Here is a 113914-nt window from a genome sequence, read left to right on the forward strand (position 1 = left end):
CCAACGCCGCGAAGGCCGCCATGAACATGGTCACGCGGACCAGTGCCCAGGAGATGTTCGACACCGACCGCATCCTCATGACCTCCGTCGACACCGGCTGGATCACCGACGAGCGCCCGCACTACGACAAGCTGCGCCTCGCCGAGGCCGGCTTCCACGCGCCTCTCGACCTGGTCGACGGCGCCGCCCGCGTCTACGACCCGATCGTCCGGGGCGAGGCGGGCGAGGACCTGTACGGCGTCTTCATGAAGGACTACGCGCCCGGCAAGTGGTGACCCCGCCGCCGGCGCGTTCCTGCGGGGTGTGATCCATCAGCCGGCCCCTGCAGGAACCGCGGGCCCTTCGGGGCCCACGCGTCGCCGTGCCGATCTCGGGCACCGCGCCGGCTCTCGGGCGCTTCCCGCGGGTGATCCCGTGAGGGACCGTCAGCCGTCCAGGGGCACACGCCCCGGGTGCCACCGGACGTCAGTCGACGGCACCGAGCCGTGAATGGCGGGCCGCGACCAGTTCCAGTACCGTGCGCCAGTCCTCCAGGACGCCCGCGTCGAAGCCCGCCGTACGGCTCTCCTCGTCGGCCTGACGCAGCCGCACCACATCGTCGTCGGCGGGTCCCGCGTCACCGCGCACCAGGCGGAACACCCGCTCCCCGAGCAGCGCGCGCACCGCCTCGGCCGCGCCGAGCGCCCGACCCCTCTCGTCACTCGGGCTCAGCACCGGCCCGATGCCGTGCACCAGCCCCGCGACCTGCAGCTCCTTGTCGGCGGGGCGGGTACGGCGCAGCAGCGCGGCGGTACGCAGCGCGTGCTGGTGCCGCCCGGCGTACAGCAGATCCATCAGCTCCTCGACGCTGCGCAGCTCCATGCGTCAGTCCTTCCGCGAGACAGCCGTTGCCGCCCAGCAGCAGATCATGGCCACCTTGCGGTCCGGCCAACGGCACTTGAACTGAGCCACCTGTAGGCCGAGTGGGTGAATCGCCCAGCCGGTCGAGTGAGCGGCGCATGGCAAATAGCCGCATATTGAGAGGTATTGAGGGGTCAAACGACTTCTGATGGTTACACCTTGTTTGCACTCCCGATCGAGCGCACCTCCGCTCATTTGGGTAACCTGGAGGGGCGGGCAGCAGTACCGGGTCCCACCCAGATCCCATGCCCGCACCGGCGCCACCGCGTCCGAACTGGCCTTTCAACCAGACCCGAGCGGGCGTTTAGTGCCGTAGCGCAGGCTGTCCGGCAGGCCCTCGAGGGTGACCGACACATAAGGAGTGCGCGGTGACACCGGAAAAGACGAATCGCGAAGAGCGTCCCAAGGAACGTAAGGAGCGCCTCGGCCGCAGGCCCGGGGAACTCGGCAGCCTCGACGTGTGGGCCCGGTCCGCTCCGATCCGCCTCGCGGGCTACGAGGACGACCTCGCCGAACCCCACATCCTGCCCAGCGTGGACTGACCTGAAGGTCCGGCCGCAGCCGAGGACCGGCTGCGGTTGCGGCCTGCCCGCCCGGCGGGGCTCAGGAGTCGACCATCGATGCCGTACGCGGCCACGGCCGCCGCTTGTGCAGTTCCTCCGCCAGCTCCAGCAGGACTGACTCCGTGCCCGCGCGGCCGACGAGCTGTACGGCGCACGGGGCGCCCGAGGGGAGCGTGCCGAAGGGGACCGACATCGCGGGCCAGCCGGTCAGGTTCCAGGGTGGGGTGAACGGGGAGTACGCGGTGTTGGCGAGGACGTTGCGCAGCCAGCCGCGCTCGTGCCACGGCCCGGCCTCCGGGGAGCGTCGGGCCAGGGCCGGGGTGAGCAGGACGTCGTGCTCGGTGAAGAAGGGGGTCAGCCGGGCCCGCAGCCGCTCGCGGTCGTCCCCGGTGCGCACCGAGCCGACGAACCGCCGGCCCAGACCGGCGTGCACCCGGGTCCGCCGGGCCAGCCGCGCCCGGTCCAGGCCCTCGGCGTCCACCGCCGTCCCGGCCGTCCAGTGCCGCAGCGCGGTCACGCCCAGCGAGAGCGGATACGGCGGCTCGGCCCGCCGCACCTGATGCCCGGCCCGCGCCAGCACCCCGGCCGCCTCCCGCGCCGCGGTCGTATACGGCCTGCTCACGCCGACCCCGACGAGCGGGCTGCGCAGGGCCACGGCGATCCGCCGGGACGCGGCCTCCTGCGGGGCCGGCCCCCCGGCGCTGCCCGCGAGGACGCCGAACACCAGTCGCAGATCCTCGACCGTCGTGGCCAGCGGACCGTTCTCCGCCATGCCGAACCAGTCGCCGTTGCCGATCCCCGCCGGTACCACACCGAGCCCCGGCTTCAGCGTGACCAGACCGCAGTTCGCGGCCGGGATGCGCAGCGAGCCCATCCCGTCGTTGCCGAGCGCGACCGGTACCAGGCCCGCGGCCACCGCGGCCGCGCTGCCACCGGAGGAACCGCCCGCCGTGCGGGAGAGGTCCCACGGATTGCGGGTGGTGCCGAACACGCCCTCCGTGGTGCCGAAGACACACAGCTCCGGCACGTTCGTCAGGCCGACGACCACCGCGCCGGCCGCCCGCAGCCGGGCCACCGTCACATGATCCTCGGTGGCCGGGGCGTCGGAGGTGGCGGCGGAGCCGTCGCGGTGGGACTCGCCGCGCACCGCCAGATTGTCCTTGACGGCCACGGGAACGCCCGCGAGCGGCAGTTCGGCCAGATCGGCGCGGGAGGCCACCTCGTCGGCCTCGGCGAGCGCCGCCTCGGCCCGCACCGTGCGGAACGCCCCGATCCGTCCGTCGAGCCGCTCGATCCGCGCGAAGCACTCGGCCACCACCTCTCGCGGGGTGACCTCCTTCGCGCGTACGGCGGCGGCTGTCTCGGCGGCGGTCCGTCCGGCCCAGTCACCCACGGGCACTCCTCGCTCGGTCGTCGGTTACTCGCCGGTATGCGGCACGGCGCACGGAGAACTGTGCCCGGTCGGGCGCGGTACGTCGAGAGGTCCTGCCGGACACCCCGTCGATCGTCCGATCAATAGGTCAAGTGAAGCCCCTTGCAGCCCCGTTGACAGCCTCCCGGCCGCCCCACAATCATCAGACGTCCGATGAATCGGAGTTCTGTGGGAGCCGCTCATGAGCACGTATCCCAGACGTCTGATCCTGGGCGCGGCGGCGGGCGTCACCGCCGCGACCGCCCTGCCGCTCGCCGCCCCGACCCCCGCGCTCGCCGCCGGCCCGCGGGGGGCGCGGGCCGCCGACCGGACGGGACCGTGGGCCGCCGTCCCCGATCCGGTGCCCGTTCCGCTCGACGCCCTCTACGACAACGACGGCATCGACACCGCCTCCGCCCGCGGCGGCGACTTCGACGGATCCGGCTACACCTTCCCCGGTGAGGAACTCCCCGCCGGGGAGATCGAGGTGGCCGGTGTGCCCTTCCGGTTCCCCGCCTCGACCGCGGGGACCCGGAACAACGTCGTCGCCCTCGGCCAGCGCCTCGACCTGCCGCGGGGCCGCTACCTGTCGGCGTCCTTCCTCACCGCGGCCAGCTACGGCAACGCCTCCGGCACGGCCACCGTGCACTACGCCGACGGCACGACCACGACCGCCGGCCTCGGCGGCGCGGACTGGTACGCGGCGGGCGGCCCGCTCTCGGCGCCCTACCGCTACCGCCCCGACGGCGGCAGGGACGAGCACGGGGTCGGCATCGGCGTCTCGGAGATCTGGATCGACTCACGCCGGGAGGCGATCGCCCTCACCCTCCCGGTCACCAACCCGGCCCAGGCGAACAAGTCGTCCCTGCACATCTTCGCCCTCAGTCTGCAACCCGTCGCCGAGGGGCGGGCGTTGGCCCTGCGCGCCGCGCACTCCACCCCCTCCCTGCTCGAACCGTCCGGCGCACAGAGTGTGGAGGCCACGGTCGTCAACGCGGGCACCGTCGCCGTACTGGCCGCGGACGGCGTCTCGGTGGCCGTCGACGCCCCCGGCGCCCGCACGGTCCAGCCGGCCCGGATCCGCCGCCTGGACCCCGGCGAACAGGCCCGCGTCCGCATCGGCATCCGCAACGACCCGGGCACCGCGCCGGGCACCCGCCGGGACGGCACGGTCACGGTCACCGGCCGCGGGGCCCGAGCGGCCACGGGCGGGGCGGCCCTGACCCTCGGCACCGCCGACTACCAGCCCACCGAGGCCTCGCTCTCCGCCCACCAGGCGCCGTACTGGTTCCAGGGAGCCAAGTTCGGCATCTTCATCCACTGGGGTGTCTACTCGGTGCCCGCCTGGTCACCGGTGGGCAAGGAGTACGCCGAGTGGTACTGGAACCACATGCAGGACCCGTCCAACGCCGTGTACGCCTACCACCGGGACACCTACGGCGAGGACTTCGCCTACGACGACTTCATCCCCCGCTTCACCGCCGAGCGGTTCGACCCGCGGGCCTGGGTGGAGCTGTTCCGCGACGCGGGCGCCGAGTACCACGTGCTGACGTCCAAGCACCACGAGGGCTTCGCCCTGTGGGACACCCAGGTCTGCGACCGCAACGCGGTCAAGATGGGCCCGAAGCGGGACCTGGTGAGGGAACTCTTCGAGGCGAGCCGCCGCTACGCCCCCGAACTCCACCGCGGCCTGTACTTCTCCATGCCCGAGTGGTTCAACCCGGACAACCCGTGGACGGGGCACGCCCCGCGCAATCCGTACACCCTCCAGCCGGTGCCGTACACCGGCTACACGGCCGGCAAGGACTACGTCCACGACTACCAGGCCGCGCAGATGCTCGAACTGGTCGACGGCTACGACCCCGAGATCATCTGGTGCGACATCGGCGGCGCCAACGACAGCCTCCGTGTCCTCGCCGAGTACTTCAACCACGCCAAGAACCGGGCCCGTCCGATCGACGTCACGGTCGACGACCGCTCGGGCATCGCCTTCCACGACTTCACGACGCCCGAGTACACGACGTACGCCAACACGGTCGTCGCCAAGTGGGAGGCCAGCAGAGGCCTGGACCCGTTCTCCTACGGCTACAACCAGGCCACGCCCGACTCCGCCTACATGACCGCGCAGGAGGTCGTCCACAGTCTCGTCGACATCGTCTCCAAGAACGGCAACTTCCTCCTCGACATCGGACCGCGCGCCGACGGCACGATCCCCGAGATCATGCAGACCCGGCTGCGGGAGACGGGTGAGTGGCTGAAGACCAACGGGGAGGCGATCTACGACACCACCTACTGGTCGCGGACCGCCCAGCTGGGCGAGGACCTGCGGTTCACCGTCCGCCCGGACGAGGCCTTCTACATCCACTCCCTCGCCGAGCCCGGTCCGAAGCTCACCGTCGAGGCCCCGGTGCCCGTGCGCCCCGGGGACAAGGTGACGATGCTCGGCCACGACCGCCCCCTGAGCTGGACGGTCACCGGCGGCGCACTCGTGATCGACGTGCCCGGGGCGGCCCGCAGGGCGGGCAGACACGCATGGGTGTTCAAGGTCGACTGGCACGGGTGAGCGCGGTGGCCCAGGCCCCGGCCGCACCGTCCGCGCGCCGGTGCACGACGCACCCGACGAGGGCAGTCGGGACGGGCCGCTCGCGGCCCGTGGCGTCGTCGACATCTGCGGCGAAGGCGGTGGGCCGGGTCACCGCGGCTCGTCGTCGCGCGCGGCCGCCGTGCTGCCCCGCACCGTCAGACGCGGGACCGGTACGCGCACGGCCCGCGCCGTCCCCCCGTCCAGCAGGGCCGTCAGCTCCCGCGCCGCGGTGCGTCCGAACTCCGCGCTGTCGCGGGAGAGCGCAGACAGCCAGGGCTTGACCATGCGGCACAGGGCCGAGTCCTCCCAGGAGACGACGGAGACGTCCGCCGGTACCGCGTGGCCGAGTTCGGCCGCTGCCGAGACCCCGGCGACCGCCATGACGTCGTTGTCGTAGATCAGCGCCGTCGGGGCAGGGGCCGCGCGCAGCACGCGGCGGGTCACGGCGGCGCCCTCCGCGTCGGAGTAGTCGGTGGTGACCGAGCGGACCTCGGTCAGACCGCGCCGGTCGGCTTCGGCGCGCAGGGTGCGGATCCGGCGCTGGGTGTGGGCGAGCCCCGGCAGTCCGGCGATGTGCACGATCCGCCGGTGGCCCAGCGCCGTCAACTCGTCGACCACCGAGGCCATCGCGCCCGCGTCGTCCGCCCAGACCGTCGACAGTTCGGGGTGGCGCTCGTCGGGGGCGCCACCGATCACCACGGCGGGCAGCCCGAGTTCGTCGAGCAGGTCGGGGCGCGGGTCGTCGGCGCGCGGGTCGACGACCAGCACACCGTCCACCCGGTGCTCCGCCCACCAGCGGCGATAGACCGCGCACTCGTCGGCCACGTCCTCCACGACCTGGAACAGCAGACCGAGATGCCGCTTGGCGAGCACTTCCTGGATTCCGGAGACGAGTTGGAGGAAGAAGGAGTCGACGCCCAGGGTGTGCGCGGGACGGGCGAGGACGAAGCCGACCGTGGCCGCGCCCTCGCCGGACAGGGCACGGGCGGCCGTGCTGGGCCGCCAGCCGAGCTGCTCGGCGACCCGGCGGACCCGCGCCCGGGTGGCCTCGGAGACGCCGGGGCGGCCGTTGAGCGCGAAGGAGACGGCGCTCTCGGAGACCCCGGCCCGCCGGGCGATGTCCTTCATCGTGGGCCGGCGTGCGGGGGACCGTCTGGTCGGCGGCACGCTTCACCCCCTTCCGGGCACGGTTCGCTAATGCGCTTGAGTGTCAAGACCCTAAAGCGCATTAGCGAACCGTGGCAAGTTCTCGATGCTCTCTCTCTGACCTGCACTAATGAATGCCGATTTTCTTTAGTTCGCGTATCCGTTGACTTTCTCGGAACGGCCCGTGCATCGTCTCTGGCACCGCCAGCAGCCCGACACAGCAAGGGAGCCGTGTCACCGTGCCCATGTCCCGCAGAGCCCTCGCCGCCGCAGTCGTGGCCCTCGTCCTGCCGCTCAGCGCCTGCGGCTCGGGCGGGGACGACGGTGGCTCGACCGACGCCTCCGGCAAGGTCGAGGGCGACATCACCTTTCAGACCTGGAACCTGCGCGCGAACTTCAAGTCGTACTTCGACGGCCTCGTCGCCGATTTCGAGAAGAAGTACCCCGGAACCCATGTGAAGTGGATCGACCAGCCCGCAGAGGGCTACGCCGACAAGCTCAGCGCCGACGCCGCCGCCGGCACCCTGCCCGACGTCGTCAACGTCTCGCCGGACCTGGTCGCGCCCCTCGCCAAGGCCGGCCTCGCCCTGGACCTCGACAAGAGCGCCGGAAAGTACAGGTCCGAGTACCTGGACGGCGCCTGGGCCGGCCACCAGGTGCCGGGCATGAGCGGCACCTACGCCTTCCCCTGGTATCTGAACACCGGCCCCCTCTTCTACGACAAGGCCCTCTTCGACAAGGCCGGCCTGGATGCCGCCAAGCCGCCGAAGACGTACGACGAACTCTTCGCGGACGCCCTGCAGATGGCGAGGAAGAGCGACGGCAAGGTCGCCACCCTCGCCAACGTGCCCACCATCGAGGACTTCGGACGCTACGGCGTCACCCTGATGAACAAGCAGGGCACCGCCTTCGCCTTCAACGACGCCAAGGGCGTGGAACTCCTCACCCGCTACAAGGAGTTGTACGACGCCAAGGCCCTCGACCCGCAGGCCCTGACCGCGACCCCGGAGTCCTCCGGCCGGAAGTTCCTCACCGGCGCCGTCGCCATGAACCCCGGCAGCGCCCTCGACCTCGACAACTTCAAGAAGAACGCGCCGAGCCTGTACAAGAACATCGGAATCACCGACCAGATCACCAGCACCGGGCACGTCAACATGTACGTGATGGGCGTGATGGTGAACTCCCGCACCAAGCACACCCCGGCCGCGGTCGCCTTCGCGCACTTCGTCACCGACGCACAGAACCAGATGTCCTTCGCGAAGAAGGTCGCCATCTTCCCGAGCACCGCCGGCTCCCTGGACGACCCGTACTTCACCGAGCAGGACGGAACCGACGAGACCCGGGTGCGCGTCGCCGCCGCCAAGTCCCTGAAGAGCGCGGTCAACTACACGCCCGTGCTGTTCAGCGAACAGATGAAGACCGCGCTGCGCAACGAGGTGGCCAAGGCGCTCCAGGGCAAGGAGAGCCCCAAGAAGGCCCTCGACAACGCTGTCGGCGCCGCCGACCGCCTGCTCCAGCAGGACTGACCCCGGATGGCCACCCCCGTCCGCCCCGGGCGCCCGCCGCAGATCAGGATCAGGCGCCAACTGCCTCTCAGTCCCTGGCTGTTCGCCGCTCCCGGACTGCTCGTCGTCGGCGCCTTCGTGCTCTACCCGTTCGTCTCCACCCTGGTGAACTCCTTCACCGACCGCCGCACCCTGCTGCCCGGACACTTCGTGGGCCTCGCCAACTTCCGCGAGCTGCTCCACGACGACATGTTCTGGACCGGGCTGCGCAACAGCACCCTGTACATCCTCGGCGTCGTCCCCGCCCTCGTCGTCCTGCCGCTGCTGCTCGCCCTGCTGGTGCGGAAGGACATCCCCGGCATCACCTTCTTCCGCTCCGCCTTCTACACCCCGGTCGTCGCCTCGATCGTGGTGGTCGGACTGATCTGGGTGTGGCTGCTGGACGAGCGCGGTCTGGTCAACTCGTTGCTGGAGAGCATCGGGATCGGCCGGATCGGGTTCCTCAGCGACCAGTGGCTGCTCCTGCTCAGCGCGATGGCCGTCACGGTGTGGAAGGGCCTCGGCTACTACATGATCATTTACCTGGCGGCGCTGGCGAACGTGCCCCGTGAACTGCACGAGGCCGCCGCCGTGGACGGCGCGGGACCCGTGCGCCGCTTCCTGTCGGTCACCGTGCCCGCCGTGCGCTCCACGATGGTGCTGGTCGCCGCGCTCTCCTCGGTCAACGCGTTCAAGGTGTTCTCCGAGGTGTACCTGATGGCCGGCCCCACCGGTGGCCCGGCCGGAGAGGACACGACGCTCGTCATGCTCGTCCAGCGCACCGGCACCGGCCTGACCGGCCGCGTCGGCTACGCCTCCGCGCTCTCCGTGGTCGTGTTCGTTGTCACCGTCGCGCTGATGCTGCTCGTGCTGCGCGCCGACCGCAGGGAGGATGCGTGAGCGTCCTGGAGAAGGTACGGCCCGAGCCGCCCGTCACCGGGCAGCGGGAGCCGCGCGTCACCGACGAAAACGGCCGCCGTGTCCGCGTCGGCGAGCTGGTCTGGCGCTATCTGCTGCTCCTCGCCGTCCTCGCGCTGACCGTCGGCCCGTTCCTCTGGCAGCTGTCGACCTCCCTCAAGGGCCCCACCGAGGACATCTACAGCTCACCGCCGAGCTTCCTGCCCGCCCGCCCCACGCTGCACAACTACACACGGGTCGCCGACACCATCCCCGTCTGGGACTACGGCCTGAACTCCCTGAAGGTCGCCACCGCCAGTGTCGTCACCAACTGCGTCGGCTCGGCGCTCGCCGGGTACGCCCTGGCCCGGCTGCGCTTTCGCGGCCGGCGCGCGACCACGCTGGTGTTCGTGCTCGCGATGCTCGTGCCCGTCGAGGGCATCGTCATCGCCCAGTTCACCACCATGCGCGAACTCGGCCTGAACAACACCCTCGTCGGCGTCGTCCTGCCCGGCGCGGTCGGCGCGATGAACGTGCTGCTGATGCGGGGCGCCTTCCGTTCGTTGCCGTACGAGATCGAGGAGGCGGCCTACGTCGACGGCGCCACCGTCTGGCAGCGGTTCCTGCGCATCGCGCTGCCCTCGGTGAAGGGCACGCTGGCCGTCGTCGCGATCTTCGCCTTCATGGGCGCCTGGGACGACTTCCTCTGGCCGCTGATCGTGCTCAGCGACCCCTCCAAGTTCACCCTCACCATCGGCCTGAACTATCTGCACGGCACCTTCGCCAACGACGAACGCCTCGTCGCCGCCGGCACCGTGATCGCCGTCGCCCCGCTCATCGCCCTCTTCGCCTGCCTGCAGCGGTACTTCTTCCGCGGGGTCGGCGAGGGCGCCGTCAAGGGCTGAACCGCCTCCACCGCAACGCCCGAGGACCTTCATGCCTGCAGCCGTACGCTTCGGCGTCAACTACACCCCGAGCGAAGGGTGGTTCCACCACTGGCTCGACTTCGACCTCGACTCCGTGCGTGCCGACCTCGACGCGATCGCCGGGCTCGGTCTCGACCACATCCGCGTCTTCCCGCTGTGGCCCTACTTCCAGCCCAACCGCACCCTGATCCGCCCGCGCGCCGTCGACCAGCTCGTCGCCCTCGCCGACGCGGCCGCCGAACGCGCACTGGACGTCGACGTGGACGGTCTGCAGGGCCACTTGAGCAGCTTCGACTTCCTGCCCGCCTGGACCCGCACCTGGCACCGGCGCAACCTCTTCACCGACCCGGAGGTCGTCGAGGGCCAGGCCGCCTATCTGCGCACCCTCGCCGCCGCCCTCGCCGACCGGCCGAACTTCATCGGCATGACCGTCGGCAACGAGGTCAACCAGTTCGCGGCCGGACCCCACCCCGACCCCGACCGGATCACGGCCGAGGAGGCCGAGCGGTGGCTCGTGCGGATGCTGGCCGCCTGCGCCGAGGGCGCCCCGGACCGGCTCCATCTGCATGCCTCCTACGACGCCGCCTGGTACCAGGACGACCAGCCCTTCACCCCCGCCCACTCCGCCCGGCTCGGCGACCTCACCGCCGTGCACTCCTGGGTGTTCAACGGCACCGCCCAGCGCCACGGCCGTACCTCCGTGCCGGCCGAGCACCACGCCGCCTACCTCGTCGAGCTGAGCAAGGCCTGGGCGGACGCACCCCACCGGCCGGTGTGGCTGCAGGAGGTCGGCGCGCCCGCACCGCTCGTGCCCGCCGAGCACGCCGCCTCCTTCGCCGAGGCGACCGTCACCCACGCCCTCGACTGCCCCGACCTGTGGGGCGTCACCTGGTGGTGCTCGTACGACGTCTCGCGCGACCTCGCCGACTTTCCCGAACTCGAATACGGGCTCGGCCTGTTCACCAGCGACCGCGCACCCAAGGACATCGCACGCGTGCTGGCCGAGGCGGCACACCGGACCCCTGCGGCCCCGGCCGTGCGCACGACCGCCCTCGTCGTGCCCGACGATCCGGCCAGCCGGTCCCGCTGCGCCCCCGGCGGAGACGTCTTCGACGCCTTCTTCCGGCTGGTCGCCGACGGCGCCCGCCCCGCCGCCGTCCTCGACACCCGCGGGGACGACAAGGACCATCTCGCCGCGCGCGGCATCACCGAAGTCGTCACTCCCGACCAGGTACTCCCCACCCCACACGGAAGCACCCCCTCGTGCGCCCCACCAGACGCACGGCCCTGAACGCCGCCACCGCGGCCCCCGCGGACGCCCGTACCACCGCCGCGAGCCGCACGGTTCGAACCGCGTGCCGTGGGGGAGCTGTACAACGCCTCGACCGCCGTGACCGTCACCCACCCCTGGTGAGCGGCCGCAGACGCCGCGATCCCCGGAACCCGCAGGGAGCACCCCGCATGCATGACGACCGCACTCTGGTGGAAGCCCGCCTCAGGCGCGTCCTCGACGAACGCATCCGCCCCGCCGTGTACCCCGAGTCCGTGCCGCTGCGGGTCGCCGTCTGGCACGCGCCCGGCGAGCCCGTACCGGTCGCGGAGGGGCTCGCCGCCGAGCCGGAGCCCATCGAGGTCGGCGCCCGGTGGGGTGCTCCCTGGGGCACGAGCTGGTTCCGGGTGACCGGGAGCGTGCCGAAGGAGTGGGCGGGGAAGACCGTCGAGGCCCTGCTCGACCTGGGCTTCGACGAGAACATGCCCGGCTTCCAGTGCGAGGGCCTGGTCCACCGGCCCGACGGCAGCCCGGTGAAGGGCCTGAACCCGCGCAACCAGTGGGTGCGCATCGCCGCGCCCGCCGAGGGCGGCGAGGAGGTCCGCCTGCACATCGAGGCCGCCTCCAACCCCGTCATCCTCGACTACCACCCCTTCCTGCCCACCCGGCTCGGCGACAAGGACACCGCCGGGCACGAGCCGCAGTACACGCTCACCCGCATGGACCTCGCCGTTTTCGACGCATCCGTGTGGCAGCTGGTCATGGACCTGGAGGTGCTCGGCGAGCTGATGGCCGAGCTGCCCGTGGACTCCGCGCGCCGGCACGACGTCCTGCGCGCCGTCGACCGGGCCCTGGACGCCGTCGACCTGCAGGACGTGAACGGCACGGCGGACCGGGCGCGGCAGCGGCTCACCGGAGTCCTGTCGGCACCCGCCGTGCCGTCCGCCCACCGCATCAGCGCCGTCGGGCACGCACACATCGACTCGGCCTGGCTGTGGCCGCTGCGGGAGACGGTCCGCAAGGTGGCCCGCACGACCTCCAACATGACCGCCCTGATCGAGGACGAGCCCGAGTTCGTCTTCGCCATGTCCCAGGCCCAGCAGTGGGCGTGGGTGAAGGAGCACCGCCCCGAGGTGTGGGCGCGGGTGAAGAAGGCCGTCGCTCAGGGGCGGTTCGTGCCGGCCGGCGGGATGTGGGTGGAGTCGGACACCAACATGCCGGGCTCGGAGGCGATGGCCCGACAGTTCGTGCACGGAAAGCGGTTCTTCCTCGACGAGTTCGGCATCGAGAACGAGGAGGCCTGGCTGCCGGACACCTTCGGATTCGCCGCCGGGCTGCCGCAGATCATCAAGGCGGCGGGCAGCAAATGGCTGCTGACCCAGAAGATCTCGTGGTCGCGGACGAACTCGTTCCCGCATCACACCTTCCAGTGGGAGGGCATCGACGGCACCCGGATCTTCACGCACTTCCCGCCCGTCGACACCTACAACTGCTCCATGAAAGGCAGCGAACTCGCCCACGCCGAGCGCAACTTCAAGGACAAGGGCCGGGCCCGCCACTCCCTCGCACCGACCGGCTGGGGCGACGGAGGCGGCGGCACGACCCGCGAGATGGTCGCCAAGGCGGCCCGGCTGCGCGACCTCGAAGGCTCGCCGGCCGTCGTCTGGGAGACACCCCGCGCCTTCTTCGAGAAGGCCGAGGCCGAGTACCGGCAACCGCCCGTCTGGGTCGGCGAGCTGTACCTCGAACTGCACCGCGCCACGTTCACCAGCCAGGCGAAGACCAAGCAGGGCAACCGGCGCAGCGAACACCTGCTCCGCGAGGCCGAACTGTGGGCGGCCACCGCCGCCGTACGCTGCGGTTCCCCCTACCCGTACGAGGATCTGGACCGCATCTGGAAGACGGTCCTGCTGCACCAGTTCCACGACATCCTGCCCGGCTCGTCCATCGCCTGGGTGCACCGCGAGGCACGGGCGACGTACGAGCGGATCGCCGCGGAACTGGACGAGATCATCGGCGCCGCTCAGCGCGCCCTGGCCGGAGCGGGGGAGCGGGAGCTGGTCTTCAACGCGGCCCCGCACAGCCGTGCCGGGGTGCCCGCCGGTGGTGCCGGAGCGCCGCTGCTGCCCCAGGGCACGAACCTTGCCCCCCGGGCGGACGGCGGGTACGTGCTGGCCAACGGCCTGCTCCGGGTCGAGATCGACGCCCGGGGCCTGGTCGTGCGCGCCCACGACATCGAGGCCGACCGCGAGACGATCGCCCCCGGCGAGGCCGCCAACCTCCTCCAGCTGCACCAGGACTTCCCGAACATGTGGGACGCCTGGGACGTGGACGAGTTCTACCGGAACACGGTCACCGATCTCACCGACGCCGAGTCGGTCCGGGCCGGCGAGGACGGCCGCTCCGTCCTGGTCACCCGGGCCTTCGGCGACTCCCGGGTCGTCCAGGTGCTGTCGCTGCCGCCCGGCGAGCGGCGGCTGCTGATCGACACCGAGGTCGACTGGCACGAGACGGAGAAGTTCCTGAAGCTGGCCTTCCCGCTCGATCTGCACGCCGAACGGTACGCGTCCGAGACCCAGTTCGGACATGTGTTCCGGCCCACCCACACCAACACCTCCTGGGAGGCGGCCAAGTTCGAGGCCTGCAACCACCGGTTCGTCCATGTGCGGGAGCCCGGCTGGGGCGTGGCGGTCGTCAACGACTCGACGTACGGCCATGACGTGACCCGCACGGTGCGCTCCGCCGGCGACCGGGGCACGACGACCACCGTCCGCGCCTCTCTGCTGCGCGCCCCGCGCTTCCCCGACCCCGAGACCGACCAGGGCGTCCACCGCTTCCGGCATGCCCTGGTCCCGGGGGCCTCGATCGCCGACGCGGTCCGCGAGGGCTGGCGGATCAATCTGCCCGAACGGCGCGTGACCGGCGGCCACGAGGTCGCCCCGCTGGTCAGCGTGGACCACGACGCCGTCGTGCTCTCGGCCGTGAAGCTCGCCGACGACGGCAGCGGCGATGTGGTGGTCCGCTTCCACGAGGCCCACGGCGGACGGGCCCGCGCCACGCTCACCACCGGCTTCGAGGTCGCGGACGTCACGGTCACCGACCTGCTGGAGAGGCCGTCGACCGGCACCGAGCCCCCGGTGCGCGACGGCGCGCGGATCACCGTACGGCTACGGCCGTTCGAGCTGGTGACGCTACGACTGAGGAGGGCATGACCCCGGCCGCGTGAGCGGAGGACCGGGCCGCCGCCTCGCCCCTCGTCCTCGTCATGTCTCGTCATGCCTCGCGGGCACGCCCTAGGCGCGCAGCTGCGCCCGGAGCCACTCCTCCACCTCGCCCACATGGGCCGCTGCCGCCGTCCGCGCCGCCTCCGGGTCGCGGGCGGCGAGGGCGCGGTGGATGGCGGCGTGTTCGCGGCGGGTGCGGGCGAAGGCGCCCTCCTCCTGGTAGCCGCGCCAGACGCGGGCCCGGAAGGTGCGCGAGGACAGGCCCTCCAGCATGGCGGCCATGGTCTCGTTGCCCGCGGCGGCGGCGATCTCGCGGTGGAAGGCGAGGTCGTGGGCGAGGATCTCCTCGGGGTCGTCGGTGGCGTTCATCGCCGCCAAGTGCTTCTCCACGGCGGCCAGTTGGTCCTCGGTGATGCGCGCGGCGGCCAGCGCGGTCGCCGTCGACTCCAGGATCCGGCGCACCTCCAGCAGCTCGACCAGACGCGGGCCCCGGGACAGGTCCGCGACCACCCCGAAGGTCTCCAGCAGGTCACCGGCCTCCAGCGCGGTGACGTAGATCCCGGAGCCGTGCCGGGCCTCCAGGACGCCCAGCACCGTGAGCGCGCGGATCGCCTCCCGCATCGAGCTGCGCGAGATGCCCAGCCGGGCGGCGAGGTCCCGCTCGGTCGGCAGCCGCTGGCCCGGCTCCAGCCGGCCCTCGGCGATCATCGCCTTGATCTCCTCGATGGCGCGCTGGGTCACCGTGCCCTTCTGCGGGGCTTCCTCGTCCACGCCACTCCTCCAGTCACCCGGTGCCGACGTCCGGTCGCCCGGTGCGGCGCAGTCTAGCCACCGGAGTGGTCCGACCACTATGGGTCGTCGAACCGAATTATCGCCGCACGAGGGTGTTGCGTCGGCTCATTGGTCTGATAAGTATGCGGCGTCTGCTCGAACCCCCTCGACGAGGAGCCGCGAGATGCCCGCCAGCACGGTCAGGAAGCGCAGCAGGTCCCGGATCATCGGCGCGGTGGCTCTGGCCGCCGGCGCCTCGCTCATGCTCGCCGCCTGCGGCAGCACCAAGGACACCGCGAGCACGGGCAGCGGCGGCACCGGCAAGGTCGGTGTGATCCTGCCGCTGCTGACCTCGCCGTTCTGGCAGTCGTACAACGACTACGTGCCCAAGATGGCCACGTCCGAGGGCGTCGAGGTGCTGAAGACGGTCAACTCCAACAGCGACCCCTCGCAGCAGATCACCGACATCGACAACGAACTCACCCAGGGCGTCAAGGGGTTGGTCGTCGCACCCCTGGACAGCGCCGCCATCCAGGCCGGACTCGACCAGGCCCGGCGCAAGGGCGTCCCCGTGGTCGCCGTGGACGTCGCGCCCGACAAGGGCAAGGTCGCGATGGTGGTGCGCGCCGACAACGTGGCCTACGGCGAGAAGGCCTGCGACTACCTCGGACAGCACATCGGCAGCGGCAAGGTCGTGCAGGTCATGGGCGACCTCGCCTCGGTCAACGGACGCGACCGCTCCGAGGCCTTCCGCTCCTGTGTGAAGAAGAAGTACCCGAAGCTCAAGGTGCTGGAGATCCCCGCGAAGTGGGAGTCCGACACCGCCGCCGCCAAACTGGACACGCTCCTGAACGCCAACCCGGACATCAAGGGCATCTATCTCCAGGCCGGCGGTGTCTACCTCGCGCCGACCCTGCAGACCCTGAAGTCCAAGAACATGCTGAAGACGGCGGGCCGGAGCGGCCACATCGCCATCGTCTCCAACGACGGCATCCCGCAGGAGTTCGACGCCATCCGCAAGGGCCAGATCGACGCCACGGTCTCCCAGCCCGCCGACGCCTACGCCCGGTACGGCCTGTACTACATCAAGGCGGCGATGGCGGGGAAGACGTTCAAGCCCGGACCCACCGACCACGGCTCCACGATCGTGAAGCTGCCGAACGGCATCCTGGAGGACCAGCTGCCCGCGCCGCTGGTCACCAAGGCCAACGTCGACGACCCCAAGCTGTGGGGCAACACGGTCAAATGAGCACCCCGAGCATCCCCTTGGTGCAAGCCCAGGGCGTCGTCAAACGGTACGGCCCCACGGTCGCCCTCGCCGACGGCCGCCTCACCGTCCACGCGGGCGAGTCCCATGCCCTGGTCGGCCGCAACGGCGCCGGCAAGTCCACCCTGGTCAACGTTCTCACCGGCTTGCAGGCCCCGGACGCCGGCAGCGTCCGCTTCGACGGCGAGCCCGCGCCCTCGCTCGCCGACCGGGACGCCTGGCGCCGCAAGGTCGCCTGCGTCTACCAGAAACCGACGGTCGTCCCGGAGCTGACGGTCGCCGAGAACCTGTTCCTGAACCGGCAGCCGACCGGCCGCGGCGTCATCAGCTGGCGCCGGCTGCGGCGCGAGGCCACCGAACTCCTCGACACCTGGCACGTGCGCGTCGATCCCGAGGCCCGCACCGCCGACCTGAGGGTCGAGGACCGCCAGATGGTCGAGATCGCACGGGCGTTGAGTTTCGGTGCCCGGTTCATCGTGCTGGACGAACCCACCGCCCAGCTCGACAACCGGGAGATCGAGCGGCTCTTCACCCGGATGCGTGCCCTTCAGGAGTCCGGCGTCACCTTCCTGTTCATCTCTCACCACCTCCAGGAGGTGTACGAGGTCTGCCAGACGGTCACCGTGCTGCGCGACGCCCGCTGGATCACCACCGCACCCGTGGCCGACCTGCCGCGGACGGCGCTGGTGGAGGCCATGGCGGGGGAGTCAGTCGGCGAACAAGCCCTCGCGGACCGGGCGGTCGACGCCCGCGCCCCCGTCCTGCTGGAGGCACACGGCCTCAGCTCACCGGCGTACGAGAGCGTCGACCTCACCGTGCGCCGCGGCGAGGTCGTCGGACTCGCCGGCTCCAGCGGCAGCGGAAAGACCGAGCTGGCCGAGTCCTTCGCCGGACTGCACACCCCGACCGGTGGCAGTGCCGAACTGGACGGGCAGCGGCTGCGGTTCGGGGACGTACGGGCCGCGCTGCGGGCCGGCATCGGCTGTGTCCCGCGCGACCGCCACGAGCAGGGGCTGGTCGCCGGGATGAGCATCGGCGACAACGCGACGCTGAGCGTGCTGGACCGGCTCGGCCGGGCCGGTTTCGTCGCCACCGACGCACGCCGACGCTTCGCCGCCGACCTGATCGAACGGCTCGACATCCACGCCGAAGGCCCCGACCAGCCCGTCTCCGACCTGTCCGGCGGCAACGCGCAGAAGGTCGTCATGGCCCGCGCCCTCGCCGGTGAGCCCCGCCTGCTGGTCCTGATCAACCCCACCGCCGGCGTCGACGTGAAGTCCAAGGAATCGCTGCTCGCCCGCATGGACAGCGCCCGCGACGACGGCACCGCCGTCCTCGTCGTCTCCGACGAACTCGACGACCTGCGCCGCTGCGACCGCGTCCTCGTCCTCTTCCACGGCCGTGTCGTCGCCGAGCACCCGGCCGGCTGGCGCGACCACGAGCTGATCGCCTCCATCGAAGGAGTTGACCATGGCTGACACCCGGGCCGCCCCGCCGCTCGCACCCACGAAGACCCCGGACGCCCGCTCGGCCAGGACCGTCCTGCTCCGCCGCGCCCGCGAACTCGCCCTCGTCCCGGCCCTGTTGCTGCTCATGGTGCTCGGCACGGTGGTCAACGACTCCTTCCTCACCGAGCGGAACCTGATCTCCATCCTCGGTGCCTCCGCCGCGCTCGCGATGGTCGTGCTCGCCGAGTCCCTCGTGCTGATCACCGGCAAGTTCGACCTGTCCCTGGAGTCCGTGGTCGGCATCGCGCCGGCCGTCGGCGCCCTGCTGGTGCTGCCCGCCGCCCAGTCCGGCTGGGGCACCACATGGCCGGCCGCGCTGGCCCTGCTGGCGATCCCCCTGGTCGGCGCGGCCATCGGCGCCTTCAACGGGGTCCTCGTCGTGAAGTTCCGGCTCAACGCCTTCATCGTCACGCTCGCCATGCTCATCGTGCTGCGCGGTCTGCTCGTCGGCGCCACCCAGGGCAAGACCCTCTTCGGCATGCCCGACAGCTTCTACTCCCTGGCCACCACCACCTTCCTCGACGTCCCGCTGTCCGTGTGGCTCGCCGCGGTCGCCTTCGCCGTCACGGGGTTCCTGCTGAAGTACCACCGGGCCGGCCGCGCCCTGTACGCGATCGGCGGCAACGCGGACGCCGCCCGCGCCGCAGGTGTCCGCGTCGACCGGGTCATGCTCGGCGTCTACGTCGTCGCGGGCGTGCTCGCCTCCGTCGGCGGCCTGCTGCAGACCGGCTACGTCGGCGCGATCAGCGCCAACCAGGGCCAGAACATGATCTTCACGGTGTTCGCGGCCGCGGTGATCGGCGGCATCAGCCTGGACGGCGGCAAGGGCACCATGTTCGGCGCCCTGACCGGCGTCCTCCTCCTGGGCGTCGTGCAGAACCTGCTCACCCTCGCCCAGGTCCCGTCGTTCTGGATCCAGGCCATCTACGGCGGGATCATCCTCGTCGCCCTCATGATCGCCCGCGTGACCACGGGCCGCGCCCAGGACTGACGAGCCGTCAAACTTCCGCCGATCGAAAGGACTTCAGTGTCCCAGGCCCCCGCCCGCATCACCGCGGTCGACACCCACGACATCCGTTTCCCCACCTCGCGCGAGCTGGACGGCTCCGACGCGATGAACCCGGATCCCGACTACTCGGCGGCCTACGTCGTGCTGCGCACCGACGCCGGCGACGGGCACGAGGGACACGGGTTCGTGTTCACCATCGGGCGGGGCAACGACGTCCAGGTCGCCGCGGTGGAGGCGCTGCGGGACCATGTGCTCGGCCGGGACGTGGCGCGGCTGTGCGCCGACCCCGGCTCGCTCTTCCGGGACCTGATCGGGGACAGCCAACTGCGCTGGCTCGGCCCCGAGAAGGGCGTGATGCACATGGCGATCGGGGCCGTCGTCAACGCCGTCTGGGACCTCGCCGCCCGGCGGGCCGGCAAGCCGCTGTGGCAGCTGCTCGCCGATGCCGAACCCGAGTGGCTGGTCGAGCAGATCGACTTCCGCTACATCGCGGACGCCCTCACCCCCGCCGAGGCCCTCGGCCTGCTGCGCCGGGGCCGGGAGGGCGTGGCCGGGCGCCGGGCGCGGCTGCTCCAGCGCGGCTACCCCGCCTACACCACCTCCCCGGGCTGGCTCGGCTACGACGACGACAAGCTCGGCCGGCTCGCCGCGCAGGCCGTCGCCGACGGCTTCACGCAGATCAAGCTGAAGGTCGGCGCCGACCTCGACGACGACATCCGGCGCTGCCGGGTCGCCCGCGCCGTGATCGGCCCCGACATCCGCCTCGCCGTCGACGCCAACCAGCGCTGGAACGTGGACGAGGCGATCCGCTGGACCCGGGCGCTCGCCGAGTTCGGCCCGTACTGGATCGAGGAGCCCACCAGCCCCGACGACGTCCTCGGCCACGCCGCGATCCGCCGCGCGGTGGCCCCGGTGAAGGTCGCCACCGGGGAACACGTGCACAACCGGATCGTGTTCAAGCAGCTGCTCCAGGCCGATGCCCTCGACATCGTCCAGATCGACGCCGCCCGCGTCGCCGGCGTCAACGAGAACCTCGCCATCCTGCTGCTCGCCGCCAAGTTCGGCGTCCCGGTCTGCCCGCACGCGGGCGGCGTCGGCCTGTGCGAACTCGTCCAGCATCTGTCGATGTTCGACTACCTGGCCGTCTCGGGCACCACCGAGGACCGGGTCGTCGAGTACGTCGACCACCTCCACGAGCACTTCGTCACCCCGGTCGTCATCCGCGACGGCCACTACACGGCACCCACCGCGCCCGGCTTCTCCGCCGCCCTGCGCCCGGAGGCCCTCGCGCGCTACACCTTCCCCGGCGGCACCTTCTGGGCCGCCGACCCCGACACCCAGAAGGGACAGGCCGCATGAGCGACTTCGAGGGCCTGAGGGCCCTGGTCACCGGCGGCGCGTCCGGCATCGGCCGGGCCACCGCCGACCTCCTCGCCGCCCGTGGAGCCCGGGTCGCCGTCCTCGACCTGGACCCGGCCGACGTCGACGAGCCGCTCCTCGCCCACCGCGCCGACGTCACCGACGACACCTCGGTGCGCGCCGCCGTCGAGCGGGCCGCCGAGGACCTCGGCGGGCTGGACGTCCTGGTCAACAACGCCGGGATCGGCGCCCAGGGCACTGTCGAGGACAACGACGACGCCGAGTGGCAACGCGTCTTCGACGTCAACGTCCTCGGCATGGTCCGCACCGCCCGCGCCGCCCTCCCGCACCTGCGCCGCTCCTCCCACGCGGCGATCGTCAACACCTGCTCCATCGCCGCCACCGCCGGACTGCCCCGACGCGCCCTGTACAGCGCGACCAAGGGCGCCGTGTACTCCCTGACCCTCGCCATGGCCGCCGACCACGTCCGCGAGGGCATCCGCGTCAACTGCGTCAACCCCGGTACGGTCGACACCCCGTGGATCGGCCGGCTGCTGGACGCGGCCCCCGACCCGGCCGCCGAACGCGCCGCCCTGGAGGCCCGCCAGCCCACCGGCCGACTGGTCTCCGCCGCCGAAGTGGCAGGCGCCATCGCCTACTTGGCCGGTCCCCTGTCCGGCGCCACCACCGGCACCGCCCTCGCCGTCGACGGCGGCATGCAGGGACTCAGGCTCCGGCCGGTGGACCGGTGAGGACGCTGGGGCGCAGCGGCGTCGAGGTCACCCCGCTCGGCTTCGGCGCCGCGCCGCTCGGCAACCTCTACACCCCGCTGGACGACGAGCAGGCGGCGCAGGCGGTACGGGCCGCCTGGCAGCGGGGCATCCGGTACTTCGACACGGCCCCGCACTACGGACTCGGCCTGTCCGAACGGCGGCTCGGCGCGGCCCTGCGGCCGTACGACCGCGCCCGGTACACGCTCTCCACCAAGGTCGGTCGGCGCCTCGAACCCGCCGACGGCACGGGCGACGACCTGGCCCACGCCTTCGCCGTACCCGCCACCCACCGCCGCGTGTGGGACTTCAGCGCCCACGGCGTCCGCCGCAGCCTGGAGGCGAGCCTCACCCGCCTCGGCACGGACCGCGTCGACGTCGTCTATCTGCACGACCCCGACGACCACGCCGAGCAGGCCTTCCGCGAGGGCTACCCGGCCCTGGAGAAGCTGCGCGCCGAAGGCGTCGTCGGCGCGATCGGCGCCGGCATGAACCAGACCGCGATGCTCACCCGGTTCGTCCGCGACACCGACGTGGACGTGGTGCTCTGCGCGGGCCGCTACACCCTGCTCGACCAGAGCGCAGGCACCGAACTGCTGCCCGCGGCCGCCGAGCGCGGGGTGTCGGTGGTCCTCGGCGGCGTCTTCAACTCCGGTCTGCTGGCGGATCCGCGGCCCGGGGCGACGTACGACTACAGCCGTGCGCCCGAGGAACTGCTGGACCGCGCCCTGCGCATGCAGGCGCTCGCCGAGCGGCACGGCACCACCCTGCGGGCCGCCGCCCTCGCCTTCGCCGCCGCCCACCCGGCCGTCGCCGGACTCCTCGTCGGACCCCGTTCCGCGGCCGAGGTCCACGACTGCGCCGACCAGTTCGCGACCCCGGTCCCGGCGGAGTTCTGGCGGGAGTCGCGGGAATCCGGCCTGCTGCCCCGAGAGGAGGGCCCGTCATGAGAGTCGCCCTGCACACCAAGGTCCGCCCCGACCGCATCGGAGCCTACGAGGCCGCCCACCGCGACGTCCCCGAGGAGCTCACCGCCGCCATCCGCGGCGCCGGAGCCACGTCCTGGACCATCTGGCGCAGCGGCACCGACCTGTTCCACCTGCTGGAGTGCGAGGACTACGCCCGCCTGCTCGCCGAACTGGAGCAGCTGCCGGTCAACGTGGCCTGGCAGGCCCGCATGGCCGAGCTGCTCGACGTCGTGCACGACTACTCGCGCGACGGCGCGCAGGCCGGGCTGCCCGTCGTCTGGGAGCTGCCGTGACCGTCGACGCCCACCACCACGTCTGGGACCTGTCGGTGCGGGAGCAGGACTGGATCCCCGAACACAGCCCGCTCAGACGCGACTTCACCCTCGCCGACCTCGAACCCGAGGCTCGGGCCGCCGGGGTCACCCGCACCGTCCTCGTGCAGACGGTCACCGTGCCCGAGGAGACGCCCGAGTTCCTGGCCCTGGCCGACGCCCACGACCTGATCGCCGGCGTCGTCGGCTGGACGGACCTCACCCGCCCCGACGTCGCCGACGAACTGGCCCGGCTGCGCGAACTCCCCGGCGGTGCCCACCTGAAGGGCATCCGGCACCAGGTGCAGGGTGAGCCGGACCCGGGGTGGCTGCTCCGTGCCGACGTGCGGCGCGGGCTCGCGGCCGTTGCCGACGCGGGCCTGGTCTACGACCTCGTGGTCCTGCCCCGCCAGCTCCCGGCCTGCGCCGAGGCCGCCGCGTCCCTTCCCCGACTGACCTTCGTACTGGACCACTTGGGCAAGCCGCCGATCGCATCCGGCGCCCGCGAACCCTGGGCCACCGAGCTGCGCGCCCTCGCCGCCCTGCCCAACACCGTCTGCAAGCTCTCCGGAATGGTCACGGAGGCCGACCCCGCCTCCTGGACCGTCGCCGACCTGCGGCCGTACGCGGACACCGTGCTGGAGGCCTTCGGGCCGGACCGGGTGATGGTGGGCTCCGACTGGCCGGTGTGCACCATGGCAGCCACCTACGCCGACGTGCTGCACACAGCGGACGAGTTGACCGCGGGCCTCGGCGCGGCGGAGCGCACCGCCGTCCACGAGGGCACCGCCACCCGCGTCTACGACCTCTGAACCACCCCGGCCAGCCGGGTGGGCGGCAGATACTCACGCACGTACGTCCTCTCCCAGCACGCCCCCGTCTCCCGCAGCTCCCGCCAGGTGGTGTAGCGGTAGCGGAAGAGGCGGGCCCGGACATAGCGGGGCGGGGTGTCCGGCGGGAAGGGGGAGCGGCGCAGCAGACGCAGGGTGTCGCGGTCGCTCTCCAGCAGGCGCTCCACCAACCCGCCGAACCAGTCACCGGCGTAGGCCGGGGACAGCGCCGCGAACCACATCAGCCAGTCCAGGCGCAGATGGTAGGGGGCGAACTGGCGCGGCCAGTGCCGGGTGTCACCGGGCTTGCCCCGGAACTCGTACTCCCGCCAGTCCGAGTCCTCGCGCGCCACGTCGTCCAGGGTGCCCTCGACCACCACCTCGTAGCGGACCCGGCTGACGCTGCCGAACGCGCCGTAGGTGTTCACCAGGTGCAGCGGGTCGAAGGAGCGGTTCATGACCTGGCGTCGGGAGATCATGTTCGTCACCGGGTGGTAGCTGAGGAGGGCGAGCAGCGCGGCGACCGCGAGCACCACGCCCTCGTACCACGGCGGCGCCGCCGGCACGGACGGCGCCGAGCCGGGAATCCGCAGCGCGGACAGGGCCAGCACGATGGTGATCCAGTTCAGCCAGGAGAAGTTGCCGGACAGCACCAGCCACAGCTGGGTGACGATCATCAGCGCGGCGGCGGCCGAGGCGACCGGCTGCGGGGTGAACAGCAACACGGGCACGACCAGTTGGGTGACATGGTTCGCGGCCACCTCCACCCGGTGCAGCGGCCTCGGCAGATGGTGGAAGAACCAGCTCAGCGGCCCCGGCATGGGCTGTGTCTCGTGGTGGTAGTACAGGCAGGTCAGCTTCCGCCAGCACGCGTCGCCCCGCAGCTTGATCAGCCCGGCGCCGAACTCGACTCGGAACAGGATCCAGCGCAGCAGGAACAGCACCACGATCGGCGGCGCCACCTCGTCGTTGCCGAGGAACGCGGCCAGGAAGCCCGTCTCCAGCAGCAGCGACTCCCAGCCGAACGCGTACCACGTCTGGCCCACGTTCACGATCGAGAGATACAGCGCCCACGGCACCAGCCACAGCAGGATCCCGGCCCACAGCGGCAGCGCCGAGTCAGCGCCGGCGAGCAGCGCCGCCGACACCGCGCAGCCGGCCCAGGCGCAGCCCCCGAAGAAGCGGTCGGAGTAGTGCAGATGGAACAGGCTCGGGGCCCGCCGGAAGGGGACGCGCGCCACGAAGCGGGGGATCGGCAGCATGCCGCGCTCGCCCAGCAGCGCCCGGAACTGCAGGGCCGCCGTCAGGAACGCGACCAGGTACACGGCGGCCAGAGCCCGCTGGAAGACCAGTCGGCCCAGCCAGTAGTCGGGAGCGGTGAACCAGTCCACGGCTGTGCGCGCCCTTCGTCACGGCCAAACCGCCGCTGTCGTCTTCATCATGGACTCCCCCGAGTTGCCAGCCAAACCGGCGCAAGGCACACAATGGGGTGAAGTCACCCACAGCGATGCGGAGTGTACGGTGCGGATACCCACCGGATCCATCGTCCTCGCCTGCGCCCTCTCGGTGGTGCTCCTCGTCGCCGGCTGTACCCGCCCCGGCGTCAAAGAGGCCCGGATGGGCGAGGACGTCTATCTCCTGCCCGCCGCGGCGCAGGGCCCCGACCCCTTCACCGGCTCCACGGTCACCGCGACCAGGGCGCCGGCGACCCCCGGCACGGGCAGCGCCGACCCCACAGCGCTCCCGCCGACGGGCGCGGCCGAACCCACGGCCCGTGCGACGCGGGAGGTCAGCGCCACGGCGCCGCCCGTCGCCGCGTCCTTCCGGCCGGCGCTGCCCGCCGGGCTCGTCGCCGCACCCCTGCGGACGGTGCACACGCTGTCCGGCGCGACCCCGGGCCTGTACAGCGGCGCGGCACGCGTCGCCGTCTGCGACGTCCGGCGCCAGATCGGCTCTCTGACGGCGGACCGCGACAAGGCCGCCGCCTTCGCCCGCGTGGCCGGTGTCTCCGGCGGCGGACTGCCCGGCTACCTGCGGGACCTGGCCCCGGTCGTGCTCCGCGCCGACACCCGGGTCACCACCCACGGCTACCGCGACGGCCAGACGGTCGCCCGCCAGGCCGTGCTCCAGGCCGGCACCGCCGTCCTGGTCGACAACCGGGGCGTGCCCCGCGTGCGCTGTGCCTGCGGCAACCCGCTGGGCTCGCCCTCGCCGACCCGCGGTGGCTTCGGCGCCCGGGGCAGTGCCTGGTCCGGCTACCGGCCGGGGAAGGTGATCACGGTGGCGCCGGCGCCGCGGGCCGTCACCAGCCTCACGATCGTGAACATCGAGACCCGCACCTGGATCGAACGCCGGATCGGCCACGACGTGCGCGACGACCATGTCGTACCGGCGCCCGTCCGGGCCACCACGGCGCCCGACGGCGAAGCCGTGCCCGCGGACACGGCCGCCGCGGCCAGCGCGGCGCCGGACAGCACCGCGCCGGATCCGCGGCGGACCCGGCCGGGACCGTCCGCGGACACGACCGGCAGCCCGTCCGGCACGGCCGCCACCCCGTCCCGCACGGCCACCCCGACGGCACCGGGCCTGCTCGCCGGGCGGACCACCTCGGCGCCCGCCACGGCCGCCCCGTGGGCCCTGCCGTCCTTCGGTCTCGGCCCGGTCACACCCGACGTCCCGGACGTGCCCTACGGGATCGATCCGCTCGACGAGATCGGCCCGCCCTACCTCCCCGCCCTGCCCACCGGCTGAGCGGCCCCGGCGCGTGCCGCACCGGCCGCCGCCCGCCCGAGGACCCACCGACGATCAGGTCGAAGAATCCGCTGAATCCTGGCAAGGTGGGCCCATGGCAGATCGGGGAGCGAGTGCCATGTCACTCCCGGCGGACTGGCCCGCCCACCCGGACCCGATCCTGGCGCTCAACCGGATGGGCACCTTCGACTGGGACCTGGACACGGGCCTGTTCCACATGGACGCCCAGGCGTTCCAGGTGTTCGACCTGCTGCCCGAGGAGTACGACGGACGCCCCCAGTCCCTGGCCGTGCGGGTGCCGCCGCCCGAGGCGGCCCGGCTGGACGCGGTGGTGGCCCGGGCCATCAAGGACGGCAGCGACAACTACGGGACCTACTTCCGCATCCGCCGCCGCGACGGCACGCCGCGCTGGACCCACACCCAGGGCTACATCCGCCGGGACGACACCGGCCGCCCGCGCCGGGTCGTCGGCATAGTCCGCGACGCCACCGAGGAACTCGCCGACAGCGAGGCACGCATCCTGCGCGCCGCCCGGGACGAGGCGTTCCGCCAGCAGACCAACATCGTCCAGGTGGTCTCGGCGGCCCTCGCCCACGCCCGTACGGTCCGAGACGTCATCGACGTCCTGAAGGACACCCACGGCATCCGCCGCCTCGGCGCCGCCAGCCTGGTGATGGGGCTGGTGGAGGCGGGCCGGATCCGCCTCGTCGCCGAGGCCCCGGTCGGCAGTTTCGTGCCCGCCAGCCAGGTGAACCGCATCGACGAGCCGTATCCGATGAGCGAGGTCGTCCGTACGCTCCTGCCGCGCTTCATCGAGTCCCCCGAGGAGTTCGCCGAGGGCTACCCGATCCTCTGGCCGCACCTCATCGACCTGCACATCACCTCGGCCGCCTATCTGCCGCTGATCGCCCAGGCCCGCCCGATCGGCGCGATGGGCCTGCTCTACGACGACCGGCGCGTCTTCTCCGCCGAGGAGCGCGCCGTGCTGGTCGCGCTCGGCAGCAGCATCGCGCAGAGCCTGCAGCGGGCCATGCTCTACGAGCAGGAGAAGGACCTCGCCCAGGGGCTGCAGCAGGCCATGCTGCCCCGCACCATCCCCAGCGTCCGCGGCGCCGACATCGCCGTCCGCTACCGCGCCGCCACGGCCGCGGGCACCCTCGGCCGGGACATCGGCGGCGACTGGTACGACCTCATCCCGCTGCCCGGCGGCCGGGTCGGCGCGGTCATCGGCGACGTACAGGGCCACGACACCCATGCCGCGGCCGTCATGGGCCAGCTGCGGATCGTGCTGCGCGCCTACGCCGCCGAGGGACACACGCCGGCCACCGTGATGGCCCGCGCCTCCGTCTTCCTGCACGAACTCGACACCGACCGCTTCGCCACCTGCCTGTACGCCGAGGCCGACCTGTCCACCGGAGTCGTGCAGGCGGTCCGCGCCGGGCACATCGACCCGCTGATCCGGCACAGCGACGGCACCTGCTGCCGGGTCCCGGTCGACGGCGGGCTGCCGCTCGGCCTGTCCGCCGAGTTCAACCGGCTGGAGTACCCCGTCTCCACCCTGGAACTCGACCCGGGCCACACCCTGCTGCTGTGCACCGACGGGCTGGTCGAACAGCCCGGCGCCGACCTCGACGACGGCATGCGCCGTCTCACGGCCATCGTCACGGACGGCCCCGACGACGTGCGCACGCTGGCCGACCGGCTGATCCGGCTGGCGGAGGAGCAGGGTGGCGGCGACGACGTGGCGCTGCTCCTGCTGCGCCGGCGCGTCCCCGAGGCGCCGCGGGCCGGCGGCCGGCTGCAGCAGCACGTGGCCCCCGGCGACCCGGAGGCCCTCACCCACGCCCGGCACATGATCCGCGCCGCGGTCCGCAGCTGGGGCGCGGGCGGGCGCGCCGACGAGGTCGAGCTGGTCGCCGACGAGCTGATCACCAACGCGCTGATGCACACCGAGGGCTCCGCGATCGTGACCCTGCGGGCGATCGACGACGGGGACCGCAGGCTGCGGATCGAGGTCGAGGACTCCTCCAGCGCCCTGCCGCGCCGCCGTGAGGCCGGCGAGGACGGCGTCTCCGGCCGGGGCCTGCTCCTCGTGGAACGGCTGGCCGACGCGTGGGGCGTGGAGGCGCGCGGCGGCGGCAAGGCCGTGTGGTGCGAGTTCCGGCCGGCCGGCTGAGGCGGTTCACCCGGCATTGTCGGTACCGGATGGCACCCTGGACGTATGCCGGAACTGCCCGAGGTAGAAGCGCTGAAGGACTTCCTCACCGAGCATCTGGTCGGCCTCAGGGTGGCGCGGGTGCTGCCGGTCGCCGTCAGCGTCCTGAAGACGTACGACCCTCCGGTCACCGCTTTCGAGGGCGGCGAGGTGACGGCCGTGCACCGGCACGGCAAGTTCCTGGACCTGGCCGCGGACAGCGGGCTGCACCTGGTGACCCACCTGGCCCGCGCCGGCTGGCTGCAGTGGAGGGACCGGCTCCCGGACGGCCCGCCGAAGCCGGGCAAGGGCCCGCTCGCGCTGCGCGTGGCGCTGGAGACCGGCGAGGGCTTCGACCTCACCGAGGCCGGCACCCAAAAGCGCCTCGCGGTGTACGTCGTCCGCGATCCGCAGACGGTGGAGGGCATCGCCCGCCTCGGCCCGGACCCGCTCGCCCCCGACTTCGACGAGGACCGCCTCACCGCGCTGCTGGCGGACGAGAGACGTCGGCTGAAGGGCGCGCTGCGCGACCAGTCCCTGATCGCGGGCGTCGGCAACGCCTACAGCGACGAGATCCTGCACGCCGCGAAGATGTCCCCGTTCAAGCTCGCCGCCACCCTGACCCCGGACGAGACCCACCGGCTCTACACGGCGCTGCGCACCACGCTGACCGAGGCGGTGGACCGCTCCCGGGGCGTGGCCGCCGGGCGGCTGAAAGCCGAGAAGAAGAGCGGCCTGCGCGTCCACGGCCGCACCGGCGGACCCTGCCCGGTGTGCGGCGACACCATCCGCGAGGTCTCCTTCAGCGACTCCTCGCTGCAGTACTGCCCGACCTGCCAGACGGGTGGCAAGCCCCTCGCGGACCGCAGGCTGTCCCGACTGCTGAAGTGAGCGGTCCGCGCACCGCAGGGCCGCCGGACGACCGCGTCCGTCGGTGTGCGGCCTACGACGCCTCGACGGACACCAGGTGCTGCCCGTCCTCGGTGCGTACCTCGTAGCGGTCGATCTGGTCGGGGCGCAGGGTGGAGGACCCGAGTGCGGTGAAGGTGCCGCTGTCGTGGTCGGCCTCGGACCAGGTGCCGGCGATCTCCTCGGAGCCGTCACGGCCCACGATGACGAAGCGGCAGCGGTGCGGTCCGGTGCCGTCCTTCACCCGCAGCAGCAGTCGGCTGCCCGTGTCCCCGCCGTCGGCCGTGACCTCGGCCCACACCCCGGTCCGCGGATCCGTCGCCGCGGTGACCTGCGCGGCCGGTCCCTCGTGGCCGGCGTAGGCCACGACTCCCGGGGCGGAGACGGCCAGCACGACGGAGGCGGCCAGACCGTACAGAAAGCGTCGACGGCGCACCCGGTGCCGGCGCACGACCTCGCCGAGCAGCCGGTCCAGCAGCCGGGGTCCGGGCTGCGCCATGGGGTGCACAAACCGCGGCGTGGCCCGGCGGTACAGCATCAACTGCCGTGCGGCCGGCCCGAATTCGGTCACCTGTGCCGTGCACTGAGGGCACTGCATGAGGTGGTCCTCGAAGCGGAAGGCCTCCGCCTCGTCCAGCACGCCGAGCGCGTACGCGCCGACGTCGCGATGCCTTTCCAGGGACCTCATGCCGAATCCTCGTGCCGATGGGTGCGGGTGGGGTTACTCCGTGCACCCATCCGTACGCAGCCGACAGTCGAATCACTCAAGCCACCCGCAGAATCCCGGAGAGGAGATTCGGAGCGGCCCGGCCCGCGGATTGGTCCGTTTTCGAGAAACCTCAGAAAAGATGGATCGCCAGATGCCCGAGGGGCAGTCCGAGCCGCCAGGCCGGCGTCCACACCTTCGGCCCGTCGTCCTCGCCGGCCGACCCGCCGCCGCCCGGGACCGCGTCCAGGTCCGGCGCGAGCAGCTCGGTCTCCTCCAGCCAGCGCCAGGCGTCCGCCGCGAGGGCCAGGTCGGGGGAGCGGGTGCCGGACCGCTCGGCCGTCTCGGCCAGCTCGGTCATGCGCTCGTGCACCCAGTCCCGCCACGGCTGGTCGTAGGCGGTCAGCGACAGCCAGTTCTCCAGCTGGGAGATCACCCGGATGCCGGACAGCTCTCCGTCGGTGTCGGACAGGAAGACGGTGAGCGCCAGGGCGTCCCGCCCGGCCCGGAACTCGAAGGACGTCGGTGGCATCAGATCGCCTGTGCGCAGCAGCTCGTCGGCGATGTACTCGGCGTACAACCAGGCCATGGGGACGGCCAGTTCACCGCCGTCGGTGCCGTCCGTGCTCTCGTGCCCTCTGTGCAGCATCCCTTGCCTGCCCTTCCTCCGGTACGTGCGCGTCGCCCGGGTTCCCGGGCTCGGCCCCCGCCCGGAACGCGGATGAGGACAGCCCATTGCCCGAACGGGGGCCACAGCAAGGCGCTTTACCGAGGTTTGACCCGGCCCCCGGTTTCAGTGCAGGTCTGCCGCATAACCCGGAAGGACCCGGCGCAGTGCGCGCAGCGCGTAGAACGCGCGGGACTTCACGGTACCGGGTGGAACGCCCAGGGTCTGCGCCGCTTCCGCCACACTGGCCCCGAGGAAATACACGAGTACCAGGACGTCACGGTGTTCCGGCGTGAGTGTCTTCACAGCCTCCCGGACATCGAGCATCGCGGCGGCCCGTTCCGCGTGATCGGCGGCCACCCGTGCGGTCTCCGGGATCTCGTCGCCGGTCTCCGGGGGCCGGGCCAGCCGGGCCCGCCGGGCGTCGATCGCGAGCCGCCGGGCCACCGTCAGCAGCCAGGGCCGCACCGAGTCGAAGTCGTCGGCGTGCAGTGCCTCTGGATGCTGCCAGGCGCGCACCAGGGTCTCCTGGACGAGGTCCTCGGCGCGCTGCCGGTCTCCGTCGCAGAGTCTGAGCAACAGGGTGAAGAGCGGTCCGCCGTGCTCGCGCTGGAGCGCGGCCAGTTCGTGTTCGGCGGTCGCCGTCCGCTGGGTCGGTGTCACGGTCCCGTGGATGAGTGAGGTTCCGGCCGTCATGGGCGTATGGCAGCACAGGGCGCGGCCGGGGAACAGGGCGTGCGCACGGCTCCGCGGCGAACGGGGCGGTGAACGGTCGGACGAACGTCCGACAAGCGGTCCGGAAGGGCGCCGGATGGGCTAATGACCACGCTCGGGCTGTTTATCGGACAAGCAAGATTCGTACTCATATGCCCGTCACGGCTTTGTCGGTAAATACGACATTCCTGGGGTGAGCTGATGATCGGACGCAGACAACAGGTGGCCCTGGCCCTCACCGCCGTCCTCGCGGCCGCGGCGGCCTGCCAGAACCACGCGCGCGAGCAGTCCGGGCGCGCGGCCCCCGCCGGGTCCGCCCAACGGGGCTTCACCCTTGTCGCCACCGGGGACGTACTGCCGCACACCTCCGTCATCGACCGGGCGGCGTACGACTCCGGCGAGGGCGGCTTCGACTTCAGGCCCATGCTCTCCGGAGTCCAGCCGGTCGTCTCCCGCGCCGATGTAGCGCTGTGCCACATGGAGACCGTCTACGGCGCCGACGGCCAGTACTCCGGCTTCCCCTCCTTCAGGTCACCACCGCAGATCGCCCAGGGCCTCGTCGCGACCGGCTACGACGGCTGCTCCACCGCCTCCAACCACTCCCTGGACGACGGCGCCGCCGGCATCCGCCGCACCCTGGACGCCATGGACCGGGCCGGCCTCCGGCACGCCGGCACCGCCCGCACCGAGACCGAGGCCCGCTCGGTCACGATCCTGAAGGCCGGTCCCGCGCATCTCGCGCATCTCGCGTACACCTTCGGCGCCAACGACGTCCGGCCGCCCGCCGGCCGGCCCTGGGCCGTGAACCGCATCGACGAGCGGCGGATGATCGCCGACGCCCGCGCCGCCCGGAAGGCCGGCGCCGACGTGGTCGTGGTCTCGGTGCACTGGGGCACCGAGTGGCAGGAGGAGCCGGACCAGCTGCAGCTCGGCCTCGCCCGGCGGCTCACCGCCAGCGCCACCGACGGCCGCCCGGACATCGACCTGATCCTCGGCACCCACGCCCATGTCCCGCAGGCGTACGAGAAGGTCAACGGCACCTGGGTGATCTACGGCATGGGAGACCAGATCGCCGGCCAGATGTACAACGCCCAGGGAGTGCGGGACCCGCGCGGCAACGAGTCCACCATCGGCCGCTTCACCTTCGCCCCGCCCGCCGGGCCGGGCGCCCGCTGGCGGGTGGTCAAGGCCGAGTTCATCCCGCAGCTCTACGACCACGAGGCCGGCCGCGTGGTGGACCTCGACCGGGCCGTCGCCGACGGCGCCGGTCTGCGAGGGGTGCGCGACCGCATCCGGGGCGTGGTGCTCAGCCGCGGGGCCGCCAAGGACGGCCTGGTGATGGGCGAGTGACCCGCAGGTGCCCGGCGTGATCCGCGGTGATCAGTCGCCGGGCCGCTGCACCGCCAGCGCCGAACGCCGGTAGGAGTAGCCGAAGTAGATCACGCACCCGATCACGAACCACACCGCGAACCGCACCCAGGTCTCCCACTGCAGGAACGTGATCAGCCAGATCGAGAAGACCACGCCCAGCGCCGGCACCACGGGCATCCACGGCGTACGGAAGGTGCGCGGCAGATCGGGCTGCCGGTAGCGCAGCACGATCACCGCCGTGCACACCACCACGAACGCCAGCAGGATGCCGATGTTGGTCAGCTCGGCCGCCGAGCCGATCGGCACGAACCCCGCGATGGCGGCCGAGCCCACCCCGACGATCCAGGTCACCCTGGTCGGCACATGGCGCGTCGGGTGGGTCTTGGCGAACCACTTGGGCAGCAGCCCGTCGCGGGACATGGAGAACCACACCCGGGTCACGCCCAGCATGAACGTGAACATCACCGTGAGGATGCCGATGATCGCGCCCACCGCGATCACGTCCGCCAGCCCGTTCAGGCCCACCGACTTGAACGCGGTCGAGAAGCCGCTCTCCTTGTCGATGTCCTTGTAGTTCTGCATGCCCGTCAGCACCAGACAGGCCGCGACGTACAGCACCATCGAGATCGCCAGCGAGTAGATGATCGCCTTCGGCATGTGCCGCTGGGCGTCCTTCGACTCCTCGGCCGCCGTCGACATCGCGTCGTAGCCGAACACCGCGAAGAACACGGTCGCCGCGCCCGTGAAGGCGCCGCCCACGCCGTACGGGAAGAACGGGTGGTAGTTCCCCGTGTCGATGTGGAACACGCCCACCCCGATCACCATCAGCACCACCAGCACCTTCAGCGCCACCACCGCGGTCTCGAAGCGGGCCGCGCTGCGCATGCCCAGGTTCAGCAGCCAGGCGATCAGCAGGCACAGGACGGCCGCGAACAGGTCGACACGGTGCCCGTCCCCGGTGCCCGGCGCGCCCAGCATCCAGTGCGGCAGGTTCGCGCCCATCTCCTCGACCAGGAAACTGAAGTAGCCCGAGATGCCGATCGCCACCACCGCCACGATCGCGGTGTACTCCAGCAGCAGGTCCCAGCCGATGAACCAGCCCGCGAACTCGCCCAGCACCGCGTAGCCGTAGGTGTACGCCGACCCCGCCTTCGGGATCAGCCCGGCGAACTCGGCGTACGACAGCGCCGCGCAGGCGCTCGCCAGACCGGCGATCAGGAACGACACCAGCACCGCGGGTCCGGCCGTGCCGTTGGCCACCGTGCCGGCCAGCGTGAAGATGCCCGCGCCGATGATGCCGCCCACGCCGATCGCGGTGAGCTGCCACAGGCCGAGGGACCGGTCGAGCCGGGTGCCCTCGCCGACCTCGGTCTCCTCGATGTGCTCGATGGGTTTGCGGCGGAGAATCCCCTCACCCGAGCGGAGCTTGGCCACGCGTCTCACCTCTTCGCCTACGGCAACGGCTGACGGCGGATCATGATGTCTCAGGGGCGGCGCGCAGGGAAGACGCCACGCACGGCCCGGACCGGCGTCCGGGAGCGGGTCGGCTTTCGCGCTTCGGGGCGGCAGCCGGCTGTGCGTGAGGGCCGACCGCCGCCGCTGCGGCGCCCTACGGGACGACCGTCACCGGCCAGCGTCCCGCCTTCACCAGCCGGACCGCCACCGAGCCGATGATCCGGTGCCCGGCCTGCTCCGAGGCGCCCACGACCACCGCGTCCGCCTTGAGCTCGTCGGCCGCCTTCACCAGGCCGCTGTACGGGTCGCCGCGGAAGGTGTGGAACTCCCAGCGCACCTCGAATATCCCCTTGACCCGCTCGGCCGCCTCCCGGATGTAGGCGACCAGGTCCTCGGCGATCTCGTCGGTCGTCTCCGCCACCGGCGCCCCGAGCGCGGCCCCGGCCGCCAGCACCGGCTGCACGTACACCACGGCCAGCAGCGCGTGCTGCCGCCGGGCGAGCCCGCTCGCGTACGCCGCGGCGCGCAGCGAGGAGTCGGAGCCGTCCACCCCGACCACGATGACCTTCGGCCCGTCCGTACCGCGTTCGAACTGCGCAGGCGAGGGCGAGTGCTGCTCGTGCTGATCCGTCACGGCGTGAGGCTATCGGAACCGGCGGTTCCCGCGGAGGCGCGGGGCCGCCCGCCGACCGGCACGCGCGCGTGTACGTGCGCCGTCGCGGCGGCCGGGCCCGGTGGGTCGGCGCGGGCGTGCGGGCCGTCTCGACGGGCGAGGCGCGCGCCCCCTTCCTACAGTCGACATCATGACCGCCAGCGCGGAGCCCGTCGCACCGAGGGACCTGACGGCCCCGACACGCCCGCCCGCCGGCGGGCGGCTCGGCTGGGTGCCCGAGGCCTTCGCGACGCTCTTCGCCGCGCTCGGCCTGCTGTGCGCCCTGCTCGCGCTCATCGAGCCGCTGCGGCGCCTGCTCCGCCCGGTCGCCCACACCCTCGACGCGCTGCTGGTCCCCATCAGCGCCAACCTGGCCTACGCCGTCTTCCTGTTCCTGCTGGCCGGCGCCACCGCCGCCCGCAAGAAGATCGCCTGGTGGCTGGTCGTCGTCTACCTCGGCCTGCTGGTCCTCACCGACGCACTCGGCGTGGGCCTGGGCATGTACGCCCAGTCACTGGCGTCCCTGGTGCTGTGCGGACTGCTGCTGCTCCTGCTCGTCGTCGCCCGCAAGGAGTTCTACGCCGCCTCCCGCCGCGGCGCCCTGTGGCGGGCCATCGGCGTCCTGCTGGCCGGACTCGCCGTGGCGATCCTGCTCGGCTGGGGCCTGGTCATGCTGTTCCCGGGCACGCTGCCGGCGAACCAGCATCTGGCCTGGGCGGCCGACCGGGTGTGCGGCGGACTCGTCTCGGGCAGTTCCTTCTCCGGTCACCCTCCCCGCAAGGTCACCTTCGTGCTCGGCCTGCTCGGCGCCCTCGCCCTGCTCAACGCGGCCGCCGCACTGTTCCGGTCCCAGCGCCTGGAAGCCGCCCTGCACGGCGACGAGGAGGCCCGCATCCGCGCCCTCCTCGCGGCCTACGGCGAACGGGACTCCCTCGGCTACTTCGCCACCCGCCGGGACAAGGCCGTCGTCTTCTCGCCCAGCGGCAAGGCCGCCGTCACCTACCGCGTCGAGGCCGGCGTCTGCCTCGCCAGCGGCGACCCCGTCGGCGACCCGGAGGCCTGGCCGCACGCCATCGCCGCCTGGCTGGACCTCGCCCGCCGCTACGCCTGGGCGCCCGCCGTGATGGGCGCCTCCGAGGACGGCGCCCGCGCCTTCGCCCGTGCCGGACTCGGCGCCCTCCAGCTCGGCGACGAGGCGATCGTGCACGTGGCCGCCTTCGACCTCGACGGCCGCGACATGCGGGTGACCCGGCAGGCCGTGCACCGCGTCCGCCGCACCGGCGCCACCTGCCGCATCCGCCGCCACGCCACCCTCACCGAACACGAGATGGAGGAGATCGTCGACAAGGCCGACGCCTGGCGCGACACCGAGACCGAACGCGGCTTCTCCATGGCCCTGGACCGGCTCGGCGACCCCGCCGACGGCGACTGCCTGCTCGTGGAGGCCCTCGGCGAGGACGGCCGGCTCCTCGCCCTGCTCTCCTTCGTGCCCTGGGGGCGCGACGGGGTCTCCCTGGACCTGATGCGCCGGGACCGCGCCGCCCCCAACGGGGTCATGGAGTTCATGGCCACCGAACTGTGCGCCGCCGCCCCCAAGCTGGGCGTGCGCCGCATCTCACTGAACTTCGCCGTCTTCCGGTCCGTCTTCGAGGAGGGCGCCCGCATCGGCGCCGGACCGGTCCTCAGGCTCTGGCGCCGGCTGCTGCTGTTCTTCTCCCGCTGGTGGCAGCTGGAGGCCCTGTACCGCTCCAACGCCAAATACCACCCGGAGTGGTACCCGCGGTTCATCTGCTACGGCGAGACCGGCGCCCTCGCCCGCATCGGCCTCGCCTCCGGCATCGCCGAAGGCTTCGTCTCCGTACCGTCGTTGCGCAAACTCTGGGGAAAGGGGCACCCGAAGACCGGGCAGCGGCCCGCGACCGCCCACGGGCTGCCGCCCCTGACGGCGCCCGGCCCCGACGGAGGGGACCTGACCGGGCCCGCCGCCCCGGACGCGGGCCTGCCCGACCAGGTCCGCGTCCGGCACCACAAGCTCGACAGGCTGCGCGCCGCCGGCACCGACCCCTACCCGGTCGGCGTGCCGGCCCCCACACACGCCCTCGCCGACGTGCCCGCGGGGGAGGACGTCACGGTCGCCGGACGGCTCATGATGGTCCGGGACTTCGGCGGCATCGTCTTCGCCGTGCTGCGCGACTGGTCCGGCGACCACCAGATCGCCCTCACCCGCAGCGCCTCGGGCGCCGCCCTCGACCGCTTCACCTCCGCATGCGACATCGGCGACCACATCACCGTCACCGGGCGCACCGGCCGCAGCGACCGGGGCGAACCCACCGTCTTCGCCGACTCCTGGCAGCTGACCGGCAAATGCCTGCGCCCGCTGCCCGACAAACGCCGCGGACTCGCCGACCCCGAGGCCAAGGTCCGCCGCCGCTATCTAGACCTCGCCACCAGCCCCGCCGCCCGCGCCGTGATCCGGGCCCGCTCCGCCGTCGTACAGGCGCTGCGCCAGGGCCTGCTGGACCGCGGCTTCGTCGAGGTCGAGACCCCGATGCTCCAGCAGATCCACGGCGGCGCCAACGCCCGCCCCTTCACCACCCACATCAACGCCTACGACCTCGACCTGTATCTGCGCATCGCCCCCGAGCTGTATCTGAAGCGGCTGTGCGTCGGAGGTCTGGAGAAGGTCTTCGAGCTGGGCCGCACCTTCCGCAACGAGGGCGTCTCCTACAAGCACAACCCCGAGTTCACCATGCTGGAGGCCTACCAGGCGTACGCCGACTACGACGTCATGCTCGACCTCACCCGCGAGCTGATCCAGAGCGCGGCCACCGCCGCCTTCGGCTCCCCGGTGGCCCGCAAGGACGGGCAGGAGTACGACATCTCCGGGCGATGGCCGGTCAGGACGGTGTACGGCGCGGTCTCCGAGGCGGTGGGGGAGGAGATCGGCCCCGGCAGCGAACTGCTGCGCCTGCACCGGCTGTGCGACCGGGCCGGCGTGCCCTACACCGCCGACGACGGACCCGGGGACGTCGTCCTGGAGATGTACGAGCGGCTCGTCGAGGACCGCACCCGACTCCCCACCTTCTACAAGGACTTCCCGACCGACGTCTCACCGCTGACCCGGCAGCACCGCGGCGACCCACGGCTCGCCGAACGCTGGGACCTCGTCGCCTTCGGCACCGAACTCGGCACCGCCTACTCCGAGTTGACCGATCCGGTGGAGCAACGGCGGCGGCTCACCGAGCAGTCGCTGCGGGCCGCCGGCGGCGACCCGGAGGCCATGGAGCTGGACGAGGACTTCCTGCAGGCCCTGGAGTACGCGATGCCCCCGACCGGCGGCCTCGGCCTCGGCGTCGACCGGCTCGTGATGTTCCTCACCGGCCTGACGATCCGCGAGACCCTCCCGTTCCCCCTGGTACGCCGCCGCTGAACCCCGGGCCCGTGCCGCTGAACCCGGGCCCCCGCCGCCCGGCTGCGGGAGCGCCCGGCAGACCCCGTACGGCGGCGGCCACCGCCCGGCACTCGGCCGTCCGGGTGCTTTCCTGCCGCCGCACCGGTGTCGTTGTGGTGCGCCGGAGGCAGGTGGGGCGACTGATGAGTCATGCAGAAGGATCAGTTCTTCACACGGCGCCGGATGATCCTCGCCGGCGCAGCCGCTCTGGGAGCCTCCGCGGGCACCGCCGGAACGATTCTGGCGGGCGGCGCCGAGAAGACACCCCGGCGCGCCGCCGCGCCCGTGCCCGGCCCACAGGCCCGGCCGGCGCTCAAGGGTTCGGCCTTCCGGCTCCGGCCACTCACCGGAGACGGACCGCCGCGTGCCGCGCCGCGCAGGCTGAAGGTCCGCAAGGAGCCCATCCTCCAGATCTCCGGGCGCGGCCGGCACATGATGCTGACCTTCGACGACGGCCCCAACCCGGACTACACCCCGCACATCCTCGACACCCTCGCCAAGTACGACGTGCGCGCGATGTTCTTCGTGTGCGGCGAGTGTGTGGCCGACGACCGCGACCTGGTCGCCCGGATGGCCGACGAGGGCCATGTCGTCGGCAACCACACCTGGACCCATCCGCTGCTGACGACCCTCAACCGCAAGGAGATCCACTCCGAGATGGCGCGCACCAGCGACATCATCGAGGACACCTGTGGCGAGCGCCCGCAGTGGTTCCGCGCACCCTACGGCGCCTGGAACCGGGCCGCGTTCCAACTGGGCGCCGAGATGGGCATGGAGCCGATGGCCTGGACGGTCGACACGACCGACTGGATGGAGCCCGGCACGGACACCATCGTCGACCGGGTGGAGCGCGGTGCCGCCCCCGGCGTCGTGGTGCTCTCCCACGACGCCGGGGGAGACCGTTCGCAGACCGTTCACGCGATCCGTGAATGGCTGCCTCATCTCATCGACTCCGGATACCATCTGACGGTCCCGCGCCGCCGGGTGTGACCGTTCGCCCCCGGCCGCGGTGGTTCAGCTCACCGCGACCAGGCGGGCGGAGACGACGACGTCGCCGTCGTGGCCCTTCTGCTGGGAGAAACCGCCGCCGCAGGTGATGACGCGCAGTTCCGGAGCGCCCTTCGAGCCGTACACGCGATCGCCCGGGAAACCCGCCTTCGGGAAGACCTCGACGCCGTAGGTCTCGAACACCGCGGTCCGACCGTCCTTGCGCAGGACCTCGATCCGGCTCCCCTTCTTCAGGGCCCCGAGTCCGTGGAACACGGCCGGGCCGCGCCGGTTGCCGACGTGCCCCACGATGACGGCGGTGCCGTTCTCGCCGGGGGAGACCGCACCGGTGAACCAGCCCGCCGCGGCGGCGTCGTCCGACGGCGGCGCGGCGACCCGGCCGTCGGAGTCCAGGCCCACCGGCACGACCGCAGCGTCCACCCGGATCGCGGGGATGCGGACCCGGCCGACGGCGGAGAACGCGAGCGGCGCCGAAGGCGCGGAGGGGGTGCCCGTGCCGTCACGGGTGACCGGGGCGGCCGCCGAAGCGGGCTGCGGCGGACCGACGTCGAACTCGCCCGAACCATTGCGCATGAGGGCGAGGCCGCTCAGCAGCAGAAGCGCTGTCACGCCCCACAGGGAACGCCTCCATGGCCGCTTCTCCTGTCCGGCGAGTTCGGACAGCTCGAACACGGACATGTGCCGTCCTCTCTCGACGCGGCCGTCACCACCTCCATCGCGCATGGGAAAACGCTAAGTCCCGTGCGTGCGGCGGGCGACGGGGCAAGTGGCGAACGGGTGGCCGGCGGCCGGTGCGGTGCGCCATCCGAGTTGCGGTTCCGAGGATTTTTCTGACGGTTCGTGACCTGCGGCAATATCCGATGGTGTGCTTTTCGCCCGGCGTGTTGGCTCACCAGGACGGACGATTCTCGACATGCGGGCGTGTTCCGTCCACCCGAACGTCGTCCGGGGAGGTGTTCTCTCGCCGATCGACCGGGAACGGGCCCCGGGCGAACGGCGAGCAGCGACCGACATGGTGATCGGCAGCGGCCTCGTGGCCTCGGCGATCGTCGGGGGTGGCGTGTTCTGGCTGCGCCGCCGCCGATAGAGGAAGACCTGACGTCCGTCGTCCGCCGTGCCGATGCGGCCCCCTCGCCCGGCGGGCGTCACCACGGTCTCGCCCCGGTTCCTGGCGGGAACCGGGGCGAGACCGTGCGTGCGGGCGCGGCCGGGGACTATCCGTTGACGCCCGGGAACAGGTTCATGAACGGTTCCGCGGTCACCGCGATGCCCCGGCTGTAGGGGGCGTCGAAGTCCCAGATGAGGAACAGCATGAACGCGATGGTCGCCGAGAACAGCCCGGCCAGGACCACTTCGCGCCTGGTCCGCCGGATCTGCAGCGCGAACACCATGCCGACGGTGACCACCGCCCCGGCGAGCAGGCCCCACCAGACCACCGGCGGCATGGTGGCCTCGGTGGAGTCGGCACGCGCGTTGCGCGCCTGGTCGGCGGCGGTCATCTGGTCGAGCAGCGGCTGGTAGGCCTGTGCCTCGAAGTCGTTCTTCGGCTGGTAGTCGGTGACGTCCTGGCGGACCTTCTGCAGCAGCTGCGTGCCGCGGTCGGTGACGCGCTCGTGGTTCGCCATCGTCTTCCACTCGTGGTCCACGACGTAGCCGACATAGGCGTTGACGTCGGCCCGGATCTTGTCACGGACGTCCGTCGGGTACACCCGGACCCGCTCCGAGATCTCGTGCAGCGCCTGGGCCTCGCTCTGCACATGGTCCTGGGCGGAGCTGCGGGCCTCCCACACGCCCGCGATGGCCAGACCCAGGACGATGGCGTAGACGACGCCGATCCACATCGTCATGTACTCGATGACGTCCGGGGTCTCGCTGGGATCCTCGTCCTCGGGCGCCCGCTTGTGCCGTACGAGGGTGACGATCACCACCACGGCGCAGGCCGCCAGCATCGCGAGGACGAGAACAAGCCAATCCGGCAACGGATACCTCCAGAAAATGAGCTGGCCGACGCGTCAGCGCGGGCGCAGGGCCGCGACGGCGACGATCGCCGGAACGGTGATGAGCAGGACGTAGACGACCGGCGTGGTGCGGCCCGGCGCGGTGTGTGCGACGGGATGGGGGCGGTACGCCGGATAGCTGACCCGCACGGCGAGGCGGTGCGCCGTCCGCGTCGGTGTCGGCTCGGGCGTCGGCTCGGGCCGGGGTGCCGGTGGCGGGGTGGGGGCGGGCGTCGGTGTCGGCCGCGGTGCCGGCGGAGCCGGAGCGGGCCGGGCCGGCGGCCTCGGCTCCGGGGTGGGTTTCGGCACCGGGCGCGGCGTCGGCGTGGGTTTCGGCCGTGGCGCCGGCGGTGGCGGCGGTGGTGGTGGCTTCGGGGTCGGCGTCGGGGTGGGCGTGGGTGGGCACGGCGGCAGGGTGGGGCTCGGCCAGGGTGGCGGGGTCGGCCAGTGGTGGCCGCCGGCGTAGGCCACCGCCGCGGTGCCGTCCGGGCCCGCCGAGGCATACGCACAGGCGTCGGCCGACGCGCTGCCGACCGGGCAGCCCACCAGGGTCCAGGTCAACGTCACCAGGGCCAACACCCGTGCGGCAGGCGCGCGTCGGGTCGCTTCGGGTCCATGCACGACGAAGATCATGGGGGTGCGGAACCCGGTCGTACGCCGTAGTGCGCCCGGATTGCTCCGAAGGGGGGACATAGCGCGATCAATGGTTTGACGCGGGGAAGGGAACGACGGGCCCGGGACGGACACCTGTACGGACCTCGCGCGGCGGTGCGCGTTTCGGGCTTTCGCATCGCGAGTCACAGGGTCCGGAAAGATTTTCCCGAAGAACTTCCCCTCCCCGTTGAACGCTCCGGCCCCCTCGGTGCGTACCCATGGCCGTGCGGCGGCGCGGCAGAGCGCTGCAACATCCAGGCGAATATGGGGAGTTGGACATGAAGACCTCCTGGCGGACCGCCTCACTGGTGGCGACAGCCGCTTCGGTGCTGGCGCTGACGACGGCGTGCGGTCAGGACAACGGCACCACCTCGGCCTCCGCGGCGCAGAACGTCGGTGCCACCGCGCCGGCGGGCAGCCCGACCACCGGAGCCGGCACGAGCGCGGGCAACGGGTACGGTGCCGACGGCAACCAGGGGTCCAGCTCCCCGGCCCCGGCCGCCCCCGCGGGCAAGCTGACCGTGGCCGCCAACCCCGATCTCGGCAATGTGCTGACCGACGGCTCCGGCCTCACGCTCTACCGTTTCGACAAGGACACCGCCAATCCGCCCAAGTCGGACTGTGCCGGCGACTGCGCCACCACCTGGCCGCCGGTGCCCGCCGACGACGCCACCGCCGGCGCCGGTATCGACAAGGCGCTGCTCGGCGAGGTCACCCGCGCCGACGGCAGCAAGCAGCTCACCGTCGGCGGCTGGCCCGCCTACCGCTACGTCAAGGACGTCAACGCCGGGGACCTCAACGGCCAGGGCGTGGGCGGCAAGTGGTTCGCGCTCGCCCCCGACGGCAAGAAGGCCTCGAAGGCCTCCCTGCCGGGGCTGTCCGTGCGCAAGGACCCCAAGCTCGGCGACATCGTCGTCGACAAGAACGGCAGGACGGTCTACCGCTTCCTGAAGGACAAGGCCTGGCCGAAGTCCGTCTCGAACTGCACCGGAGCCTGCCTCGAGAAGTGGCCGGCCGTCGCTGTGGTCAAGGCGGAGGACACCCGGGGCGTCAAGAAGAAGGGCCTGATGGGCTTCACCCGTCCCGACGGCGTGAAGCAGATGACCGTCAACTGCTGGCCGATCTACACCTTCTCCGGGGACAAGGCCCCCGGCGACACCAACGGTCAGGGCGTGGGCGGCACCTGGTACGCCGTCTCGCCCGACGGAAAGCCGGTCGGCGCGCCGGGCAACTAGATCCCCTCCCCAGGGTCGATCGCCCCGCCCGACCCGGAGCGCCACCGAAGGTCCGCCCCCCTCCGCACCGCACGGAGGGGGGCGGACCGTTGTGCGCGGGGTGCATACGCGGAGGTGTGCATCCGGGCGTGCGCACGCGGGGGTTGTGCATGTGCGTCCGTGCATGTGGGGTGTGCATGCGGGGAGGCAGCGGGCCAACCCCGGCGGAGCCGTCACACAGCGGGGTCATACGGGCACTTGCCGCAGGCAGTGGCGGGGAACGGACGGTCAATTTCCGGTTTGGGTCGCTCCTTTGGCGGGCGATCAGTAGCCTCAGCTCGAACACCGGATCGCCTGTCCCTGTCGTCTACCCCTTGGAGAGATACATGGAGCGCCCCGCCTGGGCCCCCCGGAGCATCGACATCTCCGTGCCGAGCGTCTCGCGGATCTACGACTTCTACCTGGGCGGTTCGCACAACTTCGAGGTGGACCGGGAAGCGGCCCGCAAGGCGCTGGAGTTCATGCCGGGACTGCCGAAGACCATGCAGGCCAACCGGGCGTTCATGCGGCGCGCCGTGCGGTTCGCGGCCCAGCAGGGCATCACCCAGTACCTGGACATCGGCTCGGGCATCCCGACGTTCGGCAACGTCCACGAGGTGGCCCAGGCGGCCGCGCCGGGTGCCCGCGTGGTCTACGTCGACCACGACCCGGTCGCCGTCGCGCACAGCCAGGCCGTACTCGCGGCCAACGAGGACGCGGACGTGGTCGCGGCGGACCTGCGCAAGCCGCAGGAGATCCTCTCCAGCCCCGAGGTGGAGCGACTGATCGACCTGAACCGTCCGGTCGCCCTCCTCCTCGTTGCCATACTGCACTTCGTGGAAGACGCGGACGACCCCTACGGTGCGGTGGCCGAGCTGCGCGCGGCGCTCGCGCCCGGCAGCCTGCTGATCCTCACCCATGCCTCGTACGAGGGAATCCCGGTGCCTGCCGAGCGGGCCGAGGGCGTGGCGGACGTATACAAGGACATTCGCAACCCGCTGATCATGCGCTCGCGCGACGGGATCGCGCGGTTCTTCGAGGGGTACGACATGGTGGAACCCGGACTGGTGCCGATGCCGCGCTGGCGGCCGGAGTCGGCGCCGGAGGACGAGGATCCGTTCGCCTTCTCCGGATTCGCCGGCGTGGGGCGTACGGCGTGAGGGCGGAGCCGGACGGACCGGAGGACAGACTGCGCCGGTTCACGACGATCTGGAGCCGCGCCGTCTACCCCGTGACCTCCACATCGCTGACCCGCGCGGAGTTCGAGGAGGAACTGCGGCCGCTGGCGCACCGCCTGAGCGAGCTGCTGCGCGCCCGCGGCTTCGACGCGGACGGCGCGAAGGCGGTCGGCGGCGCGCTGGTCGGCGCGCACTGCACCGACCCCGAGGCGCTCGCCCGGACCCTGGACTGCGTCGACGCCTATCTCGTGCTGTACTGCGCCGGGGACGGTCCGCAGGACGAGGCGCGGATGCGTTCCTCGCGGCTGCAGCACGCGATGGCCGCCGGGTACGCCGAGGCGCTGCGCGAGCGCACGCTCGCCGAGCAGGAGTCCATCGCCCAGGCGGCGTTGCGGGCCCAGGGGGTGGTCGCCCAGGCCCTGCACGCCAGCGAGGCCCGCTTCCGCGCGGTCTTCGAGGGGGCTGCCATAGGAATCGGCATCGCCGACCTCGACGGCACCGTCCTTCAGGTCAACGAGGCGCTCATGCGCATGTTCGGGCTCTCCGAGCACACCCTGCGCGGCCGCCGGGTGCAGGACTGGGTGCATCCCGAGGACGCGCCGCAGACCTGGAAGCTCTACGACGAACTCGTCCGGGGCGAGCGCGAGCACTACCACCTCGAAAAGGCCTTCAACCGGCCCGACGGCACGGTCCTGTGGACCAATCTGACCGTCTCCCTGCTGCGCGACGCCGACGGCGCACCGCAGTACCAGCTGGCCCTCATGGAGGACACCACCGAGCGCCGGCTGCTCAACCTCCGGCTGCGCTACGAGGCGACGCACGACGCCCTCACCGGCCTGCCCAACCGGACGCTGTTCTTCGAGCGCCTGGAGAAGGTGCTGGGCGCGGGCGACAGCCAGCGGTTCGGGCTGTGCTACCTCGACCTGGACGGCTTCAAGACCGTCAACGACAGCCTCGGGCACGCGGCCGGAGACCGGCTGCTGGTGGAGGTCGCCGACCGGCTGCAGTCCTGTGCGACCGCGCCCGGTGAGATGGTCGCCCGGCTCGGCGGCGACGAGTTCGTGGCCCTGACCACCGGGCCGGGCAGCGAGCGCGCGGTGGACGAACTCGCCGAGCGCATCATGAACGCCCTGATCACCCCGATCAGCATCGACGGCCGGGACCTGATGGTGCGCGGGAGCCTCGGCATCGTCGAGGGCCCGTCCGGTGAGCGCACGGCGGCGGAAGTGCTGCGCAGCGCCGACATCACGATGTACCGGGCCAAGTCGGCGGGCGGCAACCGTTCCGAGCTGGCCGACCCGGAGGCCGACGCCCGCGCCATCACCCGGCACGGCCTCACCACGGCCCTCCCCACGGCCCTGGAGCGCGGCGAGTTCTTCATCGAGTACCAGCCGCTCGTCCACCTCGGCGACGGCAGTGTGCGCGGCGCCGAGGCCCTGGTGCGCTGGCTGCACCCGCAGCACGGAGTGCTCGGCCCCGACCGCTTCATCCCGCTCGCCGAGCACACCGGACTGATCGTCCCGCTGGGCCGCTGGGTCCTGGAGGAATCCATCCGGCAGGCCCGCGCCTGGCGAGAACGCCATGGTGAGGAGTCGGACGCCGGTCCGCTGCGCATCAACGTCAACCTCTCGCCGTGCCAGCTCAGCCATCCGGGTCTGGTACAGGACACCGTCGAGATCCTGGAGCGGGCGGGCGTCGCCCCGGACGCCCTGTGCCTGGAGGTCACCGAGTCCGCGCTGATCGGCGCCGACGACGATCTGCTCAAGCCGCTGCACCGGCTCGCCGAGATGGGCGTCGACATCGCCCTGGACGACTTCGGCACCGGGTACTCCAACCTGGCCAATCTGCGCCGTCTGCCGGTGCGCATCCTCAAGCTGGACCGCTCCTTCACCCAGGGCATGCAGCAGTTCCCCGCCGACCCCGTCGACCTGAAGATCGTCGAGGGGATCGTCACGCTCGCCCACAGCCTCGACCTCGCGGTCACCGTCGAGGGCGTGGAAACCGGAGCCCAGGCCGAGCAGTTGCGGATACTGGGCTGCGACACGGCCCAGGGCTGGTACTACGCCCGTCCGGGGCCACCGGAACGCCTGCACGACCTGGCACTGGTGGACGCGACGGGGTGAGTGAGGGGGCTGTGGGGGGCGTAGCCCCCACAAGGGGCGCGGGGAACTGGGCGACAAGCCACCGCGCACCCGTGGCCCGAAGCGGCCCTTCCGGTGCAGACGCACCCGTCGACGCGTGCCCTCACCGCTCGAGCAGCATCCGCTGCAGCTCCCTGGCGGCCCGCGGCGGAGCCACGTCGCTGCGGTGGGCCAACGCGATGGTCCGCCGCAGCCCCGGCCGAGCCAACGGGGTGACCCGCAATCCCTGCCCGGCCCGCGTGGCGACCATCCGCGGCACCACGGCGATCCCCAACCCGGCCCGGACGAACCCCAGCACCGCGTCCATCTCGCCGCCCTCGACGGCGAACTCCGGCTCGAACCCGGCGGAGCGACACGCCGCGACCGTCAGTTCCCTGAGGTCGTAGCCGTGCCGGAACATCACCAGGCGCTCGCCCTCCAGGTCCACGACGCGCACGACCCGGCCGCCCTCACCGGAGCTGCCCGGCGCCGGGGCCTCCGGTGAGGACACCACGACCAGGTCCTCGCGCAGCAGCTCCACCGTGGTGAGCGCCGGCGCCGGCGTCGGCAGGGGCAGGACGACCAACGCGAGATCGAGGGCGCCGCGCGCCAGCTCCCGCACCAGGTCGTGCGAACCGCCCTCCTCGATCAGCAGCCGGACACCGGGGTAGCGGTCGTGGAACGCACGCAGCACATCCGGCAGCAGCCCCGTGCACAGACTCGGCGTCGCCCCGAGCCGCACCCGGCCCCGGCGCAGCTGCACCAGCTCCTGCACCTCGTGACGGGCGGTGTCCGCGTCGGCCAGGATCCGGCGGGCCAGCGGCAGCAGCGCCTCGCCCGCGTCGGTGAGCGTGATGTTGCCGCGGGCACGAAGGAACAGATCCGCGCCCAGCTCCCGCTCCAGCGCCTTGATCTGCTGCGACAGCGAGGGCTGGGCGATATGCACCAGCTCGGCGGCCCGGGTGAAGTGCCGGGTCTCGGCAACGGCGACAAAGTACTGAAGCTGCTGGAACTGCATGGTGTCACCATAGCTTCTGCCTATGGAAACGAGCCGTACCATGTCTTGGACTGATGGGACCCTTCGGCCCTAGCGTGCTGTTCCATGGCTCTGGCAACGCGGACGGACCGACGGCCGTCCATGGCGCGCACGATGTGGGACTCCTCCGTCGGCAAGAAGACGGTGATGGCCGTCAGCGGCATGATCATGCTGCTGTACCTGGTCGCGCACATGATCGGCAATCTGAAGATCTACTTCGGAGCGGGCGAGTTCAACCACTACGCCCACTGGCTGCGCACCGTCGGCGAACCCTTCATGCACTACGAGTGGACGCTCTGGCTCATCCGGATCGTCCTCGTCGTCGCCGTGGTCGCCCACGCCACGTCCGCGTACCAGCTCAGCCGACGCGACATCAAGGCGCGGCCCCGCAAGTACGTCCACGCAAGGCCCCGGGCGAGCTACGCCACCCGCACCATGCGCTGGGGCGGGATCATCCTCGGCCTGTTCATCGTCTGGCACATCCTGGACCTGACCACCGGCACCGTGCACTCCGGCGGCTTCCAGGAGGGCCACCCCTACCAGAACGTGGTCGACACCTTCTCCACCTGGTACGGCAACGTCATCTACATCGTCGCGATGCTCGCGCTCGGCCTGCACATCCGGCACGGCTTCTGGAGCGCCGCGCAGACCCTCGGCGTCGGCAGCCGCGCCCGCGACCGCGCCCTGAAGACCGTCGCCGACGTCCTCGCGCTGCTGCTCACAGCCGGCTTCATCGCCGTACCCGTGGGCGTCATGACCGGAGTGGTGAGCTGACATGACCGAATACGTGAACTACGCGACGGGCGAGCCGGTCGTCGACCCCAAGGCCCCGTCCGGCCCGATCGCCGAGCGCTGGGACAAGCGCCGCTTCGAGGCCAAGCTGGTCAACCCCGCCAACCGGCGCAAGCACACGATCATCGTCGTCGGCACCGGCCTCGCGGGCGGCTCCGCCGGCGCGACCCTCGCCGAACAGGGCTACCACGTCGTCCAGTTCTGCTACCAGGACTCCCCGCGCCGCGCCCACTCCATCGCCGCGCAGGGCGGCATCAACGCGGCGAAGAACTACCGCAACGACGGCGACTCGATCCACCGGCTGTTCTACGACACCGTCAAGGGCGGCGACTTCCGCGCCCGCGAGTCCAACGTGCACCGGCTCGCGCAGATCTCGGTCGAGATCATCGACCAGTGCGTGGCCCAGGGCGTGCCCTTCGCCCGCGAGTACGGCGGCCTGCTCGACACCCGCTCCTTCGGCGGCGTCCAGGTCTCGCGCACCTTCTACGCCCGCGGCCAGACGGGCCAGCAGCTGCTGCTCGGCGCCTACCAGGCGCTGTCGCGGCAGATCGCCGCCGGGAACGTGGAGATGCATCCGCGCACCGAGATGCTGGACCTGATCGTCGTGGACGGGCGGGCACGCGGCATCGTGGCCCGCGATCTGATCACGGGTCGTATCGACACGTACTTCGCCGACGCGGTGGTGCTGGCTTCGGGCGGGTACGGCAACGTCTTCTACCTGTCGACCAACGCCATGAACTCCAACGCGACCGCGGCCTGGCGGGCGCACCGGCGCGGCGCGTACTTCGCCAACCCCTGCTTCACCCAGATCCATCCGACCTGCATCCCGCGCACCGGCGACCACCAGTCCAAGCTGACGCTGATGAGCGAGTCGCTGCGCAACGACGGCCGGATCTGGGTGCCCAGGGCCAAGGGCGACACCCGCCCGCCGAACCAGATCCCCGAGGACGAGCGCGACTACTACCTGGAGCGCATCTACCCGTCCTTCGGCAACCTGGTCCCGCGTGACATCGCCTCCCGCGCCGCGAAGAACGTCTGCGACGAAGGGAAGGGCGTCGGCCCCGGCGGCCAGGGCGTGTACCTGGACTTCGCGGACGCGATACGGCGCATGGGCCGATCGGCCGTCGAGGCCAAGTACGGCAACCTCTTCGACATGTACCAGCGGATCACCGACGAGGATCCGTACGAGGTGCCGATGCGGATCTACCCGGCCGTGCACTACACCATGGGCGGACTGTGGGTGGACTACGACCTGCAGACCACCGTGCCGGGCCTGTTCGCGATCGGCGAGGCCAACTTCTCCGACCACGGGGCCAACCGGCTCGGCGCCTCCGCGCTGATGCAGGGCCTGGCCGACGGCTACTTCGTGCTGCCGGCCACCATCAACGACTACCTGGCCCGCAACCCCCACCAGGAGCCGGTGACCGACGAACACCCCGTCGTACAGGAGGTGCTGGCCGAGACCGAGGACCGGCTCAACCTGCTGCTTTCCGTCGCCGGCGACCGCACCCCGGACTCCTTCCACCGCGAACTCGGCGAGCTGATGTGGGAGTTCTGCGGCATGGCGCGCACCGACGCCGGGCTGCACAAGGCCCTGGAGCGCATCCCGCAGATCCGCGAGGAGTTCTGGCGGCGCATCAAGGTGCCCGGCTCCGGCGAGGAGTTCAACCAGTCGCTGGAGAAGGCCAACCGCATCGTCGACTACCTGGAGCTGGCCGAGCTGATGTGCCTCGACGCGCTGCACCGCGCCGAGTCCTGCGGCGGCCACTTCCGCGAGGAGTCCCAGACCCCGGACGGTGAAGCCGCCCGCAGGGACGAGGAGTTCGGCTACGCGGCCGCCTGGGAGTTCACCGGTACGAGCACCGCTCCCGTCCTGCACAAGGAAGACCTGGTCTTCGAGTACGTCCACCCCACCCAGCGGAGCTACGCATGAAGCTCACCCTGCGCGTCTGGCGGCAGAAGAACGCCGACGCCGACGGCGCCATGTCCACGTACGAGGTGGACGGCATCTCCACCGACATGTCCTTCCTGGAGATGCTCGACGTCCTCAACGAACAGCTCATCCTGTCCGGCGAGGACCCCGTCGCCTTCGACCACGACTGCCGCGAGGGCATCTGCGGCGCGTGCTCGCTCGTCATCAACGGCGACGCGCACGGTCCCGAGCGCACCACCACCTGCCAGCTGCACATGCGGTCCTTCAAGGACGGCGACACGATCGACATCGAGCCGTGGCGGGCCGCCGCCTTCCCCGTGATCAAGGACCTGGTCGTCGACCGGTCCGCGTTCGACCGGATCATCCGGTCCGGCGGCTACATCACCGCGCCGACCGGATCCGCGCCCGAGGCGCATGCCACACCGGTGCCCAAGGCCGACGCCGACTTCGCCTTCGAGCACGCGGAGTGCATCGGGTGCGGGGCGTGTGTGGCCGCGTGCCCCAACGGCGCGGCCATGCTGTTCACCTCCGCCAAGATCAACCATCTGAACGTGCTGCCCCAGGGGGCGCCCGAGCGCGAGACGCGGGTGCTGGACATGGTGGCGCAGATGGACGCGGAGGGCTTCGGCGGGTGCACGCTGACGGGGGAGTGCGCGACCGCCTGCCCCAAGGGGATTCCGCTGGTGTCGATCACCCGGATGAACAAGGAGTGGCTGCGGGCCACCCGCAAGGCGGGCAAGCGGTAGCGCCCCGCCGACGAGGAGACGTTCGCCACGACAACAGGGGGCGGACGGGCGGGGCCGGGAGCGGTGCTCTTCCCGGCCCCGTCTGGCTTTCCGTGATCGCCGGGCCCCCGGCGTTCAACATTCCCACATCCTCTCTCCTGGCACAGGTCACGCGCAGGCCAACCGGCGTCGGAAGAACAGTCGAGGCGGGTCGTACGCGCGGCCCGCCGCCGTCGCCGTCGCCGAACCGGCCCGTGACCAGGAGAGAGCCATGACCGGCGTTTCCACCCTAGACCGCCCCCCGCAGCCCGCGGCACCGACCCGCTACACGGTGACCCTCGCCCGTGACGAGGACGACGTGCGCGCCGCGCAGCGGCTGCGGCACGACGTCTTCGCCGGCGAGATGGGGGCCCTGCTGGCCACCCCGCAGCCGGGCCTGGACGTCGACGCCTTCGACGCCTACTGCGACCACCTGCTGGTGCGCGACACCATGACCGGCGAGGTCGTCGGCACCTACCGGCTGCTGCCGCCGGAGCGGGCCGCGGTCGCCGGGCGGCTCTACTCGGAGGGCGAGTTCGAACTGGGCGGGCTCGACGCGATCCGGCCCTCCCTGGTCGAGGTCGGCCGCTCCTGCGTGCACCCCGACCACCGCGACGGCGCCGTCATCAGCCTGATCTGGGCCGGGATAGCGCGCTACATGGTCGACCGCGGGCACGAGTGGCTGGCGGGCTGCTGCTCGGTGCCGCTCGCCGACGGCGGAACCCTCGCGACGGCCACCTGGGAGCGGGTGCGCGCCAAGCATCTGGCGCCCGAGGAGTACCGGGTGCGGCCGCTGCTGCCGTGGGTCCCGAACGCCGAGGCCCCGGCCGGTCACACCGACCTGCCCGCCCTGCTCCGCGGCTACCTGCGCCTGGGCGCCTGGGTGTGCGGCGAGCCCGCGCACGACCCGGACTTCGGGGTCGCCGACCTGTACGTGCTGCTGCCGATGCGCCGGGTCAACTCGCGCTATCTGCGGCACTTCCTCTCCCTCGTGCCGGCCTGATGAGCGTCTGGCTGCCCAGCGCGCCCTGCACCCCGGGCGCCTGTGTGGAGCCGGCCCCGGCCGCCGCGGCCGTACCCCGCGCCGTGCTGCGGCTGACCGCGGTCGTGGTCCTGATGCTGGCCGGGATCGTGCTGTCCCCACTCGGCGGGAGGATCCCCGCCGAGTGGGTCAGGCGGTGGTGCCGGGCGATCGTGCGGGCCATCGGGGTCCAGGTCCGCCTCACCGGCGCCGCCGCACCGGCCGGCGGACTGCTGCTGGTCGCCAACCACGTCTCGTGGCTGGACATCCCGCTGCTGACCGCCGTACGCCCCGCCCGGATGCTCGCCAAGACCGAGATCCGCCAGTGGCCGGTGGCGGGCGCGCTGGCCGCGCAGGGCGGGGTCCTGTTCATCGAGCGCGACCGGCTGCGTGCCCTGCCCGAGACGGTCGCCCGGATCGCCGAGGCCCTGCGCCAGGGCGCGGCCGTGGCCGCCTTCCCGGAGGGCAGCACCTGGTGCGGCCGGGCCCACGGCCGCTTCCACCGGGCCGTCTTCCAGGCCGCCCTCGACGCGGGTGTGCCCGTGCAGCCGGTCAGCCTGCGCTACCGGCAGACCGGCGGCGGACCGACCACCGCGACGGCGTTCGTCGGCGAGGACACCCTGCTCGCGTCCCTGTGGCGGGTGGCCCGTACCCGGGGCCTGATCGCGGAGGTGGAGATACGGCCGGTGATCCCGCCGGGCAGCCACCCCGACCGCCGCTCCCTCGCCCGCGCCGCCCAGCCGGTCACCTCGGAGCCGGCCTGGACCCACACGGCCCTGGTCGCGGGGCGGCCCGGGCAGGCGGTCCCCGTCCGCGCGGGATAGCCGTCTACGGCAGCGGGCCCACCGCCAGCTCCGCCAGCCGCAGATAGGCCTCCACGCTGGCCGCGCGCAGATCCTTCAGCTCCCAGCGCGGCGACTGCAGGGCGGTGTCGAAGGGGACGTGCACCACATGATCGGGCGGGATGCCCAGCCGTCGGTGGAAGTCGGGGGGCAGCCCCCGGCGGTGGGAGCCGTCGGTCCGGGTGGCCACGACGACCGCGTGCTCCGCCGCCTCGTGGCGCCCCGCCTCCCGGATCCGGTCGAGCGTGCGCACCGCGTCGTCCCGGAAGGAGTCGGCGGTGCCGCAGCACACGATGAGCCGGTCCGTGTGGTCGAGGACCATCTCCAGCGCCGGATCGGTGCGCACCGGCGCCCAGTCGGTGAGTACGAAGGAGTAGTACGGCGCCGTATGGGCCAGCACCCGCAGGTACTCCTGGGCGTGCGCGGCGTTGGGCCCGTAGTGCCCGGCGCGGTGCGCGATCACCTCGAGGCCCGAGCCGAGGCGTGTGGTGTGGGCGCGGATCCGATCGTAGGAGGGGCCGCGGGACAGGGCGGCCAGATCCCGCGGCACGGCCCGGTCGCGGCCCTGGGGCAGGAAGGCGGCGAGTGCCCCTTCGGTGGCCGCGCCGTCGACGGCGAGGACGGGTTCACCGCGCACGGCGGCCAGCAGCGAGCCCAGCGCGACCGTCGTGGTGGCCCGGGCGCTGTAGTGGTGGGCGCTGATCAGCGTCAGTCGCCTGCTGAACGCGAGCGGCTCGCGCAGCCGGGCCAGCCGTTCCTTGGTCTGCGCGCGGGCCGCCTTGAAGCGGGACAGCGGCAACTGCCCGGCCTGCGGCTGCTCCTGGGGCGCGGCCGGCGGGGTGAGCCGCACGGGCGCGGCCGGCCGGCCGACCGCCGGCGTCAGCGGGGCCGGCCCGTCGTCGCCGCCCCGTAGCCGGGCCAGGGCGATGTACTTGGCCAGGGCGTCGGCGACCTCGCTGGCGGTGGGCCGGCGGGCCGGGGCGTCGTCCAGGCAGCGCAGCACCAGGCGGCGCAGCTGCTCCCAGCCGTCGCCCTGCCACAGATGCATGCCCTCCGGCAGACTCGGCACCTCCACGCCGGCCTTGCTGCTGATCAGCTGCAGCAGCGCACCCAGCGCGCGGATGCTGTCCGCGGCGGTCGGCGCCGGACCGGAGCCCAGATACCGGCCGTCGACGGCGTAGTCGGACAGATCGGCGAGCGCCACGGTGCGGCGCAGCACGTACACGCTGTCCATGGTGAAGTCGGCGGGCACCAGCCCCGCCGCGTGGCACAGGGCGAGCGCGTTCGCCACGTGCCAGGACACCAGCAGACCGCGCACGAGGTCGAACGGGGCGGTGCCGTGCTGCAGGGACCGGGCGAACACCTCGGACAGCCGCGGCGCCCCACCGTCCCTGGACTCCCGGTCGCCGATCGGTGCCATGGCGACCCAGGGCGGGGAGTCCGCCAGCCCGCTGGCGAGCAGCGCGGGCGCGTACTGTCCCTGCAACCGGGACATCGCCTCCGCCTCCGTCGCGATCAACTGGGCGTTGGCCGCCGGAAGATCGGGCCGGGGCGTGCGCAGCACCACCTCGGTGCCCTGCGCGTCACTGCCCCGGTACAGGACGGTACGGCGGCCCTGGCGCCGGTCGCGCAGCGTGTACGGGCCGAGCCGCACGGGATCCGCCCCGGTCAGCGGCGCCCAGCCGTCGGCCGCCTCGGCGGTCCGCTCCGGCCCCCGGGCGGGCACGCCGGGGAACCGGTCGAAGGACACCCCGAAGCGGGCGAGCAGTCGGCGTTCGACACTGGTGAACGGCTGGTGGGTGCCCGGCAGCTGGGCCGAGCCGTCCGGATGGGCCAGCCAGGCCGGGAAGTCGGGCGAGTTGCCCGCGAGTTCCTCCAGATGGCGGCCGATCCGGCGGCTGGTGCGCAGCAGTTCGGCCTGCGGGACGGAGTCCAGCAGCACCGACTTGGACTCCTCGGCGAAGTCGAACACCCGGTGCTTGGCGGGCAGCGGGCCGGGCACCGGCGCCGGATGCGGCCGGACCAGGCCGCCCAGGAACACCTCCGCCAGATGCGAGGTCGTGGCCGGCCACGGCACCGCCGACTGCACCAGCCGCATCACCGGCACCGACAGCGGCGAGACCGCCGCGAGATGGGCCGCCAGCCGGTACGCCTCCGGGGTGGCCGCGTCCCGGAAGTGCTGGGCGCCGGTCAGGTCCCGGGCGTCGGACACGCTGCCGTACGGGTCGGGGTGGGCGAGCAGCGGCAGCTCCACGGTGGTGCCGGGCGAGGCGAGCAGCCGCGCCCAGTCCCGCAGCGACTCGGCGGTCGGCTCCAGGACGGGCACGGGCACCGTGTCGAAGGAGGACAGCTCCGGCGGCAGCACCGGATCGCTCACCTCCCAGGCCGCGTTGGCGCCGCCGATCCGCCGCGTGGTGGCCTGCCAGCGCTCCGCGGCGATGCCGGAGGCCTCCCACATGTCCGGCGGCAGCGTCTGCAGCACCGCGGTCGGGCCGCGCGTCGCCCACCGGGCCAGCAGCCGGTGCAGGGCCCCGGAGCGCCAGGCGGCCCCCATGCCGTCGCTGACGACGAGGACCAGGGTGCGGCCCGAGGGGTCGTTGACCGTGCTCAGCGGCAGGGCCCCGCTCTCGGGCCGGAACGGCCGTGCGTGCAGCCGGGGTTCGCGGGCGGCGCGGGTGTCGAGGCCGAGGACCCGGGTGGTGGCGAAGGCGCCCAACCGCTCCAGCAGGGTGCGCAGTTCGGCGCCGAGCCGGTGCCACAGCAGCATCGACAGGCCGTCGTCGACGAGCAGCGCCAGATTCAGCCAGCGCTCCCGCACCGGACGCTCCACCACGTCGGGCAGGCCGGTCTCGGCGAGCTGGGCGGCGGTGCGCTCCTCGTCGATCTCCATGCGGTGGCGGCTGTCCAGACGGCGGCGCAACGGCCGCAGCGCCCGGCCGAGCTGGAGTTCGTCGCCGAGGGCCTTGTCCTCGGGCACCCGGACCGGCATCGCCCGGCGCGACTCCGGCGCGGACGGGGCGAGCCGCACCTCGGGCACGGGATCGCGCCGGGCCGCCGCGTACAGGGCGGGAGCGGTGAGGTCGGGCAGGTCGGGGTCGGCGGGGTCCGGCGGCTGCGGCTGCCGCGCGGCCGGGCCGGGCTCGGGCGCGGGGTCGGGCGCCGTGCGGCCCGGCGGCGGCTCCGGCTCGCGCAGCAGCGGCGCGTCGGCGCCGGCGGGCAGACGGCGGGCGAGCCACAGCACGTCGAGGACCTGGTCCGCGTCCAGATCGTGCCCGCAGGCGGCCAGCACCCGCAGGGCCTCGGCCATCCGCCCGCCCCCGCCCGCCACGGTCACATCGCCCCGGTGAGCTGGTGCAGTACGGCGTCCAGCAGACCGTCGGCGTCCAGGTCGACGCCACCGGTGCGCAGGAACACGGCGTTCAGCAGCTGGTCGGTGGCCAGTTCACCGAGGGCGCGGCGGCGCAGGAACGCGTCGATCAGGTCGTCGGCCTCCCGCAGCGCCTCCTCGCCCAGGTGCGCGGCGACGATGGTGCGCAGCCGCTCCTCGTCGGGCACCGGCAGCTCCAGCCGCAGACACCGGCGCAGAAAGGCGGGCGGGAAGTCCCGCTCGCCGTTGCTCGTGATGATCACGACGGGGAACTCGGCGCACTGCACGAGCCCTTGGTGCACGCGGACCGTGCCCCGGTGGTCGGAGGTCTGCACCTCCACGTCGGCGGTGTCCTCCGGCAGCCGCACCAGCTCCTTGATCTCGAAGTAGCCCTCCTCGAACACGGTGAGCAGATCGTTGGGCAGGTCGACATCGCCCTTGTCCATCTCGTCGATGAGCAGACAGCGCGGCGCGGCTGACGCCACCAGTGCCGTACCGAGCGGCCCGAGCCGGATGAACTGCCCGATGGACGGCTCGCGTTCACCGCGGTCCCGGCTGAGGGTGGTCTCGCGCAACCGGCCGATCGCGTCGTAGACGTAGAGGGCGTCCGGCACCGTGGAGCGGCTGGTGACGGACCAGCGCAGCAGCTCGCCGAGGCGCAGTTCGAGCGCGACGGCGCGGGCCAGCGACGACTTGCCGGTGCCCGCGGGCCCGGTCACCAGCAGCGGACGGCGCAGATGCAGCGCCGCGTTGACGATGTCGGCGTGCCGCGGGTCGATCACGTACGGCAGCTGCGGACGTGGCGTGCGCGCCGGGGCGAAGCGCCGCCAGGGCGGGGCGGAGGGGAGGGCGACGTCCCGGGGCACGCCGTCGCCTCGGAACAGTCGCCAGTCGGCGTCGGCGGCGGAAGTCATGGGCCCTCCTGGGGTTCGGACAGATGCAGCCGAGGGACGGTGCGGTCGGCGTCGGCCCAGGCGAGGACCGGACGGCCGGGGAACTCGGGTGGATTGGCCTGGGCGTTGGCCCGGTAGCTGTGGACGCCGTCGGGCAGTTCCCGGGTGGCGACCTCGGCCATGTGCCGGACGCTGTGCGAGGGGCCGTCCTCGCCGCGGTCCCACATCACCACAGGTATGCCCAGGGCCAGGCAGGTCTGCACGATGCGGTCCCGGGGAGGACCCGGGGTCACGTCAACGCAGACGCGTACCGTGTCGAGTTGGTTGACGAGCTGGGAGTAGAGCGTGTCCCGTTCGGCGGGATCGGAGACGACGAGCGTCTTGCCGGAGTCCAGCCGGCTCCATCTGCTGCGCCAGCGGGAGACGAACCGCCCGTTGCGGCGCAGGAGTTCGGGACAGTGCACGACCAGCGGGAACTCCACGCCGAGCACGCCCGGCACCAGCTCGGCCGGATCCCGCGCCGCCCACTCGTCGACGGGCAGATTGAGCCCGCCGCGGTCCACGAGCACCTCCACCAGCGGGGGGCGCTCGTCCTCGGGCGGGGGCGTGAGCGAGTCCAGGACCCGCAAGACCTCACGGGCCGCCTGCGAGGCCGCGTACGTCCGCACGCTCTCGGTGGACACCTGCCGGGGCCCGGCGCCCTCGTCGCACCAGATCCGCAGCCGGTGCCGCCCCCGCCCGGCCTGCGCCACCTGCACCAGGACCCGCACCCGCGCGGCCCGTCCGCGCACCGAGCGCGCCCACTCCTGGGCGTCGTAGCGGCGTTCGCCCAGCGCGGAGCGCGTGATGCCGAGCCGGCCCGCCACCCCGTCCGACCAGATCCGCAGCCGGGCCCGCGGGGTGTCGGGGGCGAGGGCGGCGAGGTACTCCAGCACCCGCAGCAGCGCGGGCACCCGGCGCTCGTCCCCGCTCGCCCGGCCGTCCCCGGGCAGGATCTCCAGACGGTCGACCAGCGCGTCCACGCTGTCGCCGCCGGGCTCCGCGGCCAGATGCGGCAACGCGGCGCGGACCGACTCCGGGAACCGGCCCAGCACGGCGGGCGCGAGGGCCCGCAGCTGTCTGCTCAGGTCCGCGTACTCGACAGGGGACAGCAGCCGGGGCGTGCGGGAGAGGGCGCCGGCGGCCAGCAGCCGGTCGGTGGACGTCGGGTCGTCCCGGCGCAGCAGCCCGGTCAGTGCCGCGAGGGCGCGCGGATGGGTCAGCAGGAACGCGGCGAAGTCCTCTGCGGAGGGCGGGCGGACGTCGCTGCCGTGCTCCGCCCCGCACAGCCGGGCCAGCCGGCGCGCGCAGTCGCCGCGCCCGCTGGGGGAGGGCAGCGCGTCCTCGATCGCCTGCACCAGCAGCTCGAAGGCGTGCTCGTCGGTGTCGGGCGGCGTCGGCCGGACCCGCTCCAGCACGCCCAGGGACCGCAGTTCGGCCTCGACGGACTGCCAGGGGATGACCCAGCTGCGCCGGATGACGTTCTGGAAGTCGAGCGGGAGCGGGTCCCCGGCGTCGTCGAGGGGCATGAAGTGCCCGGCGACGAGGCCGACCACGGCCTTCTCCTCGTGGCACCACAGGGGGCCGCCGCTGTAGCCGGGGCCGACGGCCATACCGGTGGGCGCGCCGTCGACAAAGCCGTGCGGGCCGTTCAGGGCGGCGACGGTGAGCCTTGCGACGGTGGCGTCGCGGCTGCTGCCGTGCCAGGCGTCGAGCTTCTGGCCGACGGACAGGGGGGCCTGGCGGGGGCCGCCGGGCAGCCCCGCGGCCGGGGTGTCGACGCGCAGCACGGCGAGGTCGCCGAGCCACACGTCGACGCCCGGTCTGACCGGTCCGCCGTCCCGGGCCCGCGGCGGGATCCAGTGGGCGACCCGGGCGATCCGGCGCGAGGACCCCGCGGTGGACCCGCGCACCTCGACGGGCACGTCCCGGGCGCCCGGTGCCGCGGTGTGGAACATGTCCCGGCCGAGCGCGGCATTGACGACATGCGCGCAGGTCAGCACCGTGTCAGGGGCGAGGACGAGCCCCGCGCCCGCCGTCCTGCCGTCCTCGGCGCGCCGCACGGTCACGACATACCGGGACGGGTGGACGGCACCCTCTCCCGCAGTGTGGAACCAGCCCACCCGTCACTCCGCGCGGGTCGTTCCGCTGTCCGGAACGGGCTTCCAGCTGGCGGTGACGGTGAGATGCGCCTGCCCGGCGGCCCCGACGATCCCGAACTTCAGATCCTGGCCGACCTGCACCCCGAAGGTCACGCTCAGCTCGGTCGGCGGCTCGGGCACCGCCGTGGCCGCGTCGTGGACCTCCTGCAGCAGCGGGCCGATGGGGCGCAGCGCGCCGCGCAGCGCGTCGGCCGCGAAGTTCGCGACGGCCCGGCCGCCCGCCCCGACCGGCATCACCCGGCCCAGCCCCGCGGGAAGGTCGTCGTCCGGCGCGGCCGGGGGCGCGCCCGTCCCCGGGGCGAGCACGAAGCGGACCGGTGTGCCGTCGTCGAGTTCGAGTTCGGGTGAAGTGGACACCGCGACATTATCGTCAAGGATCACCGGCGCTCGCCTCCGGCGGGCCAACTCGGTTACCACATCGATGCATTGGGCATGCGTCGGCGGTGCGCGGCGCTCAGGGCACGACCCGTGCCAGGTACGGCGCCGTGGCGCTGTCCGCCGACCGGGCCACCCGCTCCGGCGGACCGCACGCCACGACCCGGCCGCCCCGGTCACCGCCGCCGGGTCCCAGGTCGACCACCCAGTCGGCGCCCGCGACCACCGTCATGTCGTGCTCGACCACCACGACCGTGTGCCCGGCGTCGACCAGCCCGTGCAGCCGGTCCATCAGCACCTCCACATCGGCCGGGTGCAGTCCGGTCGTCGGCTCGTCCAGCAGATAGAGGGTGTGGCCGCGCCGTCCGCGCTGCAGCTCGCTCGCCAGCTTGATCCGCTGGGCCTCGCCCCCGGACAGCTCGGTCGCCGGCTGCCCGAGCCGCAGATAGCCGAGGCCCACGTCGAGCAGGGTGCGAAGGCTGCCGCCGGCGGCCGGGACGTCCGCGAAGAACTCCGCCGCGCCCTCCACGGTCAGATCGAGCACCTCGGCGATGGTCCGATCCCGGTACGCCACCTCGAGCGTCGCCGGGTTGTAGCGGGCGCCGCCGCAGTCCGGGCAGGGCGCGTACGTGCTCGGCAGGAACAGCAGCTCGACGCTGACGAACCCCTCGCCCTGGCAGGTCTCACAGCGCCCTTCGGCCACGTTGAAGGAGAACCGGCCGACGCCGTATCCGCGCGCCCGCGCCTCCTCGGTGCCGGCGAACACCTTGCGGACGACGTCGAACAGGCCCGTGTAGGTGGCGAGGTTGGAGCGCGGGGTCCGCCCGATCGGCCGCTGGTCGACCCGGACCAGCCGGTCCACGCCCGCCAGATCCTCCGTCAACTCGCCGATCAGTGTGGACTTTCCCGATCCGGAGACTCCGGTGACGGCGGTGAACGCGCCGAGCGGGAACTCGGCCCGCACCCCGCGCAGGTTGTGCCGGGTCACCGGACCCACCGTCAACCAGCCGCGCGGCTCGCGGACTTCACGCGCGGGCCCGGGGGACTCGTCGAAGAGGAACGCGGCCGTCGCCGACTCCGCCACCGACGCCAGCTCGGCCGGCGGCCCGCTGTACAGCACGCGTCCGCCGTGCTCGCCCGCGCCGGGCCCCACGTCCACGAGCCAGTCGGCGCCGCGCACCACCTCCAGGTGGTGTTCGACCACGAACACCGAGTTGCCCGCGGTCTTCAGCCGGTCCAGCACGGTCAGCAGCGCCTCGGTGTCCGCCGGGTGCAGCCCGGCGGACGGCTCGTCCAGCACGTACACCACGCCGAACAGCCCGGAACGCAGCTGTGTGGCGAGCCGCAGCCGTTGCAGCTCGCCCGCGGACAGGGTGGGGGTGGCCCGGTCCAGGCTCAGATAGCCGAGGCCCAACTCGACCACCGGCGCGATCCGGGACGTGAGGTCCTCGGTGAGCACCCGGGCCGTCTCGTCCCGGCCGTCGAGCGCATTGGCGAGGTCGGTCAGCGGCAGTGCGGCCAGGTCGGCGATGGTCCGTCCGCCGAAGGTCACCGCGAGCGCCTCGGGCCGCAGCCGGCTGCCCCCGCACACCTGGCAGGGCGTACTGGTCAGGAACCGCTCCGCCTTCGCCCGCAGCGAGGCGGACCTGGTGTCCGAGAACGTCTTCAGCACATACCGGCGGGCGCTCATGTACGTGCCCTGATACGGCCGTTGGATGCGGTCGGCGTCCCGGACGGGATGGACGGTGACGACCGGCTGCTCGTCCGTGAACAGGATCCACTCCCGCGCCCCGGCGGGCAGCTCGCGCCAGGGCCGGTCCACGTCGTGGCCGAGCGTGTCGAGGATGTCCCGCAGGTTCTTGCCCTGCCAGGCGCCCGGCCAGGCGGCGATGGCGCCGTCGCGGACGGACAGCGAGGGGTCCGGGACCAGCAACTCCTCGGTGGTGTCGTGCACGTGGCCGAGGCCGTGGCACTCGGGGCAGGCGCCGGCCGCCGTGTTCGGCGAGAACGCGTCCGAATCGAGGCGCCGCGCACCGGGCGGATACTCCCCGGCGCGCGAGAACAGCATGCGCAGCGAGTTGGAGAGATTGGTGACCGTGCCCACCGAGGAACGGGAGGTGGGAGCCGCGCGGCGCTGCTGCAGCGAGACCGCCGGCGGCAGCCCGGTGATCTCGCCGACCTTCGGCGCCCCGACCTGGTGGATCAGCCGGCGCGCGTAGGGCGCCACCGACTCGAAGTACCGCCGCTGCGCCTCGGCGTAGATCGTGCCGAACGCCAGGGAGGACTTACCCGAGCCGGAGACGCCAGTGAACACGGCCAGTACGTCGCGGGGGATGTCGACGTCGACGCCTCGGAGATTGTGTTCACGGGCGCCGCGGACGCGGACGTACTGGTCCTGAGGGCTGTGCATAGGCGCACAACTCTAGCCGCGCCCGTGCGCCGCTACTGCGGAGGGTTGTCCTGGCGGTTCTGGTCGATGTACTCGTCCGCTTTCTTCTGCGCGGTGTCGACCTGGGAGCGGTACTTGCCCTGGGTCCTGCCGTCGATCATGTCGCCGGCCTTGTCGACGCCCGTCTTGGCCTGGTCCTCGTGGCCCTTGAGCATCTGCTTGAGCTTGTCCATCACGGACATGGCAGCCCTCCTCGTCGATCGGGACTTCCCCTCCCAGGGTCACCGGCCCCGGGCCCGCCCGCATCTCGGGGCCGTCAGCGCTCCGGCGCGAACAGCGCGGCGAGCCGGCGATGGGAGTCCAGCAGGGCCGTACGGTCATAACTGCTGGTGGTGACCAGGACCTCGTCGGCGCCCGTCTCCTTCAGCACCGTCTCCAGCTCATGGGCGACCCGGTCCCCGGTGCCGGCCAGGTGCCCGGCGAGCCCGGCCTCGTAAAGGCCCCGCTCCTTCCCGGTCATCGGGCGGGCCTCGATCTCCTCGGCCGGGGCGAGCGGCGGGAAGGTGCCGTGGGTGCGCGCGTACGCCGTCGACCAGGCCTCCGGGACCAGCAGCCGCCGTGCCTCCTCCTCGGTGCCGGCGACCGCGACCGTCCCGGAGATCACGACGTACGGCTCGCGGGCCCAGGGGGAGGGGCGGAAGAGAGTGCGGTACTCGTCGATGCCGCGCAGCATCTTCTCGCGGCCGCGCAGGTCGCCGATCACCATCGGCAGCCCCGCGCGCGCCGCGATCCGCGCGCCCTCGCCCATGGCCAGGACGAACGGCGGCACGCGCAGCCCTTCGGCGGGCCGCGCCCGCACCCCGGTCGGCGAGCCGCCCTCGAACCAGCCGAGCAACTCGCCGAGCTGTGCCGCGAAGTCCTCGGCGTCCTCCTTGTCCCGGCCGAGGGCCTTGCGCACCCCGTCGGTGAAGCCGACGGACCGCCCGAGCCCCATGTCGATCCGGCCCGGGAACAGGGACTCCAGGACGCCGAACTGCTCGGCGACGACGAGGGGCCGGTGGTTGGGCAGCATGACCCCGCCGGTGCCGACCCGGATCGTCCGGGTGGCCGCGGCGACCGCGGCGGCGAGCACGGTCGGGGCGGATCCGGCGACGCCGGGCACGCCGTGGTGCTCGGACACCCACAGCCGGTGGTAGCCGAGCGCCTCCGCCCGCTGGGCCAGCGCGACGGTGTCCCGCAGCGCCTGGCCGGGCGGATGCCCCTCGCGGGTGCGGGAGCGGTCGAGGAGGGAGAACCGGGTCCGGGCGATCACTGTGCTGCTCACGCAGGTTTCAACGTCCTGACGGGTCGGGGATTCCCGCAGGCGCGGCGCCTGGCTAGGGTGGCCGGGTGACCGACAGCAGCAGGCGACCACTCGCCGTGTTCGACCTCGACAACACCCTGGCCGACACGGCTCACCGGCAGCACTTCCTGGACGCGAAGCCGAGGGACTGGGCCGGGTTCTTCGCCGCCGCGCCCGCGGACCCGCCCCTCGCCGAGGGCGTCGCGCTGGTCGTGGACAGTGCCCGCACGTGCGAGGTGGTCTATCTCACCGGTCGCCCCGAGCGGTGCCGGCGCGACACGTTGGACTGGCTCGCGGCCCACGGGCTGCCGGAGGGGCCCGTCCACATGCGCGGCAACGCCGATCGCAGGCCCGCCCGGTTCGCCAAGCTGGAGATCCTGCGCCGGCTCGCCCAGGACCGCGAGATACGTGTTCTCGTCGACGACGACGAGCTGGTCTGCGACGATGCCGAGCGCGCCGGGTTCACCGTCGTACGGGCCCGCTGGGCCGCGAAGTCCGAAGTGCTGCAGGAGGTCCAGGAGCGGGAGGGCCGCACCTGAGACGGGAGAGGGGACCGGCTCGCGTCAGGTCTCGTCCTCGATGCGGAAGCCCACCTTCAGCCCCACCTGGTAGTGCTCGATCCGCCCGTTCTCGATCTGGCCGCGTACCTGGGTCACCTCGAACCAGTCCAGATTGCGCACTGTCTGGTCGGCGCGGGCGATGCCGTTGCGGATGGCCTGGTCGATGCCCTCGTGCGAGGTGCCGACGATCTCGGTGACGCGGTAGGTGTGATTCGACATGAGGGTGCTCCTCTCGTGTCACGCCGTACTCCACCGTGCCCCATCCCCGCTCCGCCCGCACGGTGTCCCGGAGATACCGCGGCCGACCCTTGACCTCCGCATTGGTCCATACCAAAATCCAGCACACCCGTACGAGCGGCACCGCTCGTCCCCCCACGTCGGGCCCCCACCCCTGTCCGCACCCTTCGCCAGACAGAACAGGACCCCTCGTGAGACGACGTCTGCTCGCCCTCGTGTGTGCCACCGGTTGCCTCGTGAGCGCCTGCGGGATGCTCCCGGGCGAGCACGAGCGCAAGACCGTCACCGTGTGGCTGATGAAGGACAGCGCGTCCAAGGACTTTCTCCGGCGTTTCACCGAGGACTTCGAACGCACCCACACGGACCTGCGCCTCGACATCCGCATCCAGGAATGGACCGGCATCGTCGACAAGGTCCGCAAGGCCCTCACGGACGACTCCGGCCACGGACCCGACGTCATCGAGGTCGGCAACACCCAGGTGCCGCTGTACGCGGACGGCGGCCGGCTCGCCGACCTCACACTGGAGTCGATGCGCGACTGGGGCAAGGACGCCTGGCTGCCCGGCCTCGCCGAGCCCGGCAAGGACGGCAACGCGCAGTACGGCATCCCCTGGTACGCGGCCAACCGTGTCGTCGTCTACCGCAAGGACCTCTTCGAGGCGGCCGGCATCACCCGCCCCCCGAGGACCCGCGCGGAATGGCTCACCGACACCGAGAAGCTGAACTCCGGCGGAATCCAGGGCATCTACCTCGCCGGACAGGACTGGTACACCCTCTCGGGGTTCATCTGGGACGAGGGCGGCGACCTCGCCGAGCAGCGGGACTACAGATGGAAGGGCACCCTCGACAGCCCGGCCGCGCTGCGCGGCATGGACTTCTACCGGCGGCTGCAGGCGCTGGGCGCCGGCCCGGCGGACGCCGACGAGGAACACCCGCCCCAGGCCGGGGTGTTCGCCGGCGGCAAGGTGGCGCAGATCGTCGCCGTACCGGGGCTCGCCCAGTCGATCGTGCGGCAGAACCCCGGCCTCAACGGCAAGCTGGGCTTCTTCCCGGTGCCCGGGAAGAGCGCCGCACGCCCCGGCACCGTGTTCACCGGGGGCTCCGACCTCGTCGTCCCGGACAACACCGGGGACCAGTTCGCCGCGACCGCCGTCGTCGGGGCGCTCACCGGCGCCAAGTGGGACACCGAACTCGCCCGCACCATGAACTACGTGCCCAACAAGACCACGCTGGCGAGCGCGGTCACGGGCGAGGAGGGGGTCGCCGCCATGGCCGCGGGCGCGGCGCACGGCCGGGCGACCCCCAGCACCCCTCAGTGGGCCGACGTCGAGGCCGACAACCCGATCAAGGAGTACATGACCCGGGTGCTGGGCGGAGCGGACCCGGCGGCCGAGGCCCGCCGGGCCTCGGCCAGGGTGACCGAGCGGCTCACGCCGGACGTCTGACTCAGCGCACCACGCTCAGCGACAGCGCGAAGCGTGCCTCGCTGTCCGTCCACCAGTGGGTCAGCTCCAGGTCGGCGGCGGCCAGTTCGGCGCTCACCCCGTGCCTGCGGAACTTGGCCGACACCTCGGTGCGCAGGTCCTCGCCCGCCGCGAAGTCCACGGCGAGGTCGAGCGCGGGCACCTTCACGGTCTGCGCGGTACGGGAGCGCAGCCGCATCTCGATCCACTCGCGCTCGGCGTCCCACAGGGCCACATGGTCGAAGGCGTCCGGATCGAAGTCGGCGCCCAGCTCGCGGTCGACGACGGCCAGCACGTTCTTGTTGAACGCGGCCGTCACCCCGGCCGCGTCGTCGTACGCCCGCACCAGCACCCGCTCGTCCTTGACCAGGTCCGTGCCGAGCAGCAGCCCGTCGCCCGGCGCGAGCAGCGAGCGCACGGAGGCCAGGAACTTCGCGCGCTCCTCGGGCAGCAGATTGCCGATCGTGCCGCCGAGGAAGGCCAGCAGCCTGGGTCCGGGGGTGGCGGGCAGGGTGAGCGGGGCGGTGAAGTCGGCGATCAGCGCGTGGACTTCGAGATCCTGGCGGTCCTCGACCAGAGCCTTCCCGGCCTGGGTGAGGGCGCTCTCGCTGACGTCGACCGGGACGTACACCGAGGGCTCGAGCGCGTCGAGGAGAAAGCGGGTCTTCTCCGAGGAGCCCGAGCCGAGTTCGATCAGCGTACGGGCACCGCTCGCCGCGGCGATCTCACCGGAGCGGGTGGCGAGGATCTCCCGCTCGGCGCGCGTGGGGTAGTACTCGGGCAGCTCGGTGATCTGCTCGAACAGCTCGCTGCCGCGCGCGTCGTAGAACCACTTGGGCGGCAGCCACTTGGGGTGGGCGGTGAGGCCGTTGCGGACGTCTGCACGCAGCGCGGCGTCCGTCGCGTCCTCGGGGAGGGTGCGGGTGACAAGCAGGGGGCTCACGTGCAGGGCTCCTTCGGTGATGGGGGTGCCCCCGCTCGAACTGAGTCGAGAGTGGGGGAGGACGCTGGATCCTCCAGCGGTGCGAGCAGCACGCCGGCGCGGCTCGCGGTGAGCACGGTGCGGTCGGGGACCTCCTGCCAGAGCGGGTCGTCGTCGTACGGTTCGGAGGCGACGACCGTGCCGCGGCCGGGCTCCGTGCGGTACCAGAGGCTGTCGCCCCAGGCGGTGGCGGCGATCGTCGCGCCGTCCGTGAGCAGCAGGTTGAGCCGGGAGGCGGGCGCCGCCTCGGCCAGCCGGCGAACCGATGCGCCGAGGGCCTCGGCCGGCTCGTCGCCCGCGCGCAGCCGGTGCAGGACCAGCGCCCAGACGAACGCCGAGTCGGTACGGGCCTCGAGCGACAGCAGCTCTACCGGGGGCAGGGCGGACACCAGCGGGGCGGCCGAGTCCGGCCAGCCCGCGACGGCGCCGTTGTGGCTGAACAGCCACCGCCCGGACGCGAAGGGCGCCGCGGCCGCCTCGCCGTCCGCGCCCGCGACCGTCGCGTCGCGTACGGCGGCGAGCACGGCGCCGGAGCGCACCACCCGGGCCAGGTCGGCGAAGGACGGGTCGGCCCAGATCGGCCCCGCCCGCCGGTAGCGCGCCGGCACCGGGTCCTGCGGGGCATACCAACCGACCCCGAAACCATCGGCGTTGACCGTGCCGTAGCGCTGCCGCCGGGGCGCCCACGACTGGCGCAGCAGACTGTGCTCAGGCTCCGTGAGAAGCCGCCCGAGGGGCTCCTCGGGCCCCACATAGGCCAGATGACGGCACATCAGACGGCCTCCGAGCGGGCGGTGCGGAACCCGGAGAAGATCTGCCGCCGGATCGGATAGTCCCAGTTGCGGAACGTGCCCCGGCAGGCCACCGCGTCCACGGCGAACGAACCGCCGCGCAGCACCTTGTGGTCGGAGCCGAAGAACACCTCCGAGTACTCCTTGTACGGGAAGGCCGTGAAGCCCGGGTACGGCAGGAAGTCGCTCGCCGTCCACTCCCAGACGTCACCGATCAACTGCCGTACGCCGAGGGGTGACGCGCCGGCCGGGTAGCTGCCGGCGGGTGCGGGCCGGAGATGGCGCTGGCCCAGGTTGGCGTGCTGCGGCGCCGGGTCCGCGTCGCCCCAGGGGTAGCGCAGTGAGCGGCCGGTGGCCGGGTCGTGCCGGGCGGCCTTCTCCCACTCCGTCTCGGTGGGCAGCCGGCGCCCGGCCCAGCGGGCGTAGGCGTCCGCCTCGTACCAGCACACATGCAGCACCGGCTCATCGGGCGGCACCGCCTCGGTGACCCCGAAGCGGCGCTGCAGCCAGTGCGCGCCGTCGCGGCGCCAGAACAGCGGCGCGGTGATCGAGTGCCGCTTGATGTGCGTCCAGCCCTCCGGCGCCCACCAGCGCTCGGTGTCGTAGCCGCCGTCCTCGACGAACGCCCGGTACGCCGCGTTCGTCACCGGAGTGGTGTCGATCCAGAACGGCTCCACCTGGCGGACGTGCGCCGGGCGTTCGTTGTCCAGCGCCCAGGGCTCGGCCGAGGTGCCCATCGTGAACGGGCCGCCGGGGACCAGGACTTCGGCCGGGCCGGTGAACGGCGCGGTCGGCTCCGGGTCCGGGGCGGTCAGGGCCTGCGGGCCCCTCCTCAGCTGATGGGTGATCAACATGGTCTCGTCGTGCTGCTGTTCGTGCTGGGCGATCATCCCGAAGGCGAACCCGGCCTCGGTCAGCCGGGAGCCATGGAAGTCGGCGCCCTGCAGCAGGTCCATGACCCGGCCGCGCACCTCGGCCGCGTAGTGGCGGGCCTCGGCGGGCGGCAGCAGCGGCAGCGAGGGCCGCTCGGCCCGCGGATGCTCGAAGGCGTCGTACAGGTTGTCGATCTCGGGCCGCATGGCGTCCCGGCCGCCCACCGCGCGCAGCAGCCACAGCTCCTCCTGGTTGCCGATGTGCGCGAGGTCCCACACCAGCGGGGACATCAGCGGCGAGTGCTGGGCCGTGAGGTCCGGTTCCTCGACACAGCTGGTGAGCAGCGTGGTGCGGGCGCGGGCGGTGGTGAGCGAGGCGAGCGCCCGTTCGCGCAGCGCCTCGCCGTCCGCCTCGGGCGGCGTGGTCTCGGTCTCCGGGGCGGTCATGTGCGGATGTCCTTCCTCCCGTGGGCGGTGGCGGTACCCCCGGTGCGGCCGGGCCGGGCCGACAGCGGCTCGCTGCCGTCCAGCCGGTCCAGCAGATCGTCGGCCGGGCTGCGGCCTCGGGCGACATAGCGGTCCCGGTACGCGGCCACCGCTGCGGTGACCTCGGCGGTGGCGCCGATCCGCGGCAGGGCCTCCAGCGCCGCCGCGAAGCACAGGGCCGCGACCTCCCGCAGCTCCGGGTCGGCGAGCCCGGACCGGGCCGCGTCGGTCCACAGCGGGTTGTGCGGGGCGGGCAGGTTCAGGGCCCGCTCCGCGAGCGGCTTCACGCTCCGGTACGCGGTCTCGGCGGCCTCCGGATCGTCGAACAGCGCCGCCGTCACCGCGAGCGGCACGATCCATCCGTCGTCGCCGGGCTGCGCGTCGATCATGCGCAGTTCCAGGTGGCCGCGCGGCCGGATCGGCGGGAACAGGGTGGTCAGGTGATAGTCGAGGTCCGCCCGGGTGGGCGGCCGGGGCGAGCGGGAACGGGTCCACTCCCGGAAGGTGAGCCCCTCCGGCACGTCCCACGGCCCGCTGTCCCGCCGTACGCACATCACCGGCGAGTCCAGCGCATGGCGGGCCCAGGCGGCCCGAGGGTCGCCGTCCAGCGGGGGAGCGCCCGCGCGGCCGGCGCCTATCTCCATCCACATCAGCTGGCGGGTGGACTGCCAGCCCGTGGGCTCGCGGCCCATCAGCGGGGAGTTGGCGAACGCGGCCACCAGGACCGCCCCCAGCTGATGCGCCAGCCACCAGCGACGCACATGCCCGAGGGGGCCCGGCTCCTCATGGCCGGCGTCCACGCAGACCTGCACGGAGGCGGAGGTGCACATCATGTGCCGGCCCGCGGGACCGGTGCGGTCCAGACAGGCCTCCATCGCGTCGTAGCGCGGCTCGTGGAGGAACCTGCGGGGTGTGTGCCACGGGTCGTGGCCGATGCCCACCAGACCGAGACCCTCCGCGGCGAGGACGGCGCGGACGGCGTCCAGGTCGGCGGAGACGGTGGTGATGCACTCCATCAGGGAGGCGGCGGGCGGCGAACTCAGCTCCAGCTGGCCGCCGGGCTCCACGGTGAGCGGCGATCGCAGGGGCAGGGCCCGCAGTGCCGCGTAGACCGCCTGGAGTCGTTCGGGTGTCACGGGGAGCTGCGGTGAGCGCAGCTCATGGACGAGCCATTCCAGTTCGACACCGAGCGCACGGGGCGGCCCGGTCTTGAAGCAGATGCCCCTGACCAGGGCTTCCACCTCGGCTTCGGTGACGGCGGTACGGTGGTCCGTACAGTCGCCACCGTCACTCTGTGCATCGGACATGTCGGGATCCTCCTGAGATTCCACCATGCCACCGGCCCGGTTCGATCGTCGGGCCAGGCAGACATTGCGTTCCACCCAAGACCCTCGAGCCGATTCGCACAAGGGTGCCCCGCGGTATGTTCCGGTTCGGTCACCTCCGTTTCCGTACGTGTTCTCCGGGCCGTTCCGGGTGCGGGAAACCCCGTTGCGCGCCATCACCAGCATCGCCCAGGATGCGTGCATGAGCACGACGGGGGAGACCGCGCCGGCCGCGGGTACGGCGTCCACGGGGGTGGCGCCGTGAGCGCGCGCCTGCGCGGGATCGCCACGGAGACGGAAGCGGTCGTGGCCACGGGCCGGTATCGCACGGCGGACGGCCGCGAGGTGTCCGTCGGTGCGCGGATCGAGGCCGCGCGCAGCGGCACGCGGATGTTCGGCCCGCAACCGGTCCCCGTGCCGCACCCGGATTCCCGGCCGCAGGCCCGCACGGTTTTCGAGGTCACCGGCGAGAGCAGCCTGCAGGCCGCCCACCGGCTGGCCGACGCGCCGGTCGCGGTCCTGAACTTCGCCTCGGCCCGCAACCCGGGCGGCGGCTACCTCAACGGCGCGCAGGCCCAGGAAGAGGCCCTGTGCCGCGCCTCCGCGCTGTACACCTGTCTGCTTCAGGCCCGCGCCTTCTACGACCACCACCGCGCCCACCGCGACCCGTTCTACACGGACCGGGTGATCCACTCACCGGCCGTCCCGGTCTTCCGCGACGACCGGGGCCGGCTGCTGGCCCAGCCGTATCTCGCGGGCTTCCTGACCGCGGCCGCCCCCAACGCGGGCGTCGTACGGCGTACGGAACCGCGGCGCGCCGCCGACCTGCCGGGCGCCCTCGCCGTGCGGGCCGAGCGGGTGCTGGAGACCGCCGCCGCCCACGGCTACCGCCGCCTGGTGCTCGGCGCCTGGGGCTGCGGCGTCTTCCAGAACGACCCGGCCGAGGTCGCGGGCGCCTTCCGGGCGCTGCTCGGCCCCGGCGGCCGGTTCGCCGGCACCTTCGAGCACGTGGTGTTCGGGGTGCTGGACCGGACGCCGGGAGCGACGGTCCGGGAGGCCTTCGTCCAGGCGTTCCCCGAGGGCGCGCCCACGGCTGCGGCGTGAGGTGCGTCAGGTCCAGCCGTAGCGCTCGTGCAGCCGCTGCCGGACGAGGTTGAACCGCATGCGGTCCAGTGCGCACGCCTCACGGCGCATGCCTTCCTCGTGCAGTCGCAGCACACGGTCCACGTCCACCCACGAGTCACGGTCCGACCGGTCCCACGGCCCGCTGCCGATCGCCACCCACTCCCGGTCGGCGTCGTGCCGCTTGCTGGACAGCTGCACGGCGAGGAAGGTGCCCGCCGCCTCCCGGGCCACGACCAGCACCGGGCGGTCCTTGCCCCGGCCGTCGTTCTCCTCGAACGGCACCCATGTCCATACGATCTCGCCGGGGTCGGGGTCGCCGTCGTGGGCCGGGGAGTACTCGGTGCGCACCCGGCCGACCTCGCGCGGGTCGGCCTCGGTGGTCGCGTGGGGGCCGTACCGGCCGGGGACGTTCTCATCGGTATACGTGGTCACGCAGGCACCCTAGTGGTCGGCTTCCCGGGCGCAAGGGGCGCCTGCCGTCCGAGCGTTGTGCGGGCGAGGCGGCGGGTGCGTGCCGTGGCCGGGCCGGTGGTCGAGGGCGCGGACGGTGCGGACGGTCAGGCGTCCGGGCGCGTGCCGATCCGCATGCCCGGTCGGCGTCGATGCACGGTCGCGTACGTCAGTCCCGCCGCACCGGCGGTGATGCTGCGCGGCGCACCGTGCGGCAGCCAGACCAGGGCGCCCTCGGCGAGCGGTTGAGGTGCGTCGCCGGGCCCCCTGCCGAGCACGCCGTCCCCGGCCACGACCAGGAGCAGCACGTCCAGTAGGGGCTCGACATGGGTCGTGATCCGGTCGCCCGGGGCGATCCGGACCACGTTGGCGTCGAGCTGCCGTCCGCTCTCGGCCAGCGCCCACAGCGCTCCACCGGGCAGGGGCGGGGTCTCGGCCAGGGCCCGGGTGTCGCACAGCACGCGCGCGTGCGCCGGGGTGCGGTCGGCCGGCCCGGTGCCGGCCGCGGACGGCGGCGTCATCTGGTCTTTTCCTCGACTCTTGGGTTTCCCGGCCCACAGTCCCCCGCTCCTCGGAGGATATGCCGTGCCCCACCCGTGTGTTGGGCCGATCGCCTAAGGTCTTCGGCGGGGGACCGCGACGGCGGTTCGGCGGTACGGGGGGAGACCGAGGGCATGCGCACGCCTGAGCAGATCTGGGAGGACGCGGACCTTCCCGCGCGGCGGCTCGCCGGCCTCGCCCTCAATCCGTCCGCGACGCCGGAGGTCCTTCTCCGGTTGCTCGCCGAAGGGCCGCTCGCCGTACGGATGGTGCTGTGCCGGGACCGTGATCTGCCGGGTGCGGTCGTGGACGCCGTGATCGCGCACCCCGACCCGCGCACCCGGAGCTTCTTCGCCGTCAACCCCCATGTCGATCCGGCACAGCGGGCGCGGCTGGTGGACGATCCGGAGTGGCTCGTGCGCGCCCATGTCGCCCAGGGGCCGCGGGCGACCGAGCCGGACCGGCCGAAGCCGCTGCCCGACGCCGCCGTGGTCCGCATCCTCACCACCTACGAGCCGGAGCACCTCTGGTCGCTGTACCGGAACGTGTCCCCCGAGCTGATGCGCTCCCTGGCCGCCCACCCGGACGCCGAGGCGCGGCGCCACGGCGTCTTCCACTGGAGCCGGATGTCCGACGACGAGCGGGCCGCGCTGCTGGCGGACCCGGACGAACGGGTCCGCGAGGCTGCGCGGGCGTGTGCGCTCCACGAGGATCCGGCGTGGGTGGAGAGCCAACTGCCGGACCGCCCCTGTCACTCCCGCACCCATCTGCTGCTCCACTCCGCGCTCAGCCGGGCCGTCGTCGAGGGCGTGCTCACCGCACCGGCGGACGAGGACGACACGTGGATGATCGCCGGCAACCCCACGCTCCCGCCCGACACGGTCGTCCTCCTGGCCGCCGACCCGGACCCGAAGGTGCGGGAGCAGATCGCGGGCCGCGCGGATCTCGGGCCCGCCGAGCGGCACGTGCTCGTCGCCGACCCGGACCCGGACGTCCGCGGGGCGGTCGCCCGCCACCCCGACCTCGACGCGGACGAACGTCGTACCCTCGCCACGGATCCCGATCCGCGCGTACGGCTGGCCGTGTCCGTCCACCCCGGCCTCAGCGAGGAGGAACGGGCCCGTGTCGACTACACGGTCCCGATGGACCGCCCCTTCGGCGCCCACGCCGCACCCTGGCCGCCACGGGACCCCGAAGCCGTCCGCAGGGACGCCCACTCCGGGCACCCCCTGCTGCGCCGGCGTGCCGCCCGGGAGCACACACTGGCGCCGGACCTGGTGGCGCGCCTGGCCGAGGACGACGACCTCGGCGTCCGGGTGCTGCTGGCCCAGAACCACCCGGACGCCCCGGCGGAACTGCTGCTGCGCAGCTTCCTGGAGTACACCGGACCCGAGCGCGCCCGCCTGACCACCCGGCCGAACTTTCCGTGCGCCGGGTTGGCCGGCTGTGCCGACCATGAAGACCCGCTGGTCCGCGCCCTGGCCGCACGCGACCCGCAGACCCCGCCCGGCACCGTGGACCGTCTGACCAGGGACCCCGATGCGCAGGTGCGCTCCGGGGCCGCCCGGCACCCGAACCTCCCGCCGGCCCGGCTCGCGGAGCTGCTCGCCGACGCGGAACTCGCCCACCGGGCCGCCGCCAACCCGGCACTGGACCCGGCCGTGACGCGGCGGCTCCTCGAGACGCAGGGCCGGGGAGCGAGGTGAGGCCGCCCGTCAGGCGGCCCGCGGCGCCGAGGCGGGCTCCGGCGGCCACCGTTCGTGCCAGCGCAGCTCCGCCTCCAACTGGGCGGCGACGGACACCAGCAGCGGTTCGCTGTCGGCGGGCCCGAGCAGCTGGGCGCCCACCGGCAGACCGCCCCCGGCGAATCCGGCGGGCACGTTCAGCCCCGGCCAGCCCAGCACGTTCCACGGCCAGGCGTAGGGGCAGGCGGCGATCATCGCGCGGTCCGTGGCCAGCCCGCGCAGCCGGTACAGGGCGCCGATCCGGGGCGGGGGAGCGGCCGTCGTGGGCGCGAGGATCATGTCGTAACGCGCCAGGAACCGGCCGATCCGCCGGTGCAGGACGGCCTCCGCGCGCCGGGCCGCCCGCAGCGGGGGCCCGCCGAGCAGGCGGCCGAGCCGGGCCGCGTCCCGGGTGCGCGGATCCAGCAGCGCCGGGTCGGGCGCCTCGCGGACCCGCTCGGCGATCCCGGCCGTGGCACGCGGCACGAAGGTCAGTCCGATCTGCCCGTACGGCGGATCGGCCTCCTCGACGTCGTGCCCCAACGCGGCCAGTTTCGCGGCCAGTTCGACGACCCTGGCGCGGATCTCCGGATGCAGCCGGGCCGGTACGGCGGTGAACGGCGGCTTGAGGGACAGGGCGATGCGCAGCCGCCCCGGGTCGCGGCCGACCGCGTCCGCCACCGTCAGCGCGGGCGGCCGGTGCGGGTCCCGGGCGTGGTTGCCGCTCGCCGCGTCCAGCAGCAGGGCCGCGTCGGCGACCGTCCGGGCGAGCGTGCCGTTGACCGTGATGCCCTGGAAGGACTCTCCGTGCGGCCAGGTCGATATCCGGCCGCGCTGCGGCTTGATGCCGATCAGTCCGGTCCAGGACGCCGGGATGCGCACCGAGCCGGCGCCGTCGGAGCCGAGCGCGGCAGGGACGAGCCCGGCGGCGACGGCGGCGGCCGAGCCCCCGGACGAACCCCCGGGCGTGTGCCCGGGGTGCCAGGGATTGCGGGTGTCCCCGAACGCCGGCCCCTCGGTGAACGGCCACTGCCCCAGCTCGCACGTGTTCGTCTTGCCGACGATCACCGCGCCGGCCGCGCGCAGCCGCCGTACCGCCTCCCCGTCCTCGGCGACCGGCGGGAACGCGCCCGGACAGCCGAAGGCGGTCGGCTCCCCGGCCACGTCCATGTCGTCCTTCACCGCCACCGGCACCCCGAGCAGCGGGCGCCGCGCACCGGATGCCAACTCCCGGTCGGCGGCGTCCGCTTCGGCGATCGCGGCCTCGGCCCGCACGATCCGGAAGGCGTTCAGCGTCCCCTGCGTCGCCTCGATCCGGGCCAGTGCGCCCTCCACCAGCGCCCGGGAGGTCACCTCCCCTTCGGCGAGCGCACGCCGGGTCTCCACCAGGCCGGCGGCACGGTCGGGCGTCATGGGCGAGCACCTCCGGGAGGCTCCGGGAACGACGTCTACCGAACGGTAATGTCAGAATCCGGTGGCCGTACGGGTTTCGCCCCGATGCCTTCGGCGGCGGCTCACGGTTTGACCGCGACGACGATGTGCTGCCCGCGCGGCCCTTCGGCGCTGTGCCGGACGTCCAGCCCGAGGTCCTGGCACCAGTCGACGATGCGGGCGGGGCCGAGGCGGAGCTTGGGGTAGGCGCTGACCCGGAGGTCCCATGCCGTACCGGCGCGGGTGTGGATCAGGTCGTGGACCATGACCGTGTCGTCGTCCACGTACTCCAGGGCGCAGGTCATGATCCGGTCCTCGGTGGCGCGCACCGGCAGAAAGCGGTCGGTGCCCGTGCGGGGGAGCGTCAGGTCCCGGTGGCTGAGGACCAGTTGACCGCCGGGGGCGAGGCACCGGGCAGCGTCCGCGAGCATCGCGGCCACGTCCGAGGCGCTCGGCAGATGGGTCAGGGTGTCGCCCATGCACACCACGGCGGCCAGGGACGACGGCTCGGCGTGTGCCGTCAGCGCCGTACGGATGTCGGCGTGGACGGGGCGGATGGCCGAGGCGTGCCCGGCGCCCTTGGCGAGGTCGGTGAGTTCGGCGAGCAGCGGCTCGCTGGTGTCGACGGCCAGGACGGGTGAGAAGCCGAGCGAGGCCAGGGCGAGGCTCTGCGGTCCGGGCCCGCAGCCGAGGTCGGCGGCGCGCGTCCCCGCGGCGCCGGGACGGACGCCGAGTTCGCCCAGAAGGCGCGCCTGCCCCTCGGCGACGGCGGTCATGTCGCCGCCGAGCATCCAGGTGTAGTGCTCGGCGAGAAGGTGCTCGTAGTGATCGATGGCAGTGGTCATGGTTCCACCGTCTCCTAAGAGTTGAAGCGGGGCCTGTGCTTTTCGGTGAACGGGGCGCGATGTGCCGGCCGGGGAACGGCAGGGAAGGGCCAGGGTCCCCGGGAGCTGCGCTCGCGGCCGGTCGGACGCCGCGTGCAGCCGCCGGCGGGCCGTCTCGGCGGCGGCCTGCGCGGGTGTGACACCCTCGCGTTCCGCGGTGCCGAGCAGCTCTGTGACGGTCCTCTCGACGGCGAGGACCCGTGCGCGGGCTTCGTCGGGTCCGGCCCGGTGCAGCTCGGTGCTGACGGCGTGCACGACTCCGCCCGCGCCGGCGACGTAGTCGGGCACCCAGACGATGTCGTGACGCCGCATCAGATCGGCGACGTCCGGCGTGGCCAGCTGGTTGTTCGCCGGTCCCACGACGGCACGGCAGCGAAGGCGCGGCACCGCCTCCCGGGTGAGCAGCGAGCCGAGCGCCGCCGGTACGAGGATGTCGACGTCGTCGCCGAGGATCTCCCGAGGGCCGCGCCAGACCGCGCCGAGCGCGTCGGCCGCGGCCCGCCGCCCGGGATCGATGTCGGTGACCGTCAGTGCGGCTCCCTCGGCCGCCAGCAGCCGCGCGAGATGGCCGCCGACCCGGCCGAGACCGACCACGGCGAGGCGGCGCCCGGCCAGGACGGGCGTGCCGTACAGGTGTCGGCACACGGCGCGCAGCGCGGCGAGCGTGCCCAGGGCGGTGTGCGGCGAGGAGTCGCCGCTTCCGCCCGACCCCTCGGGCCGGCAGAACACATACGGGGTGCTCTCACCGATGACGGCCATGTCGTCCGGACCGGTTCCGACGTCCGGCCCGGTGGCGTACGCCCCGTCCAGCGAGGCGATGACGTCGGCCACGTCCCTGAGCACGGCACGCCTGCGGTCCGGAGCCAGGCGCGTGCCCTCGGGCAGCGCGACCACCGTCTTCCCGCCGCCGCTGGGCAGTCCGGCGACGGCCATCTTCAGGGTCATGCCGGCCGACAGCCGCAGCGCGTCGGTGAGACCGTCGCGCCAGTGCGGGTAGTGCCAGAGCCTGAGTCCGCCGGCCGCCGGGCCGAGCGCGGTGGAGTGAACGGCCGAAATCACCGGCAGACCGGACCGGCGACCGACGCGGATGACCACCTGTTCGTGATCGAGCACCGACGCGACCTCCTTTTCGTTCGTACGGGATGCGACGTCACCCTCGCGCAGATGAATCGTCGACGGGTGCTGTGCCGAACGAATGGTTGAAAGAGGGGTACCGTCTGCGCCCATGGACGAACTTGATTCGGAGATCGTGCGGCTTCTGCAGTCGGATGCGCGGCAGTCGAACCGTGAGCTCGCCCGGAAGCTCGGGGTGGCGCCCTCGACCTGTCTGGAGCGGGTCCGGGCCCTCACCCGGCGGGGCGCGATCCGCGGCTATCACGCCGACATCGATCCCGCCGCCCTCAACCGCGCTGTCCAGGCCCTGGTCTCGGTCCAGGTGCGCCCGCTCAACCGCGCCGTGATCGACACGTTCAAGGGCTTCGCCGCCGGGCTGCCGGAGGTCCTCCACGTCTTCGTGCTCTCCGGTGGCGACGACTTCCTGCTCCACGTCGCCGTACAGGATCTGGACCGGCTGCACGCCTTCCTCGTCGACCGGCTCAGCAAGCGCGCCGAGATCACCGGGTTCCGCACCTCGATGATCTTCCAGCAGGTCAGCAACACCACGCCCGTCGCGCTGCCTTCCTGATCCGTGCTCCCGCGTGCCGCAGCAGGCCGAGCCCCGTCAGCAGCGCGACCAGCGCGCACACCCCGGACCACCCTGCTGCGGCTGCTCGCGGAACCCCTGCCCACGGTCGAGCTCGCCCGCCGGCTCGGTGTGACACCGAGCGCCGTCTCCCAGCACCTGGGCGTGCTGGCCGCCACGGGCCTGGTCACCCGCGTCCGGGACGGCCGGCGCGTCCTGTACCGCCGCAGCGCACTGGCCGAACAGCTGACGGCGGCTGACCGGGGCGCGCGCACGTGAAGTCGACCGGGCCTGCGGATGCGCGAAGGGGCCGGACGGATCCGGCCCCTTCGTGGTGCGTACGGCTCAGGCGGCCGCGGTGTCGCCCACGTTGCCGTGCAGCCGGGCGACGACCTCGGTCAGCTGGGCGGCGACCTCGGCGTCGTCGACCGGGTGGGTCTCGGCGAAGCGGGTCAGCGAGCCCGGGATGGACAGCTTGATGTCCTCGATCACCTTGCCGCCGGCGATGCCCACGGCCTTGCGGGCCTCGTCCTGCGCCCACACGCCGCCGTACTGGCCGAAGGCGGTACCGACCACGGCGACCGGCTTGCCGCCGAAGGCGCCGGAGCCGTACGGACGGGACAGCCAGTCGATGGCGTTCTTCAGGACGGCCGGGATGGTGCCGTTGTACTCGGGGGAGAAGAGCAGGAACGCGTCGGCGCCCTGCGCGGCCTCACGCAGCTTCGCGGCGGCGGCCGGAACGCTGCCCTCGACGTCGATGTCCTCGTTGTAGAAGGGGACGTCGGCCAGGCCCTCGAACAGCACGACCTCGGAGCCCTCGGGAGCGACCTTGACGGCCGCCTCGGCGAGCTGGCGGTTGTGCGAACCGGCGCGCAGGCTGCCGACGAGTGCGAGGATGCGAACAGACATGGGAACTCCAAGAGGCTGAAACATCGCTGTCACGATCCGGACCGGGGTCCGTTTGCGTTTCTATCACTTCAAACGGACCGCGGTCCAGTTTTGTTCCCGGTGCTTTACGCTGTCTTCATGTCCCGCGCCCTGCCCCCCTTCCCGTCGCCGCAAGAGCCCTTCGACGTGCCCGAACTGCTCGAGGTGGGCCCGGCGCCCGAGGAGGCGTGCCTGCGTGCCGACGCGGCGCGCAACCGGGCTCGGTTGCTGGAGGCCGCCGCCCGGCTGATCGCGGAGCACGGGGTGGCCGCAGTCACCATGGAGGCGGTGGCGGCGGCGGCCCAGGTGGGCAAGGGCACCGTGTTCCGTCGCTTCGGCGACCGCACCGGACTGCTGATGGCCCTGCTCGACCACTCGGACCGCATGCTGCAGGCCGACTTCCTGGCCGGGCCCCCGCCGCTCGGACCCGGAGCGCCGCCCCTGGACCGCCTGCGGGCCTTCGGCGTGGCGGTGCTGTACCGCTATGCCGAGAAGCTCGACCTCCTGCTGGCCGCCCAGACGGAACCCACCCGCAGGCTCTCCCACCCGGCCGTCAGCGCGCTGCGGACGCACATGACGGTCCTGCTGCGGCAGATCGTGCCGGACGCCGACTGCGAACTGCTGGCCCAGACCCTGCTCGCCTCCCTCGACCCGGCAGTGATCCACCACCAGACCCGGCGGTGCGGGATGCCCATGGAGCGCTTGGAGGCGGGCTGGATCGACCTGGTGGCCCGGGTGGCCGGAACCCCGCCGCCCCAGCCGCTCCGGTCGCCCGAGCCGCCCCGGCCGTCCCGCTGAGCGCCGGTCAGCCGCCGGTCCGGGGCTGCGGGCCCGCGAACATGTCCAGCAGCCCCTGCGGCGCGTCCGCGCGGAACAGCAGCTCCGAGTTCCGCGCCGACTCCGCGGCGGACACCTCGGCGCGCCGGAACATCCGGTCCTCGTAGGCGGCGAGCGCCGCCTCGGTGTCCCCGGGACGCGCGGCCAGCGCGAGGCCGAGTTCGGCGCCGTCGAGCAGCGCCAGATTGGCGCCCTCGCCCGCGAACGGCGACATCAGATGGGCCGCGTCCCCGAGCAGTGTCACCCCGGGCACCCGGTCCCAGCGATGCCCGACCGGAAGGGCGTGGATGTGCCGGGGCACGAGCGCTCCGTCCGCGTCGGCGACCAGCGCCCGCAGGCTCTCGTGCCAGTCGTCGAACTCCTTCAGCACGGCCGCCTTCGCCGCCCGCGGGTCGCCGAAGTCGATGCCGTCGAGCCACTCCTCGGGCGCCTCGACGGCCGCGTACGTGTGCAGACTGCCGTCGGTCTCGCGGTGGGCGAGGAAGCCCCGGCCCGCGCCCAGCGCGAACAGCATCCCGCCGCCGACGACCGCCGCGCTCGCCGGATGGCGCACATCCGCCTGGAGCAGGTCGGCCTCGACGAAGGAGACGCCCGTGTACGAGGGTTCGGCGCGCGAGAGCAGCGGCCGGATCCGGGACCAGGCGCCGTCCGCGCCGACCAGCAGGTCCGTGGTGAACGCGGTGCCGTCCGCGAGCGTCACCTCGTGTCGGCCGCCGCCCAGCGGGCGGGCGCCCGTGACCTTGGCGCCCCAGCGGACCGTGCCCTCGGGCAGGGAGCCGAGCAGCAGCGCGCGCAGGTCACCTCGGTCGATCTCGGGCCGGCCACGGGATTCGTCGTCGTCCTCGGTGTGCCGGACGTCGGCAAACCGGTCCAGGACCCTCGTGGCCTGGCCGCCGGGATGGACGCGCTCCAGGAAATCCCGGTGCAGTCCGGCGGCCCGCAGCGCCTCCTGGCCGGAGTCGTCGTGGATGTCGAGCATGCCTCCCTGGGTCCGGGCGTCGGCCGAGGGGTCGAGGTCGAACAGGGCTGCCTGCATGCCGTGCACATGCAGGACGCGGGCGAGCGTGAGCCCGCCGAGACCGGCGCCGACGACGGCGACCGGGTGGTGGACGGAGCTGGTGGTCATGGGGGCCTCCTGGGCGGTCAGTCGGGTACGGCGGTGTGCTCGATGCCGTCGATCAGGGTCCGCAGGGCCCACGACAGGCGGGCCTCGGGGGTGCCGGAGACCAGGACGTCGGCGCTCGCGGCGATGTGCGGATGGGTGCCGGCCGGCGCCTCGCGCAGGGCGCGCGACACCGCCTGCCACTCGTCCGGGGATTCCTGCCCGGCGTGCTCGGCGGCGGTCGCGGTGGCGTGCTGCAGCAGCAGATCGACGCCCCACGCCGCCTGCGCGCGCGGCACCGCGCCCGAGTGGAGCAGGTCCAGCAGGGTCTCGATCAGGCGCAGATAGTGCGGCCCGCTCGGCCGCGCGGTCAGCGCCGAGCGGGCGAGGCCCGGATACTCCAGGAGCATCGCGGTGTAGCCGCCCAGCACCGCCTCCAGCCGCTGCCGCCAGTCGCCCTCGGCCGGCGCGGGCGGCACCGTGCCGAGCAGCTCGTCCAGGACGGCCGCGTGCAGTTCGTCGGTGTTGCGGACGTAGACGTACAGCGAGGCCGGACCGGTGTCGAGCTCCTGGGCCAGCCGTCGCATGGTCACCTTGCGCAGTCCTTCCGCGCGCAGGATCGCGACGGCGGCGCCGACGATGCCCTCGCGGGTCAGGGCCGGCTTGGCGGGACGCTCACGACGGGAGCGGGGGGAAGCGGTCATGGCTCCACGGTAACGAACATGTTCGCCGCGAACAAGTTTGTGACGAACATGTCCGTAGAAATGCCGCCGCACCGGATTTCGTGCAAGGGTGAACCACGTGGCCCCGCCGCTTCCCGGCCCCCGCCCCTCTGCCAAGATGCGGTCTGTCATGGTGCAGATACCGAACACGCCCACGAGTGCCGATGTGGCCCGCCTGGCCGGCGTCTCGCGCGCGACCGTGTCCTACGTCCTCAACAACACCAGCGCCGTCCGGATCAGCGAACCGACGCGTCGGCGCGTGCACGAGGCGGCCCGGGAGCTGGGGTACGTCCCCCACGCCGCCGCCCGCAGCCTGCGCGCCGGACACAGCCGCATGGTCCTCATGCCCGCCCCGGCGATCCCGGTGGGCCCCCTCTACAGCGGATTCCTCAACGAGCTGCAGTGGGCGCTCGGGCGGCTCGACTACACCGTCGTGCAGTACGGCACCGTCGGCCTCCAGGGCGATGAAGCCGCCCGTGCCTGGGCGGAGTTGCGGCCGGTCGCCGTCCTGGTGCCCGGGGCGGACCTCGGGCCGCAGGGCGTCGGTGTCCTCAAGCGCTCCGGCGCCCGGGCCGTCGTCACCCTCGGCCCCGGAAGTGTCGACGGCGCGCACGCCCTGCTCATGGACCACGACGCCGTCGGCCACTGCGCGGGCGCCCATCTGTACGCCCGGGGCCGGCGCCGGATCGGTGTCGTGGTGCCCGAGGAGTCCGGACTGGAGGCCTACTCCCGGCCCCGGCTCGCCGGAGTGCTCCAGGCGCTGCGCGGCACGGACGCCACCGTGACGGAACTGCCGCTCGCGTACACCGAGGAGTCCGCCGCCCGACTCGCCGTGCGCTGGCGGGAGTCGGGGCTGGACGCGGTGTTCGCCTACAACGACGAGTACGCCATGCTGCTGATGCGCGCCCTGCAGGACGAGGGGGTACGCGTCCCCGAGGACGTGGCCCTGATCGGCGCCGACGACCTGATGCTCGGCCGGCTGCTGCGCCCCCGTCTCAGCACGGTCCACATCGATCTGCCCTCGGGTCGCGACCTGGCCGAACTGGTCGACCGTGCGGTGCGCGACCCGAGCGGTGAACCGGAGGTGCACAAGGTGCTGGGCGCCTCGGTGGTGCGGCGCGAGTCCAGCTGAACCCCGTCCGCACGCGGCGACGGGGCGCCGGACCCGCCGCGGGTCCTACTGGGCGGTGCCCTCCTGGGCCTGCTGAGCCTGCTGCGCCGCGATGCTCTTGCGGACCTCGTCCATGTCCAGCTTCCTGGCCTGCCCGATGAGGTCGGTCAGCGCGGGCTCCGGCAGGGCGCCCGGCTGGGCGAAGACGGCGACCTTGTCCCGGACGATCATCAGCGTCGGGATCGACTGGATGTCGAAGGCCGCGGCCAGCTCGGGCTGCGCCTCGGTGTCCACCTTGGCGAAGAGCAGGTCGGGGTTGTCCGCGGCAGCCTTCTCGTAGACCGGCGCGAACTGCCGGCACGGCCCGCACCAGGCAGCCCAGAAGTCGATGAGAACGAAGCCGTTCTCGGCGACCGTCTGGTCGAAGTTGTCCTTGGTCAGCTCCACGGTGCTGCTCATGGCGTGAGTCCCTCTTCCTGGTGTGGGGGTGTGCCGACGGCGGAAACACGGCTGTCGGACCGCCTATTCCACACGTGCACGTCTGTCGTTCCGCGCGCGTACCCATGTGGCCGTGGCGCACACCACCCACCAGACTGACCCCATGACGGAAACGGAATCCATCGCGTACGACGTCGTGGTGCTCGGGGCCGGTCCCGTGGGGGAGAACGTCGCCGACCGCACCCGTGCGGCCGGTCTCACCACTGCGATCGTCGAGAGCGAACTGGTCGGCGGAGAGTGCTCGTACTGGGCGTGCATGCCCAGCAAGGCCCTGCTCCGGCCGGTGATCGCCCAGGCGGACGCCCGCCGCCTGCCCGGCCTCGCCCAGGCGGCCCAAGGACCCCTCGACACCCCCGCCGTCCTCGCCCGCCGGGACACGTTCACCTCGCACTGGAAGGACGACGGCCAGGTCGCCTGGGTGAACGGCATCGGCGCCGACCTGTACCGCGGCCACGGACGGCTCGCCGGCCCCCGTACGGTCACCGTGACCGCCGCCGACGGCACGGTCACCACCCTCACCGCCCGGCACGCCGTCGCGGTGGCCACCGGCACCCGCGCCCAGCTGCCCGACCTGCCCGGCCTCGCCGAGGTGAAGCCCTGGACCAGCCGCGAGGCCACGAGTGCCGAGGCCGCCCCGGGCCGCCTGATCGTCGTCGGCGGCGGTGTCGTCGCCACCGAGATGGCCACCGCCTGGCAGGCTCTCGGCTCCCGCGTCACCCTGCTGGTCCGCGGCAAGGGCCTGCTGAACCGCATGGAGCCGTTCGCCGGGGAACTGGTCGCCGAGGCGCTCGGCGAGGCGGGTGTCGACGTCCGCACCGGCACCTCCCTGGAGTCCGTGACCCGTGAGAACGGCGCGGTCGTGGCGGTCACCGCCGCCGGTGACCGCATCGAGGCCGACGAGATCCTCTTCGCCACCGGCCGTGTTCCGCACACCGACGACATCGGCCTCGACACGGTCGGCCTGGCACCCGGCTCCTGGCTGGACGCCGACGACACCCTGCGTGTCACCGGCACCGACTGGCTGTACGCGGTCGGCGACGTCAACCACCGCGCCCTCCTCACCCACCAGGGCAAGTACCAGGCCCGCATCGCCGGTGCCGCCATCGCCGCCCGCGCGGCCGGCGACCGCGTGCTGGACGAGCCCTGGAGCGCGCACGCGGCCACCGCCGACCACCACGCCGTACCCCAGGTCGTCTTCACCGACCCCGAGGCGGCCGCGGTCGGCCTCTCCCTCGCCGAGGCCGAACAGGCCGGCCACCGCGTCCGCGCCGTCGACGTCGAGTTCTCCTCCGTCGCGGGCGCCGGCCTGTACGGCGACGGCTACAAGGGCCGCGCCCGCATGGTGGTCGACCTGGAGGAGGAGATCCTGCGCGGCGTCACCTTCGTCGGCCCCGGCGTCGGCGAACTCATCCACTCCGCCACCGTCGCCGTCGCCGGCCGGGTCCCGGTCGGCCGACTGTGGCACGCGGTCCCGTCGTACCCGACGCTGAGCGAGGTGTGGCTGCGGCTGCTGGAGGCCTACCGCGACAACTGACCCGACGATTAAGGCAGTTCGAAGCCGAGGGCGTCGGCCGCCGCCTCGGCGGTGGGCCGGTTCCACAGCGCGGTGACCGCCTCGTTCGTGGACAGGGAGCGCAGCTCGGCGCGGTCCAGGTAGAGCGTGCCGTCCAGGTGGTCCGTCTCGTGCTGCACGATGCGGGCGGGCCACCCGGTGAACACCTCGTCCAGCGCGCGGCCCTGCTCGTCCTCGCCGCGCAGCCGCACCTCGGCGTGCCGGGCCACCACGGCCTGCCAGCCCGGCACGCTCAGGCAGCCCTCGAAGAACGCGGCACGCGCGGCGCCCACCGGCTCGTAGACCGGGTTGACCAGGACGCGGAACGGCTGCGGGACGCGGCCACGGGCCGCCGCGACCTCCTCGGCCACCGGCGCCGGATCCTCGATGACCGCGATCCGCAGCTCCACGCCGACCTGCGGTGCGGCAAGGCCCACACCGGGCGCGGCGTGCATGGTGGCGCGCAGGGCCTCGACGAAGCGGGCGAGCAGGGCGGGGCCCAGCTGGCCGTCGTACGGCTCGGTGCGGCGCCGCAGCACCGGCTGCCCGGCGGCGACGATGGGCAAGGGGCCGCCGGCGGCGAGGAGTTCCTCGACCCGCTCGGCGAGCGGAGCGTGATCACGGGGAGGGGCCATCGCGTCAGCATGCCATGCCACCCCCTCACTCCCTGTGGCACGCGTCACCAACACCCCGGGGAACTCAGCCGCTTCGCGGTCCGACCACTGGACCCCCAGCGCCCGCACACCGAGTCCCGCGGAGAAGCCTCCGCATGACCACCGCTCCCTCGACCGCCCAGGTCGCCGCCGTCCGCTCCCGCCGGCGCGCCCTGCGCAAGGTCCGCGGCGGCAGCGGCCGGCGCCGCACCCTCGGCCTGCACGGCACCGTCGCCAAGCTCACCCGCTGGGGCATCGATCTGCACACCGGCGTCCTGTTCGGGCTCGTCAACCAGATCGCCCTCGCCCTGCTCGCGCTCGCCCTGATCCTGCAGATCGTGTGGGGCTACCGCATGTGGTGGCAGCGCGGACGCGGCTCCGCCTTCGGCCGGCGCGGCCACGGAGAGCCCGCCGCTACGCCGTAGCGGCCGACGGACGCATCATGGGCATGTCGGACGTGAAGTAGCGTGGTGCGACTCGCCGGCGCCGAGGCGGTGAGTGAGCCGAAGGAGCGCACCGGAGGCGACGCGAGCCGGAGAGGCCGGAGCGGCCGGAGAAGGAAGAGGGAGACGGGGAGATGGCGCGGGAAGGCGGCCGGGCCCGGCGGCGCGGTCAGGGCGAGCTGGAGGGCCAGGTCCTCGCCGCGCTGCGCGACGCGGACGGGCCGGTCGACGCGGCCTGGGTGCGGCAGCGCCTCGGTGGCGACCTCGCTCACACCACGGTCGTCACCATCCTGACCCGGCTCCTCGCCAAGGACGTCGTCTCCCGCGAGCGCCACGGCCGCTCCTTCCTGTGGACGCCGACCGCCGACGTGGCCCGGCTCGCCGCGCTGCGCATGCGCCGCCTGCTGGACGGTGAACGGGACCGCGAGGCGGTCCTGGCCAGCTTCGTCACCGCCCTGCCACCCGGCGACGGGGAGTTGCTGCGTGCTCTGCTGGAGGCGGCGGACACCGCTCCGCCGGACGCCGAGGACACGGGAGAGGGCCGTACGACGGACACGGGGGACGGCGGTACGCAAGACTGACCGCCCATGGGGGTCTTCGCCTTCCTGCCACTGGTGCTCCCGCTGTCCGCCTGGCCGATCGCCCGGCTCGCCGAGACACGGCTGCATCCGCGTGCCGCGACCTTGCTGCTGACGGCGGTGGCGGTCGTCATGGCCGGGTGCAGCACCCTCTGCCTGGTCATGGTCGTCGGCACCGCCCGGCTGCCCGGCAACCCGCTGCCGGACGGCTGGTCCGACCCGCGGGTGCGGGCCGCCGTCCCGCACGACGAGATCGCCGGCCGGGCCGCGCTCGCCGCGCTCGTCCTGGTCGTGGCCGCCTGCGCCCGCACCCTGCTCCGGCACCGCCGGGTCACCCGCCGCGCCCGCCGGGCCCTCGGCCCTGTCGGCGGACCCCCGCTCTGCGGGCGGACGGCGGGTGGCCGACGACCGGACCCGGCCGCCCCGCCGGGCCCGAGGGTCGCGGTCCTGCCCGACAGCACGCCGTACGCCTACGCCCTGCCCGGCGGCCCGGGCCGGATCGTCGTCAGCACCGCGCTGCTGGCCGGGCTCGCTCCCGCCGAGCGGCGCGCCCTGTTCGCCCATGAGCGCGCCCATCTGGCCGCCCGCCACCACCGCCATCTGCTCGCCGTGCATCTCGCCGCCCGCGCCACCCCGTTCCTGGTGCCGCTGCGCGCCGCCGTCGTCTACACGGCCGAGCGCTGGGCCGACGAGGAGGCCGCCCGGACGGTCGGCGACCGGCGCACCGTCGCCCGCGCCATCGGCAGGGCGGCGCTGCTGAGCGCCGGTACCCCCGCGCCCACTCTCGCCGCGCTCGCGGCCACCGGCCCCGTGCCCCGCCGGGTGGCCGCGCTGCTGGCCCCGGCACCCGTGGCCCGTACCTGGCCCCCGGCCTTCACCGCGGTCGGCCTCGCGGCCTGGGGTGCCGCCGCCGGGGCACTGGTGTCGGCGATGGCGTCGGCGAACTCCGCCGTCACCCTGTTCCTGATCGTGCACACGACGGCCTCGCTGTGACGGGAGCTGAGACATGGCGTTCGCGGTACGACGGTACGGCCGTGCGCCTGAGACATGCCGAGGGCCCGGCTCCCTGCCGGGAACCGGGCCCTCGCCGGTCTGCTCACTCCTCGGGGAAGTCGCCCGACAGCGCCGAGGCGATCCGCAGATGCCGGTCCGCCTCCTCGTCCCGGGCCTGTCGCTGGAGCGTACGGCCCAGCAGCAGCCGGGCGTAGTGCTCCACCGGGTCACGCTCCACGATGACCCGCAACTCGGCCTCCGCGCGGCGCAGTTGGGCCGAGTGGTAGAGGGCGCGGGCCAGCAGCAGCCGGGGTCCGATCTGCTCCGGCACCTCCTCGACCAGCCCGGTCAGCACCCGCGCCGCGCCCGCGTAGTCCTTGGCTTCGAAGAACTGCTGCGCGCGCTCCCAGCGCTCGGCCGGCGTGCCGTGGTCGTAGTACGTGGGCTCCGGTCGGTACGTGGTCTGCACTTGAGTCTCCACTCTTGACCTCCTTCGGCAGCCACAACGGAACATGTTTGTTCAATATTCCACTAACCCTGGCGGGCTCCCTCGGACGACGGCGATCGCCTTGATCGCCTTGCCCTGAATCCTTTTCGGGTCTCCCCGCCTCTTGTTCCCGTACCGGCCGCAGGGGCCGGCGGATGTCGGGAGGAAACGTCATGGTCGTCGCCGTCGTCGTGATCGGAACGCTGAGCGTGCCGCCCTCCGGCATCGAGGAGGACTGATGAACCGACGTTTCCCCTGGCCGGACGAACGGCTGATCAAGGCCGCCCAGGACGGCGACCTCACCTCGCTCACCACCGTCGTCATGGCATCGCAGCCTCATGTGCGCAAGTTCGCCCGGTCGTTGTGCGCCTCGCCGCAGGACGCGGAGGACGCGGCGCAGGAGGCGCTGATCGTCCTCTACCGGAAGATCGGCACCCTGCGGGCCACCGGTGCGCTCGCCTCGTGGATGTTCCGGATCGTGCGCAACGAATGCCTCCGGCAGGTACGGCTGCTCGTCCCGGGAAGTGGTGAGGCGGCGGCCGCTCCGCAGGCGGGCGCGGAGCAGTCCGCCGAGGACGCGGTGCTGCGCAGGCTGGAGGTGGAGCGGATCGCGACCGCGGTCGGTGCGCTGCCCCGTGACCAGCGGCAGGTCCTGATCATGCGGGACGTCCAGGGTCTGCCCGGCGGTGTCGTCGCCCGTTCGCTCGGACTGAGCAACGCCGCGATGAAGTCGCGGCTGCACAGGGCCCGCGCCGCGTTGCGCCAGTCCTTGGCGCCGCAGGACCGGGCATCCGATCGACCGGCCGAGCCATCGGCCTCAGGAGCGGCCGACCCGTCGGCCGGAGGAGGGTGACGCCGGTGAACACCGTGAACGGCGTGAACAGCATGAACACCGTGAACATCGCGAACACCGAGCCGCCGACCTTCGCGAGCACGTCCGTCGCACGCCATCTGGTGCGCGGGGTCATCGGCTTCGGGCTGATCATCGGCTCGATCGCCCTGGTGCCGTTCGTCGGCCCGATCAGCCTGCTGGCGGCCCCGCCGGGCCTCGTCGCCCTGCGCGGGTGCCCCACCTGCTGGCTGATCGGCCTGGTCCGGACGGTCTCCCGCGGTCGCCTGCAACGTCGTTGTGCGGACGGCGTCTGCAGCGTGGCCGGGGCGGACCCGGCGCGGTAGCCGCCGTCAGGGGCGCCCTCGACGGAGCAGGCGGGGCGGCTGCGCGGCGGCCCGGGTCACGCCCGGACTTCCTCGACGGACGCGATCGCCCCGGGGGCCGTCGGGTCCGGCTCGACGGTGAGGTCGTGGCTGACGTCGTCGAGGGCGAGCCCGCGGGGCTCGCGGACCAGGAAGGTGGTCGCGATGCCGGCCAGGTAGCAGCAGGCGGCGATCAGCGTCACGATCCGGAGGCCGCCGTCGGCCAGGACGAGCGGCACGACGAGCGCGCCCGCGAAGGCGCCGACCTTCGCGATCCCGGAGGACAGGCCGTGGAAGGTGCTGCGGATCGCGGTCGGGTAGGACTCCGCGGCGAGCAGCATGGTCGTGTAGTTCGGCCCGAACATGCTCCCGAACAGGGACATCCCGAAGGTGACGGCGAACGGGACGACGGTTGTGCTGAGGCCGGGGACCACGGTGATGAGTGCCATCGTGAGGGCGCAGAGCCCGAACCCGACCGCCTGCTGTGTCCGTCGCCGTATCCGGTCGAGGGCGATCACACCGAAGACGCCGCCCACGAGGCTGAAGCAGACGACGAGCACGGCGTTCAGGGCGATGTTGGACACCGTGGTGGCGTCGGGAACGATGTTCTTGATGAGCAGCGGCTGGCTGACGTTGTTGCCGTAGACCGCGACGTTGTAGAAGAACCAGCTGCCCGCGGTTCCCGCGAGGGTGATCAGGACCCTCCGCTTCGACAGGGCTCCCCTCGACCCGCGGGACTGCGGCGCGGCTTCGGGTGTCGCGACCGCCGTGATCGGCTTCTGCGCGAAGGACTCGAAGTCCTTGACGGCTTGCGCGGGATCACCGCTGTGAGCCGTCCAGCGGGGGGATTCCGGCATGTGGCGCCGCTGGTGGAGCACCAGCAGGGAGGGGAGGACGCCGACACCGAGGATCAGGCGCCAGGCGATGTGGTCGGGGACTCCGACCGCCAGTACGAGAAGGCTGACGAGGTAGGCGGAGACCTGCCCGAAGACATAGAAGATGAAGGTGAGCCCGACGAGCTTGCCGCGGTTTCGCGTGTTGGCGTACTCCGTCATGATGACGCCGCTGGCCGGGTAGTCGCCGCCGATGCCGATGCCCAGGACGAGTCGCCCGACGAGCAGCACGGCGAAGTTCGGCGCGAGTGCCGAGACGAGAGCGCCGATGATCATCAGTATCGCTTCGAGTCCGTAGACGCGTCGGCGGCCCAGGAGGTCGCCGAGGCGTCCGAACGCCATGGCGCCGACGGCCACCGCGAGGAGGGTCGAGCTCGTCAGCATGGCGACCTGGCCGCTGCCCAGGTGGAACTCCGGTGTGATCAGGAGCGTCACGGTTCCGATGACGTTGAGGTCGTAGGAGTCGGTGAAGAAACCGGCACCTGCGGTCACGGCCGCCTTGAGATGGAAGACGCTGAGCTTGGCGTCGTCGAGCGATTTCGTGACGGTTGCGCGCGAGGGGTCGACGGTCACCCGTCCGCCTCCGAACTGGTTGTGCCGACGAGCGGGGCCCGCGTCGGCGGTGGGAAGGAAGTGAGCCGGATCCGGGAGGGCCGGACCTCGACGGGATTGCTGGACCGCGACCTCGTCGAGGGTACGTCCGGCACGGTCCTGACCGGACCTGTCATGACAGGTATCGTCAGCCGGGTGGTCGAACGCGTCAACGGTCTGGATGCGGCTTCGCCCAGAGTTTTCCGTCCGTTCATCGGTGCCGCCGCATCGCCGCGAATTGCCGCGTATTGCCGCACCTCAGCTCGTGCGGATGGCGAAGGGTTCGATGTCGACCAGGGATTTCGGGGGTGACAAAGGCTCTGTCGCCACCTGTATAGTCAGGGTTATGTCCATGGCCTTGCACGAAGTCATCGCCGAGAGCATCCGCGAGCAGATCCGCGTCGGTGAACTCACCATCGGGTCTGCTCTGCCGTCGGAATCCCAGCTCTGCGAGCGGTGGAAGTCCTCCCGCGGACCCGTACGCCAGGCGCTTGCTACGCTTCGCGCCGAAGGTGTCATCACAGGTGGTTCCGGCAAGCCACCGGTGGTGTGTACAACCTCGATCCCGCAACCCTTCGACTCGCTGCTGTCCTACTCGGCCTGGGCACGGGCGATCGGGCGTTCGGCCGGGCAGCGGACGCTGGAGCTGGCGCTACGTCCGGCCGATCCGCTCGTCGCCCCGAAGCTGGGCATCGACGAGGGAGCACGTGTCGTGCAGGTCCTGCGGCTGCGCTACCTCGACGGTGAGCGCGCGATGCTGGAGCGCGCCACCTTCGTCGAGCACGTCGGTCGCCTCCTGTTCGACTTCGACTGCGACTCGGGATCGATCTGGGCGTATCTGCAGTCGCGCGGGGTGAACTTCTCCACCGCCTCGCACATCATCGACGCGGTCGCCGCCGATCCGCTCGACTCGGAGCACCTCGAGGTGACCGAAGGGTCTCCGCTGCTCAGGCAGCAGCGGACGGCGCGTACCGCGGACGGTGAGGTCATCGAGTACCACGACGACCGGTACCTGCCCGGGATGGTCAGTTTCTCCCTGGAAAACACCCTTGACGTGCGCACTTCTCTGATGCGCAACGCGAAACCCTGAAACCGGAGTTCCACGCATGCTCACATCCCCGCCCGAACTCGTCGTGCTCGACATGGCCGGCACCACCGTCGACGAGGGCCTCCAGGTCTACCGCGTCCTCGAGGAGACGGTGATCGCCCACGGGGGAGCGCCCTCGGCGGCGGACATCGCCCGGTGGCACGGCTCCGCCAAGCACGAGGCGCTCCGCGCGCTGCTCACCCCGAGCGGCGGCACTCCGCTCTCCGACGAGGCCCTGACCCCGGTCGTCGCCGACTTCCGGGCCCGGCTCGCGGCCGCGTACGCCGCACACCCGCCGCAGCCGTTGCCCGGAGTGACCGAGGCCCTCGCCGAACTGCGGGCCGCCGGCGTCAAGGTCGCGCTCAACACCGGCTTCGACCGTGACGTCGTGGACTCGTTGCTGGCCGCGCTCGGCTGGGAGGGCGACACGGTCGCGGACACCGTCGTCTGCGGCAGCGAGGTGTCGACGGGACGTCCCGCCCCCTTCATGATCTTCGCCGCCATGGAGCGGCTGGGCGTCACAGACGTACGGCGCGTGCTGGTCGCGGGTGACACCCCGCGTGACCTCGAAGCCGGCACCCGCTCCGGCGCCGCGTTCGTCGTCGGTGTCCTGTCCGGGGCCAGTGACGCGGCGGAACTCGGCGGGCACCGGCACACCCATCTCCTGCCGTCCGTGGCCGCGCTTCCCGCGCTGCTCGGGCTGCGCGACGCGGAGAAGAGCGCCGCATGACGAACCAGCCGGAACAGCCCGCCCGGACCACGGACCGGCTCGACGAGACCCTCGTGGCCGTCTGGCGCGGCGGGGACGACATCGCTCTCGAGACGGTGCCCGTACCAGCGCTCGGACCCGGGGACGTGCTGGTGCGCATGCGCCTCGCCACGATCTGCGGCAGCGACCGCCACACGGTGAGCGGACGACGCGTGCAGCCCTGCCCCTCGGTCCTCGGCCACGAGACCGTGGGCGAGATCGTCGCGTGCGGTGCGGACGGGGCACGCGCGGTGGACGGACGGGAGCTTCGGGCGGGCCAGCGGGTCATCTGGTCGGTGACACTGCCCTGCGGCACCTGCGACCGCTGCCTGGCCGGCGTCACCGCCAAGTGCCGTACCGTGCGCAAGGCCGGTCATGAGGCATGGGACTCCGACTGGCCCCTGTCCGGCGGCTACGCCCGGCATGTGCTGCTCCCTCACGGCATGCCGATCGCCGTCGTCGGTGACGCCCTCGCGGACGCACTCGCCGCACCGGCCGCCTGCGCCACGGCGACCGTCATGGCCGTGGTCGAACGCGCGCCGCGCATGGCCGGCAGGCGGGTGGTGGTCGTGGGGGCCGGCATGCTCGGGCTCACTGCCGTCGCGGCGGCCGCCGCGGCCGGAGCGTCGTCGGTGACCGCTGTCGATCCCGCCGCCGAGAGACGAGAGCTGGCACGGCGGTTCGGCGCCACCGAGGTCCGGCCGACGATGCCGGACGCAGGGCCCTGCGATGTGCTGCTGGAGTTCTCCGGCTCGTCCACGGCACTGCAGCAAGGACTGCGCACACTCGATGTGCAGGGTGTCGCCGTCCTCGCGGGAGCCGTGCTCCCCGACGCCCCCGTCGTCGTGGAGCCGGAGTCGGTGGTGCGCGGTCATCTGTCCGTCGTCGGTGTGCACAACTACGAGCCACGGCATCTGACCGAGGCGCTGAGCTTCCTGGAGGAGACCCGCGACCGGTTCCCCTGGCAGGACCTCGTGGCAGAGCCCGTACCGCTCGAGGCCGTCGGCAGCCTGCTGACCGACCCTCCGGGCACGACGCCGCGGTATTCGATCACCGCGCACTGAGCGTGAGGGCGCGCGCCCGCGGCGGAGTCGGCGCGGTCCGCCTCAGGGGCGGCGTGGGATCCGGGCGGCGAGCAGATTCGGATCGGTACCGGTGAAGTAGGCGGCGTCGGCGACGTACACGGTGTCGCCGCGGCGCGTGACGGAGGTGGGATTCCGCAGCCCGTCGGCCGCGGTGAGGGCCACGGTGTGCGAGCCGTCGGAGCGGACGAGTTCGACCCGGTCGCCCTGGTTGTCGGCGACGAGGACGTCGTCCGCGTCGCCGGTGAACGCGAAGTCGTCCACGGTGCCCAGCCCTGTGGCGACCGTGTGGACCGGGCCGGGCGCGCCGTGGCAGCCGATAGGGATGCTCAGCAGTGTTCCTCGGTCCATGTTGGTGATCCAGACGGCGTTGCCGTGGACCTTCAGCCCGTTGGCGCCGAAATGGCCCGGGGCGGCGGCGAGTTCGGGTGCCCTCTTCCAGACGGCCGCCGTCCTGCCGGCGAGCGGGATGCGCCAGAGCGCGCCGAGCGCGGAGTCGCTGGCGTAGAGGAAACCCTGGTGCAGGGCGAGGCCGTTGGGGACGGCGGTGGCGGGCATGGCCGCCACGCGGCTGGGGCTGCCGCCCGGCGGGATCCGCCACAGTCCGGTGAGGTCGTCGGTGCCCGCCGAGTAGAGGACGTACAGGGTGCCGTCCGGGAGCCGGACGATGCCGCCGACGAAGGCGCGGCCGGTGAGCGGCGCGTGGGTGCCGTCCGGCGGGGCGGGCAGGGTGGCCAGGACCGTCTGCCTGCCGTCCGGTGCGAGCCGGTCGATCCGGTGGGCGAAGGACATGGTCAGATCGACGGCGCCGCCCGCCTCGGTCGTCAGGTTCTCGGGCCGCTGCCCGGCCGCCGGATCGAAGTGCCGCACGACCCGTACGTCGACGAGCGGGGGTGTCGCCGCGGATGCCGGTGCGGCGACACCCGCGAGGGCGGTGGCCAGTGCCGCGGCGAGGATCGGAAACCTGCTGATGGTGTGCACGGTGGACTCCCAGGTCCTCCCGCATCCGAACCGGTGCGGGATGTGATGAGGTGAGGTGAGGTGGTCGGGTGTCCCGCAGTCCCGCAGTCCCGCAGTCCCGCAGGACGGGTCGGGTCGGGTCGGTGGTCAGTCCTTGCCGTGGGCCTCGACCGAGAGCGGCTCCCAGGCACGCCAGGTCTCCAGGCGCGTCCGGTACTCGGCGCTCGTGACGGCGAGCGGACCGTCGCCGAGGAAGACCCGCAGCGGCGGTTCGGCCGCGTCGACGAGCCGGAGCACGGCGGCACGGGTGGCGGCCGGATCGCCGAGCGTGCCGTGGCGCTGCCGCCTGGCCCGCCGGACGTGTGCCAGCAGCTCGCTGTAGGCGGGGTTCGGTGTGGCGGTGCGCCCGGACGACCCGCCGAAGTCGGTGGCGTACGCGGCCGGTTCGATCAGCGTCACCCTGATCCCGAACGGCGCGACCTCCTGGGCCAGCGACTGGCTGAAGCCCTCCAGGGCCCATTTCGAGGCCGCGTACATGCCGGAGTGGGGAAAGGCGCAGACGCCGCTGATCGAGCTGACTTGCAGGATGTGCCCCGAGCCCTGCTCGCGCAGGATGGGCAGCGCCGCCTGCGTCACCCACAGCGCGCCGAAGAAGTTGGCGTCCAGCTGATCGCGTGCCGCGGACTCGCTGATCTCCTCGATCATGCCGAACTGCCCGTATCCGGCGTTGTTCACGATGACGTCGAGACGCCCGAAGTGCTCGCGAGCCGCTCGTACGGCCGCGAAGGCGGCGGCGCGGTCGGTGACGTCGAGCCGCTGCGGGAGGAGCAGGTCGCCGTAGGCCGCGACGAGGTCGACGAGTGCGGCGCTGTCGCGGGCCGTGGCGGCCACCTGGTCGCCGCGTTCGAGGGCGGCGACCGCCCACTCGCGTCCGAAGCCGCGTGCGGCGCCGGTGATGAACCAGGTCGTGCTCATGTGTGCTCCAGTGGGTGTGCCGGCTCGGCCGGGGCGCGAAGCCGCCGCAGGGCCGGCGGTACGGGTGGCTGACGGCGGCCGGCGGGACCGACCGGGTCGGTTCAGGCGACGTCCACGGTGTTCGCGGCCCCGGCCGGACGTACGGCGTCCCCCGGCGCCCCGGTACGAGCCGTCCTCCACCGGCCGTGGGCCCACAGCAGCAGACCGGCCAGCGGCAGCGCCGCCCCGAAGGCGCAGACTCCGGTCCAGCCGCAGGCGGTGTGCAGTGCCCCGGTCACGGCGGAGGAGGCGGCGCCGCCGACGAAGACCGTGGTCATGAAGACGGTGTTGATCCGGGCGCGGGCGTCGCCGCGCAGGGAGTAGATCTCGTGCTGGCTCAGCACCTGGTGGCACTGCACGGCGAAGTCCAGCAGCACCGCGGCCAGGACCAGCAGCGCAACGCTGCCGTGCCCGAGGGCGGCGAGCACGAAGGCCGACGAGGCGAGCAGCAGCGCGGCACCGGCGGCACCGCGGCCGTGACCCCGGTCCGCGATCCGGCCCGCTATCGGCGCTGCGGCCGCTCCGGCCGCGCCGACCAGCGCGAAGAGGGCGATCTGGACCTGGCCGAAGTGATGTTCGTCGATCAGTTCGTAGGCGATGGCCGTCCAGAACGTGGTGAACGCCCCGAACATGCTCGCCTGGCACAGGGACCGGCGGCGCAGGACGGGTTCACGCCGCACCAGCTCGCCCAGGCTCGCCAGCAGGGTGCGGTAGCCGCCCGTGTGGTCCGGTGCGCGCTGCGGCAGCGTCCGGCGCAGGGCGACGGCGAGGACGAGCATCAGGACCGCGGAGACGACGTAGATCGCCCGCCAGCCCAGCAGGTCGGCGACCAGGCTCGCCACCGTCCGGGCGAGCAGGATGCCGGTGAGCAGACCGCTCATGACCTGGCCGACGGCCTTGCCGCGCCGCTCGGGCGGGCTCCGATGGGCGGCCAGCGGCACCAGTACCTGCGCGACCACGGACGTGGTTCCCACCAGCACCGAGAGGGCGAGGAACATCCCGAACACCGGGCTCGCGGCGGCGAGCAGCAGTGCGGTCGCCGTCACGAGCAGCGTCCGTGTCGCCAGCCGGCGGTTCTCGACCAGATCGCCGAGCGGGAGCACGAACAGCAGCCCCAGGGCGTACCCGGCCTGGGTCAGCGTCACCACCATGGTGGCCGCGCCCTGGCCGACGCCGAACGAGCGGGCCATGAGGTCGAGCAGCGGCTGCGCGTAGTAGAGATTGGCCACGGTCAATCCGCAGGCCACCGCCATGACCAGGGTCAGCGCGGGATTCATCCGCTGCGGTGCGGCCGATGCGGGCGCACTCACCTGTCGGCGCATGTGTTCTCGCCTCTGTTGATGCATGTGTTCTCGCCTTCCTCGCGAAGTTCCGGGAACGACGCTAGGAAGGCTGCGGCGGGCGAAGAAGGGTGTGCCGCACCCCCTCCCAGCCAGGGTGCAGCGCACCCAGGCTGCCCGGCCCGGCCGGCGGTAGCGTGGCGGGTATGACGAGGGAAAACCAGCTCGGCGACTTCCTGCGCGCCCGTCGCGATCTGGTCTCACCGCAGGAGGTGGGCCTGCCGTGGCACATGTCCCGCCGGGTCAAGGGGCTGCGCAGGGACGAGGTCGCGCTGCTCGCCGGAGTCAGCACCGACTACTACACGCGCCTGGAGCAGGGCCGTGAGCGGCACCCGTCGGAGCAGGTGCTCGGTGCGGTGGCCCGCGCCCTGCGCCTCGACGACTCCGCGGCCGCGCACCTGTTCCAGCTCGTCCAGCCGGCGCCGAGAACCGCCGCCGCCCCGGTGACGACCGTCAGTCCCGAACTGTCGTGCCTGATGGAGCACTTCCTGGATCTGCCGGCCTGCATCGTCGGCCCCGCGCTGGACATCCTCGCCGCCAACCGGTCCGGGCGGCAGCTGTTCAGCGGCTTCGCCCGGATGGACAACCAGCTGCGGATGCTGTTCCTCGACCCCGCCGGCCGCCGGTTCTACCGGGACTGGGAGCGCGCCGCCCGCGGCATGGTCAGCAATCTGCGCGCGCAGGCCGCCCCGTTCCCCGACGATCCGCGCATCGCCCAGGTCATCGGTGAACTCTCCCTGCGCAGCCCGGCGTTCGCACAGTTGTGGGCCCGGTACGACGTACGGCCCTGCACCAGTGACGACAAGCCGCTGTGGCACCCGCAGGTCGGCGAGATGTACCTGCACTACGAGTCGTTCACCGTCGCCAGCGCTCCCGGCCAGCGGCTGCTGGTCTACTCCGCCGAACCCGGCACCCCCAGCGCCGACGCCCTCGTCCTGCTGCGCACCCTCGCCGAGGAGCCGCGTTCCGGCCATCCCGCACGCACGGCCTCGTGATGACACGGTGTGAGATCTTCGTCGCCCTCCCAACTCGACGCAGATCACCCTCTGTTCACCTTCATGCAACCGGTGAGATGGTCGACGGGTGTGAAGATGATCCTCCAGTACCTGTTCTAGGAGCTCCGCCCGTGAACGTTCCCCCCTCCGGCTGGTTGTCGACCACCGCCGTCCCGCGTGCCCTGGCGGCCGTCGATTTTTCGATGGCCCGGAAAGCCGCTCTTGCTACGTTGGACTAATGTTCCTCCATATGGGTGATGTGTGCTCTTGCGGGCCGGTGTGTCGGCAGCCCGGAAATGACGCGGGGGAGATGTGACGCGAGGAGAAGGCCGTCCTGCCGCCGGCGGCGTCCTGATCGAACGTGACCGGCAGCTCGCCCCCGTACAGGCGTGGTTGGCGGATCCCCGGCCCACGGTGGGTCAGGTGCTCCTGCTCGAGGGGACGGTGGGCGCGGGCAAGACGGAGTTCCTGCGCGCGGTGACCGAACGCGCCCTGTCCGCCGGCGCGATCCTCCTGCACGCCGTCTGCTCCCCCGAGGAACGGGACCTGCCGTTCGGTGTCCTCCGCCAGCTGTTCGACACCCCGGCGCTGCCGGCGGAAGTACGCAAGCGCATCTCACCCGTGCTGCGCGACCTCATGGAATCGGCCCGTACCGAGGACATGCACGAGACCGTGGAGCACAACAGGGTCGCCATCCTGTACGACTTCCTCCTCCCGGTCACCGAACTGGCCGCCACCACACCGGTCGTGGTGTGCGTCGACGACATCGACCACATGGACGTGGCGTCGCAGCAGTGCCTGCTGCATCTGGTCCGCCGGATGAGTTCGACCCCCCTGCTGATGGTGCTCACCGAACTCGCCGAGCCGCGTCGGACGCACTCGCCCTTCCATGCCGAACTCCTGCGCCATTCCTCCTTCGTCTCCACACGGCTCGCGCCGCTCTCGCCGGAGGGCGCGCGCGCCATGATCGGCCTGCGCCTCGGCGAGGCGGCGGCCCGGAGGCTGTGCGACGGCTTCCTCGAGTACAGCGGCGGCAACCCGCTGCTGCTCGATGTGTTGATCAACGACGAGCGGCTGTACGGAGAGGTGCGTCAGCAGGGGTACGGGCGCGCGCTGCTGGCGTGCCTGTACCGCAGCGGGCCCGACACGTTACGGGTGGCCCGTGCCATGGCGGTGTACGGCGACGACGCCTCGCCGAAGGAACTCGCGACGCTGACCGACGCCGACGTCGCGACCGTGGAGTGGGCTCTGCGTTCCATGACGGAGGCCGGACTGCTGCGGCTCGACCGCTTCCGGCATACCGTGGCCCCGCGTACCGTGCTCGACGACCTGCCGGCCCCGGACCGCGAGGAACTGCACCACCGGTCCGCGTGTCTGCTGCGCGGCCAGGGCGCCCCCGCGGTCGACATCGCCCCGCATCTGGCCGAGGTCGGTCAGGTGCTGGAGCCCTGGGCGCTGAGCGTGCTGGTGGAGGCGGCCTCCGAGGCGCTGCTGCACGACGAGGTGCACCGCGCCGTGCGGTACCTGGACGCGGCCCGGCGATCCTGTACGAGCGAGAAGGACCGCTGGTCGATCCAGGCCAAGCTTGCCCAGGCCGAATGGCAGCTCAACCCCTTGGCGTCGCTGCGGCATCTGATGGCCCTGACGGAAGCGGCGCGCGCCGGCCGGCTGGACCACTACGAGGCGATACTGCTGGTACGGCAACTGCTGTGGCTGAACCGCACGCACGAGGCCGCGGACGTGCTCGCACTGCTCCGCAAGAGGGCGGCACAGCAGCAGTCCACCGCGATCCCGGCCCCGCCCGGCGCCCCGGAGGAACCGGCCGAGCTGCACGACATGGAACTCTGGCTCGCCTGCACCTACCCGCCGCTCGCGGGACGGGTGCCGATCGGAGCCGCGCCGACCGGTCCCGAGGGCGCGCCCACCACCCGGGGCAGGACGTTCTGGCTGCAGTCGATCGGTGCGCTCTCCGGCGGGCTCATCCGCAAGCGCAGCGACGGAACCCAGGAATGGGCCTCGCACGCCCTCAGCCAACTCGACCTCAACCACCATGCACCCTGGGCCGAGGAAGCCACTCTCCTCGCGCTGATGGCACTGGTCTACGGCGGTCGTCTGGGCGAGGCCGCCGACCGGTGCCGCAGCCTGGAGGAACTCCGCAACGGGCGTCCCTCGCCGATGTGGCAGAGCGTCTTCGACGCGGCCGAGGCGGAGATCCTGCTGCGCCGGGGCGCGTTCCCCGAAGCCGTGCAGCGCGGCAGGTCGGCCCTGGAGCACATACCGGTCCAGGGCTGGGGCACCGCCGTCGGCCTGCCCCTGGGCACCCTGATCCTGGCCCATTCCCGCATGGGTGAGTTCGACGAGGCCACCGCGCTCGTCACCCGGAGCATCCCCGACGACATGTTCCAGAGCCGGTACGGACTGCACTACCTGCACGCGCGCGGACACTACTACCTCGCCACGAACCGGACGCGTGCCGCGCTCGGGGACTTCCTCTCCTGCGGGGAACTCATGCGCAAGTGGGGCCTGGACCTGCCCGGCATCGTGCCGTGGCGGACCAGCGCGGCCGAGGCGTGGCTGCTGCAGGGCAACCGGGACCGGGCCAAGCGCCTGGTCAAGGACCAACTGGCGATCGCCGGACCGCAGGACGCCGTCAGCAGGGCACTCGCGCTGCGGCTCATGGCCGTGTTCAGCTCGCTGGGGCAGCGTCCGCGGCTGCTCGGCGAGGCGGCCGACATCCTGGAGGCGGCCGACTGCTCCTACGAACTGGCCAGAACCCTGTCCGACCTGAGCCGGGCCCACCACGCGCTGGGCAAGCACCGCCGGGCGCGGGTGGTCGTCCGCCGCGCCTGGCACGTGGCGCACCTGTGCAAGGCGGAACCGCTGTGCCAGGAACTGCTGCCGGACATGAGCGGTGAGGCGAGGACGGGGCAGGACACGGAACGGACGACGGCACTCGCGTCGCTCACCAACTCCGAACGCAGGATCGCCTCGATGGCGGTGAAGGGCTACACCAACCGCGAGATCGCGGAAAAGCTGCTCATCACGCCCAGTACGGTGGAACAGCATCTGACACGTGTCTACCGCAAGCTGGCCGTCAAGAACCGCCAGAGCCTGCCGGGTTACCTGCGCAGCGACGCCGGCTGACACACCGGGACCATCGGTCCGCCCCGCCTCGCTCAAGGCGCCGCGCTCCGGACGACACGGTGCGCGGCGCGCAGTCCCTGAGCGGTGGCCCGTACGGCATTGAGGCCCTCGGTGCCGGCGACGCCACCGGCGGTCTCGAAGGGGACCCCGGCCCGGCGGAGCGTGCCGACGACGTCCCGTTCGCTTTCCTGGCCGACGGCGAGGACGACGTGGTCGGCCTCGACGAGCCGGCGGTTGCCCCCGGCGTCGACGACGATCACGCCTTCGCGCGTGATCTCCTGATACACGACGCCGGTGAGCAGCCGCACGCCGGCGGCGCGCAGTTCCTCCATCACCACCCACCGGGTGGACGCACCGATCCCGGTACCGATCCGGCCGCCGCGCCGCATGACCGTCACCTGGCGGGGACTGTCGGCCGGTCGACCGCTCGTCCTCCCTGTGACCGGGACCGGCTGCGACGGGGTCGCGACGGCGTGGGAGGCGAGGAACTCCCCGGGAGTGACGGCGGCGGGGGAGCGGCTGGTGAGGAGGTGGGCCAGATCGACGGCGATTCCGCCGCCACCGATGACGACGACACGCCCGCCGAGTGCGTCGGGGTCGGCGAACGCCTGAGAGTAGTCGAGGACGTGCGGCAGGGTGTGACCGGACAGTTCCGGCCGGCGGGGCCGGACGCCACTGGCGACGATCACGCCGTCCATGGTGCGCAGCAGGGGCACGTCCCGCAGGCCGATGCGATGGCCCAGGCGGACGGGCACACGCAGTTCGTCGAGTTCCCGGACCCGCCGCCGTATCGTCTCGCCGAAGTCCGCCTTGCCCGGCACCCGGGCGGCCATCCGGAACTGGCCGCCGGGCTGGTCGGCCGCTTCGTACACCTCGACCGCATGGCCGAGTCCCGCCAGTGTGCGGGCGGCCTCCAGCCCCGCGAGCCCCGCGCCGACGACGGCGTACCGGCCCCGGCGCACGGGGGAGTGCCGAGCGGGGAACCGGGGGAACTCACGCTCGTGCCCCGCCCGCGGATTCACCAGGCAGGACACGCGCTCGGCGCCGAAGGACCGGTCGATGCACGCCTCGTTGCACGCGATGCACAGCTCCACCGACGCGCCGCGACCGGCCCGGGACTTGCCGACGACGGCCGCGTCCGCGAGGAACGGGCGGGCCATGGCCACCAGGTCGATGTCGCCTCCGGCCAGCGCCTCGTCGGCCTGGGCGATCTGGTTGAAGCGGTTCGAGGCGATGACGGGCAGGTGGCCGTGGCCCGCCGCCCGCAGCGCCCGCTTGACCTCTTCGGCGTACACGGCCCAGGTGCCCGGCGGCACTTGGGCCTGCACGGTCGGCACGGGCGACTCGTGCCAGCCGACGCCCACCGCGAGCGCGTCGGCACCGGCCTCGGCGAGCGCGACGGCCAGCGCGGCCGTCTCCTTCCACGGCGTGCCGTCGGTGACGAGGTCGGCGCCCGACATCCGGAAGAGCACGGGGAACGCCGGGCCCACCGCTGCCCGTACGGCCCGCAGCACCTCGACGGGCATACGGACGCGGCCATCGGCGTCAGCTCCCCAGCGGTCGCTTCGCCGGTTGGTGAGCGGAGCGGTGAACTGGTTGAGCAGATAGCCCTCGGAGCCCATCACCTCGACGGCGTCGAAGCCCAGCTCGCGCGCCGTCCGTGCGGCCCGCGCGAAGTCGGCGACGGTCCCCGCGATCTCCTCCTCGGTCATCGCCCGCGGAACGGTACGGGAGAATCGGCTGTACACGGCGGACGGCGCGAGCGGCGTGCCGTCGTCGTCGCCGTGGCCGCCGGGCAGCGCGTACCGCCCGGCGTGGAAGAGCTGGAGCGCGATGAGGCCGTCGGCGTCGTGCACCGCACGGGCCGCCCGGCGCAGCACACTCCTGTGGTTCGCGTCGTCGAGCACGCCGTAGCCGGGCCCGCCGGCACCCGCCCGGTTCACCGCGGAGCCGCCGGTGACGATCAGCCCGGCACCGCCGCGCACACGTTCCGTGTAGAAGGCGGCCAGGGCCGCACCGCCGTCGTCCAGGGTCTCCAGATTCAGGTGCATGGCGCCCATGACGATACGGTGCGGCAACGTCAGGCCGCCGATGTCGCAGGGCCTGAAGACATGATCGAACACCAGCGGTCCCTCTCCTCGGGTTCCCGGCTCAGGCGCCGCGAGTCGGCCGGGGCGGCAGCGCGAGCGCGTCACCCGCGTCCGCGAAGAACGGCGGTGCGACGACGCTGAGCCCGCCGTCGACCACGAGGGTCTGCCCGGTCATGTAGCCCGCCCCGTCACCGAGGAGGAAGGCGATGGTGTCGGCCATCTCCTGCACGGTGCCCGGACGGCGCGCGGGGATCCGGTCGAGGACGCCCTGCATGGGCGGCATGCCCTCGACGTCGTAGAAGAACTCCAGCGAGTCGGAGTCGATGAGCCCGCCGTTGACCGCGTTCACGTTGATGCCGTACGGGGCGAACTCCACCGCCATGTACCGCACCCACGACTCGATGGCGGCCTTCATCCCGCCGAGCATCGCGTACGTGGGGTAGGCGCGGATCGAGCCGTAGGAGGACAGCGCGACGATCCGCCCGCCGTCGTCCATCAGCTTCACGGCCTGCTGCGCCCCCAGCACGAACGGCCGCAGGTTCATCGCGTACGAGCGGTCCAGGTGGTGCGGGCCGAGATCGACGATGTTCTTGAACGCGCTCGCCGCCGCGTTGGAGACGAAGTGGTCGAGCCGCCCGCAGCGCTGCGCCACCTCGTCGAACAGCGCGGTGATGCCCTCGGTGGTCTCGACGTCCGCCTGGACCGCGAAGCCGCGGCCGCCGGCCTCCTCGACATCGGTGACGGTCTTGTGCGCCAGGTCCGCGTTCTTCTTGTAGTTGACCACCACCGTGCCACCCTGCCGGGCGAGGGTGAGGGCCAGGGCGCGGCCGATGCCGCGCGAGGCCCCGGTGATCAGCGAGACCTGTGCGCGCTCGGGCAGCTGCCGGTCCTGCTCGTCCTGCCGGTTGCTCATCGGGTCGTTCCTTCCCCGTCGCGGTCCGCGGCGCGCTGGAGCAACTCGCGGAAGACCACGGCCTTCTGCACCTCGTTGGTGCCTTCCTCGAAGCGTTGGGCACGGGCGTCGCGGTAGACACGCTCGATCTTCTGCGACTTCCAGTAGCCGAGGCCACCGTGCACCTGGAGTGCCTTGTCGGTGACGTTCGTCAGCATCGTCACGGCGTGCATCTTCGCCATCGACGACTGCATCGACGCGTCGTCCGCGCCCTCCTCGAAGCGGCGGGCCGCGTGCAGGACCAGTTGCCGGGCGGCCTCGATGTCCGCCGCGTTCTCGGCCAGCATGAACTGGATGGCCTGGCGCTGGGTGAGCGCCTTGCCGAAGGTCACCCGGTCACGGGCGTACTCGACGGCCAGCTGCTGGGCGCGCTGGGCGAGCCCGACACAGCTCATCGCCACGGAGATCCGGGACGGTGTGAGGAAGCCGCCGAGGAACACCTGCAGGCCCTCGCCCTCCGCGCCCAGTCGGTGGTCCACCGGCACGGGTGTGCGGTCGAAGGTCAGCGACGCGTGGTCGGTGCCCGTGACCCCCATCGTGTTGGAGGTGTCCTCGACCGTGACGCCCGGCGCGTGACGCGGCACCAGCAGGGCCACCGTGCCCTCGTGGCCGGTGCTGCCCTCGACGCGGGCGGCCAGCAGGTAGTAGTCGCAGCGCACCCCGAAGGTGATCAGATGCTTGCGCCCCGACAGGTAGTACGTGTCGCCCTCGCGCACCACCGACGTGGTGATGTCCGCGCCGGTGCCGTTGCCCGGCTCGGTGAGCGTAAAGGCGATCTTGATGTCGCCGGTGACCGAGGGGATGACGAAGCGCTTGCGCTGATCGTCGTCGGCATGGCCGTCCATGGACCGCCAGATGCCGTTGACGACATGCACGATCATGCGCACGGAGCCGTGCGAGCGGGAGAAGATCTCCATCAGCTCCATCCAGCGCGTGAAGCCGAGGCCGTGGCCGCCGTACTCCTCGGGGGCCGCCAGCCGCAGGAACCCCAGGCCGTTCAACTCGGCCCACAGCGCTTCGGGTACCTGCCCGGTCTCCTCGATGCGTTCGGCCCAGCGTTCGCCCGGGCCCTCCACCCACTGCTCGACCTGGGTACGCAACTCGTGGAACCGCTGCTCATCCGTCATCTGCTGCCTCTGTCCTCTTTCGTCGTCCGGTGTGATGTCCCGCCCGCCCCCGCTGGTCGCACAGCGGGGGCGGGCGGAGTGTCAGACAGCGTCCTCGTCGTGCGGCCGAAGACCGTGGGCCAGGGCCCGCAGTTCGAACTTCTTCACCTTGCCGATCGGATTGCGCGGCAGCGCATCGATCCGCTCCAGGCGCTCCGGCCAGTACTGCTTGGCCACTTGGTGCCCGTCCAGGTAGCGCCGCATCTCCTCGAACGTCAACTGCGCCCCGCCGCCCGGAACGACGAACGCGCAGGCGCGCTCGCCGAGGCGCTCGTCCGGCATGGCCACCACGGCCACGTCCTCCACCGAGGGGTGTCCGAACAGCAGTTGCTCGACCTCCGCGACGGGGATCTTCTCGCCACCGCGGTTGATCACGTCCTTCACGCGTCCGGTGATCCGCAGGAAGCCGGCGGTGTCGATCGTCGCCAGATCACCCGTGCGGTACCAGCCGTCCTCGGTGAACGCCTCGGCCGTCAGGTCGGGACGGTCGAGGTACTCCCCGAAGACCGTGGGGGAGCGCAGCTCGAAGTTGCCCTCCTTGCCCGCGGGCAGGACACGTCCCTCGTCGTCCGTGATCCTCAGCTCGACGCCGTCCAGCGCACGGCCGTCGGAGCCCCAGCGCTGCCGCGGCTCGTCCCCGGGCGCCGACAGCGCGCCCAGGCAGGTCTCGGTGGTGCCGAAGGCCCCGCACACGTCGGCGCCGAGCACGCGCCCGGCCCGCTCGGCCAGACCACGCGGCACCATCGCGCCCGTCGCCACGAAGATCCGCAGATGACGCGGCGTCTCGCCGCTCTCCTGCACCGCCTTGACCAGGTCGGACAGGAAGGGCGTCGCCGCCTGCACGAACGTCGCGCGGTGTTCGTTGAGCGACTGCAGCGCGCGCTTGGCGTCCCAGTCCGGCTGCAGGATCTGCGGCACGCCCAGCACCAACGCCAGCACCATGCCGTACAGGAAGCCCGTCTGGTGGGCGAGCGGCGACGGCACCCAGATGACGTCCTGCTCCCCGAGCCCGAGGTGCCGCATCTCCATCGAGACGGCCCTGACCAGGTTGCGCGTGGGCTGGGTGACGCCCTTGGGCTCGCTGGTGGTGCCCGAGGTGAACAGCAGCTGCGCCGTCATGTCCGGCGTCGGCACGATCGCGTCGAGCGCCGCCCGGTCGATCGACGTCGTCTCCAGCGCCTGCAGCCAGTCGTGCACGGTGGTCCCGCTCACGGAGGTCTGCGGCAACTGGGCGGAGCCGCCCGAGGTGGCCAGCACCACCACGTGCTCCAGGCGCAGGTCCGAGCCGCCCTTCGCGGCCAGGTCCAGCACCTCCTGCGCGGGCCGACGCGACCGATGGCGGTCCGCCACCACCAGCACCCGTGCGCGCGAGCGCCTGAGCACGAACCCGATCTCGCGCTTGCGGAAGAACGGGATGATGGGACAGCACACGGCTCCGATGCGCAGCGCCGCCAGCGACAGCACCACGAACTCGATGCGGTTCGGCAGCTGGTACGCCACGTTCTCGCCGGGCCGCACACCGAGGCGCAGCAACAGGGCCGCCGTACGGTCCACTTGGTCCGCCAGCTCACGCCAGGTGACCACCTCGTCGTGGTCGGACCGCACGTCGACCACGGCCGTCTCGTCGGGCCGGGTGACGGCCTGGCGCCGCAGCCACTGCGTGAGCGTGATCCGCGACGCCGCCTCAGGGTCCACAGCCTCGCGTTCCGGCCGCCCGGCTCGGGTGCCTGCCTGGGCGGAGCCCGCCGAGCCCTTCTCCACCGACATCGGAACACCGAGGGTGTTCATCGCGTCGAGGAACGTCGGGTACGAGATGCGGTACGCGTTCGGATAGGTCAGCGTGGAACTGCCGCGCGCCCGGGACGACGCGACCGCGAGCGACATCAGGACTCGGTGGTCGTTGAACGACGACAACTTCGCGCCGTCCAGCCCGTCCACGCCCCGCACTCGCAGCTCGTCGGGCGACAGCTGGAGACGGCCGCCCATGGAGTTGAGCTGGAGCATGGCCGCGGCGCGGTCGGACTCCTTGAGCCGGGTGTGCGCGATGTTGCGGAACACCGACTCGCCCTGCGCGAACGTGCCGAGCGTCGACAGGATCGGCAGCATGTCCGGCACATCGCGGCAGTCGACGTCGACCGCCGTCAGCCGCGGCGCATCCTGCTGGATGCGCAGGCCGCCGGCCCGCTCGTCCACCTCCATCGGCACGCCCATCGAGCGCGCGATGTCGAGGAAGTGGAACTCCGGGTGGTCGGCCGGGCCGCCCTGCAGCGTCGTGATGCCGCGCAGCAGTACGTCGCAGGGGTGCAACGCGGCGGTCGCGATGCCGAACGCGGCGGAACCGATGTCGGGCGGCAGCGTCAGTTCGACGGTACGTGCCTGCTGGCCTGGCTCGATGTCGAAGCGCCGCCAGTCCTCGGACACGGTCACCTCGAGGCCGAACTGCCGCATCATCGCCACGGTCAGTTCCAGGTACGAGCGTTCGTTGAGCTCGCCCTCCACCTCGATGGTGGTGTGCCCGGTGGCGAACGGCGCCAGCAGGATCAGGCCCGATATCCACTGGGACAGGGTGCCGGCGATCGTGACATGACCGCCCGAGGGCCGGTGGCCCTGCACATGGACGGGCGGGCAGTCGTCCGCCGACTCCAGCCGGACCCCCATCTGTTCGAGCGCGCGCAGCAGCGGGCCCACCGGGCGTCGCCTGAAGTACTTCTGCCCGGTCACCGCCACGGCGCGGTCCGACAGCGAGGCCAGACCGATCATGAAGTACAGAGTGGTCCCGGAGCTGCCGGCGGAGACGGCCTCCCGACGCGGTGTGTAGCGCCCGCCGAGACCGTGCACCACGAAGGTGCCGCCGTCCCTGGTGATCCTCACACCGAGGCCGCGCAGCAGTTGCACGGTGTACTCGACGTGCCGGGCGTCGGACAGCCCGTGGACGAGGCTGACGCCGTCGGCGAGCGAGGCGAGTATCAGCGCACGATGCGCGTGGTACTTCGAATTCGGAACAGGAATCTCACCGGTGATGCGGCGCCTGATTCCGTTGACAAGAAGATGCATGGGACCTGCTACTCCCTGACCATGGACAGGTGGCCGAGGCAGGAGGAACGGCGACCCGCCATGGCCTGGGACAGAACCGCAGAATCAGTAGTTCGTGTGGCTTTCGACTTGGTGGAGCTGCATCCCCAGCTCGGACCAGGCGGAGATCAGCGCCACGGCCTGCTCGGGGTTGAGGCGCGGGTCGCACAGGCTCGTGCGCTCGACGGTCGCCCCTTCGAGCACGGACATGTCCGTGACGCACTCGAGCACGTCGTCGGGTGTGGTCTCCAGGTGCAGTCCGCCTGCCACACCGCCGGCGACGGCCACGGCCTGGCGGAACCCCTGGATCTCCCGGGCCATGCTGCCCAGCAGGCGGGTCTTGTGGCCGTCCGGGGCGGCAACGGTGTTGCCGTGCATGGGGTCGCAGAGCCAGATCACCGGATGGCCGGCCAGACGGACCGCCTCGACCAGCGTGGGCAGTCTGTCGAGGACGACGTCGGCGCCCATGCGGACGATGAGCGTCAGACGGCCCGGCTCCCGCAGCGGATCGAGCCGTTCGCACAGGGCGGTGACGTCCTGTGCGGTGGTCGTGGGGCCGATCTTCACGGCGACGGGGTTGGCGATGTCCGCGACCAGATCGACGTGGGCGCCGTCCAGTTGACGGGTCCGCTCGCCGATCCACGGCCAGTGCGTGGAGCCGAGCAGGCGGCGGCCGTCACCCAGGTCACGGATCATGGGCAGCTCGTAGTCGAGGACGAGCGCCTCATGGCTCGTCCACACCTGGGGCTCGGTCGCCGCCGGGGTGCCGTGGGCCGCCGGGCTGCGCCACCCCAGGTGCTCCATGACGTCGCTCGCCGCCATGTAGGCGGTCAGAATGCGGAGCGGATCGTGGCGGCGGCTTTCCGGATCGGGCTCAGGGCCGTTGACCATGTGTCCCCGGTACACGGGAAGTTCCATGCCACCGACCCGCTCCAGCGGCTTCGAACGGGGCTTGGCGAACTGGCCGGCGATGCGTCCGACCCGTACGACCGGCTTGCGGGTCGCCGTCTGCAGTGTCTCGGCGAGCAGGTCGAGCACGGCGGACTTGCGCCCCACATACTCCGCGCCGCACTCGCCCGGGTCCTCGGCACAGTCCCCTGCCTGCACCACATGGGCCTCGCCCAGGGCCACCTGGGCGAGCAAGGCTCGCAGGGCACGCACATCCTCCACCCTGACCAGCGGCGGACGGCCGGCCAGGACCTCACGGATGCGCCGCACCTGTGACGGGTCGTCCCACTCGGGCTGCTGCAGGGCCGGCTTGCGCATTTCCGTGACGGCTTTTCCCACGTCGGATCTCCGGTGAAATGTCGGTCGGGATGTGACTGCGCTCATAGGAAGGCGATCCTCGAAGGCCCTTCGGCGGCCACTGTCGGGCGCCGCAACAGCTCGGGAAAGGATGGTGACCCCTGCCGGATGTACTCCACCGAATTTCCTCTCTCGGTTTTCCGGAGCGGTGGTTCTCAGGGGTTGGAACCACCTCATCGCGACGGCCCGGTCCAGAAGCCGGCGCCCCGCGAATCCTGTTCGAGCCTCCCACCGATGTGCCGTCGCCCCAATCCCCTGGGGATCCCCTACATCCCCCCTAACCGGAGCCCCGATTCGACTGCCGACCCCTGGTCAGGTGGCATGTCCCCGGTGGGGCCCGCTGCTGTGGGCCCTGGCGGGTGAGCCTCCTGCGGAGCCGGCGGCCGTCACGGCACTGCCGAGCCCCGGGCAGAACAGGTGGAAAACGCGAAAGACCCCGCCCTGATGGGCGGGGTCGGTGCGACGGGTCGGTCGGTCAGAGCGTGCGGGATGTGCCTATGCACACCTCCAGCAATTCCGACGGGTCGCGCAGGACGGCATCCGGATTCTCCGCGAGAAGGGACTCGTCGTCGCTCTCGCCCCACAGGGCGGCGAATGCGGCGACACCGGCACCCCGCGCACTGGCGAGATCGGTGACGGCGTCGCCGATCATGACCGTCCGCGACGGGTCGGAGCCGAGCACGCCCAGGGCCTTCAGCACGATGTCGGGTGCCGGCTTGGGACGGACCACCTCGTCGGAACCGATGACGACGGTGAACAGGTCCAGCAGACCGAGCTGTTCGAGGAGCGAGCGGGCCCGCGGACCGCTCTTGCCGGTGGCGACGGCGAGCGGGATCCCGTGCGCCCGCAGCTCTCTCAGCATCTCCGGCACACCGTCGAAGACCGCGACGAGGTGTGCGAGCCGGTAGCTCTCACGGACGAAGGGGGCCTCCATCTCCAGCGGTAGGCCCATGATCCGCATGATGTCGGGGAAGTAGCGGCCCAGGTGCCGCTCGTACTCGTCGAACGGTGGCTCGCCGTTCCCCACCACTTCGGCGTAGGCGGTCCGAAACGCCTCGCGCATGACCGCGAAGCTGTTGACGAGCACCCCGTCGAGGTCGAAGACGACCGCGTCGATGGGTTCCGTCCAATGGGTACGGGCGCCGGGGGCGGCGGGGTCTTGGGTGGTGCCAAGACTGTCCATGGTGCTGTGGCGCTCCTTTTCGTGGTGCGGCGAGGTCGGGCGACGAGCCGCTGTCGCGGCGGTTCGGGAAGCGGCGCTGACGGACCGGCGCTCGCTCGTGCCGGTCACGCCCGCGTCGGCTGTCATTTCTCCTGCACGGCACGGGCCGAGGAGTAGACCCGCTCGATGGCGCCGATCGTGCGGCGCACCTCCTCGATCGCCCGGCCCGGCCCGGCCGGGTCCCGCAGCAGGGCGGGCAACTCGTCGAGCTGCCGGTCGTACTCCGTGCCGACGGGTTCTTCGGGCAGCGGGACCGGGTGGGTCCCGCCGTCGCGGGTGAGGGTCAGCTCGGGGCGGGGCAGCCGGTTGGGGCTGAAGCCGAACGTGCATCTCAGGGTCGCGCTGCCCGCGCTGCCGTCGACGCGGATCCGGGTGATGTCGAGTTCCTCGTGCGATGCCCAACTGGCGTGCAGGGAGAGCGAGATGCCGCCCTCGGTGACGAGGAACGCGCGGGCGGTGTCCTCGACGTCGACGGGGCCGGCGGCCGCGCGGCCGTTCCCTTGGGCCTCCTCGGCGCGCCAGGAGACGCGTGCGGTGTCCTGTGCGATGAAGTCGCCGGAGACCGCGCCGGTGACCTGTGTGAACTCCGCGGAGCCCAGCAACGGTGCGGCGATGTCGAACAGATGCCAGCCCAGGTCCACCAGCGCCCCGCCCCCGGACAGCTGACGCTGCGTGAACCACCCTCCTGCGTCGGGCACGCCGCGGGCGCGCACCCAGGACAATTCGAGGTGGCGGACGTGCCCCAGTTCGCCGACGCTCGCGAGGAGCATCCCGATGTCGGCGCGGTGACGGGCGGCGCTGCCCGCCAGGAGCCGGGCGCCGCCGACGCGTTCGGCCTCGGCCAGCTGCTCGGCCTCCGCCGACGTCAGGCACACGGGCTTCTCGAGGAAGACCGGAACACCCTTCCGGAGCAGGCCGCTCGCGATCTCGCAGTGCAGGTGATTGGGCACGGCCACGATGGCCAGGTCCACCTGTGCGGGATCCACGTCGTGCACGGCCGCGAGGACCGGAGTGCCGGGGTGGTCCACGGCGACGCTCTCGCGCGAGGCCGGGTCGGGATCCACCGCGGCGTTCACGGTGAACGCGGGGTGCAGGCGCAGTCGGGGCAGCCAGATGGAGCGCGCGGCCCAGCCGAGGCCCACCACGGCGGTGCGGATCGGCCGACCGCCCGGATGCGCAGCGCTCATGAGCCGAGCACGTCGGCGATGACGGCGGCGACCTCGTGCATCTGCTCCTCGGTGCCCAGCAGGGTCCGGTGGTGCAGCCACAGGCAGTCGGCGGTCAGCGCCTCGGAGTTGGGGCAGCGGCGGGCCAGTTCGTCCTCGGACATCTCCGGCGCGCCGATCTCCCAGAAGGCGTCCGTGCGGTAGATCGAACGGAACGCGACGAACGCGGGGACGCCGCGCTCGATGAGGGTGTCGACGACCTGGGCACGGCGCTCCTCGGTGATGCCGGGGACGCGGAACATGGCCATGTAGTGCGGGTTGCGGTCGCAGCGGCTGTCCAGCTGCTGCGGCACCACGCCGGGGATCTCGGAGAGGAGCGAGGACAGCAGCGGCGAGCGCTCCTCGCGCGTGGCGATCTGTGTGTCGAGACGGGCGAGTTGGGCGCGCAGCACCGCGGCGGAGAACTCGTTCATCCGGAAGTTGGAGCCCGAGGTGCGATGGAAGTAGCCGCGGTCGCCCCGGGGGCGGCCGCAGCTGTGCCGGACGAAGCCCTGCTCCGCCATCTCGGCGTCCGGGAACAGTACGGCACCGCCCTCACCCGCGGTCATGAGCTTGCCGTTCTGGAAGGAGAACGCCGCGACCGAGCCCAGCTCGCCGACTCGCCGGCCGTTCCAGGTGGCGCCCTGCGCGTGCGCGGCGTCCTGGATCAGCGGAACGCCGGAGTCGGCGGAGACCTTCTCCAGGGCGTCCATGTCGGCGAGTTGACCGGCCATGTGGACGGGCATGATGGCGCGGGTCCTCGGCGTGACGGCCTTCTCGACCTCGGCCGGGTCGATGCAGTAGGTGTCCGGGTCCACGTCCACCGGCACCACGACGGCGCCGAGGCGCTGCGCGGCCTGGGACGAGGAGATGAAGGTGAAGGCCGGCACGATCACCTCGGTACCGGGGCCGACACCCATGACCTCCAGGGCCAGTTCGAGTGCGTGTGTGCCGTTGGTGACAGCCAGCGCGTGCCCGCCGCCGTGGTACTCGGCGAACTCCCGCTCGAAGGCGTCGACCTCGCCGCCGCCCATGCGCCACCACTGCCCCTGCTCCAGGGCCCGGATCAGGCCGGTCCGTTCCGCGTCGTCGTACTGCGGCCACGCCGGAAGGTCTGAGCCCAGTCGCACACCACTGCTCATGCTGTTCCCTACTCCTCGGTCTATGCGCATGCGAATTGCCTCCGTATCGATCGTCACGGAGGCACGACACCATGTGCCGTACGCGGACCGGGTGTCCACGCGGACGCCGGCACCGGAACGCGTCGTCGGTGAGGTCCGCACACCGGGCCGTGCCGTTCGGCAGTCACCCCCGGCGGGGTCGTCGCGATCGGCACGCTAACCCAGTGGCCGATACGTCGTATTCCCCTGGTGACCCCCCTATGTGCCCCCTTGCTCGCAGGTTTACTTGCCGCTGATGTCCAGGCTGTATTGCCGTGCTATAAAAAGCACTTCCGCAGCAGTCCCGTACCGCGCGAGGTGCGCAATGAGCAGACTCCTGTTGTTGAACGGGCCGAATCTCGGCATACTCGGTAGCCGTCAGCCCGAGATCTACGGAACGGACACACTCGCCGACATCGAAGGCTGGGTCGCCGAGGAAGTCGCGGACCGCGGCTGGAAAGTAGAGGCGTTCCAGCACGACGGCGAGGCGGAGATGATCCGCACCGTTCAGGCCAACTACGACACCGTGGGCGCGATCATCAACCCGGCGGCCCTCATGATGGCCGGCTGGGGGCTGAGGGACGCGCTCGCCAACTATCCACGCCCGTGGATCGAGGTCCACCTCTCCAACGTCTGGGCCCGCGAGCAGTTCCGTCACGAGTCGGTGACCGGCCCGCTCGCCACCGGAGTGATCTTCGGTCTGGGCGCCACGGGCTACCGGCTCGCGGCCCGCGCGTTGCTGGAGAAGGTCACCGACAGCTGACGCGGCGCCACGCGCCGCGAGGCATCCCCCTTTCTCGCCGATCCGCCCCTCCGTGAATTCACCACGGACACGACTGAAAGCCTGAGGACACGACACGATGCTCAAGGGACAGACGGCGGAATCCGTGCTCGCCGCCCACCGCGACCGGCTGCGGCCCGTCGACCGGATGATTCCCGAGGCAGAG

99 protein-coding genes and 2 pseudogenes (2 of these 101 cut by a window edge) are annotated in these 113914 nt (G+C 72.5%); 53 read left to right on the forward strand and 48 right to left on the reverse strand.

The annotated features are described in order from the left end of the window. On the forward strand, positions 1-275 hold the 3' end of the coding sequence (locus AQI95_RS25550; protein ID WP_067128257.1) for an SDR family NAD(P)-dependent oxidoreductase. The gene continues 1219 nt to the left of window position 1, outside the view; the window shows 275 of its 1494 coding nt (coding positions 1220-1494); its start codon lies off the left edge, out of view; its stop codon occupies positions 273-275. A 190-nt stretch (positions 276-465) separates the two neighbouring features. Here the strand turns inward: AQI95_RS25550 and AQI95_RS25555 are convergent, their stop codons facing one another. After that, positions 466-861, reverse strand: a complete 396-nt coding sequence (locus AQI95_RS25555; RefSeq protein ID WP_067128260.1) for a hypothetical protein — start codon at positions 859-861, stop codon at positions 466-468. Between the two features lie 407 nt (positions 862-1268). Here AQI95_RS25555 and AQI95_RS46615 point away from each other — a divergent pair, with 407 nt between their 5' ends. After that, complete coding sequence (locus AQI95_RS46615; RefSeq protein WP_107121736.1) at positions 1269-1442, forward strand: hypothetical protein; 174 nt, start codon at positions 1269-1271, stop codon at positions 1440-1442. A 61-nt stretch (positions 1443-1503) separates the two neighbouring features. On the opposite strand, the gene AQI95_RS25560 is transcribed toward AQI95_RS46615, so the two are convergent. Then, on the reverse strand, positions 1504-2856 hold the full coding sequence (locus tag AQI95_RS25560; RefSeq protein ID WP_067128263.1) for an amidase: 1353 nt from the start codon (positions 2854-2856) through the stop codon (positions 1504-1506). Between the two features lie 220 nt (positions 2857-3076). Here AQI95_RS25560 and AQI95_RS25565 point away from each other — a divergent pair, with 220 nt between their 5' ends. Further along, positions 3077-5437 carry an alpha-L-fucosidase gene (locus AQI95_RS25565; protein ID WP_067128266.1) on the forward strand — a complete coding sequence of 787 codons (2361 nt, stop codon included), beginning with the start codon at positions 3077-3079 and terminating at the stop codon, positions 5435-5437. Positions 5438-5566: 129 nt separating this feature from the next. On the opposite strand, the gene AQI95_RS25570 is transcribed toward AQI95_RS25565, so the two are convergent. Beyond that, positions 5567-6586 carry a LacI family DNA-binding transcriptional regulator gene (locus AQI95_RS25570; protein ID WP_067128269.1) on the reverse strand — a complete coding sequence of 340 codons (1020 nt, stop codon included), beginning with the start codon at positions 6584-6586 and terminating at the stop codon, positions 5567-5569. 257 nt (positions 6587-6843) lie between these two features. Here AQI95_RS25570 and AQI95_RS25575 point away from each other — a divergent pair, with 257 nt between their 5' ends. The 5 genes from AQI95_RS25575 (at position 6844) to AQI95_RS25595 (ending at position 14453) form a co-directional block, all read left to right on the forward strand. Further along, positions 6844-8130: an ABC transporter substrate-binding protein gene (locus AQI95_RS25575; RefSeq protein WP_067128272.1), complete on the forward strand. Its 1287-nt coding sequence runs from the start codon at positions 6844-6846 to the stop codon at positions 8128-8130. Positions 8131-8136: 6 nt separating this feature from the next. Beyond that, entirely contained in the window at positions 8137-9048 is a 912-nt protein-coding gene (locus AQI95_RS25580; protein ID WP_067128275.1) for a carbohydrate ABC transporter permease, read from the forward strand. After that, the gene (locus AQI95_RS25585) at positions 9045-9950 is read left to right on the forward strand and encodes a carbohydrate ABC transporter permease (protein WP_067128278.1); all 906 of its coding nucleotides are present in this window, start codon (positions 9045-9047) and stop codon (positions 9948-9950) included. The genes AQI95_RS25580 and AQI95_RS25585 overlap by 4 nt, the downstream gene beginning before the upstream one ends. A gap of 31 nt (positions 9951-9981) precedes the next feature. Further along, positions 9982-11262: a glycoside hydrolase 5 family protein gene (locus AQI95_RS25590; protein ID WP_067128280.1), complete on the forward strand. Its 1281-nt coding sequence runs from the start codon at positions 9982-9984 to the stop codon at positions 11260-11262. Positions 11263-11432: 170 nt separating this feature from the next. Continuing rightward, a complete protein-coding gene (locus AQI95_RS25595; RefSeq protein ID WP_067128283.1) occupies positions 11433-14453 on the forward strand; it encodes an alpha-mannosidase in 3021 nt (1006 codons plus the stop codon). 81 nt (positions 14454-14534) lie between these two features. Here the strand turns inward: AQI95_RS25595 and AQI95_RS25600 are convergent, their stop codons facing one another. Then, positions 14535-15236, reverse strand: coding sequence for a FadR/GntR family transcriptional regulator (locus AQI95_RS25600; RefSeq protein ID WP_067128286.1), 702 nt, complete (start codon positions 15234-15236; stop codon positions 14535-14537). Between the two features lie 184 nt (positions 15237-15420). Between AQI95_RS25600 and AQI95_RS25605 the strand changes: the two genes are divergently transcribed. The 8 genes from AQI95_RS25605 to AQI95_RS25640 are packed head-to-tail and all read left to right on the forward strand — an operon-like array spanning position 15421 to position 23240. Next, positions 15421-16485: a sugar ABC transporter substrate-binding protein gene (locus AQI95_RS25605; protein WP_067128288.1), complete on the forward strand. Its 1065-nt coding sequence runs from the start codon at positions 15421-15423 to the stop codon at positions 16483-16485. Beyond that, positions 16482-17981 (forward strand): sugar ABC transporter ATP-binding protein, encoded by a 1500-nt coding sequence (locus tag AQI95_RS25610; protein WP_067128291.1) that lies wholly within the window; start codon positions 16482-16484, stop codon positions 17979-17981. Before AQI95_RS25605 ends, AQI95_RS25610 begins: the two co-directional genes overlap by 4 nt. Then, complete coding sequence (locus AQI95_RS25615) at positions 17974-19002, forward strand: ABC transporter permease (protein WP_067128293.1); 1029 nt, start codon at positions 17974-17976, stop codon at positions 19000-19002. Before AQI95_RS25610 ends, AQI95_RS25615 begins: the two co-directional genes overlap by 8 nt. Positions 19003-19038: 36 nt before the next feature. Beyond that, the gene (locus AQI95_RS25620; RefSeq protein WP_067128296.1) at positions 19039-20379 is read left to right on the forward strand and encodes an L-fuconate dehydratase; all 1341 of its coding nucleotides are present in this window, start codon (positions 19039-19041) and stop codon (positions 20377-20379) included. Beyond that, positions 20376-21131, forward strand: a complete 756-nt coding sequence (locus AQI95_RS25625) for an SDR family NAD(P)-dependent oxidoreductase (protein WP_067128300.1) — start codon at positions 20376-20378, stop codon at positions 21129-21131. The genes AQI95_RS25620 and AQI95_RS25625 overlap by 4 nt, the downstream gene beginning before the upstream one ends. Beyond that, positions 21128-22099, forward strand: coding sequence for an aldo/keto reductase (locus AQI95_RS25630; RefSeq protein WP_067128303.1), 972 nt, complete (start codon positions 21128-21130; stop codon positions 22097-22099). The genes AQI95_RS25625 and AQI95_RS25630 overlap by 4 nt, the downstream gene beginning before the upstream one ends. Then, positions 22096-22410 (forward strand): L-rhamnose mutarotase, encoded by a 315-nt coding sequence (locus AQI95_RS25635; RefSeq protein WP_067128306.1) that lies wholly within the window; start codon positions 22096-22098, stop codon positions 22408-22410. Before AQI95_RS25630 ends, AQI95_RS25635 begins: the two co-directional genes overlap by 4 nt. Then, on the forward strand, positions 22407-23240 hold the full coding sequence (locus tag AQI95_RS25640; RefSeq protein ID WP_067128309.1) for an amidohydrolase family protein: 834 nt from the start codon (positions 22407-22409) through the stop codon (positions 23238-23240). The genes AQI95_RS25635 and AQI95_RS25640 overlap by 4 nt, the downstream gene beginning before the upstream one ends. On the opposite strand, the gene AQI95_RS25645 is transcribed toward AQI95_RS25640, so the two are convergent. Next, positions 23228-24649, reverse strand: a complete 1422-nt coding sequence (locus tag AQI95_RS25645) for a lipase maturation factor family protein (protein ID WP_067128312.1) — start codon at positions 24647-24649, stop codon at positions 23228-23230. The genes AQI95_RS25640 and AQI95_RS25645 overlap by 13 nt on opposite strands. A gap of 130 nt (positions 24650-24779) precedes the next feature. Between AQI95_RS25645 and AQI95_RS25650 the strand changes: the two genes are divergently transcribed. The 3 genes from AQI95_RS25650 (at position 24780) to AQI95_RS25660 (ending at position 29094) form a co-directional block, all read left to right on the forward strand. Further along, positions 24780-26009: a DUF6777 domain-containing protein gene (locus AQI95_RS25650; protein WP_067128314.1), complete on the forward strand. Its 1230-nt coding sequence runs from the start codon at positions 24780-24782 to the stop codon at positions 26007-26009. A gap of 94 nt (positions 26010-26103) precedes the next feature. Then, entirely contained in the window at positions 26104-28185 is a 2082-nt protein-coding gene (locus tag AQI95_RS25655) for a SpoIIE family protein phosphatase (protein ID WP_067128317.1), read from the forward strand. A 45-nt stretch (positions 28186-28230) separates the two neighbouring features. Continuing rightward, complete coding sequence (locus AQI95_RS25660; RefSeq protein WP_067128320.1) at positions 28231-29094, forward strand: Fpg/Nei family DNA glycosylase; 864 nt, start codon at positions 28231-28233, stop codon at positions 29092-29094. 52 nt (positions 29095-29146) lie between these two features. Here AQI95_RS25660 and AQI95_RS25665 read toward each other — a convergent pair whose 3' ends face one another. From AQI95_RS25665 to AQI95_RS25675, 3 genes are all read right to left on the reverse strand, one after another. Then, the gene (locus AQI95_RS25665; protein WP_067128323.1) at positions 29147-29800 is read right to left on the reverse strand and encodes a zf-HC2 domain-containing protein; all 654 of its coding nucleotides are present in this window, start codon (positions 29798-29800) and stop codon (positions 29147-29149) included. A gap of 151 nt (positions 29801-29951) precedes the next feature. Next, positions 29952-30467, reverse strand: a complete 516-nt coding sequence (locus AQI95_RS25670) for a hypothetical protein (protein WP_067128327.1) — start codon at positions 30465-30467, stop codon at positions 29952-29954. 144 nt (positions 30468-30611) lie between these two features. Then, a complete protein-coding gene (locus tag AQI95_RS25675; protein WP_067128331.1) occupies positions 30612-31181 on the reverse strand; it encodes a sigma-70 family RNA polymerase sigma factor in 570 nt (189 codons plus the stop codon). A gap of 219 nt (positions 31182-31400) precedes the next feature. Here AQI95_RS25675 and AQI95_RS25680 point away from each other — a divergent pair, with 219 nt between their 5' ends. Continuing rightward, the gene (locus AQI95_RS25680; RefSeq protein ID WP_067128334.1) at positions 31401-32549 is read left to right on the forward strand and encodes a CapA family protein; all 1149 of its coding nucleotides are present in this window, start codon (positions 31401-31403) and stop codon (positions 32547-32549) included. A gap of 30 nt (positions 32550-32579) precedes the next feature. Here the strand turns inward: AQI95_RS25680 and AQI95_RS25685 are convergent, their stop codons facing one another. Both AQI95_RS25685 and AQI95_RS25690 read right to left on the reverse strand, forming a co-directional pair. Further along, positions 32580-34004, reverse strand: coding sequence for an amino acid permease (locus AQI95_RS25685; protein WP_067128337.1), 1425 nt, complete (start codon positions 34002-34004; stop codon positions 32580-32582). Positions 34005-34179: 175 nt separating this feature from the next. After that, a complete protein-coding gene (locus AQI95_RS25690) occupies positions 34180-34659 on the reverse strand; it encodes a universal stress protein (protein ID WP_067128340.1) in 480 nt (159 codons plus the stop codon). 169 nt (positions 34660-34828) lie between these two features. On the opposite strand from AQI95_RS25690, the gene lysX reads away from it, so the two are divergent. Further along, entirely contained in the window at positions 34829-38107 is a 3279-nt protein-coding gene (lysX, locus tag AQI95_RS25695) for a bifunctional lysylphosphatidylglycerol synthetase/lysine--tRNA ligase LysX (protein ID WP_067128343.1), read from the forward strand. A gap of 171 nt (positions 38108-38278) precedes the next feature. After that, on the forward strand, positions 38279-39118 hold the full coding sequence (locus AQI95_RS25700) for a polysaccharide deacetylase family protein (RefSeq protein ID WP_067128346.1): 840 nt from the start codon (positions 38279-38281) through the stop codon (positions 39116-39118). A 24-nt stretch (positions 39119-39142) separates the two neighbouring features. Here AQI95_RS25700 and AQI95_RS25705 read toward each other — a convergent pair whose 3' ends face one another. Further along, positions 39143-39814: a class F sortase gene (locus AQI95_RS25705; protein ID WP_067128349.1), complete on the reverse strand. Its 672-nt coding sequence runs from the start codon at positions 39812-39814 to the stop codon at positions 39143-39145. Between the two features lie 235 nt (positions 39815-40049). Between AQI95_RS25705 and AQI95_RS47440 the strand changes: the two genes are divergently transcribed. Next, on the forward strand, positions 40050-40223 hold the full coding sequence (locus AQI95_RS47440; protein ID WP_159056581.1) for a hypothetical protein: 174 nt from the start codon (positions 40050-40052) through the stop codon (positions 40221-40223). A gap of 127 nt (positions 40224-40350) precedes the next feature. On the opposite strand, the gene AQI95_RS25710 is transcribed toward AQI95_RS47440, so the two are convergent. Both AQI95_RS25710 and AQI95_RS49895 read right to left on the reverse strand, forming a co-directional pair. Next, a complete protein-coding gene (locus tag AQI95_RS25710) occupies positions 40351-41115 on the reverse strand; it encodes a bestrophin-like domain (protein WP_067128353.1) in 765 nt (254 codons plus the stop codon). Positions 41116-41148: 33 nt separating this feature from the next. Beyond that, entirely contained in the window at positions 41149-41283 is a 135-nt protein-coding gene (locus AQI95_RS49895; RefSeq protein WP_279617026.1) for a hypothetical protein, read from the reverse strand. Positions 41284-42065: 782 nt separating this feature from the next. On the opposite strand from AQI95_RS49895, the gene AQI95_RS25720 reads away from it, so the two are divergent. The 3 genes from AQI95_RS25720 to AQI95_RS25730 all read left to right on the forward strand — a co-directional run bounded on the left by AQI95_RS25720 (position 42066) and on the right by AQI95_RS25730 (position 46341). Continuing rightward, positions 42066-43022 carry an SCO0930 family lipoprotein gene (locus tag AQI95_RS25720; RefSeq protein ID WP_067128359.1) on the forward strand — a complete coding sequence of 319 codons (957 nt, stop codon included), beginning with the start codon at positions 42066-42068 and terminating at the stop codon, positions 43020-43022. A gap of 365 nt (positions 43023-43387) precedes the next feature. Then, complete coding sequence (locus AQI95_RS25725) at positions 43388-44200, forward strand: SAM-dependent methyltransferase (protein WP_067128362.1); 813 nt, start codon at positions 43388-43390, stop codon at positions 44198-44200. Beyond that, positions 44197-46341, forward strand: coding sequence for a putative bifunctional diguanylate cyclase/phosphodiesterase (locus tag AQI95_RS25730; protein ID WP_067128365.1), 2145 nt, complete (start codon positions 44197-44199; stop codon positions 46339-46341). The genes AQI95_RS25725 and AQI95_RS25730 overlap by 4 nt, the downstream gene beginning before the upstream one ends. Positions 46342-46462: 121 nt before the next feature. Here AQI95_RS25730 and AQI95_RS25735 read toward each other — a convergent pair whose 3' ends face one another. After that, complete coding sequence (locus tag AQI95_RS25735) at positions 46463-47356, reverse strand: LysR family transcriptional regulator (RefSeq protein WP_067128369.1); 894 nt, start codon at positions 47354-47356, stop codon at positions 46463-46465. Between the two features lie 120 nt (positions 47357-47476). Between AQI95_RS25735 and AQI95_RS25740 the strand changes: the two genes are divergently transcribed. The 5 genes from AQI95_RS25740 to AQI95_RS25760 all read left to right on the forward strand — a co-directional run bounded on the left by AQI95_RS25740 (position 47477) and on the right by AQI95_RS25760 (position 52708). Beyond that, complete coding sequence (locus tag AQI95_RS25740; RefSeq protein WP_067128372.1) at positions 47477-48148, forward strand: succinate dehydrogenase; 672 nt, start codon at positions 47477-47479, stop codon at positions 48146-48148. A 1-nt stretch (position 48149) separates the two neighbouring features. After that, positions 48150-50099, forward strand: coding sequence for a fumarate reductase/succinate dehydrogenase flavoprotein subunit (locus AQI95_RS25745; protein ID WP_067128375.1), 1950 nt, complete (start codon positions 48150-48152; stop codon positions 50097-50099). Further along, complete coding sequence (locus AQI95_RS25750) at positions 50096-50845, forward strand: succinate dehydrogenase/fumarate reductase iron-sulfur subunit (protein WP_067128378.1); 750 nt, start codon at positions 50096-50098, stop codon at positions 50843-50845. The genes AQI95_RS25745 and AQI95_RS25750 overlap by 4 nt, the downstream gene beginning before the upstream one ends. Positions 50846-51095: 250 nt before the next feature. Further along, a complete protein-coding gene (locus AQI95_RS25755; protein ID WP_067128381.1) occupies positions 51096-51866 on the forward strand; it encodes a GNAT family N-acetyltransferase in 771 nt (256 codons plus the stop codon). Further along, complete coding sequence (locus AQI95_RS25760) at positions 51866-52708, forward strand: lysophospholipid acyltransferase family protein (RefSeq protein ID WP_067128384.1); 843 nt, start codon at positions 51866-51868, stop codon at positions 52706-52708. The genes AQI95_RS25755 and AQI95_RS25760 overlap by 1 nt, the downstream gene beginning before the upstream one ends. 4 nt (positions 52709-52712) lie before the next feature. Here AQI95_RS25760 and AQI95_RS25765 read toward each other — a convergent pair whose 3' ends face one another. The 7 genes from AQI95_RS25765 to AQI95_RS25795 form a co-directional block, all read right to left on the reverse strand. Further along, a complete protein-coding gene (locus AQI95_RS25765) occupies positions 52713-56033 on the reverse strand; it encodes an SAV_2336 N-terminal domain-related protein (RefSeq protein WP_067128388.1) in 3321 nt (1106 codons plus the stop codon). A gap of 23 nt (positions 56034-56056) precedes the next feature. Further along, on the reverse strand, positions 56057-57007 hold the full coding sequence (locus AQI95_RS25770) for an AAA family ATPase (protein ID WP_067128391.1): 951 nt from the start codon (positions 57005-57007) through the stop codon (positions 56057-56059). Beyond that, on the reverse strand, positions 57004-59148 hold the full coding sequence (locus AQI95_RS25775) for a VMAP-C domain-containing protein (protein ID WP_067128394.1): 2145 nt from the start codon (positions 59146-59148) through the stop codon (positions 57004-57006). The genes AQI95_RS25770 and AQI95_RS25775 overlap by 4 nt, the downstream gene beginning before the upstream one ends. Before the next feature lie 3 nt (positions 59149-59151). Continuing rightward, positions 59152-59544 carry a CU044_2847 family protein gene (locus tag AQI95_RS25780; protein ID WP_067128397.1) on the reverse strand — a complete coding sequence of 131 codons (393 nt, stop codon included), beginning with the start codon at positions 59542-59544 and terminating at the stop codon, positions 59152-59154. A 97-nt stretch (positions 59545-59641) separates the two neighbouring features. Further along, positions 59642-61972 carry an excinuclease ABC subunit UvrA gene (locus tag AQI95_RS25785; RefSeq protein WP_067128400.1) on the reverse strand — a complete coding sequence of 777 codons (2331 nt, stop codon included), beginning with the start codon at positions 61970-61972 and terminating at the stop codon, positions 59642-59644. 32 nt (positions 61973-62004) lie between these two features. Then, the gene (locus AQI95_RS25790) at positions 62005-62193 is read right to left on the reverse strand and encodes an antitoxin (RefSeq protein WP_067128403.1); all 189 of its coding nucleotides are present in this window, start codon (positions 62191-62193) and stop codon (positions 62005-62007) included. Between the two features lie 74 nt (positions 62194-62267). Next, positions 62268-63275: an LLM class flavin-dependent oxidoreductase gene (locus AQI95_RS25795; protein WP_067128406.1), complete on the reverse strand. Its 1008-nt coding sequence runs from the start codon at positions 63273-63275 to the stop codon at positions 62268-62270. Positions 63276-63340: 65 nt separating this feature from the next. On the opposite strand from AQI95_RS25795, the gene AQI95_RS25800 reads away from it, so the two are divergent. Further along, entirely contained in the window at positions 63341-63832 is a 492-nt protein-coding gene (locus tag AQI95_RS25800; protein ID WP_067128409.1) for a phosphatase domain-containing protein, read from the forward strand. Between the two features lie 24 nt (positions 63833-63856). On the opposite strand, the gene AQI95_RS25805 is transcribed toward AQI95_RS25800, so the two are convergent. Next, positions 63857-64072 carry a dodecin gene (locus AQI95_RS25805; RefSeq protein ID WP_067128412.1) on the reverse strand — a complete coding sequence of 72 codons (216 nt, stop codon included), beginning with the start codon at positions 64070-64072 and terminating at the stop codon, positions 63857-63859. Between the two features lie 209 nt (positions 64073-64281). Here AQI95_RS25805 and AQI95_RS25810 point away from each other — a divergent pair, with 209 nt between their 5' ends. Then, positions 64282-65535 carry an extracellular solute-binding protein gene (locus AQI95_RS25810; protein ID WP_067128414.1) on the forward strand — a complete coding sequence of 418 codons (1254 nt, stop codon included), beginning with the start codon at positions 64282-64284 and terminating at the stop codon, positions 65533-65535. A gap of 1 nt (position 65536) precedes the next feature. Here the strand turns inward: AQI95_RS25810 and egtD are convergent, their stop codons facing one another. The 4 genes from egtD to egtA are packed head-to-tail and all read right to left on the reverse strand — an operon-like array spanning position 65537 to position 69991. Continuing rightward, complete coding sequence (gene egtD, locus AQI95_RS25815; protein WP_067128417.1) at positions 65537-66496, reverse strand: L-histidine N(alpha)-methyltransferase; 960 nt, start codon at positions 66494-66496, stop codon at positions 65537-65539. Continuing rightward, the gene (gene egtC / locus AQI95_RS25820) at positions 66493-67308 is read right to left on the reverse strand and encodes an ergothioneine biosynthesis protein EgtC (RefSeq protein ID WP_067128420.1); all 816 of its coding nucleotides are present in this window, start codon (positions 67306-67308) and stop codon (positions 66493-66495) included. The genes egtD and egtC overlap by 4 nt, the downstream gene beginning before the upstream one ends. Next, positions 67308-68645 (reverse strand): ergothioneine biosynthesis protein EgtB, encoded by a 1338-nt coding sequence (gene egtB, locus AQI95_RS25825; protein WP_067128423.1) that lies wholly within the window; start codon positions 68643-68645, stop codon positions 67308-67310. The genes egtC and egtB overlap by 1 nt, the downstream gene beginning before the upstream one ends. Then, positions 68642-69991, reverse strand: a complete 1350-nt coding sequence (gene egtA / locus AQI95_RS25830) for an ergothioneine biosynthesis glutamate--cysteine ligase EgtA (protein WP_067128426.1) — start codon at positions 69989-69991, stop codon at positions 68642-68644. Before egtA ends, egtB begins: the two co-directional genes overlap by 4 nt. Before the next feature lie 279 nt (positions 69992-70270). Between egtA and AQI95_RS25835 the strand changes: the two genes are divergently transcribed. After that, complete coding sequence (locus AQI95_RS25835) at positions 70271-71113, forward strand: TIGR02452 family protein (RefSeq protein WP_067128611.1); 843 nt, start codon at positions 70271-70273, stop codon at positions 71111-71113. A gap of 6 nt (positions 71114-71119) precedes the next feature. On the opposite strand, the gene AQI95_RS25840 is transcribed toward AQI95_RS25835, so the two are convergent. Together AQI95_RS25840 and AQI95_RS25845 are read right to left on the reverse strand one after the other, a co-directional pair. Beyond that, positions 71120-71566 (reverse strand): type II toxin-antitoxin system PemK/MazF family toxin, encoded by a 447-nt coding sequence (locus AQI95_RS25840; protein ID WP_067128429.1) that lies wholly within the window; start codon positions 71564-71566, stop codon positions 71120-71122. A 125-nt stretch (positions 71567-71691) separates the two neighbouring features. Then, positions 71692-72105 (reverse strand): hypothetical protein, encoded by a 414-nt coding sequence (locus AQI95_RS25845; RefSeq protein ID WP_067128432.1) that lies wholly within the window; start codon positions 72103-72105, stop codon positions 71692-71694. Between the two features lie 153 nt (positions 72106-72258). Here AQI95_RS25845 and AQI95_RS25850 point away from each other — a divergent pair, with 153 nt between their 5' ends. Next, on the forward strand, positions 72259-73830 hold the full coding sequence (locus AQI95_RS25850) for a hypothetical protein (RefSeq protein WP_067128436.1): 1572 nt from the start codon (positions 72259-72261) through the stop codon (positions 73828-73830). A gap of 9 nt (positions 73831-73839) precedes the next feature. Here AQI95_RS25850 and AQI95_RS25855 read toward each other — a convergent pair whose 3' ends face one another. Both AQI95_RS25855 and AQI95_RS49165 read right to left on the reverse strand, forming a co-directional pair. After that, positions 73840-75261 carry an amidase gene (locus tag AQI95_RS25855; protein ID WP_067128439.1) on the reverse strand — a complete coding sequence of 474 codons (1422 nt, stop codon included), beginning with the start codon at positions 75259-75261 and terminating at the stop codon, positions 73840-73842. 101 nt (positions 75262-75362) lie between these two features. Next, positions 75363-77276 carry a Glu/Leu/Phe/Val dehydrogenase dimerization domain-containing protein gene (locus AQI95_RS49165; RefSeq protein ID WP_067128442.1) on the reverse strand — a complete coding sequence of 638 codons (1914 nt, stop codon included), beginning with the start codon at positions 77274-77276 and terminating at the stop codon, positions 75363-75365. Positions 77277-77388: 112 nt separating this feature from the next. Between AQI95_RS49165 and AQI95_RS25865 the strand changes: the two genes are divergently transcribed. Both AQI95_RS25865 and AQI95_RS45215 read left to right on the forward strand, forming a co-directional pair. Beyond that, positions 77389-77847 carry an Lrp/AsnC family transcriptional regulator gene (locus AQI95_RS25865; protein ID WP_067128445.1) on the forward strand — a complete coding sequence of 153 codons (459 nt, stop codon included), beginning with the start codon at positions 77389-77391 and terminating at the stop codon, positions 77845-77847. 60 nt (positions 77848-77907) lie between these two features. Continuing rightward, positions 77908-78123 (forward strand): annotated as a pseudogene (locus AQI95_RS45215) (ArsR/SmtB family transcription factor); the annotation flags it as partial. Positions 78124-78189: 66 nt separating this feature from the next. Here AQI95_RS45215 and AQI95_RS25870 read toward each other — a convergent pair. Continuing rightward, positions 78190-78753 (reverse strand): NAD(P)H-dependent oxidoreductase, encoded by a 564-nt coding sequence (locus tag AQI95_RS25870; protein WP_067128447.1) that lies wholly within the window; start codon positions 78751-78753, stop codon positions 78190-78192. A gap of 99 nt (positions 78754-78852) precedes the next feature. Between AQI95_RS25870 and AQI95_RS25875 the strand changes: the two genes are divergently transcribed. Beyond that, positions 78853-79569 (forward strand): TetR/AcrR family transcriptional regulator, encoded by a 717-nt coding sequence (locus AQI95_RS25875; RefSeq protein ID WP_208614257.1) that lies wholly within the window; start codon positions 78853-78855, stop codon positions 79567-79569. Positions 79570-79576: 7 nt separating this feature from the next. On the opposite strand, the gene AQI95_RS25880 is transcribed toward AQI95_RS25875, so the two are convergent. Together AQI95_RS25880 and AQI95_RS25885 are read right to left on the reverse strand one after the other, a co-directional pair. Further along, entirely contained in the window at positions 79577-80734 is a 1158-nt protein-coding gene (locus tag AQI95_RS25880) for an FAD-dependent oxidoreductase (RefSeq protein ID WP_067128450.1), read from the reverse strand. Between the two features lie 17 nt (positions 80735-80751). Continuing rightward, positions 80752-81414: a TetR/AcrR family transcriptional regulator gene (locus AQI95_RS25885; protein ID WP_067128453.1), complete on the reverse strand. Its 663-nt coding sequence runs from the start codon at positions 81412-81414 to the stop codon at positions 80752-80754. A gap of 136 nt (positions 81415-81550) precedes the next feature. Here AQI95_RS25885 and AQI95_RS25890 point away from each other — a divergent pair, with 136 nt between their 5' ends. Next, positions 81551-82564: a LacI family DNA-binding transcriptional regulator gene (locus AQI95_RS25890; protein WP_208614258.1), complete on the forward strand. Its 1014-nt coding sequence runs from the start codon at positions 81551-81553 to the stop codon at positions 82562-82564. 45 nt (positions 82565-82609) lie between these two features. On the opposite strand, the gene trxA is transcribed toward AQI95_RS25890, so the two are convergent. Then, complete coding sequence (gene trxA, locus AQI95_RS25895) at positions 82610-83002, reverse strand: thioredoxin (protein ID WP_067128459.1); 393 nt, start codon at positions 83000-83002, stop codon at positions 82610-82612. Positions 83003-83144: 142 nt separating this feature from the next. On the opposite strand from trxA, the gene AQI95_RS25900 reads away from it, so the two are divergent. Continuing rightward, positions 83145-84575: a dihydrolipoyl dehydrogenase family protein gene (locus AQI95_RS25900; RefSeq protein WP_067128461.1), complete on the forward strand. Its 1431-nt coding sequence runs from the start codon at positions 83145-83147 to the stop codon at positions 84573-84575. 8 nt (positions 84576-84583) lie between these two features. On the opposite strand, the gene AQI95_RS25905 is transcribed toward AQI95_RS25900, so the two are convergent. Beyond that, the gene (locus AQI95_RS25905) at positions 84584-85228 is read right to left on the reverse strand and encodes a peptide deformylase (protein WP_067128462.1); all 645 of its coding nucleotides are present in this window, start codon (positions 85226-85228) and stop codon (positions 84584-84586) included. 14 nt (positions 85229-85242) lie between these two features. Here AQI95_RS25905 and AQI95_RS47445 point away from each other — a divergent pair. The 3 genes and pseudogenes from AQI95_RS47445 to AQI95_RS25920 form a co-directional block, all read left to right on the forward strand. Beyond that, positions 85243-85638 (forward strand): annotated as a pseudogene (locus AQI95_RS47445) (PepSY domain-containing protein); the annotation flags it as partial. A 185-nt stretch (positions 85639-85823) separates the two neighbouring features. Continuing rightward, on the forward strand, positions 85824-86270 hold the full coding sequence (locus AQI95_RS25915; protein WP_067128471.1) for a BlaI/MecI/CopY family transcriptional regulator: 447 nt from the start codon (positions 85824-85826) through the stop codon (positions 86268-86270). 6 nt (positions 86271-86276) lie between these two features. After that, complete coding sequence (locus tag AQI95_RS25920; RefSeq protein WP_067128473.1) at positions 86277-87260, forward strand: M56 family metallopeptidase; 984 nt, start codon at positions 86277-86279, stop codon at positions 87258-87260. 103 nt (positions 87261-87363) lie between these two features. Here the strand turns inward: AQI95_RS25920 and AQI95_RS25925 are convergent, their stop codons facing one another. Next, the gene (locus tag AQI95_RS25925) at positions 87364-87741 is read right to left on the reverse strand and encodes a tetratricopeptide repeat protein (protein WP_244188849.1); all 378 of its coding nucleotides are present in this window, start codon (positions 87739-87741) and stop codon (positions 87364-87366) included. Between the two features lie 244 nt (positions 87742-87985). Here AQI95_RS25925 and AQI95_RS25930 point away from each other — a divergent pair, with 244 nt between their 5' ends. Both AQI95_RS25930 and AQI95_RS25935 read left to right on the forward strand, forming a co-directional pair. Next, entirely contained in the window at positions 87986-88600 is a 615-nt protein-coding gene (locus AQI95_RS25930; RefSeq protein ID WP_079071466.1) for an RNA polymerase sigma factor, read from the forward strand. A 32-nt stretch (positions 88601-88632) separates the two neighbouring features. Next, entirely contained in the window at positions 88633-88923 is a 291-nt protein-coding gene (locus tag AQI95_RS25935) for a hypothetical protein (protein ID WP_067128620.1), read from the forward strand. Between the two features lie 56 nt (positions 88924-88979). On the opposite strand, the gene AQI95_RS25940 is transcribed toward AQI95_RS25935, so the two are convergent. Next, positions 88980-90407, reverse strand: a complete 1428-nt coding sequence (locus AQI95_RS25940; protein WP_067128476.1) for an MFS transporter — start codon at positions 90405-90407, stop codon at positions 88980-88982. Between the two features lie 60 nt (positions 90408-90467). Between AQI95_RS25940 and AQI95_RS47450 the strand changes: the two genes are divergently transcribed. Genes AQI95_RS47450 through AQI95_RS25955 form a run of 4 tightly spaced genes read left to right on the forward strand, consistent with a single transcriptional unit; the run spans position 90468 to position 93324 of the window. Beyond that, positions 90468-90737: a hypothetical protein gene (locus AQI95_RS47450; protein ID WP_159056583.1), complete on the forward strand. Its 270-nt coding sequence runs from the start codon at positions 90468-90470 to the stop codon at positions 90735-90737. Positions 90738-90777: 40 nt separating this feature from the next. Next, positions 90778-91515: a GntR family transcriptional regulator gene (locus tag AQI95_RS25945; protein ID WP_208614259.1), complete on the forward strand. Its 738-nt coding sequence runs from the start codon at positions 90778-90780 to the stop codon at positions 91513-91515. A 16-nt stretch (positions 91516-91531) separates the two neighbouring features. After that, positions 91532-92242, forward strand: coding sequence for a phosphonatase-like hydrolase (locus tag AQI95_RS25950; RefSeq protein WP_067128480.1), 711 nt, complete (start codon positions 91532-91534; stop codon positions 92240-92242). Beyond that, positions 92239-93324: an alcohol dehydrogenase catalytic domain-containing protein gene (locus AQI95_RS25955; RefSeq protein WP_067128483.1), complete on the forward strand. Its 1086-nt coding sequence runs from the start codon at positions 92239-92241 to the stop codon at positions 93322-93324. Before AQI95_RS25950 ends, AQI95_RS25955 begins: the two co-directional genes overlap by 4 nt. Positions 93325-93366: 42 nt before the next feature. On the opposite strand, the gene AQI95_RS25960 is transcribed toward AQI95_RS25955, so the two are convergent. The 3 genes from AQI95_RS25960 to AQI95_RS25970 form a co-directional block, all read right to left on the reverse strand. Continuing rightward, positions 93367-94323 (reverse strand): SMP-30/gluconolactonase/LRE family protein, encoded by a 957-nt coding sequence (locus AQI95_RS25960; protein WP_244188850.1) that lies wholly within the window; start codon positions 94321-94323, stop codon positions 93367-93369. Between the two features lie 126 nt (positions 94324-94449). Next, on the reverse strand, positions 94450-95277 hold the full coding sequence (locus AQI95_RS25965; protein WP_067128489.1) for an SDR family NAD(P)-dependent oxidoreductase: 828 nt from the start codon (positions 95275-95277) through the stop codon (positions 94450-94452). Between the two features lie 101 nt (positions 95278-95378). After that, positions 95379-96638, reverse strand: a complete 1260-nt coding sequence (locus AQI95_RS25970) for an MFS transporter (protein ID WP_244188851.1) — start codon at positions 96636-96638, stop codon at positions 95379-95381. 164 nt (positions 96639-96802) lie between these two features. On the opposite strand from AQI95_RS25970, the gene AQI95_RS25975 reads away from it, so the two are divergent. Both AQI95_RS25975 and AQI95_RS25980 read left to right on the forward strand, forming a co-directional pair. Then, positions 96803-97651, forward strand: coding sequence for a helix-turn-helix transcriptional regulator (locus tag AQI95_RS25975; RefSeq protein ID WP_067128491.1), 849 nt, complete (start codon positions 96803-96805; stop codon positions 97649-97651). Between the two features lie 312 nt (positions 97652-97963). Next, on the forward strand, positions 97964-100795 hold the full coding sequence (locus tag AQI95_RS25980; protein WP_079071469.1) for a helix-turn-helix transcriptional regulator: 2832 nt from the start codon (positions 97964-97966) through the stop codon (positions 100793-100795). Positions 100796-100827: 32 nt separating this feature from the next. Here the strand turns inward: AQI95_RS25980 and AQI95_RS25985 are convergent, their stop codons facing one another. The 8 genes from AQI95_RS25985 to AQI95_RS26020 form a co-directional block, all read right to left on the reverse strand. Further along, the gene (locus AQI95_RS25985; RefSeq protein WP_067128495.1) at positions 100828-102918 is read right to left on the reverse strand and encodes an oxidoreductase; all 2091 of its coding nucleotides are present in this window, start codon (positions 102916-102918) and stop codon (positions 100828-100830) included. Between the two features lie 28 nt (positions 102919-102946). Beyond that, positions 102947-103798 carry a 1-cyclohexenylcarbonyl-CoA reductase gene (gene chcA / locus AQI95_RS25990; protein ID WP_067128498.1) on the reverse strand — a complete coding sequence of 284 codons (852 nt, stop codon included), beginning with the start codon at positions 103796-103798 and terminating at the stop codon, positions 102947-102949. Beyond that, positions 103795-104964, reverse strand: coding sequence for an acyl-CoA dehydrogenase family protein (locus AQI95_RS25995; protein ID WP_067128501.1), 1170 nt, complete (start codon positions 104962-104964; stop codon positions 103795-103797). The genes chcA and AQI95_RS25995 overlap by 4 nt, the downstream gene beginning before the upstream one ends. A gap of 81 nt (positions 104965-105045) precedes the next feature. Beyond that, entirely contained in the window at positions 105046-108057 is a 3012-nt protein-coding gene (gene aroA, locus AQI95_RS26000) for a 3-phosphoshikimate 1-carboxyvinyltransferase (protein WP_067128504.1), read from the reverse strand. Between the two features lie 84 nt (positions 108058-108141). Beyond that, positions 108142-109362: a 3-deoxy-7-phosphoheptulonate synthase gene (locus AQI95_RS26005; RefSeq protein WP_279617027.1), complete on the reverse strand. Its 1221-nt coding sequence runs from the start codon at positions 109360-109362 to the stop codon at positions 108142-108144. Positions 109363-109855: 493 nt separating this feature from the next. Further along, on the reverse strand, positions 109856-110563 hold the full coding sequence (locus AQI95_RS26010) for an HAD-IA family hydrolase (RefSeq protein ID WP_079071471.1): 708 nt from the start codon (positions 110561-110563) through the stop codon (positions 109856-109858). 122 nt (positions 110564-110685) lie between these two features. Beyond that, positions 110686-111789: a Gfo/Idh/MocA family protein gene (locus AQI95_RS26015; RefSeq protein WP_067128510.1), complete on the reverse strand. Its 1104-nt coding sequence runs from the start codon at positions 111787-111789 to the stop codon at positions 110686-110688. Next, positions 111786-112949, reverse strand: coding sequence for a DegT/DnrJ/EryC1/StrS family aminotransferase (locus tag AQI95_RS26020; protein ID WP_067128513.1), 1164 nt, complete (start codon positions 112947-112949; stop codon positions 111786-111788). The genes AQI95_RS26015 and AQI95_RS26020 overlap by 4 nt, the downstream gene beginning before the upstream one ends. A gap of 343 nt (positions 112950-113292) precedes the next feature. Between AQI95_RS26020 and AQI95_RS26025 the strand changes: the two genes are divergently transcribed. Together AQI95_RS26025 and AQI95_RS26030 are read left to right on the forward strand one after the other, a co-directional pair. Next, positions 113293-113730 (forward strand): type II 3-dehydroquinate dehydratase, encoded by a 438-nt coding sequence (locus AQI95_RS26025; protein WP_067128516.1) that lies wholly within the window; start codon positions 113293-113295, stop codon positions 113728-113730. A gap of 97 nt (positions 113731-113827) precedes the next feature. Next, on the forward strand, positions 113828-113914 hold the start of the coding sequence (locus AQI95_RS26030; RefSeq protein ID WP_067128520.1) for a GNAT family N-acetyltransferase. 840 nt of this gene lie beyond the right edge of the window; only the first 87 of its 927 coding nucleotides appear in the window; the start codon lies at positions 113828-113830; the stop codon falls past the right edge of the window.

Origin of the sequence: Streptomyces yokosukanensis, assembly GCF_001514035.1 — a bacterium.
Lineage (GTDB): Bacteria > Actinomycetota > Actinomycetes > Streptomycetales > Streptomycetaceae > Streptomyces > Streptomyces yokosukanensis.

Excerpts from the sequence above, each read along its gene's own strand:
- AQI95_RS25555 (WP_067128260.1), bottom strand. The coding sequence starts at position 861 with ATGGAGCTGCGCAGCGTCGAGGAGCTGATGGATCTGCTGTACGCCGGG.
- AQI95_RS25565 (WP_067128266.1), top strand. The coding sequence starts at position 3,077 with ATGAGCACGTATCCCAGACGTCTGATCCTGGGCGCGGCGGCGGGCGTC.
- AQI95_RS25570 (WP_067128269.1), bottom strand. The coding sequence starts at position 6,586 with ATGAAGGACATCGCCCGGCGGGCCGGGGTCTCCGAGAGCGCCGTCTCC.
- AQI95_RS25580 (WP_067128275.1), top strand. The coding sequence starts at position 8,137 with ATGGCCACCCCCGTCCGCCCCGGGCGCCCGCCGCAGATCAGGATCAGG.
- AQI95_RS25590 (WP_067128280.1), top strand. The coding sequence starts at position 9,982 with ATGCCTGCAGCCGTACGCTTCGGCGTCAACTACACCCCGAGCGAAGGG.
- AQI95_RS25595 (WP_067128283.1), top strand. The coding sequence starts at position 11,433 with ATGCATGACGACCGCACTCTGGTGGAAGCCCGCCTCAGGCGCGTCCTC.
- AQI95_RS25605 (WP_067128288.1), top strand. The coding sequence starts at position 15,421 with ATGCCCGCCAGCACGGTCAGGAAGCGCAGCAGGTCCCGGATCATCGGC.
- AQI95_RS25610 (WP_067128291.1), top strand. The coding sequence starts at position 16,482 with ATGAGCACCCCGAGCATCCCCTTGGTGCAAGCCCAGGGCGTCGTCAAA.
- AQI95_RS25615 (WP_067128293.1), top strand. The coding sequence starts at position 17,974 with ATGGCTGACACCCGGGCCGCCCCGCCGCTCGCACCCACGAAGACCCCG.
- AQI95_RS25625 (WP_067128300.1), top strand. The coding sequence starts at position 20,376 with ATGAGCGACTTCGAGGGCCTGAGGGCCCTGGTCACCGGCGGCGCGTCC.
- AQI95_RS25635 (WP_067128306.1), top strand. The coding sequence starts at position 22,096 with ATGAGAGTCGCCCTGCACACCAAGGTCCGCCCCGACCGCATCGGAGCC.
- AQI95_RS25655 (WP_067128317.1), top strand. The coding sequence starts at position 26,104 with ATGGCAGATCGGGGAGCGAGTGCCATGTCACTCCCGGCGGACTGGCCC.
- AQI95_RS25660 (WP_067128320.1), top strand. The coding sequence starts at position 28,231 with ATGCCGGAACTGCCCGAGGTAGAAGCGCTGAAGGACTTCCTCACCGAG.
- AQI95_RS25665 (WP_067128323.1), bottom strand. The coding sequence starts at position 29,800 with ATGAGGTCCCTGGAAAGGCATCGCGACGTCGGCGCGTACGCGCTCGGC.
- AQI95_RS25670 (WP_067128327.1), bottom strand. The coding sequence starts at position 30,467 with ATGCTGCACAGAGGGCACGAGAGCACGGACGGCACCGACGGCGGTGAA.
- AQI95_RS25675 (WP_067128331.1), bottom strand. The coding sequence starts at position 31,181 with ATGACGGCCGGAACCTCACTCATCCACGGGACCGTGACACCGACCCAG.
- AQI95_RS25680 (WP_067128334.1), top strand. The coding sequence starts at position 31,401 with ATGATCGGACGCAGACAACAGGTGGCCCTGGCCCTCACCGCCGTCCTC.
- lysX (WP_067128343.1), top strand. The coding sequence starts at position 34,829 with ATGACCGCCAGCGCGGAGCCCGTCGCACCGAGGGACCTGACGGCCCCG.
- AQI95_RS25700 (WP_067128346.1), top strand. The coding sequence starts at position 38,279 with ATGCAGAAGGATCAGTTCTTCACACGGCGCCGGATGATCCTCGCCGGC.
- AQI95_RS25705 (WP_067128349.1), bottom strand. The coding sequence starts at position 39,814 with ATGTCCGTGTTCGAGCTGTCCGAACTCGCCGGACAGGAGAAGCGGCCA.
- AQI95_RS47440 (WP_159056581.1), top strand. The coding sequence starts at position 40,050 with ATGCGGGCGTGTTCCGTCCACCCGAACGTCGTCCGGGGAGGTGTTCTC.
- AQI95_RS25720 (WP_067128359.1), top strand. The coding sequence starts at position 42,066 with ATGAAGACCTCCTGGCGGACCGCCTCACTGGTGGCGACAGCCGCTTCG.
- AQI95_RS25725 (WP_067128362.1), top strand. The coding sequence starts at position 43,388 with ATGGAGCGCCCCGCCTGGGCCCCCCGGAGCATCGACATCTCCGTGCCG.
- AQI95_RS25735 (WP_067128369.1), bottom strand. The coding sequence starts at position 47,356 with ATGCAGTTCCAGCAGCTTCAGTACTTTGTCGCCGTTGCCGAGACCCGG.
- AQI95_RS25740 (WP_067128372.1), top strand. The coding sequence starts at position 47,477 with ATGGCGCGCACGATGTGGGACTCCTCCGTCGGCAAGAAGACGGTGATG.
- AQI95_RS25745 (WP_067128375.1), top strand. The coding sequence starts at position 48,150 with ATGACCGAATACGTGAACTACGCGACGGGCGAGCCGGTCGTCGACCCC.
- AQI95_RS25750 (WP_067128378.1), top strand. The coding sequence starts at position 50,096 with ATGAAGCTCACCCTGCGCGTCTGGCGGCAGAAGAACGCCGACGCCGAC.
- AQI95_RS25755 (WP_067128381.1), top strand. The coding sequence starts at position 51,096 with ATGACCGGCGTTTCCACCCTAGACCGCCCCCCGCAGCCCGCGGCACCG.
- AQI95_RS25760 (WP_067128384.1), top strand. The coding sequence starts at position 51,866 with ATGAGCGTCTGGCTGCCCAGCGCGCCCTGCACCCCGGGCGCCTGTGTG.
- AQI95_RS25765 (WP_067128388.1), bottom strand. The coding sequence starts at position 56,033 with ATGGCCGAGGCCCTGCGGGTGCTGGCCGCCTGCGGGCACGATCTGGAC.
- AQI95_RS25770 (WP_067128391.1), bottom strand. The coding sequence starts at position 57,007 with ATGACTTCCGCCGCCGACGCCGACTGGCGACTGTTCCGAGGCGACGGC.
- AQI95_RS25785 (WP_067128400.1), bottom strand. The coding sequence starts at position 61,972 with ATGCACAGCCCTCAGGACCAGTACGTCCGCGTCCGCGGCGCCCGTGAA.
- AQI95_RS25790 (WP_067128403.1), bottom strand. The coding sequence starts at position 62,193 with ATGTCCGTGATGGACAAGCTCAAGCAGATGCTCAAGGGCCACGAGGAC.
- AQI95_RS25805 (WP_067128412.1), bottom strand. The coding sequence starts at position 64,072 with ATGTCGAATCACACCTACCGCGTCACCGAGATCGTCGGCACCTCGCAC.
- egtC (WP_067128420.1), bottom strand. The coding sequence starts at position 67,308 with ATGTGCCGTCATCTGGCCTATGTGGGGCCCGAGGAGCCCCTCGGGCGG.
- egtB (WP_067128423.1), bottom strand. The coding sequence starts at position 68,645 with ATGACCGCCCCGGAGACCGAGACCACGCCGCCCGAGGCGGACGGCGAG.
- egtA (WP_067128426.1), bottom strand. The coding sequence starts at position 69,991 with ATGTCCGATGCACAGAGTGACGGTGGCGACTGTACGGACCACCGTACC.
- AQI95_RS25845 (WP_067128432.1), bottom strand. The coding sequence starts at position 72,105 with ATGACGCCGCCGTCCGCGGCCGGCACCGGGCCGGCCGACCGCACCCCG.
- AQI95_RS25850 (WP_067128436.1), top strand. The coding sequence starts at position 72,259 with ATGCGCACGCCTGAGCAGATCTGGGAGGACGCGGACCTTCCCGCGCGG.
- AQI95_RS25855 (WP_067128439.1), bottom strand. The coding sequence starts at position 75,261 with ATGACGCCCGACCGTGCCGCCGGCCTGGTGGAGACCCGGCGTGCGCTC.
- AQI95_RS25865 (WP_067128445.1), top strand. The coding sequence starts at position 77,389 with ATGGACGAACTTGATTCGGAGATCGTGCGGCTTCTGCAGTCGGATGCG.
- AQI95_RS25870 (WP_067128447.1), bottom strand. The coding sequence starts at position 78,753 with ATGTCTGTTCGCATCCTCGCACTCGTCGGCAGCCTGCGCGCCGGTTCG.
- AQI95_RS25880 (WP_067128450.1), bottom strand. The coding sequence starts at position 80,734 with ATGACCACCAGCTCCGTCCACCACCCGGTCGCCGTCGTCGGCGCCGGT.
- AQI95_RS25885 (WP_067128453.1), bottom strand. The coding sequence starts at position 81,414 with ATGACCGCTTCCCCCCGCTCCCGTCGTGAGCGTCCCGCCAAGCCGGCC.
- AQI95_RS25890 (WP_208614258.1), top strand. The coding sequence starts at position 81,551 with ATGCGGTCTGTCATGGTGCAGATACCGAACACGCCCACGAGTGCCGAT.
- trxA (WP_067128459.1), bottom strand. The coding sequence starts at position 83,002 with ATGAGCAGCACCGTGGAGCTGACCAAGGACAACTTCGACCAGACGGTC.
- AQI95_RS25900 (WP_067128461.1), top strand. The coding sequence starts at position 83,145 with ATGACGGAAACGGAATCCATCGCGTACGACGTCGTGGTGCTCGGGGCC.
- AQI95_RS25905 (WP_067128462.1), bottom strand. The coding sequence starts at position 85,228 with ATGGCCCCTCCCCGTGATCACGCTCCGCTCGCCGAGCGGGTCGAGGAA.
- AQI95_RS25915 (WP_067128471.1), top strand. The coding sequence starts at position 85,824 with ATGGCGCGGGAAGGCGGCCGGGCCCGGCGGCGCGGTCAGGGCGAGCTG.
- AQI95_RS25920 (WP_067128473.1), top strand. The coding sequence starts at position 86,277 with ATGGGGGTCTTCGCCTTCCTGCCACTGGTGCTCCCGCTGTCCGCCTGG.
- AQI95_RS25930 (WP_079071466.1), top strand. The coding sequence starts at position 87,986 with ATGAACCGACGTTTCCCCTGGCCGGACGAACGGCTGATCAAGGCCGCC.
- AQI95_RS25935 (WP_067128620.1), top strand. The coding sequence starts at position 88,633 with ATGAACACCGTGAACATCGCGAACACCGAGCCGCCGACCTTCGCGAGC.
- AQI95_RS25945 (WP_208614259.1), top strand. The coding sequence starts at position 90,778 with ATGGCCTTGCACGAAGTCATCGCCGAGAGCATCCGCGAGCAGATCCGC.
- AQI95_RS25950 (WP_067128480.1), top strand. The coding sequence starts at position 91,532 with ATGCTCACATCCCCGCCCGAACTCGTCGTGCTCGACATGGCCGGCACC.
- AQI95_RS25955 (WP_067128483.1), top strand. The coding sequence starts at position 92,239 with ATGACGAACCAGCCGGAACAGCCCGCCCGGACCACGGACCGGCTCGAC.
- AQI95_RS25965 (WP_067128489.1), bottom strand. The coding sequence starts at position 95,277 with ATGAGCACGACCTGGTTCATCACCGGCGCCGCACGCGGCTTCGGACGC.
- AQI95_RS25970 (WP_244188851.1), bottom strand. The coding sequence starts at position 96,638 with ATGCGCCGACAGGTGAGTGCGCCCGCATCGGCCGCACCGCAGCGGATG.
- AQI95_RS25975 (WP_067128491.1), top strand. The coding sequence starts at position 96,803 with ATGACGAGGGAAAACCAGCTCGGCGACTTCCTGCGCGCCCGTCGCGAT.
- chcA (WP_067128498.1), bottom strand. The coding sequence starts at position 103,798 with ATGAGCAACCGGCAGGACGAGCAGGACCGGCAGCTGCCCGAGCGCGCA.
- AQI95_RS25995 (WP_067128501.1), bottom strand. The coding sequence starts at position 104,964 with ATGACGGATGAGCAGCGGTTCCACGAGTTGCGTACCCAGGTCGAGCAG.
- aroA (WP_067128504.1), bottom strand. The coding sequence starts at position 108,057 with ATGCATCTTCTTGTCAACGGAATCAGGCGCCGCATCACCGGTGAGATT.
- AQI95_RS26010 (WP_079071471.1), bottom strand. The coding sequence starts at position 110,563 with ATGGACAGTCTTGGCACCACCCAAGACCCCGCCGCCCCCGGCGCCCGT.
- AQI95_RS26015 (WP_067128510.1), bottom strand. The coding sequence starts at position 111,789 with ATGAGCGCTGCGCATCCGGGCGGTCGGCCGATCCGCACCGCCGTGGTG.
- AQI95_RS26020 (WP_067128513.1), bottom strand. The coding sequence starts at position 112,949 with ATGAGCAGTGGTGTGCGACTGGGCTCAGACCTTCCGGCGTGGCCGCAG.
- AQI95_RS26025 (WP_067128516.1), top strand. The coding sequence starts at position 113,293 with ATGAGCAGACTCCTGTTGTTGAACGGGCCGAATCTCGGCATACTCGGT.